The sequence below is a fragment of the Nocardia sp. NPDC003269 genome, assembly GCF_042888005.1.
In the GTDB taxonomy this organism is placed as follows: Bacteria; Actinomycetota; Actinomycetes; order Mycobacteriales; family Mycobacteriaceae; genus Nocardia.
In genome coordinates this window covers 223,990-339,332 of sequence record NZ_JBIAPA010000001.1, presented here as the reverse complement: position 1 = coordinate 339,332, position 115,343 = coordinate 223,990, and the positions used below count along the sequence as shown (strand labels likewise).

Sequence of the window (115,343 nt, the reverse complement as noted above, 5' to 3'; positions counted from 1 at the left end):
GATCAGGTGCACAACTTCGATCTGGTGGTCGACGCCACCGGCGGCCAGCCGCTGTGGTTCCTCGACCTGTTCGATCAGCAGAGCACCGACCTGCTCGAGCTCGCCGTCGGCGGCCCGCTGACTCAGCAGCGGATCGAGTCCTCGATCGGCTACGACCTGGCCGTCACCGGCCTGGCGGGCAAGCTCTATCTGCCGAACATGGCCGCGATGGCCCAGGGCCCCGGTTTCCCCAATCTCAGCTGCCTCGGCGAGCTCTCGGACCGCGTGCTGCGCACCGAGCCCGCCCGGGCACGCGCGGGTGCGAACCACCTCGCCGCGCGCTGAGGCACCGAACGAACAACAGCCCCGCACCGGAAGGCTCGGGGCTGTTGCCGTCGGGTGCTCAGGCGCGCGGGATCGGGAGGTCGTCCGGGGTGCGCGGGGTCGCGTAGAGCGCGATGCGGCGGGTCGGGCGGACGTCGAACTCGCCGACGAGGTGCCAGCCGATCTTGTCGAAGCTGCGGCAGATGGCCCGGTTGCGGTGGTCCGGGTCGCCGAGCATCCGGCGGCACTCGGGATTGGCGGCGAAGACGGCCGCGGCCATGGTCGAGATCCAGGCGGACATGATGCCCTTGCCGATCACCCTGGTGTCGGCGGTGGCGATGTGGAAGCCGATGTCGCCGGGCGCGGCGTCGTAGAGCCTGCCGATCTCGTCCTTGGCCGCGCGGTACAGCTCGATGTAGGCGATGTCGCGGACGCCGAGTTCCGGCTCGCCGAGCACGGCGAAGTCGAGGCTGAGAATGCAGGGCCGCGAATAGGTTCCGGCCAGCTGGGTCCGGAAGTCGGCGCGGCGGCGCTCGGCGTCCCAGTCCTGTTCCCACGATTCGAGCAGGTGCGGGCGGGCCATCCACTCGGCGAGCAGTTCGGGGTCGGTGCCGTCCGGGTCGGCGACGCGCAGGGCGAAGGGTGCCGCGAAGATCGGCAGTGCCGGCGCCGGCGTGGCGGCCACCTCGGCGGGCAGATCGGTCTGCTCGCGGGGTAGCGCGTAGGGGGTCCCGGCGGGGGTCATCTCCTGGGTGCTCCGTTCAATCGTAACCTTGGTCACCTGGATTGGTAAGGCTAGCCTATACTAATGCCCGGGTGTTACTGTTGCCCGACCGATCGCCCGGTGGTTGCCGGGTGCGACCGAACAGGTCGGCCTCGGGCGCAACAGGATTCGCCCCGGTCCCGGACGACCGCGCCGGGCGGGCCCGTGCGTAGGCACGGCGTTGGACAGTGCGAAACGGCCGCGCAGCGTGTGCGCGACCGGTGAGGGAGAACGACATGGCAAGAGAACTCGGCTGGATCCGGCAATTCCAGGCCCCCAGGACCGACTCCCTACCGCCGCTGATCGTCTTCCCGCACGCGGGCGCCGGTGCCTCCGCCTACCGGGTGTTCGCCAAGCGTATGGCCCAGGACTTCGACACCGTGGTGATCCAGTACCCCGGCCGCCAGGATCGCGTGCGTGACGCCGCCGCCGAGACCCTGCCCGAACTCGCCGCCGGCGCCTTCGAGGCCTTCCGCGGCTCCGCCCACGACACCGGCGCCCCGCTGACCGTCTTCGGCCACAGCATGGGTTCCATCGTCGCGTTCGAGTTCGTCCGGCTGGCCGAGGCCGCCGGGTTGCCCGTGCGTTTGCTGGTGGCCTCCGCGGCGGCCGCACCGCACCGGATCGCCGAGCTCCCCGGGCATCCCACCGAGGACGAGGAATTGCTCGACCACATGGCCGCCCTCAACGGCACCGGCGCCGACGTGATGGCCAGCCGTGAGGTCATGCGGATGGCGCTGCCGGTGCTCAAGGCCGACTACCGCGCCTTCGACGCCTACTCCTGCGGCACCGACGTCCAGGTCGCCGCGCCCCTGCTGGTGCTCGGCGGCGACGACGATCCGTTCGTCGGCCCCCGTGATCTCTACGCGTGGCAGACCAGCACCAGCGCCGAGCTCGAGGTGAACCTGTTCGCCGGCGGCCACTTCTACATCGACGAGAACATCGACGGCATCGCCGAGGTACTCGCCGGTCAGGCGCTCGCCCGATGAGTGAGCCGAGCAACGACCCCATCGTCATCGTCGGCATGGGCGTCGAGGCGCCCGGCGGCGTGGACACCCTGCCCGCGTTCTGGTCGGCGCTGGCCGAGGGCCGCGAACTGATCGGCCCGTTCCCGCGTGACCGCGAGTGGCCGCTCGACGAGCTGCTCGCCCTCGGCAGGCTCGACGGCTGGGCCGCCGTGCGCGACGCGGGCGGCTTCCTCGACGGCGCCACCGAATTCGACGCCCAGTACTTCGGCATCACCCCGCGCGAGGCGGTCGCCATGGACCCGCAGCAGCGGGTGGCCATGCGGGTGGCCTGGCGGGCGCTCGAGCACGCCGGCATCAATCCCGGTGCGCTCGCCGGTGATTCGGCCGGGGTCTGGATGGGCGTCTCGGCGACCGAGTACGGGCCACGCGTGGCCGGGGTCAACGACTACAGCGGCTACCGGGCCACCGGTACCGCGCTCGGCGCCGTCGCCGGGCGCATCTCGCACGGGCTCGGCCTGGTCGGCCCGTCGATCAGCGTGGACACCGCCTGCGCCTCGTCGCTGACCGCCGTGCATCAGGCCGCCTCCGCCATTCGCGCGGGCGAGTGCGACTGGGCGCTGGCCGGTGGCGTCTGCGTGATGGGCTCGCCCGGCGCGTTCTACGAGTTCTCCAAGAACAACGCCCTGGCCACCGACGGCCACTGCCGCTCCTACGCGGCCGACCCGACCGGGACGCTGTGGGGCGAGGGTGCCGGCGTCGTCGTGCTGGAGCGGGAATCGCGGGCCAGGGCGCTCGGGCACCGGATCTACGGTCAGCTGCTCGGCTCGCGGGTCAACCACAACGGCGCGGGCGCGCCGATCGCGGTGCCCAGCGCGCAGGCGCAGCAGCGGCTCATCGAGGCCACCGTCGCCGCCGCCGGGATCAGCGCGCACGACATCGGCCTGATCGAGGGGCACGGCACCGGTACCGCCGTCGGCGATCCGCTCGAATTGACCGCGCTGGCCGCCACGTACGGCGATCCCGAGCGCGGCGCCGACGGACCGCTGCTCGGCTCGGTGAAGTCCAACGCGGGGCACGCCCAGGCCGCCTCGGGCATGCTCGGCCTGATCAAGGTGCTGCTGTGCGGCGCGCACGGCGCGATCGCGCCGAGCCTGTGGGCCGACGCCCCGACCACCGACCTGGACTGGGACACGACCAGTCTGCGGCTCGCCGCCGAACTCACCGACTGGGCGCCGCGCGCGGACGGCATGCGCTACGGCGCGGTGTCCTCGTTCGGCGTCGCGGGAACCAACGCGCACGCCATCGTCGGCCTGCCGGTGCTGGAGGAGACCAACCATGGCTGAGTACCGTCTGCCCGACGGCACCGTTCCCGTCCTGCTGTCCTCCGACAGCGTCGACGGCCTGCGCGCCGAGGCCGCCGGCCTGCGCGCCTATGTCGCGGCGCATGCCGAGGTGACCCCGGAACGCCTGGCGGACATGCTGTTCCGCACCCGGGTGGCCCGTCGTCGCCGCGCCCTGGTGCTGGCGCCGCCGTCGACCACCGGCGACGCGCGGACCGACCTGCTGGCCGCGCTCGACGCGATCGCCACCGACACCGACCATCCCTCCGTGGTCCGGGCCGACGTTCCCGCCGGGCCCCGCCGCGTCGGCTTCGTCTTCCCCGGTCAGGGCAGCCAGCGTCCCGGCATGGGCGCGGTGTTCTACGAGCTCTCGCCGGCCTACCGCGCCGTCGTCGACGAGTGCGCCGCCATCCACGCCGAACGTTTCGGCCACTCCAAGCCGCTGCACTACCTGCTCGGCAACGAGGGGCAGTACGAGGACACGGTGTGGGAAGTGCAGCCCGCGTTGATGTTCCACATGACCGGCCTGGCTGCCGCGTGGCGGGCCGCCGGTGTGGAACCGCACGCGACCATCGGCCACAGCCAGGGCGAGCTCGCCGCGGGCGCGGTGTCCGGGGTGATGACGCTGCGCGACTCGGTGCTCGCGGTGACCCATCGCGCCCTGCTCGCGGACCGGCTGTCCCCGCGCGGCTATTCGATGGCGGTCTTCGGCATGGACCGCGAGAGCGTGGAAGCGCTGATGGCGCGCAACTCCGGCTGGGCCGAGCTGGCGGTCGTCAACTCGCCGCACATCATCGCCATCTCCGGTGAACGCGGGGCCGTGGTCGAGCTGGTGGCAGCGGCCACCGCGCGCGGTCAGTTCGCCAGGGAGATCCGGGTAGCCTTCCCGGCGCACACCTCCATCGTCGCCGAGGTGCGGGCCGAATTCGAGGGCTTCCTCGGCGGCGAGATGAGCGCGACGAACTTCACCGCGTCCGAGATCCCCTGCTACGGCGCGACCCTGGGCGAAGTGATCACCCCGGACCTCAAGCAGGAGGAGTACTGGTACTGGAACCTGCGTAACCGCGTCCGGTTCGACCGCGCCGTGGTCGGCGCGGGCAGCGACGGCGTCGACCTGATGATCGAGGTCGCCGAGCACCCGGTGCTGCAACTGGCGCTGCAGGAGAACCTGAGCCTGGTCCCGAACCGGCCCGGCCTGCCCCCGCGTGACTTCCGCGTGCTCGGCACCTCGCTGCGCTCGGCCGACGGGCTCTCGGAATTCACCCGCAACCTGGCCCAGGTCGCCGTCCTCGACGCCGACTACCGCTGGGACGCACTGCGTGTCGACGACACCGTCACCCTGCCGCTGCGCGATTTCCCGCACACCGTCACCGCGCCCAAGCGGCTGTGGGCGCCGCTCGGCGTCAACGAGACCCCGGCCGAGCTGGTCGTCAGCACGCCGAAACCGCAACGGCTGGTGGAACAGTGGAGCCCGCTGCAGCGCCGCTCGCTCACCGCGCCGCGCAACCTGCTGCTGGTCGACCACACCGGCGAATGCGCCGACCTCGCCACCGCGCTGCTCGCGGCCGCCGACCGGCACGGCGCCGGTGCGCGCGTCCTCGGACCGGCCGACCTGGCTTCCGGCGCAACGGCTTTCACCCTGGGTGACGGCTCGGCCGCGGATACCGTGGTCGTCCTGCTGCCCGAGACCGCCGCCGACGACACCGCCGCCGCCATCGACGCGCTGACCGGCTTCTACGCCGACCGCGCCTGGGCCACCGCGCTGTCCGCGCTGCGTCCCGGCGGTGAGTGCTGGCTGCTGACCGTCGGCGGCGAGTCCGTACACGACGGCGATCCGATTCCCGCGCTGTTCCAGTCGGGCGTCACCGCGGGCTTCCGTAGTGTCGGCATCGAGCACCCCGGCATCCTGTTCCGGCATCTCGACCTCGCCGCGTCCGAACCCGCGGCCGCGCAGGCCGCCAAGATCGTCGCCGCCGTGCACTCCACGGGGGAGGCCGAGCTGGCGCTGCGCGCGGGCAAGGTGTTCGTGAAGCGGCTGGTGCTCGACACCGCCGCCGACACCGGCGCGCTCGGTACCGATCTCGACCATGTGGTGATCGTCGGCGGTACCGGTCAGCTCGGGCTGCGGTTCACCGATCACCTGGCGCGCACCGGCGCCGGTCGCGTCACCCTGCTCAGCCGCAGCGGTGAGACCGAGGCGCTGGCGGGCGAACTGGCGCGGCTGCGCGGTCTGGGCGGCACCGAGATCGTGGTGCGGGCCTGCGACGTCAGCGACCCGGCGGCCGCGGCCGCCTTCGGCGCCGAGATCGCCGATCGCCCGGTCGACCTGGTGATCCACGCCGCCGTCAACTACGTCGACGCCGAACTCGACAAGATCACCGCCGAGGATGTGCGCACCGCCGCGGGCGCCAAGCTGCGCGGCCTGGACAACCTCGTCGACGCCGCGCCGCTGGCGGACGGCGCGCGCGTGCTGCTGTGCTCGTCCATGGCCGCGACCCTGGGCGGCCGCGGACAGATCCTGTACGCGGTGACCAACCGCATGCTCGACGTGGCCGCCCGCAGGCTGCGGGCCCGCGGCATCGACGCGGCCAGCCTCCAGTGGGGCCTGTGGAGCGTGGCCGGTCCGCTGGACGACGCGGGCTTCGCGCGCGTCGAAGAGGCCGGCGTGTTCCCGATGGTGCCCGCCGACGCGATCGAGGCCGGGCTCGCGCTGCCCGCCCGCGACGGCATGATCATCGCCGCCGACTGGGACTTCCTGCGCGAGGTGCTCGGCGCGTTCGGGCTGACCTCGGTGCTCACCGGCCTCGAATCGACGGTGCCCGCGCCGCCGGTCGACCCGGCACCGGTCGCGGTCGAGCCCGTCGTCGTGGCGCAGGCCGCGCCGGCCGGCGCACCGGCCGACGGGGTCGCGCTGGACCAGCGCATGCGCACCGAACTGCTCAAAGTAATCGGCGGTGACAGCGCCGACGCCATCGACGCCACCATGCCGCTGGTCGCCCTCGGCCTGGACTCGTTGCAGGCCTTGGACTTCCGCAAGCGGGTCAAGGCGGAGCTGGATCGCGATCTGCCGGTCGCGGCGATTCTCGGCGGCGCGTCGCTCGACGACGTCGTGCTGCTGATGGCACAGAACACCAACCAGGGCTGAGGGGCCGAACGAACATGTCTGACACCGAAGCCACCCTGTCCGTCGCGGAGCGCCGCAAGCTGCTGCTCCAGCAGAAGCTGCGCGCGAGCGGCATGGCCGCCGCCACCCCCGAACCCGTCGCCGTGCCGCGCATCGCGGCGGGGGAGCGCCGTCCGCTCACCCCCGGCCAGCGCCGGATGTGGTTCCTGCAGACCCGCGACGCCGACGACACCGCGCTGTCCATCTGTGTCGCCTACCGGCTCACCGGCCCGCTCGACGGCGAGCGCCTGCACGCCGCGTTCGACACCGTGGTGGCCCGCCACGACATCCTGCGCACCACCTACGGCGCGGACGCCGAGGGCGAGCCGTTCCAGGTGTTCACCGACGACGCCCGCGCGCCGTGGCAGACCCACGACCTGACCGACCTCGCCGAATCCGGCCGTGACCTGCGGGTGGAGGTGCTGGCCCGGCGCGAGTTCGGCCGCCCCTTCGCCCTCGGCACCGAACTTCCGGTGCGCGCCACCCTGATCCGGACCGGCGCCGACGAGCACGTCGTGCTGTTCGCCATCCACCACATCTGCTGGGACGACGACTCCTGGTCGGTGTTCTTCGCCGAGCTCAACGCCGCCTACCGCGCCGGGTCCGGCGCGGGCGCTACGGTCCAGTTCGCCGCGATCGCCTCCACCGCCGAGGCGGCCGAGGCCGATGTCGACTACTGGCGCGCGGCCCTGCGCCCGCTGCCCGAACCGCTGGAACTACCCGGCTCGCCCGCCGCGGCCCCCGGCAGGCAGGCCCAGTGCCGCACCCACCGCCTGTCGGCCGACCTGGTCACCCGCACCGAGCAGTTCGCGCGCGAGCACGCCGCGACCCCGTTCATGGTGCTGCTGGCCGGTTTCGACGCCCTGGTGCACCGCTACACCGCCGCCGACGACTTCCTCGTCTCCATCCCGGTCACCGATCGCCCGGCGGGCACCGAGCAGCTCATCGGCTACTTCGGCAACACCCTGCTGCTGCGCGCCACCTTCGGCGACCGGGACGACTTCGCCCAGCTCGTCGCCGCCGTGCGCGACACCTGCGCGGGCGGGTTCGCCCGGCGCGGCGTCGGCATCGATCGCGTGGTGCGCGAGGCGAATCCGGACCGCGTGGCCGGCCGGGACGGCATGGACCAGCTGGTCCGCCTCGGCTTCAGCGTGCGCAAGAGCGCCGACGGCTTCGCCATCGACGGCGTCACCTCCACCCAGCTCGAACTGGGCGCGGTGAGCGCGCAGGTGCCGCTGTCGCTGGCGATCGTGCTCGAAGACGACGGCACCGCCGTGGTCGAGGCCGAGTACCAGACCGACGTGCTCGCCGAAGCCCTCGTCGACCAGCTGCTCGCCCACTTCGGCAGGCTCCTCGACGCCGCCCTGCGCGACCCGCGGCGCAGGCTCGCCGACCTGGACATGCTCGGCGCCGACGACCGCGCCGCGCTGCTGGAGCGCTCGCACGGCGTACTCGTCGACCAGCCGGCGACCACCCTCGTCGCGCTGTTCGAGGCCGCCGCCGCCGCGACCCCCGACGCGCCCGCGCTCGCCTCCGACGACATCGAGCTCACCTACGCCGCGCTGCACGCGCGCGCGAACCGGCTGGCGCACTGGCTGATCGGGCAGGGCATCGGCACCGAGGACATCGTCGGGCTGCGCCTGGGCACTTCGGTGGAGTTCATCGTCGCCGTGCTCGCCGTGCTGAAGGCGGGCGGCGCGTACCTGCCGATCGACCCGGCCTACCCCGACGACCGGATCGAGTACCTGGTCGAGGACGCGCGTCCCCGGCTGCTGCTCGGCGCGGTGGAGCTGGCGGCCGCGGAAACGACGGCGGCCGCGCTGCCCGCGACCGCGCCGACCGACGCGGACCGGCTGCGCCCGCTGCTGCCCGCCAACCTCGCCTACGTCATCTACACCTCCGGCTCGACCGGCAAGCCCAAGGGCGTCCCGGTGCCGCACGCCGCGATCGCCGAGCACATCGTGTGCTTCACCGCCGACTGGAGCATGTCCGCCGAGGACCGGCTGATGCAGTCGTCCTCGGTGAGCTTCGACGCCTCGCTGGTCGATATCGCCATCACCCTCACGGTCGGCGCGCAGCTGATCGTGCCCAAGCCCAATGCCTTCCGTGACATCCGCTATGTCGCCGACCTGATCACCCAGCGCCAGGTCACCGTGCTGCACATGGTGCCCTCCATGCTGAGCACCTTCCTGCTGCTGCCCGAGGTGAGCGAGTGGCAGTCGCTGCGGCAGGTCCCGGTCGGCGGTGAGGCGCTGCCCGGCGAGGTCGCCGACCGCTTCGCCAACACCCTCGACGCCGAACTGCGCAACCACTACGGCCCGACCGAGGCCGTGGTCTGCTCGACCCACATGCCGGTCGCGGGCCCGCAGGGCACCGGCGTGGTGCCGATCGGCATCCCCAACCGCAACGTCTACACCTATGTCCTCGACGAGGCCCTGCACCTGGTGCCCGACGGCGTGGTCGGCGAGCTCTACCTCGGCGGCGACCAGCTGGCCCGCGGCTACCTGGACCGTCCCGCGCTGAGCGCGCAGCGCTTCGTCGCCGACCCGTTCACCCCGGGCGCGCGGCTCTACCGCTCCGGTGACCTGGTGCGCCGCAACAGCTTCGGTGAGCTGGAATTCGTCGGCCGCGCCGACGAGCAGGTGAAGGTGCGTGGTTTCCGGATCGAACTCGGCGAGGTCGAGGCCGCGATCGCCGCGCATCCCGCCGTCGCGCACTGCGTCGTCGTCGTCACCGAGGACCCCGCCGTCGGCGCCATGCTGGCCGCCTACGTGGTACCCGCCGACGCGTCGATCGACCTCGAGCAGGTGCACGCCTTCGCCTCCACCGGGCTGCCGGAATACATGGTGCCCAGCGCCTTCGCGGTCATCCCGGAGATCCCGCTGACCGTCAACGGCAAGCTCGACAAGCGCGCGCTGCCCGCCGCGACCCCCGCCGTCGTGCGCGCCCACCGCGCGCCGGCCACCGCGACCGAGCGCAAGATGTGCGCCCTGTTCGGCACGCTGTTCGGGCTCGACGAGGTCAGCGCGGAGGACTCGTTCTTCGAGCTGGGCGGGCATTCGCTGCTCGCCGCGCGGCTGGTCGCCCAGGTGCGCGCGGAGTTCGGCGTCGAGCTCGACGTCCGCGTCGTCTTCGACAGCCCGACCCCGGCCGCGCTGGCCGCGAACCTGGTGGCCCGCTTCCTGGCCGAGTTCGACCTCGACCTCGACGCCGTCGACTCCGACGACGAGATCGTCGAGGAGCAGGTGGTGGTCGTCGATACCGCTGCCCCGCAGGCGAATCCTGGTCGTCCGGCGATCGGTGGCAGGCCGCGCGGCGAGCGCGTCCCGCTGTCGTACTCGCAGCTGGCCATGTGGTTCCAGTACCGGATGGAGGGTGCCGGCTCGGTCGGCAACCTGCCGCTGGCCCTGCGGTTCGACGGCGCGCTCGACATCGCGGCGCTGCGCTCGGCGCTCGACGACGTCGTCGCCCGGCACGAGTCGCTGCGCACCACCTTCCCCGAACACGACGGCATCCCGTACCAGGTGGTGCACCCCGCCACCGCCGTGCCGCTGCCGATCCGCGAGATCGCGCCCGCCGATCTCACCGCGGAACTCGCGGCCATCGCCGGATACGCGTTCACGCTCGACGGTGAGCCGCTGCTCCGCGCCGAACTGCTCGTCCTCGACGCCGACACCCATGTGCTCTCGCTGCTGGTGCACCACATCGTCGCCGACCACGCGTCCTTCGGCGTGCTGCTCGACGACCTGACCGTCGCCTACCGGGCCCGTGGTGAGCAGGGCGGCGCCCCGGGCTGGAGCCCGCTGCCGATCCAGTTCGCCGACTACGCCCTGTGGCAGCGCGAGCTGTTCGACCAGGCCGCGCCGAGCGAGTTCGCGCTGGCCCAGATCGACTACTGGAAGACGAAGCTGGCCGACGTCCCCGAGGAGATCTCGGTCGCGCACGACCGGCAGCGTCCGCCGGTGCTCGGCAAGCGCGGTGAGGTGGTCACCTTCTCGCTGCCCGCGAGCGTGCGCTCCGGGCTGGAGACGCTGGCGCTGCGCAGTGGCGCCACCGAGTTCATGGTGTGCGAGGCGGCCGTCGCCACGCTCCTGCACGCGCTCGGCGGCGGCACCGACATCTCGCTCGGCACCCCCGTCGCGGCCCGCACCGACCCGGCGACCACCGCCCTGATCGGCCTGTTCGCCAACATGGTGGTGCTGCGCAACGACCTGTCGGGCGCGCTCACCCTGCGTGACACCGTGCGCGCGGCCCGCGATGTCGTCCTCGACGCCAACGCGCACCAGGAGCTGCCGATCGAGCGGCTCGTGGAGGCGATCAACCCGCGCCGCTCGCGCTCGCGGAACCCGTTGTTCCAGAGCATGATCCACTTCCGTGGCGCGGACTGGGCACCGGCCACGCTGCCGTTCGCGTCCTCGGGCGCTTCGACGGTGACCGTGCTACCCGCCGACTTCGACGTCTCGTTCCTCGACCTGAACCTGAGCCTGAACGTGACCGCCGACGGTGGCATGGACGTGCGCGTCGTCGTCAACGCCGACCTCTACGACCCGGCCACCGCCGCCCTGATCGCGGACGCGCTGGCCGCCACCCTGCGCGCCTTCGCCGAGACGCCGGACCTGCCGGTCGCCGAGCTGCGGGTGCTGCCGCGGGCCGACCTGGACCGGCTGCTCGCCGCACCGGCCCCGATCGCCGCGGCCACCACCGCGGGTGCGGGCGCGGCCGACTCCGAGACCGAGCGTCAGCTCATCGCGCTGATCGAGGAACTGCTCGAGATCGACGACGTCACCGGTGAGGACGGCTTCTTCGCCCTCGGCGGCGACAGCGTCATCTCGATCCAGTGGTCGGCCCGCGCCGCCGCCCTCGGCCTGCCGCTGACCCCGCAGATGGTGTTCGAGTACTTCACGATCACCGAACTGGCCGCCGCGGTCGACGCGGCCGCCGCCGCGGAGCAGCCGAATGCCGAGGAACCCGAACAGGTCTCGCACGCGCCGATGAGCGCCTCGGGTCTGGAAGCCGACGCGCTGTCGGCGCTGACGGCGGCCTGGCAGGCGCAGGGCTAGTGAACACGCAGGTACGGAAGGACATCGCATGAGTGCCCCGCAGATCGAGGACGTGCTGGCGCTGAGCCCGCTGCAGGAGGGGCTCTTCTCGCTGTCGCGTCTGGCGGGCACCGAGATCGACCTGTACACGATGCAATTCGTGGTCGACATCGATGGCCCGCTCGATCCCGACCTGCTGCGCCGCAGCGCGCAGGCGATGCTCGACCGGCATCCGAACCTGCGCGCCGCGTTCTGGGACACCGATGTGCCCAAGCCGGTGCAGATCATCCCGTCGCGCGCCGAGCTGCCCTGGGCCGAGCGCGACGCGCGGACAGCGGATTTCGACGCGATCGCCGAATCCGAGCGCCGGGTGCCGTTCGCGCTGAGTCGCGGTCCGGCCCTGCGGGTGCTGCTGCTGAACGTCACCGACGCGCCCGAGCCGCGTAAGCGGATGATCCTCACCGCGCACCACATCCTGATGGACGGCTGGGCGGTGGCGGTGTTCTTCACCGAACTGCTCGCCGTCTACCAGGCGGGTGGCAGCCTCGCCGGGCTACCCGCCCCGCGCCCGTATCGCGACTACATCGGCTGGCTCGGCGCCCAGGACCACGACGCCGCCGCCCGCCGATGGGCCGAGTACCTGGGGCAGGTCAGCGCGCCGCTGGTCCTGGCCGACGGCACCGGCGAGCGCGGCTCCGCCGTGCCCCAGACCACGCGACTTCGCCTGTCCGCCACCGAGACAGCGCGGTTGCAGCAGTGGGCGCGCGCCAACGGCATGACGCTCAACACCGCCGTGCAGTTCGCCTGGACGCTGCTGCTCGGCCGGATCACCGATCGGCGCGACGTCGTCTACGGCACCACCATCTCCGGCCGCCCCGAGAAGCTCGCGGGCGTGGAGGGCATGGTCGGGCTGTTCATCAACACCGTCCCGGTCGTGCACCGGCTCGACCCGGCCGAGCCGGTCGTCGTGCAGTGCGCACGCCTGCAACGGGATTCGGCCGCCATGCGCGACATCGGCTACCTCAGCCTGTCGGCATTGCAGCGCGCGGCCGGGCACGGCTCGCTGTTCGACACCCTGTTCGTCTTCGAGAACGCCCCCATCGACGACGCCATCCAGACCGTCACCGCTCCCGACGGCGCGCGGTTCCGGCCGATCGAGATGGAGAGCCTGGCCCACTATCCGCTCACCGTCGTCTCGCACCTGAGCGAGGGCGATCTGCTCGTCCTCGTCGAGGCGATCCCGGCCCTGCTCGGCCACCTCGATCCCGCCGATCTCGGCGCCCGTCTGGTCGCGGTGCTACGCGCGCTGCCCGAGCTCGACGCCACGGCCACGCTCGACGCGATCGACCTGCTCACCGCCGATGAACACGCCGAACTGCGCGCGGCGGCGATCGATCTCGTGCCAGCGCCGACTTCGACGCCGTGGGAGCTGTTCGAGCGCCAGGCCGCCGAGACGCCCGACGCGACCGCGCTGACCACCACCGCCGGTGCGGTCTTCACCTACCGCGAGCTGCGCGATCAGGCCTGCCGGCTGGCGGGGGAGTTCGCCGCCAACGGCGTCGGGGCGGAAACCGTTGTCGCGCTGATGCTCCCGCGCGGCACCGCGTCCATTGTCGCGATCCTGGCGACCTTCGCCGCCGGCGCCGCATACGTGCCGGTCGACATCACCCTGCCCGCGAGTCGCATCGCATCGATTCTGCGCCAGTCGAACCCGGCGCTGGCCGTCGTCCTCGGCGAGGACCGTGCGCTGCTCGATCGGCAATCGATGGCGGTCCTGCTGCTCGACGACCCCGCCGTCGTCGACCGCGTCGCCGCGCGCCCCGCGCAGGCCCCCACCGTGCGCCGCGAGCTCGAGCACAGCGCCTACATCATCTTCACCTCCGGCTCGACCGGCGAGCCCAAGGGCGTCGTCGGTACCAATGCCGCCCTGGCCGGGTACTTCGCCGACCACCTGGAACGCTTCTACCGGCCCGCGATGGCGAAGCTCGGCCGCCCGCTGCGGGTCGCGCACGCCTGGTCGCTCGGGTTCGACGCGTCCTGGCAGCCGATGGTCGGCTTCTTCGCCGGTCAGGCCCTGCACCTGTTCGACGCCGAGGAGATGCGCGACGCGCACCGGATCGTCGCAGGCATGGCCGAATTCGGCATCGACATGATCGATACGACGCCGTCCATGCTGGCGCAGCTGGCGGCGGCGGGCCTGCTCGACCGGGAACTGCCGGTGCTCGCCCTCGGCGGCGAGGCCATCGACACCGCCCTCTGGGCCCGCCTGCGCGCCCTGCCCGGCACCGCCGTCTACAACTGCTACGGCCCCACCGAGACCACCGTCGAGGCGGTCGTCGCCCCGGTCGCCACCTCGGAGATCCCGACCATCGGCACCGCCAACGGCGGCATGGCCGGCTACGTCCTGGACTCTCGGCTGCGCCCGGTGCCGCCCGGCATCGTCGGCGAGCTCTACCTGTCCGGTGCGCAGCTGGCCCGCGGCTACCTCGGCAAGCCCGCCATCACCGCCGACCGCTTCTGCGCCGACCCGCATCGCCCCGGTCAGCGCATGTACCGCACCGGCGACCTCGTGCGCAGGCTGCCCGGCGGCCGCTTCGGCTACCTGGGCCGCGCCGACGCGCAGGTCAAGGTGCGCGGCTACCGCATCGAGGTCGGCGAGATCGAGACCGCGCTGCGCCGCTCGGCCGATATCGACACCGCCGCGGTCACCGTGGTGCGCCGCGCCGGTGGCGCGTCGCTGGTCGGTTTCGTGGTCGGCAAGGCGGGGCGCGCGGTGGTCGTGAGCCGGGTGCGTGCCGATCTGGCGCAGCGCCTGCCCGCGTACATGATTCCCGCGCGGATCGTCGTCCTCGACCAGCTGCCGGTGAACGTCAACGGCAAGCTCGACGGTCACGCCCTGCACGAACTTGCCGAACAGACCCTCTCGGCGGTCGACGGCAGCGCCGCCGCCGAGACCCCCACCGAGATCGCGCTCAGCGAGGTCTTCGCCGAACTGTTCGACGGCCGCGCGCCCGGCGTCGATGCCGACTTCTACGAGCTCGGCGTCGACAGCATCGTCGCGATCTCGCTGGTCAACAAGGCCAGGCGGCGCGGCATCGCGCTCAACCCGCGCATGGTGCTGGCCTGCCCGACGATCCGCGAACTCGCCGCCGCGGCCGACGACGGCCCGGCCGTCGCCGCCCAGTCCGGTGCCGACGCCTACGGCGTGGTGCCGCCGCTGCCGGTGGTGTCGTGGATGTACGAGTACGGCAACTACCGCCGCTTCACCCAGACCGCCCTGCTCCGCCTGCCCGCGGGCATCGATCGCGCCGGACTGGACGCCACGCTGCAAGCCCTGCTCGACGCACACGACACCCTGCGCGCTGTGCTCACCGACACCCCCGACGGACCGCGCCTGGTCACCAGGGCGCCCGGCGCGGTGCGGGCCGCCGATGTCGTCATCGAGGCGCCGCGAGGCCTCGCCGGTGCCGAACTCGACTCGGCCATCACCGAATTCGCGCGCACCGCCAACGACGCGATCGACCCGCGCGCCGGCGAACTGGTGCGCGCGGTGTGGTTCCCCGCCGACGCCGAAGGTGTCCTGCTGCTGGCGATCCATCACCTCGCCGTCGATGTCGTGTCCTGGCACATCATGATCGACGGTCTGGCCGCCGCCTGGCAGCAGGTCCAGGCCGGCGTGACACCGAAGATGCTGCCCGAGTTCACCTCCTACCGGCAGTGGTCCGAAACCCTGTGGCAGCGCGCCACCGAACCGGAAGTGCTGGCCCAGCGCGACTATTGGGCCGCCCAGGTGAGCGCGCCCGACGCCGCGCTCGGCGCTCGGCTGCCCGCCCCGGCCACCGACACCTGGTCCACCCTGCGCGTCAGCACGGTCGCGACACCGGTCCCCCTGACCGAACGCCTGCTGGCCCATGTCGGCAAGGACGAGGGTGTGCGCGAACTGCTGCTCACCGCCCTCACCATGACCATGGCCTCGGTCCACGCCGACAACGGAAACGACCCAGCCGCAGGCGCGTTGATCGCGCTGGAGGGCCACGGCCGTGCCGACGCCGAGCTCGGCACCGACACCGCCAACACCCTCGGCTGGTTCACCAGCGTCTTCCCCGTCCGCCTCGGCGTCGGCGACGACGCGGTGGATGTCGCTCGCGCGCAAGCGGATCCGGCCGCCGCCCGCACCCTGCTGGACGGCGTCACGACCCACCTGCGCGAAATCCCCAACCAGGGCCTCGATTACGGCCTGCTCCGCTACGTCGACCGGGTCCCCGAGCTCCACGCGGCGGCCGAACCCCAGGTCGAGTTCAACTACCTGGGCCGCATCGACCTGTCCGGCACCGAGGGCAATCCCTGGTCCCTGCTGGTCGGCGCGCACGACACGGCCCTGCCGCTCGACCCCGAGCCCGATCTGCCGCTGCGCTACGCGGTCGACGTCATCGCCGGCATCGGCACCACCCCCGACGGCCCGGCCCTGACCACCAACTTCCGCTGGAGCACGGCCCTGTTCTCCGAAGCCGAGGCAGCTCGCTTCGCCGCACACTGGACTGCCGCGCTGGCCGCCCTGGCCGACGCCCTCTGATCGAGACACCGACGACAGCGGGCAGCCCACGCTGCCCGCTTTCGTCGTTTCCGGTGGTTAGGCTGGCTGACGGAGCATCACGATCTTCACCGACACCCTTCGGAAGGAAGCCAAGATGAGCCCAGCCATCGGCGCCGTCGTCATCCCCGTCGCCAATCTGGAATCCGCCAAGAAGGTCTACACCGCCCTCTACGGCACCCCACACACCGACGAGCCCTACTACGTCGGCTACAACGTCGAAGGCTTCGAGGTGAGCCTCAACCCCCAGGGCGACGTGGCGGAAGGCCCGGTCGCCATGACCGACGTCGAAGACCTCGACGCCACCCGCACCGCCCTGCTCGCCAACGGCGCCACCGACCGCTCCGCCCCCCGCGAAGTGGCCCCCGGCCTGCGGATCTGTGTCCTGGCCGACCCCGACGGCAACCCCTTCGGCCTGCGTGGGAAATAGCCCGGAGATCTGACTTGTCGGCGCGCACAGCGGCCGACACGTCAGAGATCGGCGGGCAGAACGCGAAAGGAGTGGTGCGCCGTCAGTGGTGTGAGCGCCCGGAAATCGCGGTGATCGAGCGTGAGGATCACATCAGTTTCGTACTCCGCGGCGAGCGCCACACAAACCGCATCGGCCAGGTCGAGGTTCAGCCCTGGATACAGCGTGCGCACCGCGTTGGCCTGATCGAGGACATCGGCGGTAATCACGGCGATTTCGAAGGCGCCGGTGCGGACTTGCGCACTGAGGTCCTCGATCATCGACTGAGCATGAGCGCGGCCTAGTTCACGCCGACCGACGTGGTCGAGCTCGGCGAAGGCGAGTGGGGAGAGAACGACGAGTCCGGCGCGTTCCATGGTGGCGAAGGCCGCGTCGCTCTCAGGTGCGGACGTGTCGAACGCGGCGATCAGGCCGGAGGTATCGGCAATGACGATGCCGGTTCCGGTCACGCGGCGCCGTCTTCGGCGATGATCTCCTCTGTACGCGCCGCGAGGGTGGGATCACCACTGGCGAAGCGGCGAAGGCGCAGGGGTTCCGAGCGTCTACGCAGCCGCATCGCGGCGAGGTGGATCGCTTCCCGAATGATCTCGGCTTCGCTCGCGTTCGAGTGTGCGGCTGCGTCTTTGATGACAGCCAGGTCATCAGCCTCCGCGTAAACCATCGTGCGCTTGAGTGGCATATGTGCATGATAGCATATATGTGCTATGGCTATGGCTTGAAAACCGGCCTCCGGTCGGTGAACAGCGCGATGTGCCGGGCGAGGCGGTGTTGGAGTTCGGTGGGTGGGCCGGGGATCACCGTGAAACTGTCGGCATCGTGGTGTTGCAGCAGGTAGCGGCCGTCGTCGGGGTAGTCGAGCCAGAGGAACGCCTTGCCGTCCGAGGTCGGGCGCGCGTCCAGCTGGAAGCCCGGGTAGACGGTGATCTCACCCGTGCCGACGCGGGCGCGGCGGAAGAACCGCTGCGTCTGCTCGGCCGGGGACAGGCGCGTGGGATGGCGGGCGTAGGTGGCGGCGTCGAGGTCACCGCGGTGCCCCTGGAAGCGTGGCGTGGTCCCACCCGGCACCCGCGGCAGCGCCGCGACGATCTCCGTCGCCAGTTCGGGCAGCGGCACGATGCTCAGGGTGAGGTCGCCGCCTTCTTCCCTGGTCGGCCCGTGCGCCTGGACCGCCAGGGCCGCGTGATCCTCGACGATCCCCGCATACACCCGCACGACCTCGGACTGACCGGGACCGGACAACCCCTCGATCTCGACCCGGACTTCCGGTTCGAGCAGCGCCCGGAACACCCGGTGCAGCCGCTGGTCATAGACCTGCTGCAAGCGCAGCCCCGCCGCCCTGCGCCGCTCGGCGTGGATCTCGAGCGTCTCCGCGAACTCCGGCCGGAAGGTCAGCGGATACGGCAGCCGGTCGCGCCCGTGGCCCTCGACGCCGATGGCGAACGCGTGCGGGTCGAGTCGCCAGCGGCCGAGCTGCACCTGCTCGCGCTCCTCCACGGCGTGATCCCAGCTCACGCGCCGATCACTCCACCCGGCGGCAGGGTCGGCGGCAACTGACCGATGAGCTCACTCTCCCGATCCTGGATGAGGTAGTCGGGGCTGGTGTGCTCGTTCTCGTCGTCCTTGCCGTTGCCACCACGCCCGCCACCGCCCATCATGCCGGGCATCCCGCTCATGCCCCGCGCCCCCGCGGTACCCGCCGTCCCCGCGCGAACACCGGCGCCCGCGCCACCGGGCGTGCCCGACACACTGCGCCCCGCACCGGGCACACCCGCCCCCGTGGGCACACCGGACCCCGGCGAGCCGCCACCCGGCGACCCACCGCCCTTGGTGTCACCGGGAGTCGTCGGCTGGCCGGTCCCCGGCGTGGTGGTGGCGGGAGTGGTCGCCGACGGATCGGTACCGCTCGGCGAGGTGGAGTCGTCCTCGGTGCCGTCGTCGTCGGTCTGATCGTCGCCGGTGTCGGTCGTCTGCGGCGACGTCGTCCCCGGATTCTCCTGCGTCCCAGCGGGATCGGTCCCCGGTGTGGTGCCGTTGTCGTCGGTGGTCCCGTTGGTGGTGCCGTCGTTGCCGTTTCTGGTGCCGGGCAGACCGCCGTCTCCCGGATTCTCGATGTTGTTGACCGGCAGCGGCAACACAGGAGTCTGCTTGTCGACAGTGATCGAACCAGGCTGGTACGTGCCAATCATGAAGAGCCGGGCGTCTTCTTCTGCTTCGGTGGCCCGGTGCTTCGCGGCCTTGACTACACCATTGCCGGGGATGTGGCTGATGAACTCGTCGAAGCCGGATATGTTCTCCGGCTTGGGGATCGCGATCTTCGCCTGGCCGAGGAGACCTTCCATGTGGTCGATGCCGTTGGCGACCATCTGGAACGCTGTGTGCAGCTTGGCTGCGTCGGTGGTGTAGCTCTTCACCGCATCGATCGCCGCGTTTCCGGATTGCCCCGACCACTTTTCGGACAGCACGCGCTCGAAGTTGTTCCGGTAGTTGTTGACTGCGGTCTCGGTCCCCGTCGTCAGCCTGCGCCAGCCGTCTGCGCTTGCATTGACCTCTGTCGCCTCGACGCCGGGCGCACCGTCCTTGCCGTTGAGTGCTTCCCAAATCTTCAAGTGCGGCCAGGTGCTGAACTCCTCGGGGTCGATCACCGATGCTTTGTCCATCGTCAGACCGGAATTGGCGCTCAGTTGTGCCCACTCGCTACTGATGATGGTTCGGTCGCCCTCCCATTTCTCCCGGCCATCCTGATCGAGCCTGCTGAACTCGTCGGCCCGGTCGTAGTTGTCTGCGACCTTGAAAATGCCGAATGTGCCCGCGTGGAAGAAGAACTCACCGATGGTGCCGTCGGTCCAGAATGACATCAGAGACCAGCCCCCGTGGCTCCGAGTGCTCCCGCGGTCTGCTGGTCTACGGCTTGTAGTTTGCCGATGGCGGCGAGGAACGTATCACGTTGATCGCGGGCGATGGCGATGTGCTGTTCCAGGCGCTTCACTGCCGATTCGTCGGCAGTGGCCTTGGCCTCCAGCTTCTTCTGGATCGCCGTCGCAGACGGAAGACCGCCCCATCCAGTCATACGGTCGAGCTTGCTCGCGACAAGCTTCTGGGCTTCCAGATCGATCACGTACTGGTTCGCGAGGTCGGCAATCGCCTGACCGAGGTCTTCGTCGATCTTGAATTGGCCGTCGACTGCCTGTTGCTTCATGTTCCGCCAGTAATCGGCGTGATCCTGAGTCATGCTGTGCCCCTCCCCGTGCTTACTTCGGCAGGTGTGGCTCTAGAGCTGCCGCGTACTTCCCTGCCATGTCGCAGAGATCACCGACGCGAGGCCCCTCAGTGCTAAGCCAGGCTGCTGTTACCTCGAACATGCCTTGTTCAGCCTCGAACGACACGTAGCAGACGTCGGGAGTGCTGTTCTCCTTCGAAACCAGCGCGGGTCGTGCGTTGACAGTCGTTTCCCGGATGACGGTGACCCCGTCCTTCTTCCTGGCTTGATCGAGCGTGTGGCTTGTCGAGCCGACACCGACCATGCGGCGGCCCGAGCCGTATCGGTCGTCGGTCGGTGCCCAGTCGCAGATTCGCCACGCGGACACCCCGCTCGGTGGATCGGTCGTGATCAGCTTCGTGGCCGGGTCCAGCCCGACGCTCCGCAACACCTCGTCCGACAGCGCCCCCCGACACGGGTTGAACACCTCGACCGCCGCCTTCGTAGGCCCGCCAGCTCCCTGCTCGCCATCCCCACACCCAGCAAGCACAGCCACACCAGCCAGCCCACAGGCCACCGCCCGCACCACCACAACGCCTCGCACAGCTCTCCTACCTGGTCAGACGCGACAGTTCCCCGCCACTACATCCTTAGACGCACCCAACCCCCGACCGGTTCCATCCCCGACCGCAGCTGTCCGCCATCCCCGACGACCATACGGATACCCATCCGCCCCGAACACAACCTCCTATCGCCACCCCAGCCCGCACCGATAGCCATACCATCCCTCTTCCCGTCTCCGGCAACCATCGAACAATCCGTCTCCTTGTCGCGCTTCGCGGAATCCATCCACCTGCGACATACGCTCAGATTTCGAATGTTGTTGCCACCGGCCATGGCTCGCCATCGGAGAGCGAGCGCCGGACCTTCGTCACTGCTTGGATCAGGGCACGTGGCGCGGGGACAATGCCGTAGTCGATCTTCCCGGTCACCTTGTCGATGGTGACCCGCTGATCGATCGGTGGCTGAGGCGGGTCGGTCCGGGAAATGCATCGAGTCCGGATCGTCAGTATTCGCCCGGTGTCCCTGACTAGATCAATTCCCACCTGCCACGGCTTCGGATGGATCTGCCCCACGCGAAAGAAGGCATTTTCCCAGTTCGCGCGATCGAGAAGGTGGACGGGGTGATCCGGTGGATTCTGGCCGATGAGATGAACGTGCGCGTTCTTCTTCTCGATCCCGTACACCTTGTACCCGCCGCCCGGGTCCGGTGGCGTTGTTCCGTCGCCTTGCCACATAGTTCGCTCATCCGGGGGATGCGGCTTCTCCTGGCAAACCCAGTGGGTCGGAGTTTCCCAGATGAGGAAGTCTCCGGGTGTGTTCAGCACCCATCGGAGATAGGCGATGACCTGTTCCCCGGTAGCCAAGCGGCCGTCATGAGGCATATCGCGTCCTTCGGTATCGGGCTGACACTGTTTCTACGGCTGGTCCGGTGGCGAGTGATATTCGACCTGAAGGTCATCGACTTGAACACCCTGTCGGGCAAGGCTGTCTACGACTTGTTCGGTGTAGCGCCGCGCCGGGCGGTAGTGGCTGCTCTGATCGCTGATCAGTCGAACGCGCCCCTGTCTGACATCGATCTCGCCGGCGCCGGCCGCCGGTTCACCCGCGAGGAAACTCGAGTGATGAAATTCGCCGAGCACGTGGTGCGGCGAGGAGTAGAGATCGCCGCTACCGTCCATCACGAAAATTGCCCGTCCGCCCTCGGGAGACCACAGCGTATGGGCATCGCTCGTATCGATCAGTTGCCCGCGAGCATCGTAGAGAAATCCATCGTGAACGATGATCCGATACGATTCCCGTTCGCTGGGTGTCAAGTACACGACGCGCTTGTCGCCCCATACGGAGTTTCCGGGTAGGTGCTCACCGCGAAAGTTTTCTTGAATCGGCGTCGTCGCGTAGTCCTCGGTGAACTGCTCCAGGGCATCGGCGCTCAGGCGGGTAACTCGTTGGGGATCAATTCGCGTGACGGACAGTAGTTCATCGATAACGGCATTCGGTTCGGGGTCGTGTGTCGCGTCGACGAGCACGATGTCGTCGCTGTCGTCCCAGAATGGGGTGAACATGCCGATAATTCTCCCCGACCGCATCTTCAGAGGAAGGAAGATTCCATACTCTGTTCCCCAGTAGAATCCGCGCGATATCCGGGCCTGGATGTCGTCTACGCTGGATGATATGCGCGCGATCGGAGTGGCGTCCTTGAAAGACGACACACTGTCTTCGGGCAAGAGGACATACGGTAGCGTCGGCCACGGGCGCATCTCGTCCATGCGTGCAACTACTCGACTCAAGAATTCCTGCAGTTCTGCTGTCCCCTGGGGCGTCTGCACCAGTGTTGGAAGGGGTGCCCCCGTCGCGAGGCCATTGGAGAGCGACTGATACTCCTCCTCTGGGGTCAGTGTGGCGAGCGGCTCTGTCAGCAGCGCATACGCGATCCTGTCTACGACAGGCTCGTCGAGGTTCTTCTCGAACTGCACCGAGTACAGGATCGCGTTCACGACAGGTCGCCAGTAGCTCACATCGTTCCCTTTCATTGTGGTGGTGCCTCGAAATCGACCTGCCCGGGCGTAATCGGGATGCCCAAGCTTCTGAGCTGATTGATGGCTTGCATCGTATGTCCGCGGGCGGGTCGGTAGTGTCCGCTCCTGTCGGTCAGCAACTGGAGTACTCCGTCGATGACTTCGAGCTCACCTGCGGCGGCGACATTTCCACCGGCCAGAAAACTGGAATGGTGGAAAAGTCCACGGGCATGGTAGTTCGAGGCGTAGATATTTCCGTGCTCATCCATAGCGAACACAGCGCGCCCGGGACCACCCCATGCGCTGACGCCAGAACTGGTATCGAACGGTTTACCGTCAGCGGTGTACAGTTTTCCGTCTTTTACGAAGAGTCTCAGTCGTAGACGCTCGATCTCATTCAGGTACGCGACCCGGAGCGGATATTCCCAAACGGAGTTCCTCTCCTCGTGCTCACCCCGATATGTCGCACCCATTTCCTGTGTCGCATAGGGTGGACCGGCGCTGTACGGCTGATCCGAGAATTCCTGCGGAGGCGATGGTTGCTGAACGGCATCCGCCTCAGTCGCTCTCGGTGGAGCCGAAGGCGCCTGTTGATCTGGTGCGGTGGCTGCCTGCGGAGGCATGAAATCTCGACGCGGCTGCATCCCGAAGAGCCTGCGAAGTATCCGTCGAAGAGTGCCGCCAGACCGTTGAGGTGTTCGCGGCGTTGTCGACGGGCCGTTGTCGTTGTCGCTGGGCAATCCCTGCTGTGGTGGCGCAGGTGGCGGCAGGGATTCCGGTGCGCGGAAATCTCGCGGATCGAACGGGCGATGACCGTCCGACCGCGGACCGGGGGAGCCGAATCCCGCAGGAGACACCGGCAGGCGGTTCGGATTCTGGGCACCCCATGACCGCGGGTTGTGTGGTGGTTGCGGTACAGAGCGGGGCGCAGTGTTGTCGGCCGTCCTCGGGGTGTTCCTCATCGGTGCCGGCGTCGGGAGTGTTTGCCGCGGTGGCGGATTGGATTCGGGTGCGCGGAAATCTCGGCGGGGCGGCGGCGGGACCTGTCGACGGTTGTCGGGCACCGCGTGCGGAGCCTGGTTCCGGGGGTTCGCAGACGAAGTCGGCGCGGTCGGTCGGGGCGGCTCGGAAGCGGTGTTGCCGGTGGTTGGATTGCTGAGCCAAGGCGGCGGTGGCGGGGTGAATCTGGCGCGGTCTACCGCAGCGCTGAGCTGGTCGAGATCGGTGCGGGTGACGTGATCGCGGTTCGGGTCCAAGCCGAGTTGGTCGCGCAACTGGGCGGTCAGTCCCGCCAAGTCGACGTTCGGATGGGTGGTGCCGGGCAAGCCGGAGCTGTCGATCGGCATATGCATGTCGGCGTCGGCAGGGTTGGTCACCGGGACGAGGTCGACCATCATCCAATCGCCGTTGGGGAGCCGGAAACCGCCGTTGAAGTGCAGGTCGACGGCGAACTGGGCGCGTTGCAGCAGGGCGGCGACCGCGGCGGGGTCGAGGTTCGACGCGCCGGTGAGGTGGATGCCGATCCGCATGACCGAGACGGGGGCGCCGAGGGCGGAGGTGTACCGGCCCCAGGTGAAGCGTCGGCGACCGCTGGGATCGGTGACCGGCTGTACACCGCCGTCCGGCCGGCGGGCGCGGAGGTTGTCACGCGCGGCCCGTGACCGATTGGCGTTTTGTACCTGCTGAGGTGTTGGCGCTGAGAAGGCGGGCGGGGGAGGAGACGCGTTGCTGTCGGCCGAATGCGGCGTGGCCCCAGGCGCGATAGGCAACCCGGTCGACGGAACGGGTTGTGGCGGTGAGGTCGGTGTGTTTGTGGGAGTGGTTGTGGTGTCGGGAGTTTCGTCCGATGGAGTGTCTACTCCTCGAAGCTGCCCTCCGTCGGCCATGCTCCCGTCGCTCGGGAGCGGGCCTCCGCCCATGACGCCGCCGAGGCCGCCAGACTGTCGGTCGGGTGGAAGTTGTACGGGCTCTTGGTGATTGTCAGGATCTGGGTCGTTGTCGGGGGGTCCGTCCGGTCGAGTGAGGTCACCTGCATCTCGTACCGGACCGTGCTCTGATCCTCCGAGGTCTGTAGGAGGCTGATCCGGTGAAGTGGGGGGTACACCTGGCCGCCCTGTATCGGGCGTCCCGTCTCGATCGCCTGGTCGAACTCCTCGCCGATCATCCTCGGTGGCAGGCTGCGGTGTTCGGTGATCACTCCGGTCTGCTTGTTCAGAACGTAGTTCACCAAGCCCAGCCCCAAGCCCTGCTCGAGTTCCTGATCCGTCAGAGTCGCTTGGCTGACCCAGCCGTGTCGGGTTTCCATCATCGTGAATTCCCGGTTCGGTCCGAACCATCGGGCCAGCGACTGTCTGGCTTGATCCTCCGTGAGAATTGGTTCCGCCATGGGCGTTTCCTCCATTGGGGTCGATGGGGGTGAAGTCGAGAGTCAACGACGCATCCACCATCCAGGATGGCGGTGTGTCAGAGGTCAGGCCGGACTGAGGATCCCACCACACCGGGCCGGTTGCACCAGGTGGATAGACGATCACGGTCGCGTGGGATCCGCCCATCTTCGGCGATCCGTCGTTGTTGTAGAGGAAGTTGCCCGCACCGTCCTGCGCATGCCACCTGTTGACAACCAACGCGGATGAACCGGGACCGAGCGCCGCGATGTGATCGTGGAGTGCCTGATACTGCTGACCGATCGACAGTCCTTTGAAGTGAAGCAAACCCCCGCCGAGCCATTGCGCGGCCCGTGCCAAACCTGACGCTTCGCCAGTTCGGGTATCCGGCGTGCCATCCGGGTTCTTGTCGTCGTTGCGGGGCGCCGCCACCTGCGGTCGGCCGTAGAACGACGACAGCGCGGACAGCGAACAGTCCAGGCAGTTGTTGCGGCGCCCCCGGACTGTCGGCCCACCGTCGTTGATGGCTGACCCGTATTGATTAGTTCGGGGATCGGCTCCGATCCTGAATTCGTTGCCGCTGAGAAGAGCGTTCTCGACGTCGGTTTGGAACTGCGCTTGCTCAACCGGAGCGAGTTCGCGCGGACCGAAGGTACGGAGGTCGGACGGGTTCGAGAACGGCACAGCCATATTCGCTCTGGCGATGTCATTGTTGATCGCACAGAGGTCGTCGTCGGTGGGTGGCTGGTCGGGTTTACCGGGTGGCAGACCCATGTGGGCGCGCAGGTCGTTGGCGAGGTCGAATCGGTGCTGCTGGGTGTTCAGGCGAAAGTCGTCGGCGTGGGGATTCGTCGAGAATTCGACGTCGACCAGGAGTCGGTCGCCACCGGGGAGTTTCCGGTTGTGGTTGAACGTGGCGTCGACCGCGGCGTGTGCGTACTCCATTTCCTGGTGTAGTTCCGCCGGGGTCATCAGGTGCGCGTTGGGAATGTAGGCCCGGACGGTAGCCACCGTCACCCATCGACCTCCCACGTGGAAGCGTCGGATTCGGTAGGCGGGTGGTTGTGACTGGGACGCGTCCCGGTTGGTGTCGACGGTGGTAGTTCGGCCGTCCTGCGACGGCAGGTTTCGCAACGAATCGCGGAGCTGCCGAGCGTCTGGGCTGTGGCCGGGTTCGACCTGCTGATCCGGCGACGTCGGCGACGGGGTGGGTGTCGGCGGCACGTTCTGCGCCGTCGTCGGGGTCGCCGCAGCCTCATCGGTTGGCGGCGTATCGGTCGAGGTCGGCTCGCTCGACTGAGGGTCGGCAGGTGCCGTGCTTTCCGGCGGCGTGGATTCGGGGTCGCTGGGGGGCACCTCGCGCCGGCCACCGGTTTGCCTTGGCGGTTCTAGGCCTGCACGCTGCCCGACTTCATCCAGGTTCCGTCCTGCTTGTGCCGGGTCATCGCCTTGCCCGCTGTGATCACTGCCAGTTGGTCGGTTTTCCCGTCCGCCACTGTCACTGTGTAGTCCGACTTGCGAATCGTCAGTTCCCGGTTCAGTCGACCGGGGCTCCCGAACTGGTAGGTCACGTCCTGCTCGGTCTCCGTCTTGAGGCGGAACAGTAGATTTATCGCCATACTTCGCCGTCCATTCGTCGATGTTCTCCCCGGTGCGTGCCGGGATATTCGATTCCCAATCGAATTGTGTGTTGGCGTAGTCGTGTGCCTCGTGGTACGACGCCCCGGGATGGGACTCGTAATAGCCTGCCTCGGTCAATTCGTGTTCGAGGAGGACGATGTCTTCGGGCAGCGGCGTGCCGTTGGACATCCGCATCCACGCTTCGGCGATCGCCGCGCTCGCATCGTATCGCCGGATCTCGGTCCCGACGGTATTGCCGTCGTCGTCATATATGGCGAGTGGGTGTTCGCTGCGGAACAGGTGGTCTTTCACCCGCGCTATGTCGTCGCGCGAATACCCGCGGGATCCGTCCGGGCGGACAGTGTCGGCGAGATTGTCGACCATGCCGTCGACATCGTTGTCGGTCGCCCGGAACTGCTCGTACGCGGCTTCCGCCCAGGCATCCTGTGCCGCGCTGTCGTAGATATCGCGCGGGCGGATCGCACCACCGGATTGCTCATGGCCGGAGGCTGTTTCGCCGGTGCCGTTCTCGGTGGCTTGTGTGTCGGTGGTCGACGAGCTCGTAGGCGGAGTGTTCGCGGGCGGCCGCGCGATGGACGACGTCGGGGGCGTCGAGGTGTTCGTACCCGAGTCGGCCGTCGCCGGGACATCGGCAGCGGACGGTGGGGTGGTCTTGGTCGGAGGCGTGGGCCGAGTCGCCGTTGGTCCAGGCAGGGGAGTTCCGGTCGTTGTCGACGCCGGGGGCGGCGTGCTCGACCTGGGAGATGGGGTCGGAGTGGTGGAGGTAGGACTCTGCGTGAATGCGGGTGTCGTCGCAGTCGTCGACGGCGGCGTCGTAGTCGATGCCGTCGCAGTCGGTGCGGTCGTGGGGGTTCCGGTTGGTGGGGCCGGAGTGGTCGTGGTGGCGGCGGTCGATGTGTCGGTGGTGGTCGGCTGGGTTTGTGGGTTCGCCGTTGTCGTCGTGTCCGGCTGGGTCAGGGCATCCGGGGACAGGGTTGTCGGAACCTGTTGTACGGGTGGGTTGTTCGCTTGGTCCGCGTCGGTCGGGAGGGGCTGCGGTGGCAGGTCCGGTGCGGGGTCGGTCGTCGTGATCGAGGATTCGGTGTCGCGGGGTGCGGGGACTGTTGGTACGTCCGGACTGTTCTGGCCGTCCGTGGTCGTTTCTGCGGAGGCGGGGGCCTGGACGGGGCCGTCGGACGGCGCGGTGTCGTCGGTGGTCGGGGCCTCAGCGGGGACGTTGTTCGGGTTCGACGGTGGGGCGTCGTCGGTGGTCGGGGCGGCGTTGTCGGGGTTCGTCGACGGTGCGGTTTCCGCGGGATTCGGGGCTGTGGGGCCGTTGTCGTCGAGCGTGGACGGCGCTGGGTCTTCCGTGGCGGGGGCAGCGTTGTCCGGGGCGGTGGGCGCGGAGTCGCCGGGAGCCGGAGCGCCGTTGTTCGGATCGGAGGAGGAGAGTTCGGTGTCGGGTGCGTTGTTCTGTGGGGCGGGCGCATCGTCGGTCGGTGAGTCGGGGTCACCGGTGGACGCGGGGGCCGTCGCGCCTTCCGTGTCGCCGTTGGGGGAATTCGCGCCGCCGTCATCGGTTTCGGCCGGAGTGGTGCCGGCGGGCTCGGTGTCGACGCCGGCGGGCGTAGTAGTGCCGGGTTCGGTGTCGGTGCCTGCAGGAGTAGTGGAGCCGGGTTCGGTGTCGGTTCCGGCGGGGGTGGTCGCACCGGGATCACTCGGTGCCGCGTCGTCGCCGGGTGTGGTGGTGTCGGGGGCTTCGGTGTCGAGTTCTGGGACGGTGGGGGCGGTGGCGGGGTCGCCGTGGCCGCCGGATTCGATGGTGCTCTGGACGCCGCCGGCGCCCGCGCTGGTGAAGGTTTCGAGGCCTATGTCGAGCTTGAATTCCTGGCCGAGGAGGGCGGCGCCGACGCCTGCGGCGGCGACCTGGGCGGAGACGTCGGCGCCGAGTTCGGTGACGGTGCCGCCGACCAGTTTGCCCGCGAGCTTGCCGGTGGTGGAGGAGGCGAGGTCGCCCAGGGCGCCGGTGCCGCCGCCGAGGAGGCCGCCGACCGCGCCGCCGACGGCACCGCCGAAGGTGGCCAGGCCCAGGTCGGTCAGGCCGAACTTCGCCAGCGAGCGGTCGCCGTTGTAGACCTGGATGAGGCGGGCGGACAGGTCGGTGCCGCCCTCCTCCAGGGCTTCGAAGGCGGCGCCGCGCAAGGCGAGCCGGGCGGCGGCCTTGGCGGCGCCGCGGGTCAGCATGCGGGCGATCAATTGCCGGATCGCCACCCGGACGGCGATCTGTCCGGCGACCCTGGCCGCGGCGCCCGCGACCGCGCCGACCCCGGTCCACGCGGTGAATCCGGCCACGACCAGTTCGGCCGCGGTGATGATCATGGTGCCGATGATCACCAGCTTGGTGTGCTCGATGTCGTTGGCGCCGTCGTTGAGCAGTTCGGCCTGCTTCTCGCACCATTTCCGGACGGCGGTGAATGTCGCCTCGTCACCGTTGAGCAGTTTGTCGCGGAAGGCGGCGACGGTGGTGTGGGTCTCGCCTTCGGCCAGGGCGGTCAGCGCCGCGTTCAGCGCGACGGCGGCATTGTCGTCGACGGTGTTGAGGGTCTGCGCCATGGACGTCCAGGCGTCGGCGACGCGGCGCATCGCGGTCTCGTCGCCCTCGGGCCAATCACCCGCGCCGAGAATCCATTTCGCTACCCATTGCAGCTCATCGGGGATCTCGATGCCCATTTACGCGGACCCGGCGGGCTGGCCGAGCGCGCCCGCGTTGGTGGTGTCCTGGGTCTCGAACGCGGTGGCGATGGTGACCAGGTTCGCGCCGAGCTGGGTCATCACCGTGGCCAATCCGGTGACGGCCTTCTGGCCGGAATCGACGCCGGGGGTGTAGTTCTTGGCGAAGGCCTGGCCGATCTCGTCGGTGCCCCAGCATTCGCCTTCGCCGGTGATCACGCTCGCCAGCGCGGCGGCCGCGGTGGTGATCGTGTCGGCGACGGAGGTGAACGACGGTTGGGTGGCGCGCAGTGCCTGCGGGTCGACTTCCAGCGTCACCGCAGGTAGCTCCGGTTGCGGAAGTAGTCGCCCTCGTCGTCGTCGGAGTCCTCGACCAGGCGGCGCGGGGCCTCGGGCTCCGTCTCGGCGGGCGGCGAAGTCAGCTGGGCGATCAGGTCTTTCACGCTGACGGCGCCGGGGACCAGATCGGGCAGGTCGGGGAGTTGGCCGGTCAGATTCGCGATGGGCGCCATCGCCTGCTCCTGCAGCTGCGTCACCGCGATGCGCATGGCGGTGATGGCCTCGGTGATCGAGCGGCCGAGGGAGTCGGGGGTCGACCGTTTGAAGGCGTCGGGCTCGATGTGCACCTCGCTGACGCCGGCGATGGTGCCGGTGACCCGGACCAGGTTGTCCTCCGACCAGACGCTGACCGGTTCGGTCGCGCGTCGCTGCGCGTCGAGCAGGGCGGACTTGTCGGCGGTGACGAGTCGAGCATCGCATCGACCTGCGCGCGCAACGCGTCGTTGGCCGCACGGGTCGGCGCCGACCAGTCCTCGTTCATGAACCCCTCGATCCGATAGGAAGCACGTCGAAAGGTTGGACGCACGAAACCCGCCGAAGGTTCCGCGAGGTGATGTTGATCTCGTGCGGGTTTCAGACGCTCCGGGAGCCCACGATGATGCTGCCGACGTTGCATTCCTCGAGTTCGTCGAGGCCGGTGGCGGTGGCGAAGGCGGTGGTGTCGCTGAAACCCTGGGCGACGACGCCGAGGTTCATGGCGGTGGCGGTGAGGTAGAAGGTCTGCATGAGGACGCCGACGTGCTTGAGGATATTGGCGTAGGCGACCTGCTCGTAGCTCCACATGACCCGGCCCGCGCGGGCTGAGACCAGCAGCAGGACCTGGGGTTCGGCGCCGCCGGCCAGGGTGGCCGAGGTGGCCTTCAGCAGCTTCTGAACCGCGGGGGAGTCGGCGGGGGCGACCGGACGCAGGACGTGGTCGGCCGAGTCGTAGTGGTACATCCCGGTGGCCAGGCCGGCGACATTGCGGATAACCGGGTAGATCTCGAGCTCGTAGGCGCCGCCGCCGGAGGGGTAGGGGCGGGAGCCGTCGGCGCGGGTGCGGGCGCTGCGGAACAGCAGTTCGCCCAGCTGGTCGGCGGTGATCGGGGCCGCGTCGTCGAAGGCGCGGGTGGACACGCGATCCTCGAGCGTGGCGGTCAGGCTGGGGTCGGCGGCGCGCAGGCCGTCGAGGTCGGGGCGGGCCAGCGCGATCGGCTCGCCGGCGAACGGCGCGCGGCGGGCGGGCAATTCGGGGAAGCGGCCGTCGGCCCAGCGGGTCGGGCCGAAGTCGTCCCAGGTCACCGTGCGGGCGCCGAGGGTGCTGCGGCGGTGGAACCACAGGTCGGGGGCGCTCCAGGAGCGGGTGCTGAACTCGTGCTCCTCCTCGTCGCCGTCGACGAGGAAACCGCACCACTGCAGATCGGCCATGAACTGCGACTTCACCGCGGCGGGCACCGGCGAGTCGGCCGCCATCGGGCCGTCGAGCAGCGCGAGCAGCCGCGGATCGTGGATGCGCAGATCGCACCACGCCCGCGGGTGCTCGAGCACGAAACCCTGGGCGTCGCGGTGCAGTACGGCGAACTTCGACAGCGTCGCCGACCAGCTCGGCAGGGCCACCTCGGGACGCGGCGCGGGTTCGGCGAACGGGCGGATGCTGTAGAGGTCGCGGCCGCCGTCGCGCACCGTGACGGCCAGCCAGCCGCCGTCGGTGAGCTTGCGCATGAGCCCGGTGATGTCGTCACCGGCGGCGGCGGTCGACATCTCGGCCGCCGTCGCCGGGCCCTGGTTGAGCGTCTTCAACGCCTGCAGCGCCCCCGCGCCCAGCCCGGTCAGCTTCACGTTGCGCGGCGGATTCAGCAGCACGGCCCCGGCCGGGGTGGTGAGGCAGGTGACTCCGGCGCGCAGCGAGAATCGGGTCTGGGCGGGATACGTGGAGGCGAGCACAGCGCAGTCCTTGCTGGGTCGAACGTGGTGGGGGAGGTGCTACTTCGCCGCGGCGGCGAAGGCGGGGCCCAGCTTGTCGAGGATGTAGGGCACCGACAGCGCGGAAGGCTGGTTGATGGCGCTGATCTCCTGCGTGGTCAGGAAGACCACCGAGCCCTTCTGCACCGACGGCAGCTCGTTGTAGCCGGGCAGCTGGCGGTACTTCTCGTCCAGGCCGGGGGAGTAGCCGGCCAGCAGCAGGTCGGCGGACAGCTCGTCGACGCGCTCGGGCGAGAGCGCCAGGCGACCCTGGTTGGACGGCTGCGCGGTGAGGTTGGCCGGGATACCCATGCCCAGCTGGGTGAAGACCTTGGCCGAGCCGTCGTTGGGGTCGGTCAGCACCATCAGCTGCGCGGGGCTGGCCAGCCAGGTGCTGGCGAAGGTCTTGCCCTTCAGGCCCGGGTTGGCGGCGCTGATCGCGGCGAGCTTGTCGTCGACCTTCTTGATCACCGCGGTCGCGTCGGATTCCTTGTGCAACACCTTGCCCAGCGCGGTGACCTGGTCCTGCCACGGGCTGACGGCGTCCTTGGTCAGCGCGGGCAGCGTCGGCGCGATCTTGGACAGCTCGTCGTAGGTCTTCTGGTCGGCGATGAACGGATCGGCAAGGATCAGGTCCGGCTCCAGCGCGGCGACCTGCTCGGCGATGCTGCCCGTGGTGTTGAGGGCCTTGGCCGACTTCAGGCTCTCCGGCTCCCACGGCGGGGTGCTCTTGGAGACCGCGGAGACGTTGTCGATGTAGCCGACGGGGACGACGCCGAGCGCCAGCGTGGTGTCGAGCCACTGGTTGCCCAGGGCGACGATCTTCGTCGGCGTCCCGGTGACGGTGGTCTCGCCCCTGGCATGGGTCACGGTGACTGGCTCGCCCGAGCCCGCGGCATCGTCGCTGGAACCGCAGGCGGCGACGCCGAAGGCGAGCGCACCGGCGAGTGCGGCCACGGCCACGCGCCGCCAGCCGCGCGAAGTCCGAACAGACGTCATCGTTGCATCCTCCTTCATCGAGGAAGGTCCTCGATCGGCTCGCACGAGCCGGTTCCAGCGTAGGTCAGCCTAGGCTAACCTACGTCGGTTTCGGAGGGGGAATCGTCCCTAGAGTGTCACTCGCTGATCCTGCGGCATGAACAGCTTGTCGCCGTCCTTCACCTCGAAGGTGGTGTAGAACTCGCCGATATTGCGGACGACCTGATTGCAGCGGAACTCGTTGGGCGAGTGGGTGTCCTGCAGCGACTGCAGGGTCGCCTCCTCGGTCTGCTTGTCGCGCCACTGCCGCGCCCAGGAGAAGAACATGGTGCGGAAATCGGGCTGCGCGCCGGTGCGCTGGGCGAGTTTCTGATACGCCGCCAGCGCGATCTGCAGGCCGCGCAGGTCGGCCAGGTTCTCGCCGACGGTGAGGGCGCCGTTGACGTGCTGTCCTTCGGGCGCGCCCTCGGGGACCAGGACGTCGTACTGCTCGATGAGCTGCTGGGTCTTGGCGTCGAAGGCGGCGCGATCCTCCGGGGTCCACCAGTCGCGGCGGTTGCCGTCGCCGTCGTACTTGGAGCCCTGGTCGTCGAAGCCGTGCCCGATCTCGTGGCCGATCGTCGAGCCGACGGCGCCGTAGTTGACGGCGTCCTGGGCGTCCTTGTCGAAGAACGGCGGCTGCAGGTAGGCGGCGGGGAAGACGATCTGGTTGGTGGTCGGGCTGTAGTAGGCGTTCACCGTCTGCGGCGACATGCTCCACTCCGACTTGTCCACCTCGGTGCCGAGCCGGGCGAACGCGCGCTTGGACTCGAACGCGTTGATGGCGATGAGGGACTCGATCAGCTTGCCGCGGGTCACCCGCACCGAGGAGTAGTCGACCCACTTGTCGGGGTAGCCGATCTGGGCGACGATCTTGTCCAGCTTGGCGATCGAGGCCTCGCGGGTTGGCTGCGACATCCACGTCGAGTTGGTGAAGTTGTCACGGTAGGCGGCGCGCAGGTCGTCGACCATCACCATGGCGCGTTCCTTGGCCGCAGGCGGGAAGTGCTTGTCCACGTACAGCTTGCCCAGCGGTTCGCCGAGATTGTCGTCGACGACGCCCACCGCGGAGCGCCACATCTCCGGCTTCTCCGCCAGGCCGCTGAGCACCCGGCCGACGAAGTCGAAGCGCGCGTCGGCGATCGCCTTGGGCAGGAAGCGGGCGTAGGTGTTGGCGATCTGCAGCTTCAGGTAGTCGCGCCACTGGGCGACGTCGACCTCGCTCCACAGCTGCGCGGCCGCGGTGACGAACGACGGCTGGCCGACGACCATCTTGTCGAACAGCGACTTGGGCCGGTCGGTCATGCCCGCCAGCCACGGATCCCAGTCGAACTGCGGGCCGAGCGCGGTCAGCTCCTGCCAGCTCATCAGGTTGTAGGTGGCGTCGGTGTTGCGCAGGCGCACGCTGTCCCAGTGGTTGGCGGCGATCCGCTTCTCCAGGTCGACGGTGCGCTGCGCGACCCCGGCCTGGTCGGCCATGCCGAGGCCCTTGGCCAGCTGCTCGAGGTAGGTCTGGTAGCCCGCCAGCTGCGCGGCGAACTCGGGCTTGCGGTAGTACTGCTCGCCCAGGGTGAGCCCCGCCTGGCTGACGCTGGGGATGTAGGCCTTGGAGTTCTTGCGGTCGATGCCGATGCCCATCCCGATCAGCCCGGAGATCGGCGCCTCGGCCATGATCCTGGCCAGCTCGGGCTTGCCCGCCGCCTGGTCGAGCGCGGTGAACAGGCCGTTGAGCGGCGTGATGCCGAGGCGCTCGATCTCATCGAGGTCGAGGCGGGCGTCGTAGAGGTCCTTGATCTGCTGGGCCTCGGTCCCCGGCTTGGGATTCTCGATGCCCTCGATGATCTCGCGCAGCTGGGCGAGGGTGCGGTCGTTGGCGTCGGTGATCGCGCCGACCGAGGCCTTGTCCGGGGGCAGCTGGTAGTCGCGCAGCCAGGCGCCGTTGACGTGGCGGTACAGGTCGTCCTGCGGGCGGATCGCCGGATCGCCGCCGCCCATGTCCACGCCGGTGAGCTGCACTTCGGGGGAATCCGACGTGCAGGAGGCCAGCGCGGCGGCCACGGGCACCAGGCCCATGGCGATCAGGAATGCGCGCCGATCCACGACCGACGGACGACCGGACGATGTCACTGGTTTTCCTTCCCCGATGCGGCAGCCGCACCCCTGCTCGTTGCGATCCGCCCAGGCTACCGGCGGCCGGGCCGATCGGGGGAGGTAGCGGTGGTGCGGGCTAGTCCGAGGAGAGGCCGGCGCTGCCGGTGGCCAGGTCGCAGGCCAGGCCGCTACCCGCGTTCAGGATCTTCGCGACGGTGGGCACCCGCTTGGTGACCAGCGGCGCGCCGGTGGCGTGCAGCAGCAGCGAGAGCTGCACCTCGACCTCGGTCTCGACGTGGTAGTAGGCGGTAGCCTTGGCCACGGTGGCGCCGCCGACGGTCACCTCCAGGTCGACGGTGTCGCTGGCGAAGAACTTGCCGTTGGCGACGAAGTCGACCTGCGCGCCGACGTAGTCGTCGAGGCCGACGACATCGATCTTGGAGGTGCAGCCGACGGTGAGGGTGTCGGTGAGCATGTCGATGATCGGGCCCGCGGCGGCGTGCGGCGTGGCCAGGGCGAGCACGGCGGCGAACGCGCTCGCGGTGGTCGCGATCCGGCGGGTGGTCGGCAGGGTGATGTGCATGTGCGACTCCTCATCCGCTCGTACCTCGACGAGCAGGGCGACCGTAGCAACGGCGTGACCGCGCCCACAGGGGTTTGAAACATATCTGCTTCAGATTCGTGGGAACGACCCCCGATTTGGGTCGACCTGGGGATTCACCTACACTAGACCGGTTGCCTGCGGGAGCTCTGCGCCCGCAATCCGGCAGTGAACCCCCAGTGGTAGGTATTTCCGCTGGCAGGCGCGCGTCCGGAGGGCGACTGACCATGTGCGTCGGGTCGGCAATCCGGCGTACGTATACATCCAGGTCCAGGAGGTGCTGAAGTGATTCAGCAGGAGTCGCGACTGCGCGTCGCCGACAACACCGGGGCGAAGGAAATCCTTTGCATCCGCGTGCTCGGTGGCTCGTCGCGTCGCTATGCCGGTATCGGTGACATCATCGTCGCCACCGTCAAGGACGCCATCCCCGGCGCGAACGTCAAGAAGGGCGACGTCGTCAAGGCTGTCGTCGTGCGCACCGTCAAGGAGCGCCGCCGTCCGGACGGTTCCTACATCAAGTTCGACGAGAACGCTGCCGTGCTGATCAAGCCGGACAACGATCCTCGCGGCACCCGCATCTTCGGCCCGGTCGGCCGTGAGCTGCGTGACAAGCGCTTCATGAAGATCGTTTCGCTGGCCCCGGAGGTGCTCTGACAATGAAGGTGCACAAGGGTGACACCGTCCTCGTCATCTCGGGCAAGGACAAGGGCGCCAAGGGCAAGGTCATCCAGGCCTACCCGGCGACCGGCAAGGTTCTCGTCGAAGGCGTGAACCGCATCAAGAAGCACGTCGCGGATTCCGCGAACCAGCGTGGCGCCTCCTCGGGTGGCATCGTGACCCAGGAAGCCCCCATCCAGGTTTCCAACGTGATGGTCGTCGACTCCGACGGTAACCCGACCCGCGTCGGCTACCGCACCGACGAAGAGACCGGCAAGCGGGTTCGGATCTCCCGTAAGAACGGGAAGGACATCTGACATGACCACCTCTGAGCAGACTCAGCCCCGGCTGAAGGCGCGCTACCGCGCCGAGATCAAGGACGCGCTGAACAGCGAGTTCGAGTACGCCAACGTGATGCAGATCCCGGGCGTCGTCAAGGTCGTCGTGAACATGGGTGTCGGTGACGCCGCCCGTGACGCGAAGCTGATCAACGGTGCCATCAAGGACCTCGAGCTGATCACCGGTCAGAAGCCGGAGGTCCGCAAGGCCACCAAGTCGATCGCGCAGTTCAAGCTCCGTGAGGGCATGCCGATCGGCGCCAAGGTCACCCTCCGTGGCGACCGCATGTGGGAGTTCCTGGATCGCCTGGTCTCCATCGCGCTGCCGCGTATCCGCGACTTCCGCGGTCTGTCGCCGAAGCAGTTCGACGGCAACGGCAACTACACGTTCGGCCTGAGCGAGCAGTCGATGTTCCACGAGATCGACGTGGATTCCATCGACCGCCCGCGCGGTATGGACATCACCGTGGTGACCACTGCGACCAACAACGAAGAAGGCCGTGCGCTGCTCAAGCACCTCGGCTTCCCGTTCAAGGAGAACTGAGCACATGGCCAAGAAAGCACTGGTCAACAAGGCCAACGCCAAGCCGAAGTTCGCGGTCCGCGCCTACACCCGCTGCCAGCGTTGCGGCCGCCCCCACGCGGTGTACCGCAAGTTCGGCCTGTGCCGCGTGTGCCTGCGCGAGATGGCCCACCGTGGCGAGCTCCCGGGCGTGCACAAGAGCTCCTGGTGAGCCCGCGCTCCTCGTGAGCGCAGCCGCCTAGGCGAATAACGAACGAAGGCACGGACTTCCCTCGGGAGTCCGTGCCTTCGCGCGTTCGCGGCACGGGTCAGCCGGTGTGTGCCTGCCATTCCGCCCAGGCTTCGTCGAGCAGGGACGCGACGGCGTCGTAGGTTTCCCAGGTGTCGGGGACGTGGTAGGTGGTCTCGTACCGCGCGACCTCGGGGATGGAGTCGTAGGCGCGCAGGTACTGGCGGTAGGCGGCCGCGGCGAAGGCTTGGCCGCGGTCGTTGAGGTCGCCCTCGTTCAGTTCTCCGCAGCAGTGGTCGAGTAGGTAGCGGCCGGGTGTCTTCGTGCGTTCGCGCAGCGCCGCCAGCTCCGGCCGCGGCAGGGGTTCCGGTTCGCCCCAGGCGAGCACGGTCGGCGAATGCAGGTCGTTGGCGACCGCCCACGCGTAGAACATCCCGATATGGGTCGCGCCCGCCTCGCTGTCCAGGCCGAGTTCCGAGGTGGTGTCCGAGTGCCAGCCGCAGTCGTCGTAGGTCATTGATCCGTCCCCCGTGGTCGATGGATCCCCAGGATCGCAGGCCGCACCGACAATTCGGTCGGTGGGCGCGCGCGGTGGCCGGAAGTTAGGTGAAATATGTGGATTTCACTCTTGCGAGGCGGCGGTGTCGTGTTCCCTTGGCGCATGAAGAAGATCGCTACCGCCGCCGTCCTGTCCTGCGCACTGCTGTCCGCGCCCGCCGTCGCCTCCGCCGCTCCCGTCGCGCCCGCGCCGGTCGCCGAGTCCGGGTCGTCGCAGGGCGGGACGGGGTCCGCGCAGGGCGGGTCGGGATCGTCGGAGACCGCGCTGATCTGCTCGCCGATCGCGCAGTTGCTGTTCGCCACCGGCAGCGTCGAGAAGCCGCCGCTCTACGACCTGATGTGCATGATCGTCGGCTAGTCAGGTCTCGACCCGGAGGTGGGTCAGGACCGCGAGGACGCGGCGGTGGTCGTCGGGTTCGGGCTGGAGGCCGAGCTTGGCGAAGATGCTGCGGACATGGGTTTCGATCGTGCGCTCGCCCAGGAACAGCGCGGCGCCGATCGCCCGGTTGGACCGTCCTTCGGCCATCAGCCGCAGCACCTCGCGCTCGCGCGGTGAGAGTTCGTCCAGCGGCAGGGCGCCGTGGTGCGGTCGCGAGACCAGGCGGCCGACCAGGTCGGGATCGATCGCCGAGCCGCCCGCGGCGACCCGCTCCAGCGCCGTCACGAACTCGTCGATATCGGAGACCCGGTCCTTGAGCAGGTAGCCGAGGCTGCGGGCGCCGCCGGACAGCAGATCGAGCACGTTCTCGGTCTCGATGTACTGCGAGAGCAGCAGCACCGCCGTCTCGGGATAGTCGCGGCGGATGGTGACCGCGGCGTCGATGCCCTCGGTGGTGCAGGTCGGCGGCATCCTGATGTCGACCACGGCGACATCGGGTCGGTGCGCCCGGACCAGCCCCAGCAGGGCCACCGCGTCGGCCGCCTGGCCCGCTACCTCCATGCCCTCGTCCTCGAGCAGCCGGGCGATGCCCTGGCGCAGCAGTGCGGAGTCGTCGGCGAGCACGACCCGCAGGCGCGGCTCGGCGGCCGGGTGTTCGGTGGTCGTGTCGGCGGACGCGGTGAGCACCGCTCCAGCCGCGGCGGCGAACTCGCCGCAGGTCGGATACCGGTCAGCCGGGCTCTTCGCCATCGCCCTGGTGAGCACCGCGTCGAAGGCTTTCGGCAGGGCGGGCAGCAGGGCGCTCGGCTGCGGAATCGGTCCGTTGAGGTGACCGTTCATGATGGCGGCCTGGCTCGGTCCCGGATAGGGCGGACTGCCGGTGAGCAGGTGGAACAGCGTGCAGCCCAGCGAGTATTCGTCGGCGCGGTGATCGATGGTCCGGCCCTCGATCTGTTCGGGGGCTGCGTAGCGGAGGGTGGCCACCAGCATCCCGGCGGCGGTCAGATTCACGGTGTCGTCGAGCGCCTTGGCGATGCCGAAGTCCGTCAGCAGCACCCGTTCGCCCGCGTTCGGCTCGGTGGCGGCGGCCAGCAGGATGTTCGCCGGGTTGACGTCGCGGTGGAACACACCGGCCCGATGCGCGTAGTCGAGTCCCGCCGCGACCGTTTCGACGATGTGCACCGCCCGCTCCGGCGCGACCGGCCCGTCGCGCAGCAGTCGCGCCGCATCGGTGCCCGCCACCAGCTGCATCGCGATCCAGAGTCGATCGCCTTCGCGGCCGCGGTCGTAGACCGCCACGATGGCGGGATGGTCGAGGCGGGCGGCGTGGTCGGCTTCGAATTCGAAGCGGGTGCGGACGTAGTCGTCGCCGGTGAGCGCGGGATGCAGCACTTTGAGTGCGACGGTGCGGGGCAGCGTCGGGTGCCGGGCCGCGTAGACCGTGCCCATGCCACCCGAGCCGAGCGTCCGCTCGATCGTGTAGCCGGCGAAGACCGTCCCGGGTTCGAGGTCGCTCATGTCGTGTCCTCCGGGTGCAGGGGCAGCGTCGCGGTGAGGACCGTGCCCGCGCCGGGCGGGCTGTCGACCAGCAGACTGCCGCCGAGCGCCGCCGCGCGATCATCCAGGCCGCTGAGCCCGCCGCCGGGGCCGAGGCAGGCGCCGCCCCGGCCGTCGTCGGCGATCACCAGCCGCACGGCGTCGTCGACGACCTCCACGTCGATATCGACGTGCGTTCCGCCGGAATGCTTGGCCGCGTTGGTGACCGCCTCGGCGGCGATGAAATACGCGGCCAGCTCCACCCCGGGCGGTGGCCGCGGGGTCAGCGTGCCGTGGATGCGCACGGGGATGGGGGAGCGTTCGGCGAGTGAGGTCAGCGCGGCCGTGAGACCGCGCTCGGCCAGGATCGGCGGGAACACGCCCCTGGCCAGCTCGCGCAGTTCGCCGAGCGCGGTATCGAGCTCGGCGGCACCGCGGGTGACCAGGTCGCCTCTGGTCGCGGTGTCGGGGGCGCGCTGGGCCCGGCGCAGCAGCAGTGCCGCGGCGACCAGCCGTTGCTGGGCGCCGTCGTGCAGATCGCGTTCGACGCGGCGGCGTTCGGCGTCGCCCGCGGCCACGATGCGCTCCCTGGAGCGGCGGACCTCGGCGAGCTGGGTCTGCAGATCATTGCGCAGGCGTTCGTGGTCGAGCGCGAGTTCGGTCGCGCCGCGCACGGCAGCCAGCAGTTCGGGTTCGTTCCGCAATTGCCGGTCGTAGACGAGGGCGGCCGCCGCGGTGCCGTCGCGTTCGAGGACGGTCGCCACCCGGTGGCCGGGGCCGCGCGGCAGTTCGCGGAGTTTGCCCTGGTCGTCGACGTAACTGCCGCGCTCGGCGTCGAACGTCCACAGGGCGAGGGTTGGGTCGTGCAGTGCGCGGCGCAGTGCCTCGGCGAAGCCGGAACTGATCGGGGCCGCGCCGATCTCGACCATCGCGGCACCCACGGCCGCGCGCGCCATCCGGTACCGCACCTGTCCGAACGCGATGGCCATCGGCAGCAGCACCATCGGGATGTAGCGCAGATTCAGGGTCCAGCCGTGCAGCGAGCCGGGGAACCGGATGGCGGTCAGCATCATCCACAGGATGGCCACGCCGGCGACCGTCGCCAGCATCATGATGGGCGCGAAGCCCGACCGATACGCTGCGGTGCCGGATCGCCAGCGCCGGATCACGACGACGATCGCGGTCACGGCGACGACGAAGGCGATCGCGCCGACGGTGAGCTGGATCCGATCGGCCAGCGCCGCGTCATGGCGGATCAGCAACAGATTGACCGAGGTCGACGGGTGCGGCGCGGGCACCTCCCGCGGATCGAAGAACAGCCACTCGGCCGATACCCCGATCACGGCCAGCACCCAGCACACCGCCACATACCAGCGTTCCCAGGATTGCCGCAGCCGCCCCGACGGAAAGCCGAGCAGCACCGGAATCATCACCGGCAGATAGATATTCGTCAGTACCGCGCCCGCGGTGAACAGCGCGGGGTCGCTGGATCGGCGGACACCGCAGGCCAGCCAGACCAGACCGGCGAGCACGAACAGCGGCCCGGCGAGATCGTGTGGCCGGTTCGTCCAGGTGAACAGCCCCGACGCCACGAACGACGCCCCGGTCAGCAGGAACAGCGTGAGCTCCAGCCTGCCGAACTTCGGCGAATGCTGCGCCGCCGCGAACGCCTCGCGCGGACCGAGTAGCAGAATCCGGGCCGGGTCGTAGAGGGCCGCCTCCGACCAGTCGACCGACAGCACCACGGCGACGCTCAACGCGGCGGCGCAGGCCGTCACGCCACTGATGAGCGCGATCGTGCGAGGTGTCATCGAACAGCCTCCGACTACCCGATCTACTCAGGATCCTCCGCCGGAAACAGAGGCACAACCGCCAGCGGAATCCGTGCTGCCACGGAGCCGATTCCGTGCTCTCACGGAAGTGGAATGTGCAGGTCAAGCCCTACTTTTGGGGTGTGCCGCCGACCGGTGGCCGACCCCACCACCGCCGTTGTCCGGCGGCCACATCAAGGAGATTCCGATGAGAAACCACACCGGCCGAATGGCCGTCGCGCTCGGCACGCTGGCCTCTGCTCTCGCCCTCGGCTCTGGGGTCGCTTCCGCGGGTCCGGTGATCACGTCCGATCCCGCTCCGGGGGTCCAGGCGAAGATCACCGGGACCTTCCTCGACCTGAACACCTACGACTGCACGGTGCTGTCGTTTGCCGGGGTAGGCGCCGGAAACGGCAGTTGGGCGACCCCGGGATACGCGTCCGGCCTCTTCCTCGCGCCCAGCCCAGCGCTGGGGCTGTGCAGCAACGGAGGCGTCGTACTCGGGTCAGTCGGCTGACGGATTCCTGTCGGCGCCGTCGAACGTCATCGGTGCGGCGGGCTGACGGAATCGTCGCTCCGAAGGTATGGAACTCGTGCCCTCGGAGGCAATGCCCCGGCAACTCGGGGCGTGCGCACCGCCGGGGCGGACGGCACGGTAGAGCCATGAAGAAGTTTGCCGTGTCCTCCGCCCTCGCACTGTCCCTCCTCGCCCCCGCCGTCACCGCGGCCACCGCGCACGCCGAGGCGCCGGTCGCGGGCACCGGCTCGTCGAGCCTGGATGTGCTGTGCAGCCCGATCGGTGGACTGCTCGTCCTCGCGGGCAGCGCGGAGAATCCCTACGGCCCGCTGCTCACCGCGGTGTGTGTGTCCCGCTGATCGGCGGGTTTCCTCGGGTCAGCGGAAGGGGGACCGGTCGATCCCGCAGCGGAGGTCGGCCGGGGGCAGCTGACCGGTGAACAGATAGTCGCGCTTGACGTGTTCGGCGCAGGTGCTGGGCACGTACATGCTGCTGTGCCCGGCACCTTCCACCACGACCACCTGGGCGTTGGCGAGCTGCGCGGCGCCCGCGACGGCGCCACGCAGCGGCGTCGCCGGGTCGTATCTGCTGTTCAGGACCAGGATCGGCGCGGCGGTTTCGCGATTCCACGGACCGGTGTAGCGGTCGGCGTCGCGCGCGGGCCAGAAGGCGCACGGCGTGGCGTTGAAGACGGCGGTGCGGCCGAAATACGGGACCCGCAGGTCTTCGATGGCGCCGACCCGGCTGTACACGGCGGGGTCAGCCGGGACGGCGCTGTCGGCGCACTGGATCGAATAGAACGCCTCGACGCGATTGCCGGGCTGCTCCTTCGCGAAGATCGCGTCGTGCGTCACCGCCGGGAGCAGCGCGGTACCGGCGTCGAAGAGCTGCTGTAGCAGGCTCGCCAGGTCGGGGTAGGTCTCCGGGCGCGCGAGGCCGCCCGCGGCGGCCACGATCTGACCGTAGGTCCACGCGGTGCCGTCGACGACGATGGGCGCCAGACGCGCGCGTTCGGCGAGCGCGATCCACTTGAGCTTCGGCTCGCCCGCCGCGAACGCGCAGCCAGGGCCCGCGGCCGAGCAGTTGCGCAGGAACGCGTCGAAGGTCTCGGCGACGGCATCGGCCACGCCCTGCCTGGTGTCCAGCGGGAGGTTCGCGCCGTCACCGCCGTGTCCGTTCGCGTTGCCCTCGAAGTCCAGCGACCCGTCCAGCGCCATCGCCCGCACCCGGCCGGGGAACATGTTGGCGTAGACCGCGCCGACCTGCGTCCCGTAGGAGATGCCGTGATAGGTCAGCGCCGCGTCGCCGACCGCGCGGCGCAGCAACTCCAGGTCACGGACGGTGTTCGCGGTCGAGGCGTGTGCCAGGATCGGGCCCGCTGACGCGCCGCAGCGGCTCGCGATATCGGCGGAGCGATCGAAGAACTCCGCCTCCTCGGCCGGGCTCTCCGGCGTGCCGGGGAACGTCGCGAAGTAGGCCTGTTGCTCGTCGTGCGAGGGAAAACAGCTGGTCGGAGCGCTGCGTGCGACCGAACGCGGGTCCCACGACACCAGATCGAAGCGGGCTCGCAGTTCCTCGGAGAACAGCCACGGCCACCGCGCCCGCTCGCGGAGCCGGTCGACACCCGACGGTCCCGGCCCGCCGAAGTTCACGAACAGCGTCCCGATGCGCCGACCGGGGTCGGTCGCCGGCAGCTTGATCACCGCCAGCTCGATCTGCTCACCCCGCGGACTGTGATAGTCCAGCGGCACCTGCGCCCAGGTGCAGGAGAAGCCGTCCTCGCAGTCCGACCACTGCAGGCCGGGGGTGCTGGCGGCCTCTGCCAGCGGGTCGACGTACGGGTCGGCCGCGTGCGCGGGAGCCGGGACGGTGAGGGCGCCGAGACCGAGCAGAACAGCGAGTACGCGAGTCCAGCTACGGCGAGTTCCACGGCGCACAGAGCGCGAATACAACTGCCGAGCCTCCTGCACAGATCGGACGAACCTCGCGAAGCTATCACATGCTTACTTCAGGAAACTAGTTGGCGGCGAACAGAATTCGCCGTACCGGTCTCGTGCGGCAGGGTCGCCCGGCTGCTCGGCGTCCGCCGCTCCGGAATATGTTTCGAATTGTTCAGTGAACGTGAGGTTAAATATCTCGCGGCCAATTCTGTGTTTTTCCCGATAATCGCGAAATCGCACTGGCCGGGTCCCGGTGCCGTCGCTACGCTCGGGATGATCGCGTGGAAATTCGGCGCGACGGGTGTCAAAGACGATCCCTGATTCCAGAACAAGCGGAGGATGTGGGATTGTGACGGCAACCACAGAGAAAACCGGGCGTGACCTGGGCCACCGGCGGCCGCTACGAGGGATGCCCGCGGGTGCGATGCCGATGGTCGCCTTTCTTTCGATATTGGCCGGATTTATCGGCGCGGCCGCATATACGCATTCCGCCGGATATTTCGTGACATTCATGACCGGAAATACCGAGCGAGCCGTTCTCGGTTGGTTCGACAATGACGCGGTGCTGGCCACCGGCGCGATCACCCTGCTGTTCTCGTTCGGCCTCGGCGTGTTCGTCGCCTCGATGCTGCGACGGCGGGTGTGGCGCGACAGCAGGCACGGCGCGGCCGTGGTGACCACGACGGCGCTGGCCGTGGCGGCCGTCGTCGACTGGGTGCTCGACCGCACGGGCGGGCAGGAGGTGGGGTTCATTCCCATCGCCTTCGTCGCGTTCGCGGTCGGCGCGCTCAACACCGCCTTCGTCAAGGACGGCGAGACCAGCGTGCCGCTCAGCTACGCCACCGGGACGGTGGTGAAGCTCAGTCAAGGGATCGAGAGCCATGTCAGCGGCGGTAGCGCCCGGGATTGGCTCGGCTACGCCACGCAGTACGGTGCCTTCGCCGTCGGCGCCTTCCTCGGCGGCATCATGAGCATGCTGGTCGGCGGCGAGATGATGCTGATCGTGGCCACCGCGGTCTCGGGCGCGGCGATCCTGCTCACAGCCAAGGCCGCGACCCGGCCCCAGATTTTGTCCTGACCACGGCATTGCCTACACTAGAGCGGTTGCCTGGGCACCTCTGTGTCCGCTGGCGCCTCGCCGACTGTAGGTGAGGCCGGCGGACGGTCCAGGCGCCGAGAGCTCGTAAAGAGAACTCATCCGGTCGGTAAGTGCCGTCCGGACCAGCCGAATTGTTGTAGGCCCACGGTCGGCGTGCGAGAGCGCGCCGATGCTGCATGGGAACCGCAGCGAGAAAGGTGTCGAGGTCTAACCATGACCATGACTGATCCGATCGCAGACTTCTTGACGCGTCTGCGCAACGCCAACTCGGCGTACCACGATCAGGTGAAGGCGCCCCACTCCAAGCTCAAGGCGAACATCGCCGAGATCTTGAAGCGCGAGGGCTACATCGCCGATTACCGCACCGAAGACGCGACCGTGGGCAAGTCCCTCGTCGTCGATCTGAAGTACGGCCCCAGCCGTGAGCGCAGCCTGCAGGGCCTGCGTCGCGTCTCGAAGCCGGGTCTGCGTGTGTACGCGAAGTCCACCAACCTGCCCAAGGTCCTCGGCGGCCTCGGCGTGGCGATCATTTCCACGTCGACCGGTCTGCTCACCGACCGTCAGGCGGCCAAGCAGGGCGTGGGCGGCGAAGTCCTCGCCTACGTCTGGTAAGGGAGGTCAGGACTAATGTCGCGTATTGGTAAGAAGCCCATCGAGATTCCGGCCGGCGTCGACGTCACCATCGACGGCCAGGTCGTCACGGTGAAGGGGCCCAAGGGCACCCTGTCGCACACCGTGGCCGAGCCGATCACCGTCACCAAGGGTGAGGGTAACGAGCTCGAGGTCGCCCGTCCCAACGACGAGCGCGCCAACCGTTCGCTGCACGGCCTTTCCCGCACCCTGATCGCCAACATGATCGAGGGTGTCACCAAGGGCTACGAGAAGAAGATGGAAATCTTCGGTGTCGGTTACCGTGTGGCCGCCAAGGGCTCGAACCTCGAGTTCGCCCTGGGCTACAGCCACCCGGTGCCGATCGAGGCCCCGGAGGGCATCACCTTCGCGGTGGAATCGCCCACCAAGTTCTCTGTGTCCGGCATCGACAAGCAGAAGGTCGGCCAGATCTCCGCTGTCATCCACGGACTGCGTAAGCCCGACCCGTACAAGGGCAAGGGCATCCGCTACGCCGGCGAGGTCGTTCGCCGCAAGGTCGGAAAGACGGGTAAGTGATCATGGCGCAAACTGCTAACCAGAAGGCCAAGCGGATTCCGCTGGGCAAGGACGTGTCGACCAAGCGTCGTCTGTCCAAGACCCGCCGTCACTTCCGTCTGCGCAAGAAGGTCGTCGGCACCACCGAGCGTCCGCGCCTGGTGGTCAACCGCTCCTCGCGGCACCTGCACGCCCAGCTCGTCGACGACTCGGTGGGCAAGACCATCGCCGCCGCGTCCTCGATCGAGGCCGACGTGCGCGCGCTGGAGGGCGACAAGTCCGCCAAGGGCGCCAAGGTCGGTCAGCTGATCGCCGAGCGTGCCAAGGCTGCCGGTATCGAGTCGGTCGTGTTCGACCGTGGTGGTCACGACTACCACGGCCGCATCGCGGCGCTGGCCGATGCCGCTCGTGAAGGCGGGTTGAAGTTCTGATGACTGTTATTTCGAACGGAAGGAACGTCTGATGCCGGGACGTCAGCGGCGTGACGGCGGCAACGGACCCGCCGGACAGAACAGCAATGGCCCCGAGGGCAACCGTGGCGACCGCCGCGGTGGTGGCGATCGTCGCGGTGGCGGCGACCGTCGGGACAACGCTGCCGAGAAGAACCAGCTCGAGCGCGTAGTCGCGATCAACCGCGTCTCCAAGGTCGTGAAGGGTGGTCGTCGCTTCAGCTTCACCGCCCTCGTGATCGTCGGTGACGGCAACGGTCTGGTCGGCGTCGGCTACGGCAAGGCCAAGGAAGTTCCCGCGGCCATCCAGAAGGGTGTCGAGGAGGCTCGCAAGGGCTTCTTCCGCGTCCCGATGATCGGCTCGACCATCACCCACCCGGTTCAGGGTGAGGCGGCGGCCGGTGTCGTCATGCTGCGTCCGGCTTCGCCCGGTACCGGTGTGATCGCCGGTGGCGCGGCGCGTGCCGTGCTCGAATGCGCCGGCATTCACGACATTCTGGCCAAGTCGCTCGGTAGCGACAATGCGATCAACGTCGTTCACGCGACGGTTGCCGCGCTCAAGATGCTCCAGCGTCCCGAAGAGGTTGCCGCGCGTCGCGGTCTGCCGATCGAGGATGTCGCTCCGGCGGGCATGCTGCGTGCGCGTGCGGGACAGGGAGCCTGACCATGGCTGATCTCAAGGTGACCCAGATCAAGAGCACCATCGGCGCCAAGGCGAATCAGAAGGACTCCCTGCGTACGCTGGGCCTTCGCAAGATCCGTCAGAGTGTTGTCCGTGAGGACAACGCTCAGAACCGCGGTCTGATCAACGTCGTGCGCCACCTCGTAACTGTTGAGGAGGTCTGACATGACCATCAAATTGCACCACCTGCGTCCTGCGCCGGGTTCCAAGACCGAGAAGACCCGTGTGGGTCGCGGTGAGGGCTCCAAGGGCAAGACCGCCGGTCGCGGTACCAAGGGCACGAAGGCCCGCAAGAACGTCTCCCCGGCGTTCGAGGGTGGCCAGATGCCGCTGCACATGCGCCTGCCGAAGCTGAAGGGCTTCACCAACCGCTTCCGCGTGGAGTACCAGGTTGTGAACGTGGGCCGCATCGCGGAGCTGTTCCCCGAGGGCGGCACGGTCGGTAAGGCCGAGCTCGTCGCGGCCGGCGCCGTTCGCAAGAACGAGCTGGTCAAGGTTCTCGGCGACGGTGAGATCGGCGTGGCGGTCCAGGTGACCGCCGACAAGGTGACCGGCTCCGCCAAGGAGAAGATCACCTCGGCCGGTGGCACTGTCACCGAACTGGCCTGACGGTACTGTTAGTCAGCAGTGGACACCGGACGAGTCGCGAGCTCGTCCGGTGTCACTGTTAGAGTTCAAGTGTTGTCTGCCAAGCTCGTCATCGGCTGACGTTTCCGTAGAACCGAAGTCGCATGGCATGACCATGTCGTTCGCCAGGAGGATCTGTGCTTTCCGCCTTCGTATCGGCCTTCCGGACTCCGGACTTACGGCGGAAGATTCTCTTCACGCTGGGGTTGATCGCGCTGTACCGGTTGGGTGCCGCGCTGCCGTCCCCCGGCGTCGACTATCGCGCGGTCCAGGACTGCGTGAAGCTGGTCTCCGGTGGTGATTCCGCCGGTATCTACCAGCTCATCAATCTCTTCTCCGGTGGTGCGCTGCTGCAGCTGTCGGTGTTCGCGATCGGCATCATGCCGTACATCACCGCGAGCATCATCATCCAGCTGCTGACCGTCGTCATCCCGCGGTTCGAAGAACTGCGCAAGGAAGGCCAAGCAGGCCAGACCAAGATGACGCAGTACACCCGGTACCTGTCGATCGCCCTGGCGATCCTGCAGGCCACCGGCCTCGTCGCGCTCGCGGCGCGCGGTCAGCTGCTGCAGGGCTGCCAGCAGGACATCCTCGCCGACACCAGCATCTTCGGCATGATCATCATCGTCCTGGTGATGACCGCCGGTGCCGCGCTGGTCATGTGGTTCGGTGAGCAGATCACCGAACGCGGTGTCGGCAACGGTATGTCGCTGCTGATCTTCGCCGGTATCGCCGCCCGCCTGCCGGTCGACGGCAAGAACATCCTCGACTCCGACGGTGGCCTGATCTTCGGCCTGGTGTGTGTCGCCGTGCTGGTGATCCTGGTGGCCGTGATCTTCGTCGAGCAGGGTCAGCGCCGGATCCCGGTGCAGTACGCCAAGCGCGTCGTCGGTCGCAAGATGTACGGCGGTTCCTCGACCTACCTGCCGCTGAAGGTCAACCAGGCCGGTGTCATCCCGGTGATCTTCGCGTCCTCGCTGCTCTACCTGCCGAACCTGGTCGCTCAGCTGACCGGCTCGAACACGGCGACCGACCCGAGCTGGTGGCAGGAGATCATCCAGAAGTACCTGGTGAACCCGGGCAACCCGGTCTACATCGCGATCTACTTCGGTCTGATCGTGTTCTTCACCTACTTCTACGTCGCGATCACCTTCAACCCGGAGGAGCGCGCGGATGAGATGAAGAAGTTCGGCGGCTTCATTCCCGGTTACCGTCCGGGCAAGCCGACCGCCGACTATCTCAACTACGTTCTGAGCCGCATCACCCTGCCTGGCTCGATCTACCTCGGTCTGGTCGCCGTCCTCCCGAACCTGTTCCTGGACATGGGCGCGACCGGCGGAGCGGCTAACCTGCCGTTCGGCGGTACTGCGGTCCTCATCATGGTCAGCGTGGGTCTCGACACGGTCAAACAGATCGAGAGCCAGCTGATGAATCGAAATTACGAAGGGTTCCTCAAGTGAGAGTTGTTCTGCTCGGTCCGCCGGGTGCCGGCAAAGGTACTCAGGCCGTCCTGCTGTCGGAGAAGCTGGGCGTTCCGCACATCTCCACCGGAGACCTCTTCCGCGCGAATATCAGCCAGCAGACCGCCCTCGGTCGCGAAGCGCAGAAGTACATGGACGCGGGCGACCTCGTCCCCAGCGACGTCACCAACCGCATGGTCGAGGCCCGCGTCGGTGAGCCGGACGCGTCGAACGGCTTCGTGCTCGACGGGTACCCGCGCACGACCGACCAGGCCGACGCGCTGAAGAAGATCCTCGAGCACAACGGCACCCCGCTCGACGCGGTGCTGTGCTTCGTGGTCGCCGAGGACACCGTGGTCGAGCGCATGCTCGCCCGTGGACGCGCCGACGACACCGAGGACGTCATCCGCAACCGGCTGCGGGTCTACCGTGAGGAGACCGAGCCGCTGCTCGAGTACTACGACGGTCTGGTCGTGACCGTCGACGGAATCGGCGAGGTCGACGAAGTCAACACGCGGGCGCTCAAGGCGCTCGGTCAGTAACCACCGATCGGAGTACTGAGGCCGGATGGTCTTCAACCGTAAGAAGAAGGTCGTGCCGTTTCGCTCGGCGGGCGAGCTGGACGCCATGGCCGCAGCGGGCGCGATCGTCGGGCAGGCGCTCGTGGCCGTGCGCGCGGCGGCCAAGCCCGGCGTCTCGACGCTGGAGCTGGACGAGGTCGCCGAGCAGGTCATCCGTGACGCGGGCGCCGTCCCGTCGTTCAAGGGCTACCACGGCTTCCCCGGCTCGATCTGTTCTTCGGTCAACGACCGTGTGGTCCACGGGATCCCCTCGGCGAAGGACATCCTCACCGAGGGCGATCTCGTCTCGATCGACTGCGGTGCCATCCTCGACGGCTGGCACGGCGACTCGGCGTGGACGTTCGGCGTCGGCACCATCATCGAGGCCGACGCCCTGCTGAGCGAGGCGACCAGGCTGTCGATGGAGGCGGGCATCGCCGCCATGGTGCCCGACAACCGCCTCACCGACGTCTCGCACGCCATCGAGCTCGGCACCCGCGCTGCCGAGCGCGAGCACGGCCGCGCGTACGGCATCGTCGACGGCTACGGCGGGCACGCCATCGGCCGCGAGATGCACATGGACCCGTTCCTGCCGAACGAGGGCGCCCCCGGCAAGGGCCCGCGCCTGGTCGTCGGTTCGGTGCTGGCGATCGAGCCGATGCTCACTCTCGGCACCACCGAGACCAAGACCCTCGACGACGAGTGGACCGTGGTCACCACCGACGGCACCCGCGCCGCGCACTGGGAGCACAGCGTCGCCGTCACCGAGGACGGCCCCCGCATCCTCACCCTGCGCCCGGAGTAGTTCGCGCGCAAAGGATTTCGGACGACGGCCCGGTCAGCCTTCCAACAGGATGGTGACCGGGCCGTCGTTCGTCAGCTCGATCCGCATGTGCGCCCCGAAGTGCCCGGTGGCCACGGTCGCGCCGAGGGCGCGCAGGGTGTCGGCGAAGGCGTCGACGAGCGGTTCGGCATGGTCGCCCGGCGCGGCCGCGTTCCAGGACGGTCGCCTGCCCTTGGCGGTGTTGGCGTAGAGGGTGAACTGGCTGACCACCAGGATCGGCGCGTGCAGATCCGCGGCGGAGCGTTCACCGTCGAGGATCCGCAGCCGCCACGCCTTGTCCGCCAGGGCTTTCGCGGTCGCCTCGGTGTCGCTGTGGGTGGCGCCGACCAGGGCGAGCAGCCCGTGCGGCACCCCCGCCGCGGCCGGATCGATCCGGCCGACCACCTCGTCGTCGACGCTCACCTGGGCACTGGTCACCCGCTGCAGCAGTACTCGCACAGGCACCGATCATGCCAGGTGCCGGACGGGTCAGGGTTTGCCGAAGAACAGGATGTCCGGCCCGTACTCGGTGAGCGGGCGTTGTTCGGCGGCCTGGCGGATGCCGCTGCCGGGTAGCTCGGTGACCTTGGCGAACATCGGCGCGTTGCCGAAGGCCGCGCGGACCTGCGTCTCGGAGGCGTAGTCGGCGCCGTAGTCGGCCAGGGTCGCGAAATCCAGGGGCGCCAGGGGTGCGTCGAGCGGTGCCTGTCCGGCCGGCCTGCCGAGCGCGGCGTACTGGGTGGCGACGCCGTTGTCGTAGAGGCACAGCTCGTAGGAGATCTTCTCGATGGTGGCGACGGTGAGGACCGGCCACTTCTCCGAGAGCCGAACGGCGAGCGGATGCTTGCCGAGCGCGCCGATCTCCCAGTTCAGGCTCTTCACCGAAATCCAGCTGCCGGAGGACTTCTCGACCAGCACCACATCGGCGGACAGCTCGACCGCCGGGTTCGTGACGGGTTCCTTCACTCCCCAGTGCTTTTCGTGCACCCCGGCGAACCGGCCCGCGTCGACCGGCTCGACCCCGTCACGCGCGAAGGCCGCGACGATCGCCGCCCGCACCTGCTCGAGCGCGTCCGGCGCCGAGCAGCGCACCGCGAGCGCGCCGTAGGTCGCCGAGATCTCCACCGGCCGCGACGGCGGTTCCGGCATCGCGCCCGCCGCCAGCGGCTTGAGCCCGACCAGCGCCAGCCGCCAGTTGATCTCGTCGATGGTGGCCAGGTCGCCACCCGACTGATAAAGGATCTGCTGCTGGGTGAGTCTGCCCGCCCGCTCCAGCGTCGGCGCGCCCAGCTTGATCAGCGCCTGGGTGGTCTTGAGGGTGAGATCGAGTTCCTCGACCCGGGTCTCGCGCAGCCGCGCGGTACTCGCGGTCGAGGTGACCTCGGAGTACAGCGTGCGATAGCTCGCGATGGCCTGCTTGCGCGACCGGCCGACCATCATCGTGCGCAGCAGCGTGCTCAGGCTGGCCAGATATTTGCCCGGTTGCTCGGAGGTGCGCGCGTACATCGCGGCCCGGATCCGCACCGCGTCCTCGGTCGCCGCGACCGCCGCGTCGTGATCGAGCCGCATCAGCCACACGCCGCACTTGGACAGCCCGTCGGCGCACATCGGCTGCACATCCGGATAGTCCTGGGCGACCTGCCGGTACGCCTGACACGCGCTGCGAATGGTGTTGGTGGCCAGCTGCCGATGCCCGACCAGCCGGGTCGCCTGCTCGAACAGCCGCAGCGAATCCTGCAGCGCGCCGGCGTACTCGTAGCTGACATACCCGCCGACCAGCCAGTGCAGGCGGATGGCGACCGCTTCCTGCGCCGGTTCCAGCGCCTCGGCGGTGCGGTCGCGGCCGGACGGGTCGTCGCGGGTGGTGAGCAGGCCCTGGGCCAGCTCGGCGAGGGATCCGGCCAGGCGCAGGTAGTCGGCGGGGGCCTGGCTCCTGGTGGCAGTGCGGTCGGCCGCGACGCGCCGTTCGAGGCCGCTCAGGTCGGTCATGAGCAGTTCCATCGCGACGTCAATCCTGGCCTCATCCATCGTTCGAGCACGGCCGTTGGGCGGCCGTTCAGTGTGTCGTTCGAGTTTGGCACAGATCGGCGGTGGTTGCCGGTCCGTCCGGCGAACCAGGATGTTCATCCACGAGCGAGCCGGTGTTTCCCTGTGGCTGTGCATATTTCGCAATGCTTACTAGAATGCATGCGATCGAGCCGACTGCGCGAGGGTCGTCGGTGGGGCGCTGCGAGGAGCGGTTGGCGTGGGAGATTCTCCCTACGAGGGGTTGGCAAGCAAGGCCAAGATCAAGGTGGAGACGGGCGCCGCGCTCGAAGCCGCCAAGGCGTGTAGCTCGGCGATCGAGGTGTTCAAGGGCTGTCAGAACCTGATTCGCGACCACGATCTCAACAACTACGACGAGTCGAAGCTCGGCGGTAGCCAGGTCGACGCGGGTCCGCCGCTGCGAACCAAGTTCATCACCGAGGCCACCCAGGCCAAGGACCTCATCGGGCGCTACATCGATTCGCTCGAAGACCTGGTCACCATGTTCAAGGCGGCGGGCGAGTCCTACACCGAGACCGACAAGGGCTCGGGCGACAATATCGCCGCGCTCAAGGGGCAGCTCAAGGACGTGAAGTCCGCGCCCGGCGCCAAGGATCTCAAGGGCGAGGTCACCAAGGCCGGTGGCTACACGCCCGCGCACTGGGAAGTCGACGTCAAGATTCGCCAGGGCACCGGCATGGAAATCAAGATGGAGAAGCACAACTACGACATCGAGACCGCGAACGTGCCCAAGCACGCGGGCACCGCGACCGCGGAATCGGTGGGGGTGCGGATTCCGGTGCGGGCGGCGGAGAACATGTCCTGGCGGGACATGTACGACCTCGGTCAGCGCATCGGCTGGCAGGAAGTCGCCAACGACGCCCCGATCTGGGAGGCGATGGCCACCGCGGTGCACGGCGCCGCCTACGACCTCGACCAGAAGCTCGCCGGGATCACCGCCGACCGATGGCAGAGCCAGGGCGGCGACACCGCGCGGGCGGCGATCGCCACCTTCGGTCAGTCCGCGATGGTCGCCAGTGATTCCTTCAAGATGATGCAGGCGAACCTCGAGTACACCGCGAACTGGCTGTACGCGACGAAGGTGTGCATGCCGATCGAGACCGAGGACAAGTGCGACGACGATCTGCAGGAGAACCGCGATCGGTACGAGCGTCACTATGTCAACGGGGTGATGAATACCGAGAAGCTGTTCCCGGCGGCGGCGGAGCCTGCAGCCCCCAAGGGGCCGGTCACCACGCCGAACAATAACAACAATAACAACAACAATAATAACAACAACAATAATAACAACAACAATAACAACGGCGGTGGTAACAACAACGCCGGAAACAATGGTGGCGGCAGCAACAATTCCGGTGGCGGAAGCAATAATTCCGGTGGCGGCTCCCAGCAGACGGCTGCCAGCCAGGCCGCCCAGCAGGCGGCGCTGCAGGCGGCCCAGCAGGCGCAGTCCGCGCTGCAGCAGAACGGGACCAAGGGCTCGCAGACCGCCAACGGGCAGACCGGCTCGACCGGGCAGAACGGCTCGACCGGCTCGGTCGCCGGGTCGGGCGGTTCGACCGGCTCCAGCAGCGGTTCGGGCTCGGGCGATATGTCGAGCATCCTGTCCTCGGTGATGTCGGCGGTCACCTCCGCCGTCAGTTCCCTCACCCAGGCGCTGCCCTCGCTGGCCACCGCGCTGCAACAGATCTCGGCCGACACGACCGGCTCGACCACCGCGTCGGGCCTGCCCGACTTCACCCAGCTCGGCAACCTGCTCGGCCAGTTCCCGGATCTGAAGGAGATGCTCGCGCAGTCGCCCGAGCTCACCGGACTGATCGCGGGCAACCCCATGCTGTCGCCGCTGGCCGAACTGCTCGGCGTCGACACCGCGACCACGAACCCCGACGGTGCCGGTGTCCCCGGCGAGACGACAGCGACCGCCTCGGCATCGCGCGCCTCGCTGCCCGACTTCTCCAACCTGCTGTCCGGTCTGGACGATTTCGTCGCGCCCCTCACCGGTCTGGTCGCGGAGTCGCTGTCGACCGAGGCGCCCGCACAGGTCGAGGCGGCCGAGGGCGCCGAAGCGTCCGTCCCGGTGCTCGAGATCCCCGACCAGGCGTTCTCGATGCCCGACCAGGAGTTCCACGCGCCGATAGCACCACTCGACGCCACTGATCCCGGAACGATCACGCGCGCGCGGCCGGAGGTCGGCGCGTGAGCCAGCGTTGGGAACTCACCGACATCGAATTCCGGGTGCTGTGGCAGCGCTTCGTCGGTACCGATCTGCCACGCCCGCTGACCTTCCAGACCACGACCCGGCTGCACGAGGACTACGAGGCCGAGAAGTACCAGGTCTGGCAGCGCCTGCAGCACACCGCCGACCCGGCGCTGCGCACCGTCTTCGATGTGCTCGAACGGCCGGAAGCGTATGTGCGCCTGCGCGGCTGGAAGGACGACGCGCGCAGCGACGCCGAGTACTGGCTCAAGGCGCGGGCCGCCCGCGCCGGCGCCAACGGCTACCTGATCTACCAGCTGCCCGGTGAAACCCCCACCCACAGTGGTGGTTACGTCGTCGTCGACATCGGGCCGTACGGGCTCGCCGACGCGATCGTCGACCTCATGCCCGCCACCGGCGCGGGTCGCGGGGGCATCATCCCGCTGGTCACCGGCGCCGACCAGGGCGACCATCAGCGGCCGTCCTCGATGTTCTTCGAGGAGGCCGACACCTCGATCGTCGATCGCAGTGCCGAGTTCCTGAATCGGCCCGCCGAGCGCACCGGCACGATCAACATCCTGCAGAACCAGTCGATGTTCGGATCCCGTGGCATGCATCGCGACATCCTGGTCTGGCGCGACCTGCCCGACGACGGTCGCTACGTCATCGGCCTGCCGAACGAGAACCCGGTCGCCACACCGATGTCCAGGGCGGATCTGGTCGACGCGGTCAACGCCTCGATCGAGCGGATGATGTCGCGGGTGGAGTCCCACTGGGAGGCGAACGCCTAGGTACCGGCCGTTCACGACGGTGTCATGCCGGGTTCGCTCCGCCATGCCAAGCTGTTGCGCAGGCGAAGGACTTGTGGTGTGCTCGGTGCTACCACTCGTGGAGGGATGAGGGCGATGACGTTCGAATACGACGCCGACGACTTCCGAACCGCGGCAGGCAAGTCGCGCAATGTCGGAACCCAACTCACCAACATCATCAACACCCTGAACGGCTCGCTCAACGGGCGCGGAAACGTCTGGGGCAATGACAAACTCGGCCAGAGCTTCAACGACGGCCCCGGCGGCAACGACGGTTACGACTCCTCCTGGACCAACACCAGCGACAATGTCAAGACCATGGCCAAGTCCATGGGCGACTTCGCCGACGGCCAGACGGAGAGCGCCGACTACATCGACAAGATGGAACAGGGCAACCGCAACGGGTTGACGTAGGCGCTCACAGCAGCCCCTGCTCTTCGAGCTCGCTATTGCGGTCGTCGGCGGCAAGTCGCGCATTGGTGATCAGGTGCAGCCACACCGAAGCGGCGGAGCGTTCGAGCAGAAGCGTGGCGTTGGGCCCGGGCCACCGGAATTGCGGGGGCGGACCGGCGACGCGCGCGGTCGGCTCGCCGAGCTCGGCGGTGATCGTCGCGGCGAAACCTTCGAACGCCGCGGAGACCTCGGCCTTCTGATCCGCGTCGGCGAAGTCGGTGAGCTGCAGTTCGATCCCGGTGACCTGGCCGTTCTTGGCATGGATCGTGCCGCTGCCCTCGCCGAAGCCGACGTCGAGCATGATCCAGCGCGGACGGCTGGAGATGGTCTGCCAACCGAATCGTTCGACAATCGTGGACGCGTCGTCGAGAGCCCACGACCAATCCAGGCTGTGCAGTCCGACCGCGAGTTCGGCTGCCTGATCGATCGGGAGGGCTCGCCACGTGCTCACTCGTCGGCCCGGCCGCTACTGCATCGGCTGACGGCTCAGGCCGAGGGTGGGCAGGTCGAGGTTGGGATGACCGGCGCGGTCCGTCCACGCGTCGTAGACGAGTTCGGCGGGGGTGGTGATGCCGTAACCGTCGCGGAGTCCGGTGACGGCGAGGTCGGCGGCGCGGTGGCAGTCCGCGGCCGTGATCGGTGCGTCGAAGTCTTCCCACCACAGATGGGCGTTGTCCACGTCGGGCTGGTTCCAGCCGGCGTCGGTGATCGCCCGGTACCCGGCAGGATCGGGTCGCCGGTTCTCGTCGAGGAACCGGTCACCGATCAGCTGAGCGGACAGCACGTCTTCGTCGCGGGCGAACTGAACGAAGCGGCGGGTGCGGGCCGGTTCGGGTTCGAAAACGATCACCCGTGCGCCGAGCGGAAGGTTCTCGAGCTCGGACGCCAGGTGCTCGGCGAACGTGGTCCAGTCGGTCACAGCTGCCCCTGCCTGGAGAGCTCGACGCCTTCGTCGAAGAGTTCCAGCCATTCGTTGGAGGCCAGGGTGAGGGTGATCGAGCGGGGGAGTGCCGCGAGGATCAGGGTCGAGGCGGAGCCGGTCCAGCGCAGCTGGGGATTGTCGTCGGCGATCCGGGCGCTGGGGGCGCCCAAGGTCGCCTCCAGTCGCTCGCCCATCGCGGTGTAGGACTGCTGGACGAGGGTGTGGGTTTCGGTGGTGTCGGGGCCGATGGTGCTGGCGCTGACCTCGATCTGTTCGACGTCACCGTCGTCGGCGAAGACCTTTCCGCTGGCCAGACCCATTCCGGTGTCGAGCATGGCCCAGTCGTCGTCCTCCGAGGTGGAGACCACGCGCCAGCCGAATTGTTCGGCGATCTCGGGTATGTCGGCGAGCTGCCAGGACCAGTTGAGTGCGCGCAGTCGACTGCCCAGCTCGGCGACCTCGTCGGGGGTCCGGGTGCGGAAGTCGGTCAACGGTTTCTCCTCTTGGCTCGCGACAGGCAAGGACGGCACGGTCAGAAGTACGACAGGAACGCGGCGTCGAAATCGGGGTCGCGCGTGTCGAAGTTCTGCGGGGTGTAGTCGAGTGCGCGGACGTGGTCGACGAACCCCGGTGGGAGGACGAGAGGCTGGTCGGCCAGGTACTTCAGTGAGTCCTCGCGCCAGATCCAGACGCCGTCCGAGTAGAGCGAAGGGCCGCCCTCGATGTCGGCGCCGGGCGTGAACAGGTCGGGCGCCTCGCCCATGACGTCGAAGATGGCGCGGGCCTTGCGCATGTAGTTCAGGATTCGCTCGCGGTCGGCCTCGACGGTGCCGGTGGGCGCGTCGTGGACCGAGGGCAGCTCGTCGTGCGCGCCCTCGTACATCTCGCGGTACATGGCCACGGGCTTCAATTCCATTGCGTGCGTCCTGCTCTCGGTGTTCTGGAGTTTGTGCCCGGCTCTCGTGCTCGTCGGTCCGTGCTCATCGGGCGAGCCCGAGCCGCCGACTCGATCCTTCGCGTGCACCGCCGGGTCGTCAAGTTCATCCGTATCGACAGGTCGATGACGGCGCCGAGGGTGTGCTCCGGCCTTCTCGCGTTCATTTTGTCGTCACCGGTGATTCGCCGGTGCCTGCGACTCTGTTGCGCAGGCGAACGAGTTGTGGTGTGCTCGATCCGGCACCACTGCGGAGGGATGAGGGGCGATGGCGACGTTCACGGACTCGAGCTGGTGACGTAGCCCTCCATGATCGATCTGCCGTCCGGGCTGCACTGGCTCTCGATTCTCGCTGGCATGGAATGGCCAGAAGGCAATGAAGACGAGATGTGGGCCATGGCCGAGGACTGGCGCACGGCCGCTGACAGTCTGCGTGGTCTCGTCGACGACATCGATGCCGCCAAAGACGCTGCGTTCAAGGCGTATCCGCAAGGCGAGGGTGTCGACGACATGCTCAAGGCCTTCGAGGGGATGGCCCGCGGCGATCAGTCGGTGACCAAGCTCGCCGAATTGTTCGACATCCTCGGTGATTCGGTCTATCAGACCGGCACCGAGATCGAATACACGAAGATCATGTTCCTGTCCTCGCTGGGCTTGCTGGCGCTGGAAATCGCTGCGGCGTGGATCTTTCCGCCGACGGCGCCCGCGGTGGAGGCGGCCGCGATCGCGGCGACCCGCGTGGTTGCACGGACGATCTTCGGCCGCGTGCTCGCGGCGATTCTGCGCCACGGCGCGAAGGCGGTCATCACCCGCGTCCTGAAGTTCATCGGCCAGCACGTGGCGATCGATACCGCGCTCGGCACCCTGCAGGAACTCGGTGTGCAGCAGTGGCAGGTGGATCAGGGCCACCGCAAGGAGATCGACTGGAACCAGGTGAAGGCCGCGGCGGTCAGCTCCGCCGCGGGCGGTCTGGCGGCCGGTCCGTTCGGCAATTTCCTCGGCAAGCGGCTCGGCGACGGCATGGCGCCGTGGCTCAAGGGCGCGATCACCGGCACCGGCGCCGGTCTGGTCGGCGCGGGCGGCGGCATGCTCGGCCAGTTCGCCTACGACGGCTTCACCCAGGGCTGGGACAAGGCCTGGGACAACCTCAAGACCGCGGCCGCCGACCCGCTCATGTGGAGCGCGGGCGCGACCAACGGCGGTATCTCCGGCCTGAACAAGGCGGGCGCCAACGCCGCGTGGTCCAAGATGAACCCCGGCCTGTTCGAGCGCCCGAGCTTCAGTTCCCGGATCCGCGAGGCCATGGGACCCGGCTACGACCTCGGGACGTTCGGGCAGGACAGCAACACCGCGGGCGGTGACGGCTCGACCAACCGTCCCGGCGCCGACGGCGAGAACCGGGCCGGTGCCGACGACGGTGCGACCGGTGCGGGCGGCGACGACGGCGTGCGCGCCGGTGCGGGCGACGACACCATGGACGGCGAAGGCTCGGGCGAGACCAGGGCGGGCGCGGGCGACGACAGCCAGTCCATGCGCCCGGCGGGCGGGACCACACCGGAGGCCGAGGGCGACGGTCCGACGAATACCGGTGCGGGACAGGCGAATCAGCACGCCGGTGACGACGGGCAGACCGCCTCGGACGGCGGCGGTGCTGGAAGCGGGCGGCAGGAGTCCAAGCCGGAGGTGCAGACCGGGGACGCGCAGGCCGGCGACGGCGGGCGTCAGGATGGTGGCAGCCAGGACAGTGGCGCCCGCGCCGAAGGCCCAGAGGCACAGTCGGATTCGGGACGCGACACCTCGCGCGCCGGGGAGGCCGACGCGGACGCCGACGGGGCGGGCGTCAACGACGGGACCCGCACCGACGCGCAGTCCGGCGGTCAGCCGGTCACGCAGGCCAACGACACCCACACGGTCAACCGGGACACCACCTCTCAGGTCGGCGCGGCTCCTGCGGCGGGGATGGCCGGGGCGGGCCCGGCGGCCACCGGCGGACCGACCCCGGGGGCGACCGGTCAGGCGCCCGTCACAGGTCAAGCGGCGACTCCCGCAACCGGTCAGCCGGCGGCCACGCCCGCGCAAACGCCCTCCACCCCAGCGCAATCCACGCCGGGTCAGCAGGCAACGCCCGGTCAGCAGGCGACCCAGGGGCAGGGTGGTCAGCCCGCGGCCCGGCCCGGTGCGCCGGATGTCCGCACCGGACTGCCCGACGGGACCCAGTCGACTCCGGAAAGTCGTTCCGCCACACCGGAAGTCCTCGGGGACGGCGGGACCAGCGAGCCGCGAGCCGACGCCGACGGTGCGGGCGACACCCGTGCCGACACCGAAAGCCGCGCGGGCGCGGCCGAACCGCGCGGCGGTGCCGGTCTCGCCGACACCCCGCTCCAGGGTCTGCACGCCGCGCCCGGTGAGGCGCCGCCGGTCCGATCGGAAGCGGAGACGACCGCCGAGCCGGTCCGCGCCGGGGAATCCGAGGTGCGGGCGGATCCGCTCGCCGATGTTCCGCCGGTCGTGCCGATCGTCGGCGATTCGGCAGCGAGCCCGGCCCGACCGGACGCGAGCCGCCCCGGCCGCGCGGGCACCGACGACACCGCGCGCGACCGCGCCGACGGAGCCGACGACCGCAGGCAGCCGCAGCCCGACGACAACGACAGCGGACCGGTCTACGACGCCCGGCTGCCCAATGGCCAGGGCGTCGTCCACCACCCCGACGGGACCGCGATCGGCGAGGACGCGCGCACCCACCGCGTGAGCAACAACGTCCGCAACGACGGCGCCCACGACGTGGTGGTGCACGGGCGCCGCGACGGCTCGGTCACCCCGAGCAACGGCGACGCGGTCCACCCGCAGGACATCGTCGACGCGATCCGCTCGAATCCGAATTACGTGCCGGGCACTCCCATTCGACTGCTGTCCTGCCACGCGGGCAATGCCAACGGCTGGGCCCAGTACATCGCCGATCAGCTCGGCGTCGACGTCACCGCGCCCACCGACCGGGTCGGTGTGAAGAACGAGCCCGACTCCGTTCCGGTGATCGATCGCGGCGGCAAGTGGCGCACGTTCAGCCCGGAATCGGCCACCGTGCCCGACGACATCTCCTCGCTGCGCCCGGATTCCGACCCGAGCGATCCGAGCGACCTCGACACCCTCGACGGTGACGGGCCACCGCTGGATCGCGACCTGGTCGACTTCATGAGCGACGACGACCCGTCGACCCGCCCCTCCGCCATGTCGTTTCTGACCCCCGAGGTCGGGACCGTCAACGCGCCGTTCAGCCGCACACCCGGCGTGGACGCGCATCTGCTCGGCGTGCTGGACATGAACGACCCGATGGTGCAGACCGCGGGCGATCCGCCCCGGATCACCCATGTGGGCGGGGAACCGATCGACGAGTTCTCGCACCGGCTCAGCGAGGAGCGGGGCCGAGCGTTCGTCGACGCGTCTACCCAGGACGCGGCCCTGGTCGCCGAGTACGAGCAGCACAAAGCCCAGCAGAAGGCGCTGGAAGCCGAGAAGGCCGCGGCGGGCCGTGAGGTACGCGATGCGGCCATCGCGCTCAAGGAAGCCCAGAACGCGCGAGACCGCGGTGCCGAGGACGGCGAGCAGCTGGTCCGCAGCGCGCAGGAGGACTTGGCGGCGGCCAAGGACAATGCCAAGGCGGCCAAGGCCGCCCTGGACAACTTCATCGCCGCCGACAAGGCCGAAGCCGAGGCAGGCAATTCGCCCGCCAAGCGCTTGGAGAAGGCCGAGGCCAACCGGCTACCCGCCGCCCGCCGCGGCCACGTCTCGTCGATCACCATCGACCGCCTCACCGGGCGCGTGTACGAGGCCGCCAACGGCACCTCCGACCAGCGCATCCACCCGTCCGAGCTGCATCCGACATTGCACGACAACGTCTCTCAGTACCAAGACCCCACGGACGTCTACCACAACGGCGGCGACCCGAGGTTCTTCCCGCACACGGACAATCCGCTCGGTCATGCCGAGATCCGCGGCACCAATGCCGCGCTGCACGATCGGGAACTGCTCAACCAGCAACGCGATCCGAGCGACCAGCTGCCGACCGACTTCGACGGCCTGGCCTCCATCCTCAACTCGCCCTACGTTCCGAGCCGGGACGCCGAGGCGCCCTGCTGCGCCAACTGCACCCGGGTGGTGCAGGGCACCGAGAGCACCGCGGGCCACATCATCGACGAGGGTGCTCCGCGCGTCGACCCGATCCGGCACGTCGACATCGAACGGGCCGCCGGCGAGGGCAACATCATCGAGCCACGGCTCGTGTCGCCGGAGTACCCCCCGGATACGGACTTCATGGGCGACGACGACGATGCCGGCCCGACTCCCGCCGCCGGTGATCCGGTGCCGCCCGGGATGGTCCGTGGGGACGACGGGCTGCTGCATCGGCCGGGGGACCGGACGGACAGCTACCGCGAACCGGACGGCACCTGGCACCACGTCGACGATCCGGCGGATACCTTCCGGGACAAGCGCTTCCGGCTGCAGAACGACACCGGTGGCTTCTACCGAGGCGACGACGACCCGCTGGCCGGCGTCGACTACGAGTACAAGGTGCAGAAGGGCGACACCGATCCGCACACCATGCAGGATCCCGACCGCGCCGACGAGCTGAAGGAAGCGTCGGACAAGCGGCTCGAGCTGCAGACGCAGCGGGACAAACAACGGGTGAAGCTCGACCGCCTGATGGCCGAGTTCGGCGTCACAGCTCGCAACGATCTGGCGCCGGACAAGGTGGCGAGCAAGATCGCCGAGCTGTCCGACGCGGTCGACAACGATGCGACGCTGTCCCAGGCCGAGAAGGACGCCAAGGCGGCGAAGCTGCTGGCCCTGCAATCGACGGCGAACAAGTACTTCACGATGGGCGTGAAGATGGTCGCCCTGTCCAAGCTGCTCGGGGAGACCGCCGGACTCGACTACGCGCTGAGCCGGCCCGGCGCGATCCTGCTCACTCCGTTCATCGGCGCCTTCGACGGGGCGGGTGTCGTCGACATGGCCTCGATCGTGCCGCCGACCCGTCCCGGCGACCCGCCGACCCTGCTCGTGGTGGAGGCCAAGGGTGTCGGTGCCACGCTCGGTGGGTCGAAAATCGCTCGGGCGGAGCAGGGTTCGCCGGAGTACCTGCGACGGACGCTCGACATGGATCAGAATCTGCGGCGCATTCTCAACGAGACGCCCGAGCAGATGCGCGCGCGGGGGATCGACCCCGACACCCCTGAGGGCCGGGCGTTCCGCCAAGCGGTGGCGGAACTGCTCGCGGCCCGCGAGAACGGGACACTGAAGGTCGAATACAAGCTGGTGCACGCCACGGCGAAGGGCGAGGTGAGCGTCACCGACCTGCGGCTGGTCCGGGACGGCGTCGATGTGCTTGCCGACGTGCCGCTGCCTGTCGACCCGGACACGCTCACTCGCCTCGCCGCCGACGACTCGATCGACTACATGGGCGACGAGGACGGCGAAACGCGCAACCGCACACCCGATTTCGCCGATCCCGAACCGCCGCAGCGGGAGGTGCGGGTCGAGCTCGGGGACAACGGGGACGTCGTCGCGCTGCATGTGCGGCTGGACGACGGGCAGTGGGTGGTCGCGCGCACCGACGGTGACGAGGGGACGCAGCACGCCCCGGCACGGCGCGACGACATTCCGGAGGTCGATACCCGGAGTACCCTGCGGCGCTTGGTCAATCAGCTCAATGCCGGGTACGAAGGGTTGAATCTCAAGTACCCGTCGGGGTCGGGGCTCGACGGCCGGGGCCAGACCGCGATTCGCGATGGTGTGGCCGGCGGCGTGCACCTGGTGACCGATCCGCCAGCGCCGACCCCTGCGGCCCCCGCGCCGCCCCCGGTCGACGGTCCGGTGGCCAGCGCGCCGCCCGCTGGTGCGGGTGATCCCGCGCTGAATGTGGCCAGGATCGGCAAGGAAGGCCTGACGATCTGGCACAACCGGGAGCATCTGCCGGTCATCGGCGGGATGCTGGGGCGCCAGGCGGACGTGGCCGGTGACTATCGCCCGGTGTACTTCCCCGACGGCACCGAGTACCGGCCGTGGATCAGCGACGCCGATCCGAACGCCGTGCGCGAGACCGTCGTCAGCGAGCTGCGGGCGAACCGGATGGAGCCCGACGAGGTCCGCGATGTCCTGAAGGAGCTGTTCGACGCCGCCCGGGATCCGCAACTGCGCCAGGACCTGATCGACGATCTGGAATTCAACGGCCTCATCGATGCCGACGAAGCGCGGGTCATGGAGGAGACGCCGCCGAGCGCGCCCGACCCGGCGCCGGAGCAGCAGGGGCCGCCGCCCGAGGGCGAGACGCTGGCCGAGATGGCCGAGCGGCTCGGTATCGAGCTCGACGGCGACGGACCGGAAGACCTGCGCCGGGCGATCGACCGCCAGAGCCACCGGCTGCTGCGGGAGATCGGCGCGATCGAGGGGCTGGCCGACGCGGCCCGGCGGGCCGACGAGGAGCAGAGCAGGCCCTACCGGCGGGCCGACCATCCCGCGCCCGCGCCCGACGACCGGTCGGTCGCCGGCCCGGATCGGCTGCGCGAAGTGGAGTCGGGCGAGCCGCGCGAGGACACCGACGACTTCGACGACTTCGACGACGAGCCCACCGGGGCGGAACCGCGGAGTCACTGGGGCGACACCAGCGCGCCGCGTCCGGTGCCGTTCTCGCGGGAGGTCAGCTTCCTCGACAAGGATCCGCTCGGCCGGTTCCTGCGCGACCTGATCGTCGCCTTCGAGGGCGTCACCGCGCTGCGGGACTACGACCGGGTCGGCAACGGCGCCGACCGGCTGCCCGAATGGGCCAGCTTCTCCGACGACCGGGAACCGGGGCGCGACGAGGCGCGGGCCCGCGAGTTCTTCGAGCACGCGCTGCGCCGCGACCAGCTGCGCGACGAATTGTCCAGCTGGGCAGCGATGTTCGGCCGCGATCTGAGCGATCTGTCCGGCGACCGGATGGAACCGACGCTGAACGAGCTGCGCGACTCCGCGCGGCAGCGGGCCCAGAACCTCGCCGATTTCATCGCGGCCGCGCAGCCGGTCCTGCAGGGTGACGGCGCGGAACCGGTCGGCAGGTCCTACGGCGACCAGGTCGCCCGGGTGCCCGACGCCGACGGCGGACCCGACCGGCTGCTCGTGGTCGACGGCGCGCTCGACCGCGAGGAGGCGCTGGCCCGCGCGCTGCGGGACAACCCGGAGCTGGCCGTCGACATCGACAACGGGCGGCTGAAGCCGGACTTCCGGGCGGTGCACGCCGACGGCACGGGCAGGCAGTTCCTCGACCCGGTGGCCACCCCGGAGGTGCAGCACATCCGCCGCACCGTGGACGGCGCCGAACTGCAGGTGACGATGCTGCGCGACGAGGACGGGCAGTGGCGGCCGGTGCAGCCGGCGCCCGAACCGCCGCCCGCCCCGCGCGACCGCGCCGACATGGTGCGCGAGATCGTCGACCTGGCCCGGCAGCTGAACCTCGGCCCGGCCGCGCTGCACCCGGACAATATCGACGCCACCATCCGCGCACTGCACCTGGACAACGCGGTGCGCGCCGGGCAGACCGAGGCACTGGCCGACTACGCCCGCACGATGGCCGACATCGAGACGTTCCATCTGATCGGGGACGCGCGCGGACAGCTGGCCACGCGGCTCGGGATTCCGGAGGGCGAGCTCACGCCGCGCCGGATCGCCGAGGCGCTGACCAATCCGAAGCAGCGGCGCGGTATCCGCCAGCAGCAGTTCGAGGACCTGCTCGACGGGCAGCAGCGTGACCCGAGCAAGACCGCCGGCTACTCCCAGCAGCTGCGCAATGTCGACGCGGCCACGGTGAAAGCCGCGCAGGAAGCCCTGATCCGGGCGCTGAGCCCGGACAACCCGGACCGGCTGCGGCCGGTTGTCGCGACGATCGACCGCTTCGGCAAGCCGTCGTACGGACCCGCCGACAGCGGAATCGATCCGACCAAACTCCGCAAGCTCGTCACGCGGCTGAATCGGCTGGGCGCAGGCGATTTCGCGCGGGACGCGCTCGCCGCGTACGCCGACGCGCTGCTGCGCATCGATCCGTACACCGACCATCCGGCGGGCACCATGGCGCGCGATCCGCGCACCACCGGTGATCCGCACATCTACGATCTCGACGCGATCCACGGGCTGCGCGCAGCGGCCGACGCGGCCGAGCCGGGCGCAGGCCCGGTCGATCTCGCCGCACAGATCGCCGACAATGTCGCCCGCTCCTATGGCGCCGACCAGCCCGTCGGCCCGGATGATCCACGGCCGCAGCCGAATCGGGACTGGGCCCGATTGGTCGGCGTCGACGTGTCCACCGCCGACGACGCGAAGTTCGTCGAGATCTACGAGGCCTACCGCGACGGCAAGATCGAAAAGCACGAGGGTCTCAGCCCGGAGAAGCTGGCGGCCGAGATCGCCGCGATCCGCGAGGAGATCCGCCTCAGGACCGAGCAGCTCGAGCGGCTGAAGGCACTGACCGACGAGTTCTACCGGCCGGTCGCCGATCTGCCGGCCGCCGATTCCCCCTCGGCCAGGCCGCACGGGGGCGCCGATCCCGACGCGCTGCCGGGTGGGCCGCGTGAGTTGCCCGCAGGGGCCCCGCCGGTGGATGGTTCGCAACCGCCTGGGAAGCAACCGGATTCGGGCACCGGCCCGGACGCCGGGCTGCCGCCGGAACGCGGCGCCGACCTCGACGACCGGGCCGACGCGAAGCTCGACCAGACCATGCGCAAGCTGGACGAGGTCGCCGACGAACTGGCCGAACCGATCGCCTCGCTGGACGATCTGGTCGGGCCCGGTGAGCCCGTCGACCCGCTGGCGCGGATCGACGAAGCAGTCGAGCGCCAGAACCGGCTCGCCGACCAAGCCGATCAGCGCCGCGCCGACCAGGCCGACGCCGCGCTGGACGAGTCGCTGCGCGAGCTCGACGCTGTCGACGAGGACCTGGCCGCGCTCCAGTCGTATCTGCGCGCCCAGCGGGAGTTCGACGCCGCGCAGGCCGAGATCGCGTCCCGGTTCGAGGAATTGGCGGCCCAGGACGCCCAGGCCGCCGCGCGGCGGGGCGAGGACACCGAACCCGACTTCGCGGTGCGCGCCGCCGATCTGGCCGCGCTCGAGTCCTATCTCGCGGCCCAGCAGAAGTTCGACGCCTTGCGCGCCGAGCTGGCGGAGGCGGCGCAGGTCCGCCAGGAGGACCTCGACGCCGAAGCCCTCGCCGACCAGCAGGCGCTGGAGTCCTATCTGCGGGCGCAGCAGGAATTCGACGCCGCCCGTGCGGAAATGGCGGCCAGGTTCGCCGCCGCGGTGGAGCGGCAGGGTGCGCCCGAGCCGGTCGGCGACGGGGCGGCCGAGGCCGACAACTCGCCCGGCGACGACGGGACGCGTCGTGGGACTTCCGACGACGACACCCGCTCACGAAACGACGACGGCGACGGCGACCCGCCCGCACCGTCGGCCGCGCCCGCCGGTCCGCCGTCCAAGCCGCCGTCGCGTCCGCCGACGGCCCCGAGCCCGGAACCCGAGGAGCCGTCGCGTCCGTCGACGCGGAACTCGGAACTCGCAGAGCCGTCGCGTCCGTCGACGCCGCCGAGTTCGGACCCCGGACAGCAGCCGCGTTCATCCGAGGCGCCGAGTTCCGAACCCGGCCAGCCGTCGCGTCCGCCGACGACCACGGAAACCCCGGAGCCGTCGAGGAGTTCGTCGCGGTTCGACTTCGGCGTCCCGAAGCCACCGGCCGAACTGGCGGTGCCGGGGGAGTCCGCGGCCGTCCTGCCCGACGCCGACTCGCCCGCGCCCGGTGACCGGCCGGACCGTGCCAAGCAGCGCAGCGATTTCCTCGACGACGTGCATCAGTTCCTCCAGGAGCTGAGCGACCTGCCGCCGTCGGCGCACGCCGACGCGCCGCCGTTGACCCCGGAGCAGGCCGAGCAGGTGCGCAGGCTCGCCGAGGCGCTGGGTCTGGGCGACGCGCTCACGGGTCAGCGTGATCCGCTCGGCGCGCTGGCCGAGATCGCCGATATGGCCAGGGCGCGCGGATTCCTGGACAGCGCTTTGGATCCCGATGCCGAGCTCGGGCGTCCGATGCGCTACCCCGACGACTACGAACCGCTCGACGCCGACGAACTGCAGGACGGTCTCGACCAGTGGCGGGTCGAGGGTGATCCCGCCGACCGTGCCGCGATCGCCGACGACCTGCGCCGGGCCGGGCTGGCGGACGACTCCCGGCCGTCGCTGGGCACCGAACCGGAGCCGGACGCGGCCGCGCAGCCGTTGCGCCCGTCCGCGATCCTGCCGCCGGACGACGGCGCGCAACGACCGGGTGGCCCACGCCTCGAGCCCGCCCAGCAGGCGCTGGACCGGCTGGCGGCCCGGTTCGGGGTCGATCCCACCGATTCCGGTTCGCTCGACGCCGCGCGCTATCGGCAGTTGCTGCGCGCCGGTGCGGTCGAGGCGTTCGCCTCGGCGGTGCGCCACGCCGAGGCGGCGACCGATCCACAGCAGCGGGCACAGCGGGAAGCCGTCGCGCGACGTTGGGCCGCCCGGCTCGGGCTGCCCGCCGACCCGGGGCTCACCCGCGCCGCCGACGACATCAACCGGCTGCGCGCCGGGGTGACGCGCGACGCCGGCGACCTCGCCCACCTGGATCATCTGCTGCAAGCCGAACTCGGCGACCGGGTGCTCTCGCTCGACATCGACGGCGAGAAGATCCTGGTGCGGCTCGTGGTCGACGGGCCCGACAGCTGGCATCTGGAACCCATCGCGCATCCCGAGCCGGCGCCGCGCACGCGGACCACCGAGCAGGCGGTCGAGGTGCCGCCGAAGAAGAACTGGCTGCGCAGGCTCTGGGACCGGATCGCCAATCGTGGCTACTACGGCGACAACCCGAAGTACCCCTCCGGTTCCAGCCAGGACAGCGCGGGACAGTCGCTGCTCGGCCACCAGGCCGGGCTGCCGCTGACCACGGTGAAGGACGCGACCCCAAACGCGCCCGGCGGCGAATACGACCAGCTCCAGATCAAGTTCAACCCCGTCCGCATCCTCAAAGAGGGCGTGTACATGTGGCAGAACCGCGAGCTGGTGCCGATTCTCAAGCACCTGTCCTCGCGGATCGCCGACCAGGCGGGTGAGTTCCTGCCGCTGCGCAACCTCGACGGCACCGAGTACAAGCCGTGGATCTCCGACGCCGATCCGGAGCTGCGTCGCCAGATCGAACAGGATCTGCGCGATGCCGGGCTCGAGCATCTGCTGGAACCGGAAAGCCTGACGCCCGCCGAACTGGCCGCGCGGGAGACGAAGGCGCTGCTGGAATCCGATGAGCCGGTCCAGATCTCGCGTGACGGCGAGGAAGTGCCCGCGGTCGCCGAACCGCTGCCGCCGTGGTTGCGCGAGGTGGTCGACGCCGTCAACGACCGGATCTCCGACGCGACCGTCCTCGAGGCACTCGCGCACGAACTCGGTGCGCGGATCACCGATTTCAGCGAGGAAGGGCTGCGCAAGGCGCTGGCCGAGGCCGAGTACCGGCTGTTGCGCCGCGACGGTGTGATCCAGGCGCTGGAAGCGGCCGCGCGGTTCTTCAATCAGGAGAACGCGGATATCCCGTTCCGGCCCGCCAACTTCCACAGCAAGGACCCGCTGGGCGCCTACCTGAAGGAAGTCGTCGCGGCCAGGGGCGAGCAGTTCGACTTCAATATGCTGAACTGGCGCGGCGTGAACAACGGCGGCGAGTGGGTCAACCCGTGGGGCGACCTCAGCGACGACGGCGACGGGCCGACCGTCCACGCCGAGGACGCCCGCAAGATCTTCGACGACGCGCTGCGCCGCGCCGGGCTGCGGGACGAGCGCTCGACGTGGGCGCACCTGGCCGGTGCCGACCTGGAAGCGCTGGTGCGCAACCTCGACGGCGAGATCGCCCAGCTGCGCGGGCAACTCGACGACAACATCGGACGGCTCGGTGAATTCACCCGGCGGGTAGCCGATTTCACTGCCGCGGATACCGGCGACCGACTGGTCGTCGATACCGAGAACGGCAAGATCGCCATCGTCGATACCGGCGCCGGGCACGAGGCCGCCTTGGCGCGGGCCTTGGCCGAGGCCGACGGGGACTTCATCGATCGGCTCAATCGCGGCGAGGTCGAGATCGAGATCCGGGCGGTCGGGATCGACGAGCAGGGCCGCGTGCACCTGCTCGAGATCGACGCTCCGGAGGTGCGGCACCTGCGCACCGAGGTGGACGGGCACACCGTCGACGCGACCATGGTGCGCGACGGGTCCGGTCCGTGGCGGATGGTCGACGCGGCGCCGCGCGCTGCCGAGGCCGAGGCGAACCTGCCCGTCGTGCCGGAGGAGTCGAATCAGCCGGTCCGCGAACCACGTTCGCTGGCCGAGGTGCGCGCCGACATCGCCGAGGTCGCCGGGCGGCTCGGGATCGACGACCCGTCGATCCTGCCGGGGGACCGGCTGAACAGCCTGCTCGCCGAGCTGGAGCGGGCCAATCAGGTGCGGGCCAGGCAGGTCGAGGGCCTGGTCGACTACGCGCGCAGCGCCGACGCGATCGACAACTTCAACGCCCTGCACAATGCGCGCAGCGCGCTGGCCCTGCGCTTCGGCGTGCCGCCCGAGGCGCTCACGCCGGAGGTGATCGCCCGTGGGCTCGCCGATCCCGGCACCCGGGTGGAGCTGCACCGGCAGCGGTCGGCGAACCTCACCGACTACGCGAAGCTGCTGCGCGCGTTCGACCCCGCCGCGGTCGACGCCGCACGTGACGCGCTCGCACCGCATCTCGGGCTGCCGCGCGGTGGCCTGCCGCTGGACGCGGCGGCACTGGCCGAGGCACTGTCGAACCGTGCGGCGCGCGGCGATCTCGACGATCTGACCGGCCCGCTCGCCGACTACGTACGAGCGCTGGCCAAGATCGATCCCTACGCCGACGACCTGGTCTACAACCCCGAGACCGATCCGCGCGCGATGGGCGACGATCCGCCGGTGCACGACCGCGACGCCCTGGACTTCCTGCGGGAAGTCGGCGCCGACGATCTCACCGACCGGTCGCCACTGCCGCCCGCGCCCGAGGACGCGGTTCCCGGTCCGAGCCGCGATCACGCCCGGCTGCTCGGCGTCGATCTGACCGGTGCCGACGACGAGCGCGTGGCGCAGGTCTACGAGTGGTTCCGCGACGGCCGCATCGACAAGCACGAACGCCTCACCCTCGAACAGCTCGCACAGGTGCACGCGGAGATCCGCGACGAGATCCGGCAGCGCGCGGCCGATATCGCCCGGTTGCGGGAGCTGCTCACCGAACCGTTCGTCACCGATCCCGAGCTGGGTGGCGCGGACCGGCACGTGCTCGAGCGCCCGGACAGTGCCCCGGGGACACCGCCGCCCGGCCCGACCCCGTCCGTCCCCGGCTCGCCGGCGCGGGCCGGATTGCCCGCCGGTCCGGTCGCCGAGGGTGACCCGGCGACCCCCGCCGACGATTCAGCGAACCCGCCGCCCGCGCGGAACACCGAGCGGGAACTCCACGGCGACGCGAGCTCGCCCGCCGACCGCGCGGCGAACGGGACCGACGATGGTCCCGAATCGCGGGGCGACGACGATCCGGGCGACCCGCCCGCGCCGCGACCCGCCCCCGGTGGTCCGCCGTCGAAGCCGCCCGCGCATCCGCCGACCGCGCTGAGCCCGGAACCCGAAGAACCGTCGAAGACTTCGTCGCCGTTCGACCGGGGGATTCCGCAGGTGCCCGCCGAACTCGCCGTGCCCGATGCCGCCGGGCTGGATCGGCCGGGCGCCGACGCGCCCGCCGATCCGCCGAGCCGTGCCGAGCAGCGCGACGTCCGGATCGACGATGTGCGGCAGTTCCTGCGTGATCTCGGTGATCTGCCGCCGTCGACCCACGCCGACGCGCCGCCGCTGACGCCGGAGCAGGCCGAGCAGGTGCGCAGGCTCGCCGAGGCGCTGGGTCTGGGTGACGCGCTCACGGGTCAGCGCGATCCCCTCGGTGCGCTGGCCGAGATCGCCGATATGGCCAGGGCGCGCGGATTCCTGGACAGTGCACTGGATCCCGACGCCGCACTGGGCGCGCCGATGCGCTACCCGGACGACTACGCGCCGCTGAACCTGGATCAGCTCCAGGACGGTGTCGACCAGTGGCGGGTCGAGGGCGATCCCGAGGTCCGCGCCGAGGTCGCCGACGACCTGCGCCGGGCCGGGCTCGAGGACGGCTCGCGGCCCTCGCTCGGTGCTGAGCCGGAACCGAACCCGCAGGCCCAGCCGCTGCACCCCACCGCGATCCTGCCGCCCGCCGACGGCACCCAGCAGCCGGGCGGGCCGCGGATGGAGCCTGCCCAGCAGGCACTGGACCGGCTGGCCGCGCGGTTCGGCGTCGACCTCACCGATTCCGGTTCCCTCGACGGGGCTCGCTACCGGCAGCTGCTGCGCGCGGGCGCGGTCGAGGCGTTCGCCTCGGCGGTGCGCCATGCCGAGGCGGCGACCGATCCGCGGCAGCGGGCGGTGCGCGAGGCCGTCGCGCGTCGCTGGGCGGCCCGGCTCGGGCTGGCGGCCGATCCTGGACTCGTCCGCGCCGCCGACGACATCACCCGGTTGCGCGCCGGCGTCACCCGCGACGCCGCCGACCTCGCGCATCTGGATCGGCTGGCGCGCACCGCACTCGACGACCGGATGCTGTCCGTCGATGTCGACGGCGACCAGACGCTCGTCCGCCGGGTCGAGGACGGGCCGGACGCCTGGCACCTGGAACCCGTCGCGCGGCCCCAGCCGACGTCGCCGACGCCGCCCGCGGAGAAGGCCGTCGAGACGCCGAAGAAGAACTGGCTGCGCAGGCTCTGGGACCGGATCGCCCACCGTGGCTTCTACGGCGAGAACCCGAAGTACCCGTCCGGGTCGACTCAGGACAGCGCCGCGCTGTCGATGCTCGGCCACAGTGCCGGGCTGCCGCTGACCACGATGAAGGACGCGACCCCGGACGCACCGGGCGGCGAATACGAACAGCTCCAGCTCAAGTTCAATCCGGTGCGCGTTCTCAAGGAGAGCATCGAGATGTGGCGCAAGCGCGAGCTGGTGCCGATTCTCAAGCATCTGTCCTCGCGAATCGCGAACCAGGCCGGGGAATTCCTGCCGCTGCGCAATCTCGACGGCACCGAGTACAAGCCGTGGATCTCCGATGCCGATCCGGAACTGCGTCGTCGGATCGAGCAGGATCTGCGCGATGCCGGGCTCGAGCACCTGCTCGAACCGGAAAGCCTGACACCGTCGGAGCTGGCCGCGCGAGAAGCACCGGAGCTCACCGAAATCGCTGAGCCGCAGCAGCTGACGGGCGAATCCGAGCAGTCACCCGCGGTCGCCGAGCCGCTGCCACCGTGGTTGCAGGACGTGGTCGACGCGGTGAATCAGCGCATCGCCGACGCCACCGTGCTCGACGCGCTCGCCCGCGAACTCGGCGTGCGGATCACCGATTTCAGCGAGGAGGGCCTGCGCAAGGCGCTGGCCGAGGCCGAGTACCGGCTGTTGCGCCGCGACGGTGTGATCCAGGCGCTGGAGGCCGCCGCGCGGTTCTTCAACCAGGAGCACGCGGACATTCCGTTCCGGCCCGCCAACTTCTTCAGCAAGGACCCGCTGGGCGCCTACTTGAAGGAAGTCGTCGCGGCCAGGGGCGACGAGTTCAGCTTCGACATGCTGAACTGGCGCGGGGTGAACAACGGCGGCGAATGGGTCGACATCTGGCCCGATCTGAGCGACGACGGTGGTTCGGGGACCGTCCACGCCGAGGACGCGCGCAAGATCTTCGACGACGCGCTGCGCCGCGCGGGGCTGCGGGACGAGCGGTCGACGTGGGCGCATCTGGCCGCCGCCGATCTGGAAGCGCTGGTGCGCAATCTCGACGGCGAGATCGCCAGGCTGCGTGGACAGCTCGATGACAATGTCGGTGTGCTGGGTGAATTCACTCGGCGGGTGGCCGATTTCGATGCCGCGGATACCGGTGATCGCCTGGTGGTCGATACCGAGAACGACCGGATCGCGATCGTCGACACGGGTGCCGGGCACGAGGCCGCGCTGGCCAGGGCGCTGGCGGACGCCGACGCGGACTTCATCGATCGGCTCAATCGCGGCGAGGTCGAGATCGAGATCAGGATCGTCGGCGTCGACGACCAGGGGCGCGTGCGCGTCCTGGAGGTCGACGCTCCGGAGATCCGGCACCTGCGGGGTGAGCTGGACGGACGCACCGTCGACGCGACCATGGTGCGGGACGGCTCGGGCCCGTGGCGGATGATCGAGACCCCGCCCCGGCACACCGCGCCGGAGCCGAACCTGCCGGTCGTCGCCGAGGACGCGAATCAGCCGGTGCGGGAACCGCGTTCGCTGACCGAGGTGCGTGCCGAGCTCGCCGAGGTGGCGGGCAGGCTGGGCATCGACGATCCGTCGAACCTGTCGGCCGAGCGCCTGACCGAGCTGCTCGCCGACCTGGAACGGGCCAATCAGGTGCGGGCCAGGCAGCTCGAAGCGGCCGTCGACTACGCGCTCAGCGTCGACGCGGTCGACAACTTCAACGCCCTGCACAATGCGCGCAGCGCGCTGGCGCTGCGGTTCGGCGTCGAGCCGGGCGATCTCGGCCCCGACCTGGTCGCGGAACGACTCGCCGATCCCGGTACGCGGGTGGAGCTGCACCGCCAGCGCGCCAGGGACCTCACCGACTACGCGAAGCTGCTGCGCGCGTTCGACCCCGCCGCGGTCGACGCGGCACGTGACGCGCTCGCACCGCATCTCGGGCTGCCACGCGGTGGCCTGCCGCTGGACGCCGCCGCGCTGGCCGAGGCACTGTCGAACCGGGCCGCGCGCGGCGATCTCGACGATCTGACCGGTCCGCTCGCCGACTACGTGCGAGCGCTGGCGAAGATCGACCCGTATGCCGAAGATCTGGTCTACAACCCGGAGACCGATCCGCGTGCCGTCGGTGACGATCCGCCCGTGCACGACCGCGACGCCCTGGACTTCCTGCGGGAAGTCGGCGCCGACGATCTCGGCAACCGCTCGCCGCTGCCACCCGCGCCAGGCGACGCCGTCCCCGGTCCCAGCCGCGACCACGCCCGGCTGCTCGGCGCCGACCTCACCGACGCCGACGACGAGAAGGTCGCGAAGGTCTACGACTGGTTCCGAGACGGCCGCATCGACAAGCACGAGCGCCTCACCCTGGACAAGCTCGCCGAGATCCACGAGCAGATCCGCGACGAGATCCGCCGGACGGCAGCCGATATCGCCCGCCTGCGGGAGCTGCTCACCGAACCGTTCGTCACCGACCCCGAGCTCGGCGGGCCGGACCGGCCCGGGTTGCACGCACCGGCCGAGGAAGCCCCGGGGCCGAACCCCGATGGATCACCGTCGCCCGACCCGTCCGTGAACGGTGCGCCGGTGCGCCCCGGGCTGCCCGCGGGCCCTGAGAACCGGCAGCCGGCGGAGAATGGACCGTCCACGGGCTCGGAGAACCGACCTCCGGCGGAGCACGCTGACCCCGGCCTGCCGGGAGACTCCTCCGAGTCGCGCCCATCCGCTGATACGAATGCTGTCGCGTCCGGGAATGGTCAGTCTCAGCGCCCGGTGGTGAACCCGGTGACTGATCCCGGTGATCCTGGTATCGCGAATCCGCCTGCGGGTGAGGGTGTTCGCGGTCCCGTGGTGCGTGATCCGGCCGAGTCCGGGGTGGACGAGGATCGGAGTGCCGAGTCGCCGGATTCCGGTGATGGTTCGCGTCGACGGCCGTCCGTCGATCCGGGTGACGGTGTCAGTCAGGGTGATTCATCGCAGCCGCCGGTCATGAGGCCCGTGGTCGATCCGGGTGATCCGGGTCTTTCGGCTGATCATCAGGCGGGTGACGGTGTTCGTCGGCCGGTGGTCGGTGGTCCGGAGCAGTCCGGAGTCGACGCTGATCGAGGTGCGGATTCGTTCGAGCCTGGTGATGGTTCACGGCGTCGGCCGTCCGTTGATCCGGATGGTGTTGCGGTCGATGCTGGTTCGTCTCGTTCGCCGGTGTTGAGGCCTGTGGTCGATCCGGGTATTCCGGCTGATCGGCATGCGGGCGAGGGCGCTCGTCGGCCGGTGGTCGGTGGTCCGGAGGAGTCCGGAACTGATGCCGGCCGGGGTGCCGATCGGTCGGAGCCTGGTGATGGTTCGCGTCCTCGGCCGCCGGTGGGTGGTGATCCGGATACCGATGGTGGTCGGGACAGGTCCGGTGATTCGGATGCCGATCGGGAAGGTGCGCAGGAACCGGACAAGGGTTTCGATCTGGGTGGTCAGACGCCGCCGCGTACTCCGGACGGGGATCGGCCGGGTGTGGGTCGGCAGTTGCCGGGGTCCGCCTACCGGTCGCACATTCCGCATCCGCCGCACGAGTACGAGGTGGAGCTCGAGGTACCGCGGTTCGACGCCGTCGAATGGCCGGTGCCCCCACTGGAATCGACGCCCGAGCCGCCGCGTCCGCCTGAGCCGCCGCGTCCGCCCGAACAGCCGCGTCCGCCGTTGCCGCCGAGCCCGCCGGACCGGCCGGATCCGCCGTGCCCACCGGAGGTTCCCGAGCCGCCGCGCCCACCGGTGCCGCCGCAGCAGCCGGTGCCACCGACTCCGCACGAGCCGGCGCCCCCCTCGTGGCCGGTTCCGCCGACCCCGCCGGTCGGTGGCCCCAACCTGCCGCCTCTCCCGCCCTGGGCGCCCCAACCGCCAGGGACAGGTCAGCCGTACCCGCCGGGTAATGGTCAGCCGTATCCACCAGGCAACGGTCAGCCGTACCCGCCGGGCAATGGTCAGCCGTACCCGCCCGGTAGTGGTGAGCCATATCCGCCCGGCAATGGTCAGCCGTACCCGCCGGGTGGCGGTGGGCCGTTCCCGCCCGGGAGCGGTCAGCCGTACCCGCCTGGCAACGGTCAGCCGTTCCCACCCGGTAATGGTCAGCCGTATCCGCCCGGTAATGGTCAGCCGTACCCACCTGGCAATGGTCAGCCGTACCCACCTGGGAATGGTCAGCCGTCGCCCGGTAGTGGTGAGCCTTTCCCTCCGGGTAGTGGTCAGCCGTATCCGCCCGGTAATGGTCAGCCGTACCCACCTGGCAATGGTCAGCCGTACCCACCTGGGAATGGTCAGCCGTCGCCCGGGAATGGTCAGCCGTATCCGACAGGGAACGGGCAAGGTAACGGGCAATCCGGGGCGCAGCCGGGGGCCGGTTATCCGTCGGGTGGTGCACCGATGTATCCGCCGCCTGCGATGCCGCCGGGTGCGGGGCAGGGTGGTCAGCGCAGGCCGTATCGGCCCGAGTATCAGGCGCCGGTCGAGCGGGTGGTGCTGGTCGTGCGCCCGTACGGCAGTGGTGTGCTCGCCGAGTTCGATCCGCGGTCCGGGGCCTTGCGGCCCGCGCCGCCGGGGCACATCGGCGCGGACGGTCTGTATGCCGATCTCGGCGGGGTGACGGTGGTCTTCTACCGGCTCGCCGATCGGCTGATGGTGCAGGTGGGTACGCAGGCGATCGATCTCAGCAGCGCCGCGCAGGTGGGCTGGGAGCGCTCGCCGCAGCGGATGACGCGGTTCACCGTCGCGGTGGGCGGCAGGCCGATGGGCGAGCTCATCTACCGCGCGCTCCCACCGGAACTGGACCTCGGCCTGCTGATCCGTAACGTAGTTGCCGATCCGGCCAGCCGGATGACAATGTTCAGCGACAGAGCCTGACCGATCGGAGAGGTGTCCACAGGTGAGTGACGATCCGATCGAATGGGACGATCCGGATGTGCGGATCGATCCGGCGACCGGCCGGTTGTCCTATCGCGACGAGCCGTACACCGGCGCGGTGACCCACACCCGCCCCGACGGCACCTGGCACGAGTACTGGAGCTACGACGACGGCGACCGGGACGGCGACTGGTCGGGCTGGTACCCCGACGGCACCATGCGCTACAACGGCGAGTTCTACCGCAACCGTCCGGTCGGCACCTGGCAGGAGTGGTACCCCGACGGCGCCCGCCGCCTCGAAGACGTCTACGACATCGACGGCGTCTTGCAGACCCACTCGGTCTGGGACGCGGCGGGAACGCTGATCGAGTTCGGTGACGAGCTCACCCGCAAAGGCGTCGCCGCCGACGCGGTCCCGTCCGACGACCCCGAATTGCGCTGGGACGAAACGGAAACCCGCATGTACTACCGTGGCGTGCCGTTCACCGGTCAGGAGTTCCGCCGCCCCGCGCCGAGCGCCCCCGTCACCGAGCTGGCCACCTACGCCGACGGCTACCGCGACGGGCCGACGCGCGGCTGGTACCTCGACGGCACCCCGCGCTACACCAGCGAGTACGCCGACCGGCACGAGGTCGGCCACTGGCTCGAATGGTTCCCCACCGGAAACCGCAAGGAAGAAACCGTCTTCGCCGCCGACGGCGCGCTGCTCACCAGGACCCGATGGGACGAGTCGGGCGCCGTGATCGCGCGGTTCGGCGAGCACCGGGACTAGACGAAGGAGTGCGCAGTGGCTGACGAGCTGGCCGGTGATCCCGATGTCGGATTCACCCTCACCACGGTGGTGGCCGCCGACGACGGGATTCCCGAGCGCGCCGCCGCACTGAGCCATCGCATCGCGAAAACCGTGGCGGCGCTCGGCCCGCCGGGATGGACCGAGGTCGAGGCGTCGTTCGCGATGACGGCGGCGGCCGAGGTGTCGATGATCGTCTTCCACGATGAGCAGGGGCGGTTCGCCCGGGTCTTCCCGAGTCCGGAGCTGCTCGACCTGCTGCGCGAGCACCGGCACCTCTCCGCCTCGATGGGCGACGGTCCGTGGTGGCGCTACCTGCTCACGTTGACCAACACCGGCAAGATGGAGGTCGACTACGACTACGGCGACGAGCCGTTCCCGGACGATCAGCTGTTCCCACCGACGGTGTACCGCACCGACATCGAGATCTATCCGCGGGCGCAGCTGCCGATCTGGCTGGCCGCCTACATCCGCCACGACAACCGGCAGGTGCGCGGTCCGGTGGCCGCGGCCGAGCGGGCGCGCGCGGATCTCGCGGCGGGCCGCAGCGCGGCGGGCTCGGCGCCGGACGTGGAGTTCCCCGCGTTGGTGCCGATGGCCCGCCGATGGGCCCTGATCGCCGCCGCTTTCGTCGCGGTCGGTTCCAAGTGGGGCCCACGGGTGACACCGGCGTTCCATGTCTTCGAGGGTTCCAAGTTCAGTGGTTCCACCCTGTGCCTGCTCCCCGGCGACCGCGCCGTGCTCTCCGGCGGGGTGTGGAACGCACCGGAACTCGACGCCGTCTACAACAAAGATCTGCCGATGCCGGACTTCTACCTCGGTGCCCCCGACTGGGTCGCGGCACCGGTGATCAACCGGCGGGCCGAGAACGGTCTGCTCACCTTCTGCTACTGGTGGGAGGGCGGCCGCTGGTATCGGGGTGCCTCGGCGGGCGCCGACGCGCTCGCTCCCGCGGTGCCGGGGATGTGGGACACCAGGACCGTCGTCGACGTGGTGACCGGGCTGCTCGGCGAGAACGCGTCGCAGGCGCAGAAGGAGTCCGTCCTCGGGCTGGTCGAGGCCGCCGAGCGCGCGGCCGTGGCCAGGGAGGCGTTCACGCGGGTCTTCCCCGCCGACAGATATCACGTCGACGCCGCCTGGTTCGAGCTGAATCTCGGCGGTCTGCTCGGCACGCACACCGTGGGCTTGGCGCAGTGAGCTGACCGGTCGTGCTGTTGCGTGGGCGGGGTGGGTGTGGTGTGCTCGCTCACCGACGGGCTGGTCGGGTCGGCTCGGGAGTCGGAGGGAATCGGGTATGACCAACGAACACGCCAAGGCGCAGATGGCCGACATCCTCGAGACCGTGCAGCAGCAGATGAAGGCGATCGCGCAGGTCCAGCAGGATCGGGCGAAGATCGTCGCCAGTGCCACCGTGCGCAAGCGGGTGACCGTCACGGTCAACGCCGACTACAAGGTCATCGAAACCAAGTTCACGCCGGACATCGACGATCTCACCTACACCGAGATCGCCAAGGCCGTCACCGAAGCGGCGCAGCAGGCCGCGACCGAGGTCGCGCGCAAGACGCAGGAGATGATGGCGCCGCTGCAACGCGAACGCGCCCGGCTGCCGAAGATCACCGAATTGGTCGACGGGATGGACGGATTCGCCATTCCACAGCCCGTGGAGGCATCGCTGGAACCGCCCAACTCGCCTGAGCGGGAACGGCTCTCGACCGACGAGGCGGACGGTTCGCGGGATCCATCGCGGACGGCCACCGACGCGAGCTGGTGAGGTCGGCGTCGGCGGATGGTCGAGCCATCGCCACCAGCGGGATCTCCGCTGTACATGCGGAATTCATCTGTCAGACCGTAGAATCGTTAGCAAGCCGTGCGAATCGGCGGTGTCGTGGTAGCGGTGCCAGGCGGGGCGCGAGGCGGCACCGGTACGGACAGGGAGGGTCGACTTCATGACGGGACCATCGGCGCAGGATCAGTGGGCGGGGCTGCGATCGGCAGCCTCGGATGGATCGCTGATGCTCGAGCCGTCGGCGCTGCCGAACCTGGTCGAAGCCGCCAACAACGCGCGGTACTGGGTCAATTCCGTCAAATCCGCCGCCGAAGGCGTGGGAAACCTGCCCGATTTCTCCTCGCTGGAGTCGGGTAAACAACTGTCGAAGCAGTTCGAAGGCAAGGCCGGTCAGCTGAAGACCGTGCTCGGCAAGCACGAGACCGTCCTCGACAATGTCGCGAACACCTTTCTCGACGCGGCCCGGCACTACAAGGGCGCCGAGGACGGCAGCAAAGTAGACCTGGAATCGCTGCGCACCAAGATCGAGCAGGGCCGCAGTGCCAGCATGAAAGTCGTGCTGCCGCCGACGGTCGTGCAGTATCCGGCGGTCGCGACCGCGGTCAATCTGCCGAAGATCCTGGCCGACGGCAAGACATTCGATCCGGCGGGTATGAAGGCCGAGACCCCCAACTACAACTACAACGAGCTCCAGGCGATCATGTCGTCGCTGTCGACGGTTCCTGGCAATCTGGCGCACACCGCGTTGTTCTGGGGTGACCTGGCGGATCTGCTCAAAACGGGTTTCGACGATCTGAACGCCAAAGTCGAAGCGAGCAAGAAGAGCTGGACCAGCCCGGGCGGCGCCACGCGCGCCATGTCGGCGATGTCGGCGTATCACGAGGCCAACGGTCTGCTGGTCGAGCAGACCAAACAGGTGGCCGCCGCGCTCGACTACACCGTCGGCTGGATCAACGCCACCTCCAAGGGACTGGCGACGGCGCTCATGCTGCCCCGCTGCTATTCCGACCCCAACGGCACCCAGGCCCAGGCGGACAAGGAGACCTGCGCCAAGAATGGCCGCCAGGTCATGTGGAACACCTATGTCCCCGGACTCAACAGCACGACGAGCCATATCCCCACGCTGCCCGAGCCGACCGCGCCGACCACGGGCGACGGCACCGGGAACGGAAACGGCAACGGCAACGGCAGTGGAAACGGCAGCGGTTCGGGGTCGGGTTCGGGCTCCGGCTCGGGTTCCAGCTCGAAATCCGGTGAAGCCCTGGCCGCCATCGATCGCGCGCTCGCCGAACTGCAGGGACAGAAGTCGGGCAGCGACACCGGTGGCAAGGACACCACGGGTGGCCAGAACGGTTCCGGCGGCCAGAACGGTGGCAGCGGCTCGAGCGGTTCCTCCGGCGCCGATCAGCTGACCTCGGCACTGCAGTCCGGTCTCGAACAGGCGAGCTCGGCCGCGCAGTCCGCGCTGGAACAGGCGTCCTCGGCCGCCGAACAGAGCTCCCTGGCGGGTATTCCGGGTTCCTCGGCACTCAGCTCACTCCAGGATCAGGCCAAGAAGGCGCTCAGCGCCGCGAGCAAGGGCGGCGGCGGTGGCGGCTCGGGCGCAGGCGGCGGTGGCGCGGGTGCGGGCGCCGCACCGCTCTCGCCGAGCCTGGACAGCGCGTCCAAGCTGTTCCCGCGCGCCTCGGCCGTCACGGGGGCCGAGGGCTTCCGCACGGGTGTGGCCTCCTCGGCCGCCGGTTCGCCGATGGGCGGCATGCCCATGTCGCCGATGGGTGGCGCGGGTGGCCAGGGCCAGCAGAAGGAACACAAGCGGGCCGACTACCTCGACTCGACGGACCACTTGGACGAGGCCATCGGTGACGCGCCGATCGTGGCCAGGCCGGTGGTGGAACAGTGACGCCCACCTGGGAATTCACCGGCGACGAGTTCGACGCGCTGTGGACGGGTCTCGACGAGGAGTACATGCCCGACCCGTTCATCCACACCGGCGCGCCGGGCGACGCGGACGAGGCCGAATTCGGGCGCAAGGACGCGTGGGCGCGGATCCGGCAGCGGTGGGGCCACGAGCTCGACGAGATCATCGATGTGCTCACGCACCCCGATATCCGGATCGCGGTGCGCGGCTACGGCGGCGGGGAGAAGCTGATCGATCCCGCCTACTCGGTGCGCATGCTCGCCGTGCGCAAAGGCGAGCTGGGCTACCTGGTCCGGCAGCTGCCCGGTGAAACCCTCTACCACGCGGCCGGATTCGTCGTCACCCGCCACAGCGCGCTGTCCCTCGGCGACATCATCGCCGATCACCTGCCCGAGGCCGAGGCGGGCCGTGGCCAGGACATCCGCCTCGACGAACCGGGCGACGATCAGTTCGACCGCAGCTACGGCCGCTCGCTGGTGCAGCACTACGACGACGACGCCGCGGTACAGACCCAGACCTTTCAGCAGGCCCGGCTGGATCGTGACGGCTTCATCGACATCGAGCAGGGCTGGTCGCGTTTCGGGCCGAGGGGGATCCTCCGATTGCGGCTCGGCTGGCGCGATCTGACCGATGACGGTCGCTACGTGATCGTTCCCGGTACGCCGCCGGTGGCGGTCGGCGCCGATCGCCGGCGGGTGGTCTCGCTGATCAACAGCCAGATCGCCGAAGTTGTCAGAGCCATCAGGGATGATCGGGCCTAGGGCGGATGGGAGGGGAATCGATGGACGAGTTTCCGACCGAGTTCAGCGCGTCGTCGCTGACCGGCGCGATCGCGGTGCGCACCACCGAGCAGGGCTTGCCGGTGGGCATCACCGTCGACCCGGATCAATTGCGCCGCGATCCCGCCGACCTGGCGGCCGAGATCCTGCGGCTGTGCCAGAAGTCGGCCAAGCGGGCCGGCCTGGCGCGGCGTAATCAGCTGGCGGCGGCCGGGTTCGATCCGGCGCTGCTGGCCGCGACCGGATTGCCGACCGAGGCCGAGGTCGCGGCGGCGGAGATCGTCGAGGAGCAGGAGTACGACACCGAGCCGGACAGCTGGCTACGGTCGGTCTAGCGAGCGGAGCGGGGAGGACACGGCGATGGTCGAAACCATGGACGAGCTGATCGCGAAGGTGCAGGGCCAGCTCTATCGGCTGCAGGATCTGGCCGAGGCGACCAGCGGCATCAGGGCGCAGGAGACCTCGCCCGACGGGGCGGTCACGGTGACCGTCGACGGGAGCGGCGCGTTGATCGGACTGGCGTTCACCACCGCCGTCAGCACGCTGTCACCGGCCGATTTCGAGCGGGTGCTGGTGCAGACCGCGCAGGCCGCCGCGCACCGGGCGTTCGGTGAGCGCGCCGAGCTGGTGACGGCCTATAACCGAACCGGCACGTGAGATTCAACTGGTCTTAACCACCGATTTGTGTGGCGCGGGTTTCCGACGGGTAGATAAAGTAACGAAACACCATGGGCTGTTTCGAGATTGGACGAGAGCCATGAATCACGTTGCGGTAGTTCCCGATGCAGTTCGTGCGTACGCGGGCGCCTCGGCCACCATGGCGGCGGGGGTCGCCCAGGCGGGCGCGGTCGACCAGGCCGCCACGATGGCCGCCGCGGTGCCCGTCTTCGGCCTGATCGGCCAGGAATTCCTGCTGTCGTTCGCCTACGCGCAGGCCAACCACCTGACCTCGGTGGCGCAGCTCGCCGCGGTGCACGCGGGTACCGCGCTGACCGCCGCGCAGGCCGCGTCGACCTACGAGGGCGCCGACGGGGCGGCCAAGCTGGGCATCGCCGCGGTCGATCAGTAGCCATGACATATCCCGGGGGAAGCACGGCCGGTGCGATGGCATCGGTCGATCCGACCGTGCTCGATCTGCTGCGCGGCAGTTCCCTGGCGCCGATGCTGGACCAGCCGGTGAGCCAGGTGCTCAGCTCGATGGGTCTGCCGCAGCTACCGCAGCTGCCGGAGTTCATCCAGCTGCCGGAAATGCCCGCGCTGCCGACGATCGACCTGACCGCGCTGATGCAGCCGCTCACCGAACTGGCCTCCGCCTTCGGCACCGGTGCGCTCGGCGGTACCGGCACCACGTCGGGCACGTCGTCGAATCCCACCGACGCGCTGTCGAACATCACCTCGGTGCTCGAGACGGCGATGTCGCTCGGGTCGACCGCGTTGCAGACGGTGATGCAGCTGTGGCAGAGCGCCGCGGCGATGGAGGCGACGAACAAGGCGACCGCGGCGCAGTCCGACGGCGCCAAACTGGCGACGCAGAGCACGCAGGAGAAGGCGGTGCTCACCCATGCGGCGGGCAACGTCGCCGTGGGTGGCGCCAAGCTGGCCGCGGTGATCGCGCGCTATTCGGCCACCCTGGCCTTGGCCCCGCTCTACGCGGCGACGCCGGGCGGTCAAGCGGTGCTGATCGCGGCCACGATGGAGGCCATGGCCGAGGGCCTGGCCATCACGGCCGAGACCAAGGCCGAGATGGTGGCGCGCAGCGGTGAGATGGCGCAGGCGGGCGAGAAGGTCCAGGTGACCAACGCGCCCACCGGTGTCGACGCGAGCAGCGATTCGCTGAGCCAGCTGATGAGCCTGATCTCGCCGTTGATCAGTACGGCGAGCACCGCGGTGTCGTCGCTGGGTTCGCTGGCCGAGCAGGTGAGTTCGCTGTCGACGAGCACCACCGGCACGACCGATGACGCGGCGACCACCGGCACCGAGATCACCGACGCCGACAGCGAAACCGCCGAGGGCCTGGCCGGCGGCGGTGGCGGTGGCGGCGCGATCGGCGGCATCGGCGCGATCGGCGGCGCGGGCGCGGCGTCCTCGCCGCTGAGCCCGTGGCAGGGCGGACGCGGCGGCGGGTTGTCCACCGTCGGGGCGACCGGCGCGCTCGGCGGCACCGGCGGCACCACCTCGGGTGGCGCGAGCACGACCACCGCCTCGGCGGCGGGCTCGGCGCCGGGCTACATGCCGATGGGCGCCGGCGCGGGTGCGGGTATGCCGATGGCCCGCGCGGTGGACGGTGGCGGCAGCGAGGCCGTGCACTCACAGCTGGTGACCGGCAATCACGGCGACGAAGTCGTCGGCCAGATCGCGGGGGTGGCGACTCCGGTCGTCGGCGCCGCCGAACCGGTGACCACCGAAGCGCCACCGGACAAAGAACTCTCACTGTGACGCGGCACGACCACGACAGGAGCAGCAGATGAGCAACACCTTCGAATTCGATTCCGCCGCGGCGAGCAAAGCCGCGGCAGCACTGGACGGGATCGCCGACCGGCTCACCACCGAGCTGTCCGCGGTCGCCCCGACCCTCCGGGTGGCCCCGGCCGGCGTCGACGAGGTGTCCGCGCGCGCCGCGACCACCGTCAACGGTGTCGCCGACGACTACCTGACCGGTGCCGAGGCGGGCGCGCACGAGATGAACAAGCTCGCCGCCACTCTGCGGGCACAGGTCTCGGAGTTCGACCAGATGGAAACCGACAACACCACCGGCTTCAACGGGCCCGCGGCGTAAAGGCATTCATCACCGATGATCGAACCACCGCAGCCCGGCTTCACCGGAGTGGTGTGGGAGGCACGCGAGCCGCACAAGCTCGCCACCGACCTCACCACCGGTGCCGGACCGATGCCGATGGCCGACGCGGCCGCCGCCTGGACGCGGCTCGCCGCGGCCTTCGGCGCGGCCGTGCTCGACTACGAGCAGGTGCTGCAGACCCTGCGCGGCTCCTGGAAGTCCGGGAGCAGCGAGCAGGTGTGGGAACGGATCTCGACCCTGCGGGAGTGGCTGATCGACACCGCGGCCGCCGCGACCGCCAATGCCGCACGGCTGCAAGCCCAGGTCCTCGCCTACGAGGTGGCGGCCCTGGCGATGCCGAACAGCGCCGACATCGCGGCCATCACCGCGATGCAGCAGGCGCTGGAACAGGTCGGCACCGCGCTCGGCGCCCCGATCAAGGCCATCGCGGCGCAGACCGACGCCGATGCCGACGTGGCGAAGGCGGTCGCCTCCCGGGTGATGCGCAGCTACGAGGCGGCCACCGAACCACTGGCGACGCCCTGGCTGCACGCGCCGCCACCGCCGATCGCACCGGAGACCGCGCTGGCCGGCGAACAGTCGGCGCAGGCGGGAACCCCCGCGTCGCCGGGTGCGGCCGGGATGTCGGGGCTCGGCGCGATCGGCCTCGGCGCCTTGCCGTCGCTGCCCGCACCGGTGCAGACCGCGTATCGCGCACCGGTTTTCGTGCAGTCCACCGCCGCGGTCACCACCGCGCCGCAGGCCACGCCGGTCGCCACGCCTGCCGGACCGGCCGCCCCGGTCGTCCCCGGTGCGATGGCGCCCGGCGCCGGTGGGCACGACGCGGGGTCCCGCTTCCCGCGCGCGGGTTTGGCCTACGAGGAATCGGACCAGCTGGTCGCCGAAGGCGAGATCCAGGCTGCCCCCGCCGTGCTCGGCGTCGCCGAACGCGCGGCACCCCAGACCGGTGGCACGTCGACGACGACAGCGGAGGGGCGGCCATGACCACCCTCACCAACGATTCGCTGCTGGCCGTCGCCGATCGGCTCGGCGTCCAGACCCTGCCACTGGTCCTGGCCGTGGGTCCGCAGCAGGACAGCTTCGACGACTGGCGCGCCGCCAGAGACGCCGCGGTCGCCGAACTCACCGCCGCCGGAATCTTCGACGGCTACGGTGACGTCGAGCCCGACCTGGCGGACGCGCTGCACACCCTCGCCCAGCCCGACGCCGAACTCGTCGCGCGCAGCTACGGTGACGGCGACGCGCGCCGGATCTGCCTGGCGCGCCGCGGCGCCGGTCACGCCAGCGCCGTCCGCGTCGGCGGCGGCTTCGAGATCGGCACCAAGGCGATCGACGGTTCCGACCGTGAACTGACCCGCCTGCTGCTCGCCGCGCTGCCGCACTGCGCGCCGGCGGAGGTGTCGGCGGTGAGCGTCGCGGCCGACGATCTGGCGGCGCGCCTGGACGCCGCCGAAACGACTTCCCAGTACGTGGACGCGATGTACGCGCTCGGTATCGACGCGCACGAGGCGACCGTCCTCGGCGCGGCCTTCGGCTCCTGCCATGGCTACACCGAGATCGTCGCCACCGTCCACCATGACGGGCTGACCACCCGAGCCCCTGGCGCGGTCGCGGTGTACGACACCGCGCGCGGCCGGATCGTCGTCGCGCCGATGACGGCGCCCGACGGGCAGGTGTGGTCGACCATAACGCCGGGCACCGATCATCGCCTGACCCAGGCCGTCGGTGCGCTCCTCGAGGGGCTTCCCGGTGGGGGGTGGCGGCCCGACTAAGCCATCTCCCATTTCAACCATCAAGTAGGAAAGGTTCGGCACATGCCCCCTCAGGGACCAGTAGGTGTAGAAGCCGGCGGCGTAGACGGCGTCGTCTCCAAGCTCGAAGGCACGATCAACAACCTGCGGACGTCGGTCGGTCAGATCGACGACGCGGCCCAGGCCGTGCTCCGCGGCTGGAAGGGTGACGCCTCCGACGAGTTCGTGAAGGTCGCCCAGGCCTGGCACGACGAGGCCGATGCTCTGAACAAGAAGTTCGACCGGCTCACCGAAGCGGTCAACACCGGTAAGTCCACCCTCGTGAACATGGACGGCGCAGGCCTGTCCGGCGGTGGTTCCACCAGCGGTGGCGGCAGCTACACCAACCTCTGACCGCGAATCAGAAACGAACAGGAACTGAGCTCATGACCATTCTTTACGATCCCGCGGCGATGAACGAGCTGTTCAGCGACCTGCAGACCTACGGCGGGAAGATGAAGGGCGAGATCGACGAACTCGAGGGCGCCGCTTCGGATTTCCGCAACAACCTGCAGGGTGACAACGCGATCTCGAACTTCGACACCGCGCACAAGAACGTCACCACCGAGCTGACCGACACCCTCGACAAGCTCGACAAGCTCGCCGCTCAGGTCGAGTCCGCGCTGAACCGCGCGCTCGAGGCCGACGGCAAGGTCGGCGACGGTTTCGCCGACTTCTGAGTTGTTGGAGCGCCGGAGCGCTCCAGCGTGGCTCCCTGAGGGCCCGACGGAAAACGGGGCGTGACAGTGCCGACGGCACGAGTCATGCCCCGTTTTGTCGAAATCAGCGGGCCGCCAAGGATTCGCCGATGTAGTGCATCTCGTCGGGGGTCGTCACCATGGACACCGTCGCGCTGCCCGTACTCGTCCGCACCGTGATCCGGTTGGGGGCGTACGGGTCCTGGACGAGGGTGACGTCGGGGGCGAGCGCCTCCGGATCACGTTCGGCGGTGCGGACCTCGACGATGGTCGCGCCACCCAGGTGGCTGGTCGGGGCGATACCGTCGAAGACCAGCACGGTCGTCGTCGGGTAGGGCGCCGCGGGCACCGGCGGCGGCCCCGGCGGGGTCTGCGGAGTCGCGCCCGCCGCCCTCGGCGCGATCGAGAGCAGCTGCGGGGTCGCGAGGTTCGCGACCATCGACTGCCAGGCCTGCGGCCGCGCGGTGTGCACGACGGCATGGGCGCCGAGCGCGGTGGCGCGCAGGACGACCTGCTGGGCCAGATCCAGGTTGCCGATCACGTCGACGTGGCGGGTGCCCGCGCCGATCAGCGGGACCGCGATGCCCTGACCGCGCTCGTCGGCCCCGATCAGCTGACCACAGCCGGTGGTCGGCACCGAGATGTCGGTGAGCGCGGTGAGCGTGCCCCGGTAGCCGTCCCGGCCGCCCAGGTCGTCGGCCGCGCCGATGGGCAGGGTGTCCAGCAGGATGCGGCGCTGACTGCCCGGCAGCTCGCGCAGTCCGGCGACCGGCGCCTGCTCGTAGGGCGCCACCGAATCGAAGCGGACGACGGCGTTGAGCACGACGGTCCCCGCCTTGTCGTACGCGCGTCCGACGCGACGGGCGCCGGGGTGCAGACGCAGGGTGACCGTGGTCGAGAGCGAGGGCAGCGACCAGATCTCGGCCAGCCCGTTCGTGCCGATCATCGGCGCGGTGAGCTGGTAGTGGGTCAGGTGCCTGCCGAACTCGGACTCGAGGCCGTGCGCCGACTCGGTGAGCCGCAGCGGGTCGAAGCCGTGGGTCAGTTCGCGCACCGCGCTGTTCATCTCGGTGGCGGTGAGGACCGCGGCGTCGATGCCGTGGGTGGCGAGCCGATTGGCGACCCGGCGGGTGGCGATGATCATGGTGCGCAGGGCGCCGGTCGCGCCGCCGCCGCGTTTGTCCACCGCCGCCGCGTTGGCCACCGGGTCCAGCCGCAGCACGAGCCAGCAGGTGCGGTGCGCGATGGCGGGCAGCGGGCCGAGGATCCGGTCGTACAGGTGCGCGGCCGCGCCGGTGCCCGCGGTGCGCGCGCCGGTGGCGATCACGTCGATGCTCACCAGCTCCACGTCGAACTGGTCGAGGCAGCGGGCGATCTCGGTCATCGGCAGCAGCTGGTCGGCGCTGAGGGTGCCGCGGCGCAGCAGCGTGAGCGTGTCCGGCGGCGGATCGATGCGGAGCATGGTCAGCAGCAGATCGCCGTCCCAGCGCACGCCACAGCCGCCGCCCTCGGGCAGCGGCACGTCGAAGGCGGGGGCCCGGTCCAGGGTTTCGGTGCGACCGCGCAGGCGGCGCCCCAGCCAGCCGCCGAATCGCACGGCGAGCGTGCGCCGCCGGATCGGGACGAGCCCGATCAACAGCACGGCCACGGCCCCGCCGATCGCCCCGTAGCCCGAATTCGTCGTCGCCAGCACGACCCAGGCCACGATCGCCGCGAGCACCGCGACCGGCACACACGCGCGCAGCGGATACATCCTGAACAGCCAGAATTCCGGGTCACGCAGCGTGTCGTAGGCATTGTCGCCGGCGGTTTGCCCGCCGTTCATACTGTTGTTCAAAATCGTTGTCCCTGCTTGGCATCCGTCGAATCATGGTGAAGGACAATTCCGGATTTACGGTACCGTGTCCGACGAGATGGTGATCAACGCAGCAATGGAGTCCCTGTGCCGGCACAGCTGACAACCAAGGCCCAGGTCAACGGTTATCGTTTCCTCCTGCGCAGGCTCGACCACGCGCTGGTCCGCCGCGATGTGCGCATGCTGCACGATCCGATGCGGTCGCAGAGCCGGTCGATGATGGTCGGCGCGGTGCTCGGGCTGATCATCGTGGCCGGCGCGGCCATTCTCGGCTTTCTCAAGCCGCAGGGCGCGATCGGCGACGCGCTGATCGTCAGCGGCAAGCAGAGCGGCGCGATGTACGTGGTCGTCGAGGCCAAGGAAGGCGAGAAGACGCTCCATCCGGTGCTCAACCTGGCCTCGGCCCGGCTGATCGCCGGTGACGCGCAGACGCCGAAATCGGTGAAGGACGACAAGCTCGGTTCGATGCCACGCGGCCCGCTGCTCGGCATCCCGGGCGCACCCGCCGCCATGCCGGGATCCAAGCAGGGCGCGAGCTCGAACTGGACGCTGTGCGAGACCACCCAGCTCTCGGCCTCCGGCAGCGCGTCCGGCGCCACCGGCGGGCTCACCACCGCCATCGTCGGCAAGCCGGAAACCGGGGACCGGATCGGCGCCACCGGCGCCGACGACGCGCTGCTGGTGCGTCGCGACGACAAGACCTACCTGGTGTACCAGGGGACCAGAGCCGAACTCGATCCGAACAACTCGGTGGTCGCGCGCACCCTCGGCCTGTCCGGCAAGCAGGTCCGCCCGATCGGCAGCGCGGTGCTGGGCGCCACCACGCAGGCGCCGCCGCTGGCGGTGCCGACGATCGAGCGCGCGGGCGAGCCGGGCCCCGGCAAGCTGTCGAATGTGCCGATCGGCGGCATCATCTCGGTGACCGGGGTGCAGGCCGCGGGTCAGGAAACGATGTACGTGGTGCTGGCCGACGGGGTCCAGCGGGTCTCGGAGTTCACCGCGGACCTGCTGCGCAACGCCGATTCCCGGGGCATGCGCGAGATCGCCGCACTGGCCCCGGACGCGCTGGACCGGATGCCGGTGCTGCACACCCTGCCGGTCGACGGTTTCCCCGAGCGCAAGCCGCGCATCCTGGCGGCCGAGGACGCTCCGGTGGCCTGTGTGAACTGGGCCAAGAACCCGGGTGTCGCGGCCGCGCAGGGCAGCTCCGTCGACGGCCCGGCCGAACGGGCGACGGTGACCCTGCTCGCCGGAACCAAGCTGCCGCTGAGCGATTCGGTCAAGCCGGTGACCCTCGCGACCGCCGACGGTTCGGGCGACCGGATGGACGCGGTCTACCTGCCGCCGAGCACCGGCGAATTCGTGCAGGTCACCGGCACCGAGCCGGGCAGCCTGCGTCGGGAGTCGCTGTTCTACGTGGCCGACAACGGGATTCGCTACGGCATTCCCGACGCCGCGACCGCCGCGGTGCTTGGGCTGGGCGACAAGCCGCGACTCGCGCCGTGGTCGATCATCGGTCAGCTCGTCCCCGGCCCGACGCTTTCCGCGAAAGACGCTCTGACCAGCTACGATTCGCTGCCTTCCGCGACCAAGTAGCCGAAGACGCGACGGAGGCCCGGTGCGATGCGCACCGGGCCTCCGTGACATTCGGGCTCAGCTCAGGTTGGGTACCTGACCCACGTTGAGCGTCGCGACGATGCCGGTCAGCGCGGTGCGCATATCGGTCTCCTCGATCCGCATCAGCACGTCGTCGTCGACTTCGGCCAGGTCGAGCCCGTCGGTGTTGGCCAGCCGGAACTCGCGTTCCTCCTCCGCCGCCTCGATGACATTGCGGATGAAGCGGCCGTTGCCCGCCAGGTCGACGCCGCGGCGCGGCTGCCCGCTCTGGTCGGTGCTCTCCAGGTCGTAGAGGAACCCGCAGGTCTCGATCAGGGTCTCCAGCGCCGCGGGCGCCAGCTGCGAATCGCGTCCGTTCGCCACGATCTCGCCGATCCGGCCCAGCTCTTCGGCGGTGTACGAAGGGAATTGGAGACGCTTGGCGAAGCGGGAGGCCAGACCGTCGTTGGCGGCCAGCAGCCGGTCGATCTCGCCGTCGTAGCCCGCGATGATGACCACGAGCCGGTCGCGGTCGTTCTCCATCCGGGCCAGCAGGGTGTCGACGGCCTCGCGACCGAAGGCGTCACCGCCGGACAGGCCGGTCTGGATCAGCGTGTACGCCTCGTCGATGAACAGCACGCCGTCCATGGCGCTGTCGATCAGCTTCTCGGACTTGATGGCCGTGCCACCGAGGTTCTGGCTCACGAAATCGACGCGCTTGGCCTCGACCACCTTGTCGGTCTTCAACAGTCCGACACCGCAGTAGATCTTGGCGACCACGCGCGCGATGGTGGTCTTACCGGTGCCGGGCGGACCGGTGAAGGCCAGGTGCTGGCCCCGGGACTGGCTCGACAGGCCCTTGCCCGCGCGGATCTTGGCCAGCTGCGCGGACGACTGCAGCTTGGCCACCTGGTTCTTCACCGACGCCAGCCCGACCTGCTTGTCCAGCTGCGCCCGTGCCTCGGCGAGGACGGTTTTCGCGCGATCCTCGGCGGCGGCCTCGTTCATCGCGGCCAGCGAGGGCGCCGAGGTGGGGTCCCACTTGTCGGTGCGGGCGTCGATCACTTCGCGGGTGGTGACCACGATCCGGAAGGTGCGGTCGCGCATGGCGTTGGTGTTGGCGGTGAAGTCGGGCAGCTGGGAATAGACCTGCTCGAACAGCTTCTGGGCCTCGGCCTCGTTGCCGGACTCGCGCAGGCACAGGCCGCGGTTGTACATCGCGGTGAACCTGGCCGATGGGATCGGGCCCGCCTCGGCCTGTTCCATCCGTCGCACGGCCTCACCGAACAGGCCGAGCTGCGCGCAGGCGGTACCGACCATCACGTTCGCGCCGGTGGCCAGGTACGGGTCCTTCCAGTCCGCCGAGCCGGCCAGCACGGTCATCACGTCGGGCCAGCGCTGGGTGTTGTAGTGCATGATGCCGCGGATGTAGGCGCTGATCCGGTCGTCGATCTGCTTGTCCGGATCGTCGGCGCGGGCGGCGCGCAATTCGGCGAGCTTGTCGAGTACCTGCTCGGCCTGGTCGTAGTCCTTGTCGGCGATCAGCTGCGCGGCCCAGGCGAGCCAGATCTCGGTGAGCCCGGCCAGCGGGTAGTCGATGTAGAGGCCGGGCAGGAAGCGGCCCGCCATCGCCCGCGGCGCCAGGCCGAGCCTGCGCTGCTCGCGGCCGAGCGAATCGAGGCTGGTGCGATGGAGATTGAACAGCACCTCTTTGGTCAACTCGCCCGCGGCGGCGCGGCCGAGCCACGCGTCGCACATCGACGAATCCCATTCCGTCGCGCGCTGGAAGGCCAGCTTCGCGTACTCCTCGTCGCGCGCGGACTCCTGACCGTCGATGGACAGACCGAGCGAGAGGACGCCCGCGTCGAAGGCACGCTGCGCCTGGCGAATGTCTGGCATGTGGTGTCGGACCCCGAAATCTTCGTCTGGTGGACAGCTGCTGTTCAATCCGGCGGCGGGACTTCGATCGCGCCGGTTTGCCCTGTCCGTTAGATTAGGTAACGCTGCCGTGTGGTCGCAACGGAAGTAGTCAGCTACGACTGAGAGTTCATCACTGGTGTCGACGTTGTTGGGCAATGAGCCGGAACTATGCCGAGTTTCAGTGATCGGGGGTGATACGCAGCTCGACATCGGACTACCCGCCACGGTACCGATCGCCGGATTCATCGGCGACCTGGTGGCGCTGATCCGTTCCCGGGATCCGCGACTGCCGGACGGGGACGAGGACTCCGCCCCGGTCCGTGCCCAGCACTGGACCCTGGCCCGGCTCGGGCAGGACCCACTCGCGCCCAGCCGCACCCTCACCGAGGCCGAGGTCTACGACGGCGAGCTGCTCGTGCTCAGCCCGGTGACGCGCAAAGAGGCGCCCGCGCTCTTCGACGACGTGATCGATGCCGTATCCCGGCTCACCGCAGGCGAGTTCCGCGGCTGGTCCAGTGCCGCGGCCCGCTGGGCGGGTCTGGTGATCGCGACGATCGCGATCGTCGCCGCGCTCGGTCTGCTCGCGGTCTCGCGTGCCGACAGCGATCCGCTGGTCCCCGCGTTCGCGCTGCTCGGCACCGGTATCGCCGCGTCGGCGGCGGCCGGCATCGCCGCCCGCAAGTTCACCGATTCGCTGACCGCCAACTGGCTTTCGCTCGACGCCCTGCTGCTGCTGTTCGGCGGCGGCGCGCTGCTCGTGCCCGGTCAGCTCGGCGCGGGGCAGGTGTTGCTCGGCAGCGTCGTGCTGCTGGTCGCGGCGGTCGCGGGCTACCGGATCACCGGCATCGGGGCCGGCCTGTTCGCCGCCGCGATCACGCTGAGTGTGTTCGGCGCGGTGACCGGCACCGTCTACCTGCTGTGGCATCCGGGCTTGGCCAAGCTGTTCGCCGGGGTGCTCGTCGCGGCGGTGATCCTGCTGTCGTCGGTGCCGCGGCTGGCCGCGGTGGCGGCCCGGTTGCCGATTCCGCCGGTGCCGACGGCCGGTGGGGCGATCGACCCCGCCGACCACGAACAGCGCCCGACGATCGAGGGCATCGGCGCGGTCGGCGCGATCGCGCTGCCCTCGGCGGCGGGCCTGGGTGAACGTGCTCGCGTCGCCAATCAGATCCAGACCGGGCTGGTCGTCGCCTGCGCGGTGGCCGCGCTGTTCGGCGCCGTCGGCGCGGCCGATCCGCTCGGGCCGTTCCACTCCGGTGGCGTCGCGCTCGCCGCGGTCGCCGCGGTCGTGCTCTGCCTGCGTGGGCGCTCCTACGCCGACCTGGTGCAGGCCGCGACGTTGATCACCACCGGCGCGCTCATCATGATCGCGCTGCTGACCGGTCTCGGGCTCGGCCACGACGCGCTGGAATTCGTCGCGGTCGCCCTGCTGTTGCTGACCGCGGGCAGCGTCATCGGATTCGGCGTGATCGGCCCGCATCTCGAGGTGACCCCGGTGACCAGGCGGATGATCGAGATCTTCGAGTACCTGCTGATCATCACGATGGTCCCGCTCGCGCTGTGGGTCATGGACGTGTACTCGACCGCCCGCAACATATGACCCGCGCACCCCTGCGGCGCGCGGTCCTGCGGCTGGCCTGTGCCGCGACCGTGCTCGGCACGGTCGCGGGCTTCCCGGCGCCCGCTGGCGCGATCGCCCCGCCCCGGATCGACCAGGGCGCGCTCGACGCGGCGCTCGCGCTCAGCGGCAGGCCCGCCCCGCTCGAGCCCACCGAACAGCGCGAACTGTGCGCCGAACCCGTGCTGCGCGGCAACGCGCCGAGCGAGCCGCCGATGGCGCAGCGGGTGCTCGACCTGCCCGCGGCCTGGCAGTTCAGCCGCGGTGCGGGCCAGAAGGTCGCGGTAATCGATACCGGCGTCAACCGGCATCCGCGGCTGCCCGCGCTCCAGGCGGGCGGTGACTACGTCAGCGACTCCGACGGCACCGTCGACTGCGACGGGCACGGCACGCTGGTGGCGGGCATCATCGCCGCGCGTCCCGTCCCCGAGGACGCGTTCGTCGGCGTCGCGCCCGAGGCGGAGATCCTCACCATCCGTCAGCTCAGCCTCGCCTACGAGGCCAAGGACCGGGGCGCGGACAAGGGGCAGGGCTCGCTGCGCAGCGACGGCTACGGCAGCGTCCTCACCCTCGCCGGCGCCGTCGTGCGCGCGGTCGACATGGGCGCGACGGTGATCAATATTTCCGAAGTGGCCTGCACCCCGGCCGGTTCCAACACCTCCGACGGTGCGCTCGGCGCCGCCGTGAAGTACGCCTACGACCGCAATGTGGTGGTCGTCGCGGCCGCGGGCAATGTGGAACAGGGCGGCCCGTGCCAGAACCAGAACGAGGGTTCGGGCTGGAGTTCGGTGACCACCGTGGCCTCGCCCGCCTGGTTTGCCCCCTACGTGCTCGCGGTCGGCTCGGTCGACGCCGACGGCAAGCCATCGGCGCTGTCGCTGCGCGGTCCGTGGATCGGGGCCGCCGCGATCGGGCGCAATATCGTGTCGCTGGACAGCAAGCCGGGCGGTGTCGGCCTGGTCGACGGTGTCCAGACGATGGAGGGCGTGCAGCCGGTCGACGGAACCAGTTTCGCCGCACCGTATGTGGCCGGGCTGGCCGCGCTGATCCGGTCGCGCTATCCGGAGCTGTCCGCGCAGCAGGTGATCGAGCGGATCACCCGCACCTCGCACGCGCCCGGCCGCGGCCGTGACGACGCCATCGGAGCCGGGCTGATCGACCCGCTGGCCGCGCTCACCGCGCCGCTGGCCGCCGAGCCGCCGAGCAAGGGCGCCGACGTGGGGCACGCGATCGGCGCGCCCTACGCGGCCCCCGAACCGGATCCGCGACCGCGCCGGGTCGCGATCATCGGCGCGCTGACCCTGTTGGCCGCGTTGGGCATCGGAGCCGCGTTCGCCTTTCCGTTCCGCAGGCGCGGCGCCGACCTCAACCAGGAATTCGAGTAGAGGGATCGATGGCTACCGAAGGTTTCGTCCGTCGCCCCCGGATCGCGCCGCCGCGCGCGCCGGGCGGTGAAGTCGCGCTCACCCCGCCGCCGGAGATCCAGCGCGCCATCCCGTCACCGCTGATGATGAAGCTGATGCCGGTCATCATGGTGGTCGCGGTCGTCGGCATGATCGCGATGATGGTCTCGATGGGCCGCAATCTGCTGGCCAATCCGATGATGATGATGTTCCCGATGATGATGCTCATGTCGATGGTCGGCATGATGGCGGGCATGCGCGGCGGCGGCCCCAAGCGCGCCGTCGAGCTCAACGAGGAACGCAAGGACTACTTCCGCTACCTCGATCAGGTCCGCAAGGACGTGCGCAACACCGGCGTCAAACAGCTGGAGACGCTGGACTGGAGTCATCCCGAACCGGCCGACCTGCCCGCGCTGATCGGCAGCAGGCGGATGTGGGAACGCCGTCCCAACGACCCGGACTTCGGCCACGTGCGGGTCGGCGTCGGCAGCCATCGCCTCGCCACCAAGCTGGCCCGCCCGGAGACCGGACCGCTGGAAGACCTCGAGCCGGTGTCGACGGTGGCCCTGCGCCGATTCGTGCGCACCCACTCGGTGGTGCACGAGTTGCCGACCGCGGTCTCGCTGCGCGCGTTCCCCGCCATCAATATCGGCGGCGACCTCGACGAGGGCCGCGAACTGGTGCGCGCCATGCTGATGGAGCTGACCACCTTCCACGGCCCGGACAACCTGGTCGTCGCGATCGTCTGCGCCGACCCGGATGGGCACTGGGCCTGGGCGAAATGGCTGCCGCACGTGCAGCATCCGTCGGTGCGCGACGGACTCGGCTCGGCCCGGATGATGTACACCTCGCTCGGTGAGCTCGAATCCGCCTTGCAGACCGAGCTGATGGAACGCGGCCGGTTCATGCGCAACCCGCAGCCGACCCAGGGTCGCCTGCACGTGGTCGTCGTGATCGATGACGGCTACATCAGCGGCAACGAACGCATCATCAGCGAATCCGGGCTCGACTCGGTGACCGTGCTCGACCTGACCGCGCCCGAGAACGGCCTCGCGGCCCGGCGCGGTCTGCAGCTGGTCGTCGGTGACGGGGCCGTGTCGGCGCGCAGTGCCGCGGGTGTGGAGCGCTTCGCGACCGCCGACGAGGTCAGCGTCGCCGAGGCTGAGGCGTTCGCCCGCGCGCTGGCCAGGTACCGGCTGGCGACGGCGGCGCAGATCGTCAGCCTGGGGGAGGGCACCACCAGCGACCCCGGCCTGATGGCCCTGCTGCGCATTCCCGACGCGGCCCAGATCGATCCGGCCAGGGTGTGGCGGCCGCGGACCGCGCGCGAGCGGCTCCGGGTGCCGATCGGCATCACGCCGGACGGCACGCCGGTCGAGATCGACATCAAGGAGTCGGCGGAGAACGGCATGGGCCCGCACGGCCTGTGCATCGGCGCGACCGGTTCCGGCAAGTCGGAATTCCTGCGCACCCTGGTGCTTTCGCTGGTCACCACGCACTCGCCGGACGCGCTCAACCTGGTGCTCGTCGACTTCAAGGGTGGCGCGACCTTCCTCGGGCTCGACTCGCTGCCGCACGTCGCGGCCGTGATCACCAACCTGGAAGACGAACTCTCCCTGGTCGACCGTATGAAGGACGCGCTCGCCGGTGAGATGAACCGCCGCCAGGAACTGCTGCGCTCGGCGGGCAACTACGCCAATGTCAACGACTACGAGAAGGCGCGGGCCGCCGGCGTTCCGCTCGATCCGCTGCCCGCGCTGTTCGTCGTCGTCGACGAGTTCTCCGAATTGCTCTCGCAGAAGCCCGACTTCGCCGAGCTGTTCGTCATGATCGGCCGCCTCGGCCGCTCGCTGCACGTCCACCTGCTGCTGGCCTCGCAGCGCCTGGAGGAGAACAAGCTGCGCGGCCTCGAGTCGCATCTGTCCTACCGGATCGGCCTGCGCACCTTCTCGGCCAACGAGTCGCGCGCGGTGCTCGGCATCACCGATGCCTATCACCTGCCCAGCGTGCCCGGCGCCGGCTACCTGAAAAGCGATGCGTCCGAACCGCTCCGGTTCAACGCGAGCTACGTCTCCGGTCCGTACGTGGCGCCGGTCGGTACCGTCGTCGACGACGACGGCGCGCCGATGGGCGGCCAGCGGCCGGTGGTGTTCACCGCGGCGCCGGTCGAGGTGACCGAGGCCGCGCCGGAACAGCCGGAGACCGAGGACGATCCGATCCTGCGCGGCAGGCTGGAACTGCCGCCGCCACCGCCGAGCGGTCCGGTCGCCGAGGAGGGCATTCCGGACTCGCTGCTCGACGTCGTCGTCAAGCGGCTGACCGGCCACGGCCGTCCGGCCCACGAGGTCTGGCTGCCGCCGCTGGAGGAATCGCCGACCGCCGACATGCTGCTGCCCGACCCGGATTGGCGCTCGCCGGTGAACCGGCACGGTCAGCTGTGGATGCCGATCGGTGTGATCGACAAGCCCTACGAGCAGCGTCGCGACGTGCTGACCATCAATCTGGCAGGCGCGCAGGGCAATGTCGCCGTGGTGGGCGGTCCGCAGTCGGGCAAGTCCACGACGCTGCGCACCATCATCATGGCCGCGGCCGCCACCCACACCCCCGAACAGGTGCAGTTCTACTGCCTGGACTTCGGCGGCGGCAGCATGGCCGGTCTGGTCGGTGTCCCGCACGTCGGTTCGGTCGCCGGCCGGCTCGACGGTGACCGGGTGCGCCGCACCATCGCCGAGCTCACCACCCTGATGCGCCAGCGCGAGGAACGGTTCGCCGAGCTGGGCATCGAGTCGATGACCGAGTTCCGCAGGCGCAAGTTCTCCGCGCTGGAAGCCCGGCAGATCAACGGCACCACCGCGGCGCCCGGCGACCCGATGGCCGCCGACCAGTTCGGCGACGTGTTCCTGGTGATCGACGGCTGGGGCGCCATCCGGGAGGAATTCGATCTGCTGGAACCGCAGATCAACGCCATCGCCACCCAGGGCCTCTCGTTCGGCGTGCACTTGATGATCGGCGCGTCCCGCTGGGCCGAGATCCGCCCGGTGGTCAAGGACCAGATCGGCACCCGGCTCGAGCTGCGCCTCGGTGACCCGGGCGATTCGGAGATGAATCGCCGTACCGCGCACCAGGTTCCCGTCGGCAGGCCGGGTCGCGGTCTCACGGCCGAGCAGCTGCACATGCTGATCGCGCTGCCCCGCTTGGATTCCGACTCCGAGCCGTCGACCATCGCCGACGGCGTCACCAGGGCGCGGGAGGAATTGATCGCGCTCTACCCGGGCAGGCGCGCGCCGGAGGTGCGCATGCTGCCGCTGAGCTTCCCGCGCGAGCAGGTCATCGCCACCGCGCGGGAACAGGGCGTGACCTTCGATCGCACCAAGGTCGTCGTCGGCCTCGGCGAGTCCGAATTGCAGCCGCTGGTGCTGGATTTCGGTGTCGAGCCGCACTTCATGGCCTTCGCCGACGTGGAATGCGGCAAGACCACCCTGCTGCGCAACATCGTGATGAGCATCGCCGAGCAGTCCACCGCCGCCGAGGCGAGGGTGATCCTGATCGACTACCGGCGCACCATGCTCGGTGTGCTCGAGGGCGACCAGCTGGCGGGCTATTCGACCTCGTCGCAGACGTGTGGGCCGATGATCCAGGAGGTCGCCGGCTACCTGGCCAAGCGGATCCCCGGCTCCGACATCACCCAGCAGCAGCTGCGCGAACGCAGCTGGTGGTCGGGCCCGGAGATCTATGTCGTCGTCGACGACTACGACATGGTCGTCACCGGTTCCGGCAACCCGTTCGCGCCGCTGCTCGAGTACCTGCCCCAGGCCCGCGACATCGGCCTGCATCTCGTCGTCACCCGCCGCATCGGTGGCGCGTCGCGCGCGCTCTACGACCCGGTGCTCGGCGCGATGAAGAACCTGTCGGTTCAGACGCTGATCATGAGCGGTTCGCGGGACGAAGGAAAGCTGGTCGGTGACGTGCGCCCGAGCAAGATGCCGCCCGGTCGCGGCACCCTGGTCTCGCGCAGTCAGGGCATCGAACTGGTCCACATCGCCGACCTGCCGCCGCTGTAGCGGGTCAGCCCGGCAGGCGACCGATCGGCAGCGCCGGGGAACCGGCGCGATGGTGGGCCTGCCGGGACATCGGCGGGCCGCACCAGCTGTCGGTCCGCCGCTCGAACAGGGCGCAGGACGGGCCGTCCGCGCACGGCCCCGCGATGCGGGCCAGGGTGAAGCCGGCCCGGCGGTAGTAGTCGTGCAGTTGCTGGTTGGACGTCCAGGCGTCGAGCCGGACCCAGTCGCGGTCCTTCTGGTCGGCCAGCCGGGCGGCGTGGGCGAGCATCCGATGCCCGACCTGGCGGCCGGCGAACCGCAGGTCGACGATCATGAAGTGCACGATCACCGCCTCGGCCAGCTCCCACGGCGACCACAGGCCCGGATCGGCCCGGTGATTGACGGTGATCGTGCCCGCGGGCTCACCGTCGACCTCGGCGATCCACGTCTCGCCCGCGTCCAGCGCCCGCCCGACCGCGCCGGCGAAGATCTCGATGGGACGGCCGCGACCGGCGACCGTCCACTGGTCGGACCCACGCGTGGTGAGCCAGGCGGTGCGTTGCACCCGCAGGCGGCAGATCAGCGGCAGGTCGCCCAGGGCGGCCGGGCGCATCGCCACGGTCATGGCAAGGCGACGGCAGGTCCGGGTGCGATGCCGAGGGTGCGGGCGATGACGGCGGTGCCCGCCGCGTCGCCGAGTTGGTAGGCCAGCCGGTTGCGGCCGGCAAGACAACGATGCCGGGTCGCCCGGGTGACCCGTTCGTGGTTGGCGCCGATGCGCAGGTGGTCGAGCAGGACGGTGCCGGTGGCGACGCCGAGCACGGCCGCCTCCTCGGCGGTGGCGGGTCGCGCTGTCAAGGTGTCTCGATGGGCGGTCTCGCCGTGGCCATGATCGGCCAGGCGACGGGTCGTGCCTTCGGGAATGTCATGGGGTGAGTCGATGCTCGCGGCTTCGGCGAGATCGCGTGGGTAGAAACTCACCTCCCACGACCACGGTTCGTTGTCGAGGTACTGCACCACGGTGCGGGCCAGCACCCAGGAGTCGACGGCGACCCCGAGCCACTGCGCGACCTGGTCGTCGGCGGGCTCCATCCTGGTGCTGAATTCCTTGGCAGGCTCGCGATTGGCGGCGCGGGCGATCTCCTCGAAGATGTCGTGCGCCGACCGCGGCCGATCGGGGCGGATGTGGTCGGTGACCACGGATTCCAGCACTTCCTGGTTTCGCACGATGGTGCCGCGGGAAGTAGCTGTGTAGACGAGGTTTTCGGCGACGAGCACTTGGATCGCGTTGCGCGAGGTGGTGATCGAGACCTGCATCTGCTCGGCCAGTTCGGAATGGCTGGGCAGCCGATCGCCCGGTTTCCACGTGCCCGCGCGGATCTCCTCACGGAGGAGGTCTGCGATCCGGAGGTAGGTCGGACCGTCCGCCATCATGCTCCTCGGTAGGTCGTGCAGGTAACGAAGTGTACTCGTCTGGGTTACCTACGGCCGAGTAATGCTTGACAGGATGCTTGCGAGGTTTATTGTAATGAACGTCCTGATCCGGTGCTGTGCGGCGACGACGGCGAGGCAACGTGGCTGGTTCGGAGAGTTCTACGGTCGTAATGGCTTTCCCCGACACATTGCGGTGTGTCGATACCGCCGGGCCGCCGGCGACTACCGGTCTACTGCCGCTCTCCGATCTTCTCGTCCGGGCGTGTCGCGGACATCGGGTGGTGGGGGGACCACTGCTGTGGTTCGCGCGTGATCTCGCGGTGCTGCACGAGAAGCGCATCGTCGGGCGGGGCGGCTTCGTCGATACCGATCCGGTCGTGATGCGTGAGATCGATTGCCGCCGAGCCGAACTGGTCCTCGCGATCGACGACTGGGTGCATCGCGCCGTCCCGCAGCACCGCCTCGGCGCGACCCTGCACACCGAGACGATCGGCGCGGTCATCGACCGGCTGGCCGAATCCTCGGTCCGCGCGCACCACGCCCTGATGACCATGCCCGCCAACGACGAGATGCTGCACGGCGCGTGGCACCACCTCGCCGAGCTGGCCGACGCCTACGACGACCTGGTCCGCGACGTGATCGCCGGGCGCCGCAGGCTGCCGGAGTGGTGACCGGCCCGCCCGCGGCGTAGCTCAGCCGAAGCGGTGGTGGTCCACGCCGAACTCGTCGGCGACGGTCGCCGCCAGTTCCACGTAGGCCCGCTTGGTCGTCTTGTGCAGGCGGTGCAGATCGATCTCGGCACCCTCGGACAGGTGCTCGTCGAACGGGATGATGTGCACGGCCCGGCAGCGCGAGAGGAAGTATTCGCGCAACTGCTGGACACCGACATTCGGTGACCCCTCACGCGGCAGGTTGATCACCACGACCGCGTTGCGGACCAGGTGGTCGTGCCCGTGCAGCGACAGCCAGTCCAGCGTGGCCGCGGCACTGCGCGCGCCGTCGATCGCCGCCGACGAGATCAGCACCAGCGAGTGCGCCAGATCGAGCACGCCGCTCATCGCCGAGTGCATCAGGCCGGTGCCGCAGTCGGTGAGGATGATGTTGTAGAACCGCTGCAGGATCCGGGCCACCGCCCGGTACTCCTCGTCGTTGAACGATTCCGACGCTGCCGGATCACGTTCGCTGGCAAGCACTTCCAGCCTGCTCGAACTCTGCGAGGTGTGCCTGCGGACATCGGAGTAGCGCTCGATCGACGGATCGAGCAGCAGGTCGCGCACGGTCGAGCGGGTCTGCAGCGCCACCCGCTGCGACAGGGTGCCGAAGTCGGGGTTGGCGTCGACCGCGATCACCCGGTCACCACGGATCGAGGCGAAGATCGAGCCGAGGCCGGTGGTGGTCGTCGTCTTGCCGACACCACCCTTGAGCGAGAGCACCGCGATCCGGTAGTCACCGCGCACCGGCTGACGGATGCGGGCGACCAGCTCCTGCAGGCGCCGCTCCTCCGCGGACATCCCAGGGTTGATCGCACCACCCGAAACATGGTGCACCGCTTTACGCCAGCCACTGCCCGGCGCCTTCTTGACCCGCTTGACCGGGACGTTGTCGAGCGACGGCGGCTGGTACCCCTGCTGCGGGTTGGCACCCCAGCCGGGCTGCTGGTACTGGCCGGGCTGCTGGAACTGGCCAGGGCCCTGCTGGTACGGCGCCACGGTCGGGCCGCCCTGGAACTGCTGGGGCGCAACGTCACCCGGCTGCTGGTACGGCTGGACGCCGTCGGGCCGCTGGAAGTTCGGCGCGGGCGTGCCGTCGGGCAGGTACTGCTGCGGCGGGACGCCGTCGGGCCGCTGATGGTTCTGCGCCGGGCTGCCGTCGGGCAGGAACTGCTGGCCGCCGTCGGACAGGAACTGCTGGCCGCCGTCGGGCCGCAGGTGGGTCGGCGCGGGAGATCCGTCGGGCAGGTACTGCTGCGCGGAGGAGCCGTCGGGCTGCGATTGCCGCGGCGCCAGGGGGTCCTGCTGCTGGTAGTGCCGCGTTGCCTCGGCCTGTGGCGCCTGCGCGCCGTGCTGAGCCGGGGTGCCGTCGGGCTGCGGGAGGCCGCCGTCCGGGCGGTGATACGACTCGGGCAACTGCTGGGCGGGGTCGCCCGGCTGGTACTGACCCGGGGTCTGCTGGTACGGGTTGGCCGGCTGCGCGAATTCGCCGGAGCGGTAACCGGTTTGCGGAGCGTGGGTCTGCTGGTCGGTGCCGCTCTGCCAGGACGGCGGCGCGTACTCGCCACCGGGAGCCTGGTTCCGGGCCGCCTGCACCCGCGGGTCGTCACCGCGGAACATCTCCGTCTGCGCGTCCGGAGCGGACTGGGTGCCCGCACCGGGCGAGGGATCGCCGGGCATCGCGTTGTACTGCGACGAATGGTAGGTCGGCGTCTGCGAGACGTAGTGCGACGGCTGGTCGGGCCCCGGCGCCTGCGGCGGAGCGACGAACTCGCCGGGCCGGTACGGGGATCCCGCACCGGTGGACGGCGTGAATTCGCCTGCGCTGTACGCCGACCGGGAATCGGGGGCGCTCGCGGTGGCGGGACCCGTACCGCCGGTGAGATCCGTCGGCAGGCTCATCCGGGTGGTGCGGTCGGCAGGTGCGCTGTCTTCCGCGCTACCGCCGCCGACTGCCGAGCCGTGCGTCGCCGGCGTGGCGCCATCGCGAGGCGCGGAGCCGTGCGTCGATCGCGTGGCGTCATCGAGGGGCGCGGAGCCGTGCGTCGACGGGGCGGCGCCATCGTGGGGTGTCGAGCCGTGCGTCGAGGGCGCATTGCCCGCCGAGACCTGGCCGATTAGAGCGTTGTCCGTAGGACTGGTCGACGCGGGCCGGGGCGATGCGATGGCATCGCCCGTGGCGGGCGAGGTGTGCGCCGACGGCGTGCCGGTCGAGCCGTGTGCGGCGAACGCGTCGGGCGAGGCCTGGGACGTCGCGGCGCGGTCGGCAGACGATATGCCGTCGTGGACGGGCGCCTCCGGGTCGAGGTCGTTCCGCCGCACCGCATCGTCAGGTGACAGGACATCCCGGGCGGCCACGTTCGTCTCAGCCGGAACGCCCAGGCGCGCAGGCGGTTCCGGCAGCGGCGGGGGACCTGTCGTCGCATCGGGTGACGGTGCGAAGCCCGCCTGCGAGGTACCCGTCGCGGCCGGATCGCCCAGGCGTGCGGGCGGTTCCGGCAGGCGCGGAGGCGTCGTGGTGGCCGCGGACACGGCGTCGCCGATCGCAGCCGCGGACTCCGGCTGATCGAGGCTGTGCCGTCCACGGCCGGTCCGTGCCTGTTCACCGGACTCCGGCGGAACGACGTCGGCGGGATCCGGCCGTCGAGCGGCATCGAGGAGGGGGTCCACACCTGGTGTCGATGCGCCGGTGGTGGTCGGTGTCGGGCCGAGGAGTGGGTCGGCGGCGGTCGACGACACCGGTGATTCGGTGGCGGGGGTCGGAATCGGGCCGAGGAGCGGGTCCGCGGGGGCGCCGATCGATGGTTCGCCCGGTGCCGTCAGGCGCGGTGGTGCCTCCGTGTGGCGGGGGCGGGCGGGGGGATCCGGCAGGGGCGGGGGCGGCGGCAGGTCGGGGAGCTGACGCTGCTGCTGGCCCGGGCCGAGCGGGGTGAACCCGGTCGACGGCGGCGCGGGCGTCCGGGTCGGCAGGGAGAGGCCGGAATGGTCACCGGCCTGTGCGGTCGGGTCGGCGTAGGCCGTCGCGGAGCTCTCGTGCGCACCGGTCGTCGGCGCGGCGCTCGGGCCGCCGTGCGACGGCGGGGTGTTGGTGAAGGGGCCGGTGGGGATCGACGGATCGCCGACCGGCGCGGGGGTGGAGGGCCCGGGGGCGGGCGGTACGGCCGCGCTGCTCCCGTTGTGCGGTGACGGCCACGGCGGCGGCGTGCCGGGACCCGCCGGGCCACCCTGCCAGCCGTTGGGCTGGTCGCCGGGGATGAGCGGGTTCGCGGCCTCGCCCGGCCACGACTGCCGCGCGGGCGGCTGCTCGACCGGCGGACGCTGCTCGGCGGGCCGACGCTGCTCCACGGGCGGGCGCTGGTCGGCCTGCTCGGCGACGGGCTGATGCTGCTCGGGCTGGTCCTCACCCTTGCGCCGACGCCCGCGCTTGTCCTTCTTGGCATCGTCGTTCCCGCCGCGGCCCATGAAGCGGCGGCGTTTGGGTGCCTCGTCGATCAGATCGTCCTGGGGGAGGTTCTCCACCGGAGCCTCGTAGCCGACCTGTGTGACTTCGCTCTCCGACAGCCACGGCGGCAACATGGGGAGGCTGTCGTTGTTACGACTCACCGGCGCGTTCCGCTCACCAGGGTCCCCCGATCTGCTCGACCCACATCTCCGACGCCGGTGAGTTTACGCGACAACCCCGGCACGGTGGTGGGCGCCTCCGGTCGGCCGACCGCGCCGGACCGGTGGCCGGTTCGGGGCGTTTTTGCCTCTGGAGTGCGGTACCGGTAAGCTTGAGCGGCGGTGCACCTATGCGCCGACTGTTCGCATGCCAGCGGGCAGCTACGAGGCAATCCAAACTCAGGTTAGAAGCATAACCGGGATCGCGGAGGATATGGCGAAGAAAGACGGGGCCATCGAGGTCGAGGGTCGAGTTGTCGAGCCGCTGCCCAATGCGATGTTCCGGATCGAGCTCGAGAACGGTCACAAGGTTCTCGCGCACATCAGCGGAAAGATGCGGCAGCACTACATTCGCATCCTTCCGGAAGACCGCGTGGTCGTCGAGCTGTCGCCGTACGACCTGTCCCGCGGCCGGATTGTCTACCGCTACAAGTGAGACCTGCTCGACGCCGCGAGCCTGACGGCACGCGGCGTCGCCTGGTGTTCCGGCCCCGGCCGGAGCGCGCTACAAGACTTCCCCAGTCGTCGGCTGGGGAAAAACTGTGTTCACAGACCCTTGTGGACCAAGAAAAGATTGGACGGACGTGAAGGTTCAGCCGAGCGTCAAGAAGATCTGCGAGAAGTGCAAGGTGATCCGCCGTCACGGCCGGGTCATGGTGATCTGCGACAACCTGCGCCACAAGCAGCGCCAGGGCTGATCCAGCAGCACCACCGGGCACCGATCGTCTGATCGGACTGACCGAAAAAGAAGAACTCCCAGCTCCAGCACGCACGTACTTGTGCGCGCCAACCACCGGTACGGAGGCCGGTGCCCCCACCTGAAAGACGGGGGGACGGACGGGGAGCAGACCTCCGCAACCATTAAGGAACCTGCCACATGGCACGTCTGATGGGCGTCGATCTCCCGCGCGAAAAGCGCATGGAGATCGCGTTGACCTACATTTTCGGAATCGGGCGCACCCGCGCCACCGAGATCCTGGCTCAGACCGGCGTCAGCCCGGACCTGCGCTCGAAGGATCTCAGCGACGACGACCTGACCAAGCTTCGTGACTACATCGAAGCCTCTGACATGAAGGTCGAAGGTGACCTGCGCCGCGAGGTCCAGGCCGATATTCGCCGCAAGATCGAGATCGGCTGCTACCAGGGCATCCGCCACCGCCGTGGCCTGCCCGTTCGTGGTCAGCGCACCAAGACCAACGCGCGTACGCGTAAGGGTCCGAAGAAGACCGTCGCCGGCAAGAAGAAGTAGGGATAGCGTATGCCTCCGAAGAGCCGGGCCGCTGGCCCGAAGAAGACTCAGAAGTCGCGTCGCCGGGATAAGAAGAACATCCCGCACGGCCACGCGCACATCAAGAGCACGTTCAACAACACCATCGTCTCGATCACCGACCCCGAGGGCAATGTCATCTCGTGGGCGTCGTCGGGCCACGTCGGCTTCAAGGGTTCGCGTAAGAGCACCCCGTTCGCCGCGCAGCTCGCCGCCGAGAACGCTGCCCGCAAGGCGCAGGAGAACGGTGTCAAGAAGGTCGACGTGTTCGTGAAGGGCCCGGGTTCGGGCCGCGAGACCGCGATCCGTTCGCTGCAGGCCGCTGGCCTGGAGGTCGGCTCGATCTCCGATGTCACCCCCCAGCCGCACAACGGCTGCCGTCCGCCCAAGCGGCGTCGCGTCTAACAGCGGGAAAGGAAAAAGCTTAAAATGGCACGTTATACAGGCCCCATCACCCGCAAGTCGCGTCGTCTGCGCGTCGACCTCGTCGGAGGCGACCAGGCGTTCGAGCGTCGTCCTTACCCGCCCGGCCAGCACGGCCGCGCGCGGATCAAGGAATCCGAGTACCTGATGCAGCTGCAGGAGAAGCAGAAGGCTCGCTTCTCCTACGGCGTCATGGAGAAGCAGTTCCGTCGCTACTACGAAGAGGCCAACCGCCTCAAGGGCAAGACCGGCGACAACCTGCTCCGTCTGCTCGAGTCGCGTCTGGACAACGTCGTGTACCGCGCCGGTCTGGCGCGCACCCGTCGTCAGGCTCGTCAGCTCGTCAGCCACGGCCACTTCGTGGTCAACGGCGTCAAGGTGAACGTCCCGAGCTACCAGGTCTCCCAGTACGACATCATCGATGTCAAGGAGAAGTCGCTGCCGACCCTGCCGTTCCAGGTCGCGCGTGAGACCGTCGGCGAGCGTCCGGTTCCCGGTTGGCTGCAGGTCGTCCCCGGCCGCCTGCGCATCCTGGTGCACCAGCTGCCCGAGCGCGCGCAGATCGATGTGCCGCTGCAGGAACAGCTCATCGTCGAGTACTACTCGAAGTAAGCGCTTTTGGTGGGGGTCGCGCACAGGGCGACCCCCGCACTCACTGACGAGGCATCAAATAGCGGATGCCCTGAACAGGAAGTAGATCCTCATGCTGATTTCCCAGCGTCCGACACTGACCGAAGAGGTTGTGGCGGAGAACCGCTCGAAGTTCACCATCGAACCCCTCGAGCCGGGCTTCGGTTACACCCTCGGCAACTCGCTGCGTCGTACCCTGCTGTCCTCCATCCCGGGGGCCGCGGTCACGAGCATCCGCATCGACGGTGTCCTGCACGAGTTCACCACCGTTCCCGGTGTGAAGGAAGACGTCACCGACATCATCCTGAACCTCAAGGGTCTGGTCGTGTCCTCCGAAGAGGACGAGCCGGTCACCATGTACGTGCGTAAGCAGGGCCCCGGCACCGTCACCGCTGGTGACATCGTGCCTCCGGCCGGCGTCGTCGTGCACAACCCGGACATGCACATCGCCACCCTGAACGACAAGGGCAAGCTCGAGATCGAGCTCGTCGTCGAGCGGGGCCGCGGTTACGTGCCCGCCGTGCAGAACAAGGCGACCGGTGCGGAAATCGGCCGGATCCCGGTGGATTCGATCTACTCCCCGGTGCTCAAGGTGACCTACAAGGTCGAGGCCACCCGTGTCGAGCAGCGCACCGACTTCGACCGTCTCATCCTCGACGTGGAGACCAAGAACTCCATCACGGCGCGGGACGCGCTCGCCTCGGCGGGCAAGACCCTGGTCGAGCTCTTCGGCCTGGCCCGTGAGCTCAACGTCGAAGCCGAGGGCATCGAGATCGGCCCCAGCCCGGCCGAGGCGGATCACATCGCCTCCTTCGGTCTGCCGATCGAGGACCTGGACCTCACCGTCCGGTCCTACAACTGCCTCAAGCGCGAGGGTGTGCACACCGTGGGCGAGCTCGTCGCCCGCACCGAGTCGGATCTGCTCGACATCCGCAACTTCGGCCAGAAGTCCATCGACGAGGTGAAGGTCAAGCTCCACGCGCTCGGCCTCTCGCTCAAGGACAGCCCGGCGTCGTTCGACCCGTCCTCCGTGGTGGGTTACGACGCGAGCACCGGAACGTGGAGCGACAGCGGCACGTTCAGTGACACCGACGGCGGCGAGCAGGACTACGCCGAGACCGAACAGCTCTAGGTCGCCAGGGGGGCACCCCCGGTGAACCTTTCCCAAGGAGAATCCAATGCCTAAGCCCAAGAAGGGTGCTCGCTTCGGCGGGTCGGCGTCGCACCAGAAGGCGATCTTCGCCAACCTGGCCACGGCGCTTTTCGAGCACGGTCGTATCACGACCACCGAGTCGAAGGCCAAGGCGGTTCGCCCCTACGCCGAGAAGCTCATCACCAAGGCGAAGGGCGGCACCCTTGCCGACCGTCGCGAGGTCATGAAGGTCATCCGCAACAAGGACATCGTGCACGCGCTGTTCGCGGAGATCGGCCCCTCGTTCGAGGGTCGCGAGGGTGGCTACACCCGCATCACCAAGGCGCTGCCGCGCAAGGGTGACAACGCGCCGATGGCCGTCATCGAGCTCGTCCGCGAGAAGACCGTGACCAACGAGGCCGACCGGGCCCGTCGCGTCGCCGCTTCGCAGAAGGCCGAGGCCGCCCCGGCCGCCGAGGCCGAGGAGACCGTCGTCGAGGAGACCGTGGCCGACGCCCCGGCCGCCGACGAGGCCACCGAGGACAAGAAGGACGCCTGATTCTCAGGTTTCCGGCCGAGCCCGTCACCCTTCGTGGGTGACGGGCTCGTTCTTTTGCCAGTGACAGCAGGCGTGGAGGAAGCGATGGACGACACCGAGCGGGAAGCGATCCGGGTGCGGCTCGGGATCAGCTACGACGGCACCGATTTCACCGGCTGGGCGCGTCAGCCGGGGTTGCGCACGGTGCAGGGCACGCTCGAGGAGTCGCTGTCGAAGGTGTTCCGCGAGCCGATCCAGCTCACCGTCGCTGGGCGCACCGACGCCGGGGTGCACGCCGAGGGCCAGGTCGCGCATTTCGACACGACCGGCGACCTCGACGCCGACAAACTGCTGTACCGGATGGCGCGTTTCCTGCCCAAGGACGTGCGCATCACCGAGGTCGCGCCGGCGCCGCCGGAGTTCGACGCCCGCTTCTCCGCGACCCGTCGCCACTACGTGTACCGGCTCACCACCGCCCGCTACGGTGCCGAACCGCTGCGGGCGCGCAGTGTGGTGGCCGCCAAGCCCGGTCTCGATCTCGACGCCATGCGCGCGGCCTCCCGGCAGCTGCTCGGCCTGCACGATTTCGCCGCCTTCTGCCGCCGCCGTGAGGGCGCGACCACCGTGCGTGAGCTGCAGCGGTTCGACTGGGAGCGCGACGGCGAGCTGCTGAACGCGCACGTCAGCGCCGACGCGTTCTGCTGGTCGATGGTGCGCAGCCTGGTCGGCGCGGTGCTGGCCGTCGGCGAGGGCCGCCGCACGCCCGAGTGGGTGGCGAGCCTGCTGACCGAGACCGAGCGATCGAGCTCGGTGACGGTCGCGCCCGCGCACGGCCTGAGCCTGGTCCGCGTCGACTACCCGGCCGACGCCGACCTCGCCGCCCGCAACGCCCAGACCAGGGAGACCAGGACCCTGCCCGCCGCCGGTGGGTGCTGCGGCGAGTAGCCGCTGTGTAGTTGCTGTCCTCGCCGGTCGGTCGGCGATACGATGGGATCCTCGACGTCAGCGAGGAAGCCGGGCAGATGGCAGGCGGTTCTGGTGGAGTTGCTCGCACGACCAGGCGGATAGCCGTGGCCTTGCTGGTCTGCGTGACCGGGCTGCTCACCCTCACGACCGTGGTGGCGGGCTTCGTGCGCGCCGAACTCCTCGATACCGATCACTACGTCGAGACCATGGTGCCCCTGGCCGAGGATCCGCTGGTCCAGGACGCCCTCGCGGCCAGGCTGACCGAGGCCGTCATGACGCGCGTCGACGTGCAGGGCGCCGCGACCGAACTGGTCGACTCCTTCGCCGAGCGCCGTGACCGCAACCCGCGCGTCGAGGCGGCGCTGCGCAGTGTGCCCGCCCTGCTGACCGCGCAATCCGAGAAGCTGGTGCGGGACGCGGCGGACGCGCTGGTGCGCAGCGACCGCTTCGCGCGGCTGTGGGAGACGGCGAACCGGCAGGCCCATCGTGCCATGGTCGCGGCGCTCACCGGCCGGGAAGACGGTGTGCTGCAGGTGAATACGGAGGGTGTCGTCTCGATCTCGCTGGAACCGATGCTGCGCCAGCTGGAGGCCGAACTCGAGGAGCGCGGCTTCGCCCTGGCCCGTCTCGACCTCGAATCGCGCGGCGAATTCGTCCTGGTCGAATCCGAGGATCTGGCGAAGGCCCAGCGGGCCGTGCGGCTGCTCGACCGGGGCGCGATCGCGTTCGGCATCGCCACGCTGGCCTGTGCGATCGGCGCGGTGCTGGTGGCGGGGCGTGGTTCCCGGCGCCGCGCGCTGCTCGCGGTCGGCCTGAGTGTGCTGGTGTCGATGGTGGTGCTCGCCGCCGCGCTGCTGATCGCGCGCGCGGTCTATCTCGATCATCTGTCGGCGCGGTCGGTCTCGGTCGAGGTGGCCAGGACGGTCTACGACACGCTCGTCCATCCGCTGCGGGTGAGCACCCGCGTGATCGCGCTGATCGGCGCGCTCACGGCGGTCGGCGCCTACCTGGCCGGGCCGTCGACACTTGCCACCAAGTCGCGCGACACCCTCGACAGCGCGATCGCGCGGATGCGCCGCGGGGAGGGCGGCCGGGTGTCCGGTGTCGTCGCCGCGAACCTCGGGGTGCTGCGGACCGTGGTGCTGATCGTCGCCGCGGCGGTGTTCCTGCTCTGGGACTACCCGACGGTGTGGGTGGTTGTGCTCATCGCCACGTTCGCGGTGGTGGCCCTGCTGGTGCTGCAGATCCTCGCCCATCCGCGCCGGGCGGCATGACGAAAGACACATTCGGGCGCGGGATCGACAGCCCTGCCAGCGGTGATTCCGGATAGAGTGCACCACCTCGGGCGACAACGGTCCGGGCGGTGGTGTCGAGGGTCGAAGCAACGGCCGACGCGGAAAGGCGGAGCGCATGGTCGGCCCTGCCGTCGCCTCGGTGGACTCGTTCGACGAGTGGGAAGCCGTCATGTCCAACGCCTACGTCCCGGTGGCGGTCGAACCGCTGCCCGGGATGCGGTCCTTCCGCGGCACCCTCACCTACGGCGCGGTCGACGGTGTCGAGTTCTCGACGCTGCGCTCGAGCGGACAGCGGGTGACCCGCACCGAACGGCTGATCGCCCGGTCGAGCGCGGAGATGCTCTACGTCGGCATCTGCCTGAGCGGCGCGGGCCGGGTGCGCCAGGACGACCGGCTCGCCGAACTGCGGCCCGGCGACATGGTGTTCGTCGACAGCAGGCGGCCGAACTGGTGGGAGTCCGATGGGCTGTTCGAGCAGATCGTCATCCAGGTGCCGATTCCGGTGCTGTCCGAGCGGGGTGGCTGGACCGAGCCGAGCACGCCCGCCGCGCTCACGATCGCGGCGAATTCGTCGGCCGCGGTGGTCACCGAGTACCTGCGCGGGGTGACCGCCCTGCAGTCGACGCATCCGGCGCAGGCCGCCCAGCTGGCCGGGCACAGCATCCCGCTGGTCGCCTCGGCGCTGGCCATGGCCGCCGGGCGGCTGCCGGGTACGGCCGGGGCCGAAGCCCTGGCGCGGCAACGGGTTCTGGCATTCATGCGGCATCGGTGTGGTGATCCGGCCCTGACCGTCGACGACATCGCGCGCGGCTGTCAGCTCTCGCGACGGGCGCTGTATCGCGTCTTCGGCAGTGCCGATGGCGGTGTGCGCGCACGGTTGTCCAGAATGCGGATCGAGCGTGCCAAGGCGTTGCTGCGGGCGGATCCGGCGCGGCCGTTCGGCGCGGTGGCGGCCGCGGCGGGCTTCGCCTCGGAACGTCACTTCTACCGGGTGTTCCGGGTGGCGACCGGCATGACCCCGGGTGAGTTCCGGGAGAAGCTACAGGCCACACCCATCGTTAGCTAGGCGAACGGTGATGTTCGCCAAATTTCCTGACACGGGGTCGGCGCTGGTGCAACGATCGGGCGATGCAGGGGTTCGAGGGTTTTCCCGAAGTCTGCTCGACCGAGCGGACGGCGACGCCGGACGCGTTCGAATTCTGGGCGGACCTGGTCGGAAGTGCGCTCACCGAGGTGTCGATCGCGCCGACGGTCGACGGTGACTTCGGCGGCCGGATCCGCTCGGCCGACTTCGGCGACGTCGCCGTGGGAACGGTACGCGTGCAGGGGCACGAGCTGCGCCGCACCCGGCGGCACATCGCCAGGGCCGACGAGTTCCATGTCATCGGCAGCGTCGTGCTCGCGGGCCGGGCCGAGGTGGAGCACGCCGGGCATCGCGTCGTGCTGACGCCGGGGTCGATGATCTTCTACGACACCTCCCGCCCGATCCTGTGGCGTTCGACCGGGGCCATCGAGGACCTCACGATCCGGGTGCCCCGCCAGCGGGTCGTCGACTTCCTCGGCATCAGGGCCGAGGCGCTGCCCGCCGGGTTGATGCTCGGCGCGGGCGGTGTCGGCACCACGCTCGCCCGCTTCTTCCAGCGGGTGGCCGAACTGCGTCACTCCGATCCGGACGCCGCGGCGATCCTGGCGGGCAGCGGGATCGATCTCGTCGGCGCGGCCGCGGTGATCGCCGCGGGCGGTCGCCCCGGCCACGCGCACGCGGAGGCGATGAGCAGTCAGCGGGTGCTGGACTACGTGCGCGCCAACTACACCGATCCGGGCCTGACGGTCGACCGGATCGCCGACGCCTGCCGGGTGTCGCGGCGGACGCTGTACCGCATCGTGGCGGAGTTCGACGGCGGACTCGGCGCCGTGCTGCGCGGGCTGCGGGTGGAGCGCGCCCGAAAGTTGCTGGAGGCCGGGGAGATCGGCTCGATCGCGACGGTCGCCGCGGCCTCCGGTTTCGCCACCGAACGGCAGTTCTACCGGGTGTTCCGGGAGATCACGGGAATGACACCGGGCGAATACCGGATGGTTGCCCGGGCGCGCGTGGCGCTGCGCTGAGCGCGACACGACGAACCGCGCTCCGCGGTGATTAGCATCACAAGGTTGCGGTGGTCACCGGGTGGCGCGGGCCGAATCACCTGTAAAGGCCGGGGTCGGTTGAAGATTTGAGCTGCGGCGATATTTCCATTGTGAATCACTCGTTGGCAACGACCCGGTCGATCTGGCAGGCTCGGACACCGGGTGACGGGTGATTCGTTGTCGCGCCCACGGTTTGCTGGTCGGTTCGCAGGAAAGCGGGGTGGTTGGCGTGGAGTCGTCTGAGCCTCTCGTCGAGCTGAAACTGAACGACAGTCCGGAATTGGCGGCGGGCGAGGCTTTCGCGGAGTGGGAATCCTTGCTGTCGGAAAGCTACGTGCCGCTCGCGGTGGACCCCGAACGCGACGAGGTGTTCCACGGTCGCATCGTGCGCGGCAGTCTGCCCGGGTTCGAATTGTCGACCGTCGGGGCCAGCGGTCAGCGCATTCGGCGTACCAAGAGCGGCATCGCGCGCACCGACGGCGAGTTCCTGTTCGTCAGCATCCTCACCGAGGGCTTCGGCAGGCTGCATCAGGACGGGCGGATCGCCGTGCTGCGTCCGGGCGACATGGTCTTCTACGACACCACCCGGCCCTATCACTGGGACATCGACG

90 protein-coding genes (2 of these 90 only partly in view) are annotated in these 115,343 nt (G+C 69.6%); 59 read left to right on the top strand and 31 right to left on the bottom strand.

All coding sequences use genetic code 11. From position 1 onward, the window contains the following. On the top strand, nucleotides 1-324 hold the end of the coding sequence (locus ACFYWJ_RS01500; protein WP_378829511.1) for a SidA/IucD/PvdA family monooxygenase. It extends 993 nt beyond the left edge of the window; the window shows 324 of its 1,317 coding nt (coding positions 994-1,317); its start codon lies beyond the left edge, outside the window; its stop codon occupies nucleotides 322-324. A 58-nt stretch (nucleotides 325-382) separates the two neighbouring features. Here ACFYWJ_RS01500 and ACFYWJ_RS01495 read toward each other — a convergent pair whose 3' ends face one another. Then, nucleotides 383-1,048, bottom strand: coding sequence for a GNAT family N-acetyltransferase (locus ACFYWJ_RS01495; protein WP_355271252.1), 666 nt, complete (start codon nucleotides 1,046-1,048; stop codon nucleotides 383-385). 254 nt (nucleotides 1,049-1,302) lie between these two features. Between ACFYWJ_RS01495 and ACFYWJ_RS01490 the strand changes: the two genes are divergently transcribed. The 6 genes from ACFYWJ_RS01490 (at nucleotide 1,303) to ACFYWJ_RS01465 (ending at nucleotide 16,597) form a co-directional block, all read left to right on the top strand. Further along, complete coding sequence (locus ACFYWJ_RS01490; protein ID WP_355271253.1) at nucleotides 1,303-2,055, top strand: alpha/beta fold hydrolase; 753 nt, start codon at nucleotides 1,303-1,305, stop codon at nucleotides 2,053-2,055. After that, the gene (locus ACFYWJ_RS01485; protein ID WP_355271255.1) at nucleotides 2,052-3,377 is read left to right on the top strand and encodes a polyketide synthase; all 1,326 of its coding nucleotides are present in this window, start codon (nucleotides 2,052-2,054) and stop codon (nucleotides 3,375-3,377) included. The genes ACFYWJ_RS01490 and ACFYWJ_RS01485 overlap by 4 nt, the downstream gene beginning before the upstream one ends. Next, the gene (gene nbtC, locus ACFYWJ_RS01480; RefSeq protein WP_355271257.1) at nucleotides 3,370-6,519 is read left to right on the top strand and encodes a nocobactin polyketide synthase NbtC; all 3,150 of its coding nucleotides are present in this window, start codon (nucleotides 3,370-3,372) and stop codon (nucleotides 6,517-6,519) included. Before ACFYWJ_RS01485 ends, nbtC begins: the two co-directional genes overlap by 8 nt. 14 nt (nucleotides 6,520-6,533) lie before the next feature. After that, nucleotides 6,534-11,597, top strand: coding sequence for an amino acid adenylation domain-containing protein (locus ACFYWJ_RS01475; RefSeq protein ID WP_355271258.1), 5,064 nt, complete (start codon nucleotides 6,534-6,536; stop codon nucleotides 11,595-11,597). A 28-nt stretch (nucleotides 11,598-11,625) separates the two neighbouring features. Next, a complete protein-coding gene (locus ACFYWJ_RS01470) occupies nucleotides 11,626-16,149 on the top strand; it encodes an amino acid adenylation domain-containing protein (RefSeq protein ID WP_355271260.1) in 4,524 nt (1,507 codons plus the stop codon). 115 nt (nucleotides 16,150-16,264) lie between these two features. Then, nucleotides 16,265-16,597: a VOC family protein gene (locus ACFYWJ_RS01465; protein WP_355271262.1), complete on the top strand. Its 333-nt coding sequence runs from the start codon at nucleotides 16,265-16,267 to the stop codon at nucleotides 16,595-16,597. Nucleotides 16,598-16,638: 41 nt separating this feature from the next. Here the strand turns inward: ACFYWJ_RS01465 and ACFYWJ_RS01460 are convergent, their stop codons facing one another. From ACFYWJ_RS01460 to ACFYWJ_RS01390, 15 genes are all read right to left on the bottom strand, one after another. Next, nucleotides 16,639-17,085: a PIN domain-containing protein gene (locus ACFYWJ_RS01460; RefSeq protein WP_355271264.1), complete on the bottom strand. Its 447-nt coding sequence runs from the start codon at nucleotides 17,083-17,085 to the stop codon at nucleotides 16,639-16,641. After that, nucleotides 17,082-17,315 (bottom strand): CopG family transcriptional regulator, encoded by a 234-nt coding sequence (locus ACFYWJ_RS01455; protein WP_355271265.1) that lies wholly within the window; start codon nucleotides 17,313-17,315, stop codon nucleotides 17,082-17,084. The genes ACFYWJ_RS01460 and ACFYWJ_RS01455 overlap by 4 nt, the downstream gene beginning before the upstream one ends. Before the next feature lie 29 nt (nucleotides 17,316-17,344). Further along, a complete protein-coding gene (locus ACFYWJ_RS01450) occupies nucleotides 17,345-18,148 on the bottom strand; it encodes an ESX secretion-associated protein EspG (RefSeq protein ID WP_355271266.1) in 804 nt (267 codons plus the stop codon). Further along, complete coding sequence (locus ACFYWJ_RS01445) at nucleotides 18,145-19,491, bottom strand: hypothetical protein (protein ID WP_355271268.1); 1,347 nt, start codon at nucleotides 19,489-19,491, stop codon at nucleotides 18,145-18,147. The genes ACFYWJ_RS01450 and ACFYWJ_RS01445 overlap by 4 nt, the downstream gene beginning before the upstream one ends. Next, on the bottom strand, nucleotides 19,491-19,865 hold the full coding sequence (locus tag ACFYWJ_RS01440; RefSeq protein ID WP_355271269.1) for a hypothetical protein: 375 nt from the start codon (nucleotides 19,863-19,865) through the stop codon (nucleotides 19,491-19,493). Before ACFYWJ_RS01440 ends, ACFYWJ_RS01445 begins: the two co-directional genes overlap by 1 nt. A gap of 19 nt (nucleotides 19,866-19,884) precedes the next feature. Further along, on the bottom strand, nucleotides 19,885-20,436 hold the full coding sequence (locus ACFYWJ_RS01435) for a DUF3558 domain-containing protein (protein WP_355271270.1): 552 nt from the start codon (nucleotides 20,434-20,436) through the stop codon (nucleotides 19,885-19,887). Nucleotides 20,437-20,698: 262 nt separating this feature from the next. Beyond that, entirely contained in the window at nucleotides 20,699-21,277 is a 579-nt protein-coding gene (locus ACFYWJ_RS01430) for a hypothetical protein (RefSeq protein WP_355271271.1), read from the bottom strand. A gap of 33 nt (nucleotides 21,278-21,310) precedes the next feature. After that, nucleotides 21,311-22,411, bottom strand: a complete 1,101-nt coding sequence (locus ACFYWJ_RS01425; RefSeq protein WP_355271272.1) for a hypothetical protein — start codon at nucleotides 22,409-22,411, stop codon at nucleotides 21,311-21,313. Nucleotides 22,412-22,422: 11 nt separating this feature from the next. Then, complete coding sequence (locus tag ACFYWJ_RS01420) at nucleotides 22,423-29,145, bottom strand: toxin glutamine deamidase domain-containing protein (protein ID WP_355271274.1); 6,723 nt, start codon at nucleotides 29,143-29,145, stop codon at nucleotides 22,423-22,425. Next, the gene (locus ACFYWJ_RS01415) at nucleotides 29,146-29,463 is read right to left on the bottom strand and encodes a type VII secretion target (protein ID WP_355271276.1); all 318 of its coding nucleotides are present in this window, start codon (nucleotides 29,461-29,463) and stop codon (nucleotides 29,146-29,148) included. Next, complete coding sequence (locus tag ACFYWJ_RS01410; RefSeq protein ID WP_355271278.1) at nucleotides 29,460-29,771, bottom strand: hypothetical protein; 312 nt, start codon at nucleotides 29,769-29,771, stop codon at nucleotides 29,460-29,462. Before ACFYWJ_RS01410 ends, ACFYWJ_RS01415 begins: the two co-directional genes overlap by 4 nt. Nucleotides 29,772-30,057: 286 nt before the next feature. Beyond that, nucleotides 30,058-31,407: a SagB family peptide dehydrogenase gene (locus tag ACFYWJ_RS01405; RefSeq protein WP_355271279.1), complete on the bottom strand. Its 1,350-nt coding sequence runs from the start codon at nucleotides 31,405-31,407 to the stop codon at nucleotides 30,058-30,060. Between the two features lie 39 nt (nucleotides 31,408-31,446). Then, nucleotides 31,447-32,424, bottom strand: a complete 978-nt coding sequence (locus ACFYWJ_RS01400; RefSeq protein WP_355271281.1) for an ABC transporter substrate-binding protein — start codon at nucleotides 32,422-32,424, stop codon at nucleotides 31,447-31,449. A 108-nt stretch (nucleotides 32,425-32,532) separates the two neighbouring features. Next, on the bottom strand, nucleotides 32,533-34,515 hold the full coding sequence (locus tag ACFYWJ_RS01395; protein WP_387208168.1) for a M13 family metallopeptidase: 1,983 nt from the start codon (nucleotides 34,513-34,515) through the stop codon (nucleotides 32,533-32,535). A gap of 154 nt (nucleotides 34,516-34,669) precedes the next feature. Continuing rightward, nucleotides 34,670-35,116 carry a hypothetical protein gene (locus ACFYWJ_RS01390; protein ID WP_355271284.1) on the bottom strand — a complete coding sequence of 149 codons (447 nt, stop codon included), beginning with the start codon at nucleotides 35,114-35,116 and terminating at the stop codon, nucleotides 34,670-34,672. A gap of 303 nt (nucleotides 35,117-35,419) precedes the next feature. Between ACFYWJ_RS01390 and rplN the strand changes: the two genes are divergently transcribed. Genes rplN through ACFYWJ_RS01370 form a run of 4 tightly spaced genes read left to right on the top strand, consistent with a single transcriptional unit; the run spans nucleotide 35,420 to nucleotide 36,863 of the window. After that, a complete protein-coding gene (gene rplN / locus ACFYWJ_RS01385) occupies nucleotides 35,420-35,788 on the top strand; it encodes a 50S ribosomal protein L14 (protein ID WP_043647623.1) in 369 nt (122 codons plus the stop codon). Nucleotides 35,789-35,790: 2 nt separating this feature from the next. Beyond that, nucleotides 35,791-36,108 carry a 50S ribosomal protein L24 gene (rplX, locus tag ACFYWJ_RS01380; protein WP_019045061.1) on the top strand — a complete coding sequence of 106 codons (318 nt, stop codon included), beginning with the start codon at nucleotides 35,791-35,793 and terminating at the stop codon, nucleotides 36,106-36,108. 1 nt (nucleotide 36,109) lies between these two features. Then, complete coding sequence (gene rplE, locus ACFYWJ_RS01375) at nucleotides 36,110-36,673, top strand: 50S ribosomal protein L5 (RefSeq protein WP_019045062.1); 564 nt, start codon at nucleotides 36,110-36,112, stop codon at nucleotides 36,671-36,673. A 4-nt stretch (nucleotides 36,674-36,677) separates the two neighbouring features. Next, on the top strand, nucleotides 36,678-36,863 hold the full coding sequence (locus ACFYWJ_RS01370) for a type Z 30S ribosomal protein S14 (RefSeq protein ID WP_014981705.1): 186 nt from the start codon (nucleotides 36,678-36,680) through the stop codon (nucleotides 36,861-36,863). Nucleotides 36,864-36,960: 97 nt separating this feature from the next. Here ACFYWJ_RS01370 and ACFYWJ_RS01365 read toward each other — a convergent pair whose 3' ends face one another. Then, nucleotides 36,961-37,398 (bottom strand): hypothetical protein, encoded by a 438-nt coding sequence (locus tag ACFYWJ_RS01365; RefSeq protein ID WP_355271286.1) that lies wholly within the window; start codon nucleotides 37,396-37,398, stop codon nucleotides 36,961-36,963. 144 nt (nucleotides 37,399-37,542) lie between these two features. Between ACFYWJ_RS01365 and ACFYWJ_RS01360 the strand changes: the two genes are divergently transcribed. Continuing rightward, a complete protein-coding gene (locus tag ACFYWJ_RS01360) occupies nucleotides 37,543-37,797 on the top strand; it encodes a hypothetical protein (protein WP_355271287.1) in 255 nt (84 codons plus the stop codon). On the opposite strand, the gene ACFYWJ_RS01355 is transcribed toward ACFYWJ_RS01360, so the two are convergent. Together ACFYWJ_RS01355 and ACFYWJ_RS01350 are read right to left on the bottom strand one after the other, a co-directional pair. Next, nucleotides 37,798-39,336 (bottom strand): protein kinase, encoded by a 1,539-nt coding sequence (locus tag ACFYWJ_RS01355; protein WP_355271289.1) that lies wholly within the window; start codon nucleotides 39,334-39,336, stop codon nucleotides 37,798-37,800. Next, complete coding sequence (locus ACFYWJ_RS01350; protein ID WP_355271291.1) at nucleotides 39,333-41,165, bottom strand: ATP-binding protein; 1,833 nt, start codon at nucleotides 41,163-41,165, stop codon at nucleotides 39,333-39,335. Before ACFYWJ_RS01350 ends, ACFYWJ_RS01355 begins: the two co-directional genes overlap by 4 nt. Before the next feature lie 208 nt (nucleotides 41,166-41,373). Between ACFYWJ_RS01350 and ACFYWJ_RS01345 the strand changes: the two genes are divergently transcribed. Further along, entirely contained in the window at nucleotides 41,374-41,682 is a 309-nt protein-coding gene (locus ACFYWJ_RS01345) for a hypothetical protein (protein WP_355271293.1), read from the top strand. Nucleotides 41,683-41,828: 146 nt separating this feature from the next. Continuing rightward, the gene (locus tag ACFYWJ_RS01340) at nucleotides 41,829-42,041 is read left to right on the top strand and encodes a hypothetical protein (protein ID WP_355271295.1); all 213 of its coding nucleotides are present in this window, start codon (nucleotides 41,829-41,831) and stop codon (nucleotides 42,039-42,041) included. Between the two features lie 18 nt (nucleotides 42,042-42,059). Here ACFYWJ_RS01340 and ACFYWJ_RS01335 read toward each other — a convergent pair whose 3' ends face one another. Further along, on the bottom strand, nucleotides 42,060-43,619 hold the full coding sequence (locus tag ACFYWJ_RS01335) for an alpha/beta hydrolase (protein ID WP_355271297.1): 1,560 nt from the start codon (nucleotides 43,617-43,619) through the stop codon (nucleotides 42,060-42,062). A gap of 412 nt (nucleotides 43,620-44,031) precedes the next feature. Here ACFYWJ_RS01335 and ACFYWJ_RS01330 point away from each other — a divergent pair, with 412 nt between their 5' ends. From ACFYWJ_RS01330 to map, 10 genes are all read left to right on the top strand, one after another. Beyond that, on the top strand, nucleotides 44,032-44,700 hold the full coding sequence (locus ACFYWJ_RS01330; RefSeq protein WP_387161378.1) for a YoaK family protein: 669 nt from the start codon (nucleotides 44,032-44,034) through the stop codon (nucleotides 44,698-44,700). A gap of 234 nt (nucleotides 44,701-44,934) precedes the next feature. Next, entirely contained in the window at nucleotides 44,935-45,333 is a 399-nt protein-coding gene (gene rpsH, locus ACFYWJ_RS01325; protein WP_014981717.1) for a 30S ribosomal protein S8, read from the top strand. Between the two features lie 15 nt (nucleotides 45,334-45,348). Further along, on the top strand, nucleotides 45,349-45,888 hold the full coding sequence (gene rplF / locus ACFYWJ_RS01320; protein ID WP_019045067.1) for a 50S ribosomal protein L6: 540 nt from the start codon (nucleotides 45,349-45,351) through the stop codon (nucleotides 45,886-45,888). Between the two features lie 2 nt (nucleotides 45,889-45,890). Next, nucleotides 45,891-46,298: a 50S ribosomal protein L18 gene (rplR, locus tag ACFYWJ_RS01315; RefSeq protein WP_030200461.1), complete on the top strand. Its 408-nt coding sequence runs from the start codon at nucleotides 45,891-45,893 to the stop codon at nucleotides 46,296-46,298. A 31-nt stretch (nucleotides 46,299-46,329) separates the two neighbouring features. Then, entirely contained in the window at nucleotides 46,330-46,980 is a 651-nt protein-coding gene (gene rpsE, locus ACFYWJ_RS01310) for a 30S ribosomal protein S5 (RefSeq protein ID WP_110037186.1), read from the top strand. 2 nt (nucleotides 46,981-46,982) lie between these two features. Next, a complete protein-coding gene (rpmD, locus tag ACFYWJ_RS01305; RefSeq protein WP_019045070.1) occupies nucleotides 46,983-47,162 on the top strand; it encodes a 50S ribosomal protein L30 in 180 nt (59 codons plus the stop codon). Nucleotide 47,163: 1 nt separating this feature from the next. Continuing rightward, nucleotides 47,164-47,607, top strand: coding sequence for a 50S ribosomal protein L15 (rplO, locus tag ACFYWJ_RS01300; RefSeq protein ID WP_355271302.1), 444 nt, complete (start codon nucleotides 47,164-47,166; stop codon nucleotides 47,605-47,607). Nucleotides 47,608-47,762: 155 nt separating this feature from the next. Beyond that, the gene (gene secY, locus ACFYWJ_RS01295) at nucleotides 47,763-49,085 is read left to right on the top strand and encodes a preprotein translocase subunit SecY (RefSeq protein ID WP_355271304.1); all 1,323 of its coding nucleotides are present in this window, start codon (nucleotides 47,763-47,765) and stop codon (nucleotides 49,083-49,085) included. Next, nucleotides 49,082-49,627, top strand: a complete 546-nt coding sequence (locus tag ACFYWJ_RS01290) for an adenylate kinase (protein WP_355271306.1) — start codon at nucleotides 49,082-49,084, stop codon at nucleotides 49,625-49,627. The genes secY and ACFYWJ_RS01290 overlap by 4 nt, the downstream gene beginning before the upstream one ends. A 25-nt stretch (nucleotides 49,628-49,652) precedes the next feature. Then, entirely contained in the window at nucleotides 49,653-50,450 is a 798-nt protein-coding gene (gene map / locus ACFYWJ_RS01285; protein WP_355271307.1) for a type I methionyl aminopeptidase, read from the top strand. Nucleotides 50,451-50,483: 33 nt separating this feature from the next. Here map and dtd read toward each other — a convergent pair whose 3' ends face one another. After that, complete coding sequence (gene dtd, locus ACFYWJ_RS01280; protein WP_355271309.1) at nucleotides 50,484-50,927, bottom strand: D-aminoacyl-tRNA deacylase; 444 nt, start codon at nucleotides 50,925-50,927, stop codon at nucleotides 50,484-50,486. 30 nt (nucleotides 50,928-50,957) lie between these two features. Next, nucleotides 50,958-52,457 carry a hypothetical protein gene (locus ACFYWJ_RS01275; RefSeq protein ID WP_355271310.1) on the bottom strand — a complete coding sequence of 500 codons (1,500 nt, stop codon included), beginning with the start codon at nucleotides 52,455-52,457 and terminating at the stop codon, nucleotides 50,958-50,960. 256 nt (nucleotides 52,458-52,713) lie between these two features. Between ACFYWJ_RS01275 and ACFYWJ_RS01270 the strand changes: the two genes are divergently transcribed. The 3 genes from ACFYWJ_RS01270 to ACFYWJ_RS01260 all read left to right on the top strand — a co-directional run bounded on the left by ACFYWJ_RS01270 (nucleotide 52,714) and on the right by ACFYWJ_RS01260 (nucleotide 55,934). After that, on the top strand, nucleotides 52,714-54,714 hold the full coding sequence (locus tag ACFYWJ_RS01270; RefSeq protein WP_355271312.1) for a hypothetical protein: 2,001 nt from the start codon (nucleotides 52,714-52,716) through the stop codon (nucleotides 54,712-54,714). Beyond that, nucleotides 54,711-55,502 carry an ESX secretion-associated protein EspG gene (locus ACFYWJ_RS01265; protein WP_355271314.1) on the top strand — a complete coding sequence of 264 codons (792 nt, stop codon included), beginning with the start codon at nucleotides 54,711-54,713 and terminating at the stop codon, nucleotides 55,500-55,502. The genes ACFYWJ_RS01270 and ACFYWJ_RS01265 overlap by 4 nt, the downstream gene beginning before the upstream one ends. 114 nt (nucleotides 55,503-55,616) lie before the next feature. Then, nucleotides 55,617-55,934: a hypothetical protein gene (locus ACFYWJ_RS01260; RefSeq protein ID WP_355271316.1), complete on the top strand. Its 318-nt coding sequence runs from the start codon at nucleotides 55,617-55,619 to the stop codon at nucleotides 55,932-55,934. A gap of 4 nt (nucleotides 55,935-55,938) precedes the next feature. On the opposite strand, the gene ACFYWJ_RS01255 is transcribed toward ACFYWJ_RS01260, so the two are convergent. Genes ACFYWJ_RS01255 through ACFYWJ_RS01240 form a run of 4 tightly spaced genes read right to left on the bottom strand, consistent with a single transcriptional unit; the run spans nucleotide 55,939 to nucleotide 57,811 of the window. After that, a complete protein-coding gene (locus ACFYWJ_RS01255; protein ID WP_355271317.1) occupies nucleotides 55,939-56,424 on the bottom strand; it encodes a DUF6301 family protein in 486 nt (161 codons plus the stop codon). A gap of 15 nt (nucleotides 56,425-56,439) precedes the next feature. Continuing rightward, the gene (locus tag ACFYWJ_RS01250; RefSeq protein WP_355271319.1) at nucleotides 56,440-56,892 is read right to left on the bottom strand and encodes a hypothetical protein; all 453 of its coding nucleotides are present in this window, start codon (nucleotides 56,890-56,892) and stop codon (nucleotides 56,440-56,442) included. After that, nucleotides 56,889-57,386: a DUF6301 family protein gene (locus ACFYWJ_RS01245; protein ID WP_355271321.1), complete on the bottom strand. Its 498-nt coding sequence runs from the start codon at nucleotides 57,384-57,386 to the stop codon at nucleotides 56,889-56,891. The genes ACFYWJ_RS01250 and ACFYWJ_RS01245 overlap by 4 nt, the downstream gene beginning before the upstream one ends. Before the next feature lie 41 nt (nucleotides 57,387-57,427). Then, the gene (locus ACFYWJ_RS01240; RefSeq protein ID WP_355271323.1) at nucleotides 57,428-57,811 is read right to left on the bottom strand and encodes a hypothetical protein; all 384 of its coding nucleotides are present in this window, start codon (nucleotides 57,809-57,811) and stop codon (nucleotides 57,428-57,430) included. A 375-nt stretch (nucleotides 57,812-58,186) separates the two neighbouring features. Between ACFYWJ_RS01240 and ACFYWJ_RS01235 the strand changes: the two genes are divergently transcribed. The 15 genes from ACFYWJ_RS01235 to ACFYWJ_RS01165 all read left to right on the top strand — a co-directional run bounded on the left by ACFYWJ_RS01235 (nucleotide 58,187) and on the right by ACFYWJ_RS01165 (nucleotide 88,103). After that, a complete protein-coding gene (locus ACFYWJ_RS01235; RefSeq protein ID WP_355271325.1) occupies nucleotides 58,187-77,563 on the top strand; it encodes a hypothetical protein in 19,377 nt (6,458 codons plus the stop codon). Nucleotides 77,564-77,585: 22 nt separating this feature from the next. Beyond that, complete coding sequence (locus ACFYWJ_RS01230) at nucleotides 77,586-78,335, top strand: hypothetical protein (RefSeq protein WP_355271326.1); 750 nt, start codon at nucleotides 77,586-77,588, stop codon at nucleotides 78,333-78,335. Nucleotides 78,336-78,350: 15 nt separating this feature from the next. Next, nucleotides 78,351-79,550: a hypothetical protein gene (locus tag ACFYWJ_RS01225; RefSeq protein WP_355271328.1), complete on the top strand. Its 1,200-nt coding sequence runs from the start codon at nucleotides 78,351-78,353 to the stop codon at nucleotides 79,548-79,550. A 97-nt stretch (nucleotides 79,551-79,647) separates the two neighbouring features. Beyond that, a complete protein-coding gene (locus ACFYWJ_RS01220) occupies nucleotides 79,648-80,124 on the top strand; it encodes a YbaB/EbfC family nucleoid-associated protein (RefSeq protein ID WP_355271330.1) in 477 nt (158 codons plus the stop codon). A 241-nt stretch (nucleotides 80,125-80,365) separates the two neighbouring features. Continuing rightward, on the top strand, nucleotides 80,366-82,039 hold the full coding sequence (locus ACFYWJ_RS01215) for a hypothetical protein (RefSeq protein WP_355271332.1): 1,674 nt from the start codon (nucleotides 80,366-80,368) through the stop codon (nucleotides 82,037-82,039). Continuing rightward, nucleotides 82,036-82,818 (top strand): ESX secretion-associated protein EspG, encoded by a 783-nt coding sequence (locus tag ACFYWJ_RS01210; protein WP_355271333.1) that lies wholly within the window; start codon nucleotides 82,036-82,038, stop codon nucleotides 82,816-82,818. Before ACFYWJ_RS01215 ends, ACFYWJ_RS01210 begins: the two co-directional genes overlap by 4 nt. 20 nt (nucleotides 82,819-82,838) lie before the next feature. Continuing rightward, the gene (locus ACFYWJ_RS01205; protein ID WP_355271335.1) at nucleotides 82,839-83,171 is read left to right on the top strand and encodes a hypothetical protein; all 333 of its coding nucleotides are present in this window, start codon (nucleotides 82,839-82,841) and stop codon (nucleotides 83,169-83,171) included. A 25-nt stretch (nucleotides 83,172-83,196) separates the two neighbouring features. After that, nucleotides 83,197-83,493, top strand: coding sequence for a YbaB/EbfC family nucleoid-associated protein (locus tag ACFYWJ_RS01200; RefSeq protein ID WP_355271337.1), 297 nt, complete (start codon nucleotides 83,197-83,199; stop codon nucleotides 83,491-83,493). A gap of 100 nt (nucleotides 83,494-83,593) precedes the next feature. Beyond that, nucleotides 83,594-83,905 carry a type VII secretion target gene (locus ACFYWJ_RS01195; protein ID WP_355271339.1) on the top strand — a complete coding sequence of 104 codons (312 nt, stop codon included), beginning with the start codon at nucleotides 83,594-83,596 and terminating at the stop codon, nucleotides 83,903-83,905. A 35-nt stretch (nucleotides 83,906-83,940) separates the two neighbouring features. After that, nucleotides 83,941-85,272 (top strand): hypothetical protein, encoded by a 1,332-nt coding sequence (locus ACFYWJ_RS01190; RefSeq protein ID WP_355271340.1) that lies wholly within the window; start codon nucleotides 83,941-83,943, stop codon nucleotides 85,270-85,272. A 28-nt stretch (nucleotides 85,273-85,300) separates the two neighbouring features. Continuing rightward, entirely contained in the window at nucleotides 85,301-85,612 is a 312-nt protein-coding gene (locus ACFYWJ_RS01185; protein ID WP_355271342.1) for a PE family protein, read from the top strand. Nucleotides 85,613-85,627: 15 nt separating this feature from the next. Further along, the gene (locus ACFYWJ_RS01180; protein WP_355271344.1) at nucleotides 85,628-86,617 is read left to right on the top strand and encodes a PPE domain-containing protein; all 990 of its coding nucleotides are present in this window, start codon (nucleotides 85,628-85,630) and stop codon (nucleotides 86,615-86,617) included. Next, complete coding sequence (locus ACFYWJ_RS01175) at nucleotides 86,614-87,405, top strand: ESX secretion-associated protein EspG (protein ID WP_355271346.1); 792 nt, start codon at nucleotides 86,614-86,616, stop codon at nucleotides 87,403-87,405. Before ACFYWJ_RS01180 ends, ACFYWJ_RS01175 begins: the two co-directional genes overlap by 4 nt. A gap of 42 nt (nucleotides 87,406-87,447) precedes the next feature. After that, nucleotides 87,448-87,777 carry a WXG100 family type VII secretion target gene (locus tag ACFYWJ_RS01170; RefSeq protein ID WP_218717557.1) on the top strand — a complete coding sequence of 110 codons (330 nt, stop codon included), beginning with the start codon at nucleotides 87,448-87,450 and terminating at the stop codon, nucleotides 87,775-87,777. Nucleotides 87,778-87,809: 32 nt separating this feature from the next. Beyond that, nucleotides 87,810-88,103: a WXG100 family type VII secretion target gene (locus tag ACFYWJ_RS01165; protein ID WP_022567327.1), complete on the top strand. Its 294-nt coding sequence runs from the start codon at nucleotides 87,810-87,812 to the stop codon at nucleotides 88,101-88,103. A gap of 103 nt (nucleotides 88,104-88,206) precedes the next feature. Here the strand turns inward: ACFYWJ_RS01165 and eccE are convergent, their stop codons facing one another. Then, nucleotides 88,207-89,946 carry a type VII secretion protein EccE gene (gene eccE / locus ACFYWJ_RS01160; protein WP_355271348.1) on the bottom strand — a complete coding sequence of 580 codons (1,740 nt, stop codon included), beginning with the start codon at nucleotides 89,944-89,946 and terminating at the stop codon, nucleotides 88,207-88,209. A 117-nt stretch (nucleotides 89,947-90,063) separates the two neighbouring features. Here eccE and eccB point away from each other — a divergent pair, with 117 nt between their 5' ends. After that, entirely contained in the window at nucleotides 90,064-91,572 is a 1,509-nt protein-coding gene (gene eccB / locus ACFYWJ_RS01155) for a type VII secretion protein EccB (protein WP_355271350.1), read from the top strand. A gap of 57 nt (nucleotides 91,573-91,629) precedes the next feature. On the opposite strand, the gene eccA is transcribed toward eccB, so the two are convergent. Further along, complete coding sequence (gene eccA / locus ACFYWJ_RS01150; protein ID WP_355271352.1) at nucleotides 91,630-93,471, bottom strand: type VII secretion AAA-ATPase EccA; 1,842 nt, start codon at nucleotides 93,469-93,471, stop codon at nucleotides 91,630-91,632. Between the two features lie 157 nt (nucleotides 93,472-93,628). On the opposite strand from eccA, the gene eccD reads away from it, so the two are divergent. Genes eccD through eccCa form a run of 3 tightly spaced genes read left to right on the top strand, consistent with a single transcriptional unit; the run spans nucleotide 93,629 to nucleotide 100,571 of the window. Beyond that, the gene (eccD, locus tag ACFYWJ_RS01145) at nucleotides 93,629-95,089 is read left to right on the top strand and encodes a type VII secretion integral membrane protein EccD (protein ID WP_355271353.1); all 1,461 of its coding nucleotides are present in this window, start codon (nucleotides 93,629-93,631) and stop codon (nucleotides 95,087-95,089) included. Then, nucleotides 95,086-96,492 carry a type VII secretion-associated serine protease mycosin gene (mycP, locus tag ACFYWJ_RS01140; protein WP_387160508.1) on the top strand — a complete coding sequence of 469 codons (1,407 nt, stop codon included), beginning with the start codon at nucleotides 95,086-95,088 and terminating at the stop codon, nucleotides 96,490-96,492. The genes eccD and mycP overlap by 4 nt, the downstream gene beginning before the upstream one ends. An 8-nt stretch (nucleotides 96,493-96,500) precedes the next feature. Next, nucleotides 96,501-100,571: a type VII secretion protein EccCa gene (gene eccCa, locus ACFYWJ_RS01135; RefSeq protein ID WP_355271355.1), complete on the top strand. Its 4,071-nt coding sequence runs from the start codon at nucleotides 96,501-96,503 to the stop codon at nucleotides 100,569-100,571. Nucleotides 100,572-100,575: 4 nt separating this feature from the next. Here eccCa and ACFYWJ_RS01130 read toward each other — a convergent pair whose 3' ends face one another. Then, nucleotides 100,576-101,175, bottom strand: a complete 600-nt coding sequence (locus ACFYWJ_RS01130) for a GNAT family N-acetyltransferase (protein ID WP_355271357.1) — start codon at nucleotides 101,173-101,175, stop codon at nucleotides 100,576-100,578. Then, on the bottom strand, nucleotides 101,172-101,981 hold the full coding sequence (locus ACFYWJ_RS01125) for a GntR family transcriptional regulator (protein WP_355271359.1): 810 nt from the start codon (nucleotides 101,979-101,981) through the stop codon (nucleotides 101,172-101,174). The genes ACFYWJ_RS01130 and ACFYWJ_RS01125 overlap by 4 nt, the downstream gene beginning before the upstream one ends. Before the next feature lie 281 nt (nucleotides 101,982-102,262). Between ACFYWJ_RS01125 and ACFYWJ_RS01120 the strand changes: the two genes are divergently transcribed. Continuing rightward, nucleotides 102,263-102,655: a DUF4254 domain-containing protein gene (locus tag ACFYWJ_RS01120; RefSeq protein WP_355271361.1), complete on the top strand. Its 393-nt coding sequence runs from the start codon at nucleotides 102,263-102,265 to the stop codon at nucleotides 102,653-102,655. 21 nt (nucleotides 102,656-102,676) lie between these two features. Here the strand turns inward: ACFYWJ_RS01120 and ACFYWJ_RS01115 are convergent, their stop codons facing one another. Then, entirely contained in the window at nucleotides 102,677-106,297 is a 3,621-nt protein-coding gene (locus ACFYWJ_RS01115; protein ID WP_387160504.1) for an AAA family ATPase, read from the bottom strand. Between the two features lie 271 nt (nucleotides 106,298-106,568). On the opposite strand from ACFYWJ_RS01115, the gene infA reads away from it, so the two are divergent. From infA to ACFYWJ_RS01055, 12 genes are all read left to right on the top strand, one after another. Next, a complete protein-coding gene (infA, locus tag ACFYWJ_RS01110) occupies nucleotides 106,569-106,790 on the top strand; it encodes a translation initiation factor IF-1 (RefSeq protein WP_003418601.1) in 222 nt (73 codons plus the stop codon). 148 nt (nucleotides 106,791-106,938) lie between these two features. Next, a complete protein-coding gene (gene rpmJ, locus ACFYWJ_RS01105; RefSeq protein ID WP_011207363.1) occupies nucleotides 106,939-107,052 on the top strand; it encodes a 50S ribosomal protein L36 in 114 nt (37 codons plus the stop codon). Nucleotides 107,053-107,231: 179 nt separating this feature from the next. Beyond that, complete coding sequence (gene rpsM, locus ACFYWJ_RS01100; RefSeq protein ID WP_355271363.1) at nucleotides 107,232-107,603, top strand: 30S ribosomal protein S13; 372 nt, start codon at nucleotides 107,232-107,234, stop codon at nucleotides 107,601-107,603. A 9-nt stretch (nucleotides 107,604-107,612) separates the two neighbouring features. Further along, nucleotides 107,613-108,026 carry a 30S ribosomal protein S11 gene (rpsK, locus tag ACFYWJ_RS01095; RefSeq protein WP_019045110.1) on the top strand — a complete coding sequence of 138 codons (414 nt, stop codon included), beginning with the start codon at nucleotides 107,613-107,615 and terminating at the stop codon, nucleotides 108,024-108,026. A gap of 24 nt (nucleotides 108,027-108,050) precedes the next feature. Beyond that, entirely contained in the window at nucleotides 108,051-108,656 is a 606-nt protein-coding gene (gene rpsD / locus ACFYWJ_RS01090; protein WP_218717566.1) for a 30S ribosomal protein S4, read from the top strand. Nucleotides 108,657-108,747: 91 nt separating this feature from the next. After that, nucleotides 108,748-109,806, top strand: a complete 1,059-nt coding sequence (locus tag ACFYWJ_RS01085; RefSeq protein WP_022567324.1) for a DNA-directed RNA polymerase subunit alpha — start codon at nucleotides 108,748-108,750, stop codon at nucleotides 109,804-109,806. A gap of 46 nt (nucleotides 109,807-109,852) precedes the next feature. Further along, nucleotides 109,853-110,365 (top strand): 50S ribosomal protein L17, encoded by a 513-nt coding sequence (gene rplQ / locus ACFYWJ_RS01080; RefSeq protein ID WP_019045113.1) that lies wholly within the window; start codon nucleotides 109,853-109,855, stop codon nucleotides 110,363-110,365. 84 nt (nucleotides 110,366-110,449) lie between these two features. Then, nucleotides 110,450-111,289 carry a tRNA pseudouridine(38-40) synthase TruA gene (gene truA, locus ACFYWJ_RS01075; RefSeq protein WP_355271367.1) on the top strand — a complete coding sequence of 280 codons (840 nt, stop codon included), beginning with the start codon at nucleotides 110,450-110,452 and terminating at the stop codon, nucleotides 111,287-111,289. A gap of 125 nt (nucleotides 111,290-111,414) precedes the next feature. Next, nucleotides 111,415-112,584: a hypothetical protein gene (locus ACFYWJ_RS01070; RefSeq protein ID WP_355271369.1), complete on the top strand. Its 1,170-nt coding sequence runs from the start codon at nucleotides 111,415-111,417 to the stop codon at nucleotides 112,582-112,584. Nucleotides 112,585-112,720: 136 nt separating this feature from the next. Further along, a complete protein-coding gene (locus ACFYWJ_RS01065; protein WP_355271371.1) occupies nucleotides 112,721-113,671 on the top strand; it encodes a helix-turn-helix domain-containing protein in 951 nt (316 codons plus the stop codon). 62 nt (nucleotides 113,672-113,733) lie between these two features. Next, complete coding sequence (locus tag ACFYWJ_RS01060) at nucleotides 113,734-114,711, top strand: helix-turn-helix domain-containing protein (protein ID WP_355271373.1); 978 nt, start codon at nucleotides 113,734-113,736, stop codon at nucleotides 114,709-114,711. A 250-nt stretch (nucleotides 114,712-114,961) separates the two neighbouring features. After that, a protein-coding gene (locus ACFYWJ_RS01055) for a helix-turn-helix domain-containing protein (protein WP_355271375.1) crosses the window boundary here: on the top strand, nucleotides 114,962-115,343 show its 5' end (the start). Its footprint extends 623 nt past the window's final position; the window shows 382 of its 1,005 coding nt (coding positions 1-382); the start codon lies at nucleotides 114,962-114,964; its stop codon lies beyond the right edge, outside the window.

Bases quoted from the DNA above. Each gene is read 5' to 3' on its own strand.
- ACFYWJ_RS01430 (WP_355271271.1), bottom strand. From the start codon at position 21,277: ATGCCTCATGACGGCCGCTTGGCTACCGGGGAACAGGTCATCGCCTAT.
- ACFYWJ_RS01340 (WP_355271295.1), top strand. From the start codon at position 41,829: ATGAAGAAGTTTGCCGTGTCCTCCGCCCTCGCACTGTCCCTCCTCGCC.
- ACFYWJ_RS01185 (WP_355271342.1), top strand. From the start codon at position 85,301: ATGAGCAACACCTTCGAATTCGATTCCGCCGCGGCGAGCAAAGCCGCG.
- nbtC (WP_355271257.1), top strand. From the start codon at position 3,370: ATGGCTGAGTACCGTCTGCCCGACGGCACCGTTCCCGTCCTGCTGTCC.
- rplF (WP_019045067.1), top strand. From the start codon at position 45,349: ATGTCGCGTATTGGTAAGAAGCCCATCGAGATTCCGGCCGGCGTCGAC.
- ACFYWJ_RS01355 (WP_355271289.1), bottom strand. From the start codon at position 39,336: ATGAGCGACCTCGAACCCGGGACGGTCTTCGCCGGCTACACGATCGAG.
- ACFYWJ_RS01215 (WP_355271332.1), top strand. From the start codon at position 80,366: ATGCTCGAGCCGTCGGCGCTGCCGAACCTGGTCGAAGCCGCCAACAAC.
- ACFYWJ_RS01465 (WP_355271262.1), top strand. From the start codon at position 16,265: ATGAGCCCAGCCATCGGCGCCGTCGTCATCCCCGTCGCCAATCTGGAA.
- ACFYWJ_RS01485 (WP_355271255.1), top strand. From the start codon at position 2,052: ATGAGTGAGCCGAGCAACGACCCCATCGTCATCGTCGGCATGGGCGTC.
- ACFYWJ_RS01220 (WP_355271330.1), top strand. From the start codon at position 79,648: ATGACCAACGAACACGCCAAGGCGCAGATGGCCGACATCCTCGAGACC.
- rpmD (WP_019045070.1), top strand. From the start codon at position 46,983: ATGGCTGATCTCAAGGTGACCCAGATCAAGAGCACCATCGGCGCCAAG.
- ACFYWJ_RS01490 (WP_355271253.1), top strand. From the start codon at position 1,303: ATGGCAAGAGAACTCGGCTGGATCCGGCAATTCCAGGCCCCCAGGACC.
- ACFYWJ_RS01205 (WP_355271335.1), top strand. From the start codon at position 82,839: ATGGACGAGTTTCCGACCGAGTTCAGCGCGTCGTCGCTGACCGGCGCG.
- ACFYWJ_RS01275 (WP_355271310.1), bottom strand. From the start codon at position 52,457: ATGACCGACCTGAGCGGCCTCGAACGGCGCGTCGCGGCCGACCGCACT.
- rpsK (WP_019045110.1), top strand. From the start codon at position 107,613: ATGCCTCCGAAGAGCCGGGCCGCTGGCCCGAAGAAGACTCAGAAGTCG.
- rplX (WP_019045061.1), top strand. From the start codon at position 35,791: ATGAAGGTGCACAAGGGTGACACCGTCCTCGTCATCTCGGGCAAGGAC.
- eccA (WP_355271352.1), bottom strand. From the start codon at position 93,471: ATGCCAGACATTCGCCAGGCGCAGCGTGCCTTCGACGCGGGCGTCCTC.
- ACFYWJ_RS01170 (WP_218717557.1), top strand. From the start codon at position 87,448: ATGCCCCCTCAGGGACCAGTAGGTGTAGAAGCCGGCGGCGTAGACGGC.
- ACFYWJ_RS01195 (WP_355271339.1), top strand. From the start codon at position 83,594: ATGAATCACGTTGCGGTAGTTCCCGATGCAGTTCGTGCGTACGCGGGC.
- ACFYWJ_RS01200 (WP_355271337.1), top strand. From the start codon at position 83,197: ATGGTCGAAACCATGGACGAGCTGATCGCGAAGGTGCAGGGCCAGCTC.
- ACFYWJ_RS01065 (WP_355271371.1), top strand. From the start codon at position 112,721: ATGGTCGGCCCTGCCGTCGCCTCGGTGGACTCGTTCGACGAGTGGGAA.
- ACFYWJ_RS01060 (WP_355271373.1), top strand. From the start codon at position 113,734: ATGCAGGGGTTCGAGGGTTTTCCCGAAGTCTGCTCGACCGAGCGGACG.
- ACFYWJ_RS01180 (WP_355271344.1), top strand. From the start codon at position 85,628: ATGATCGAACCACCGCAGCCCGGCTTCACCGGAGTGGTGTGGGAGGCA.
- ACFYWJ_RS01330 (WP_387161378.1), top strand. From the start codon at position 44,032: ATGCCCGCGGGTGCGATGCCGATGGTCGCCTTTCTTTCGATATTGGCC.
- rplE (WP_019045062.1), top strand. From the start codon at position 36,110: ATGACCACCTCTGAGCAGACTCAGCCCCGGCTGAAGGCGCGCTACCGC.
- ACFYWJ_RS01395 (WP_387208168.1), bottom strand. From the start codon at position 34,515: ATGGGCCTGGTGCCCGTGGCCGCCGCGCTGGCCTCCTGCACGTCGGAT.
- ACFYWJ_RS01130 (WP_355271357.1), bottom strand. From the start codon at position 101,175: ATGACCGTGGCGATGCGCCCGGCCGCCCTGGGCGACCTGCCGCTGATC.
- ACFYWJ_RS01345 (WP_355271293.1), top strand. From the start codon at position 41,374: ATGAGAAACCACACCGGCCGAATGGCCGTCGCGCTCGGCACGCTGGCC.
- ACFYWJ_RS01125 (WP_355271359.1), bottom strand. From the start codon at position 101,981: ATGGCGGACGGTCCGACCTACCTCCGGATCGCAGACCTCCTCCGTGAG.
- map (WP_355271307.1), top strand. From the start codon at position 49,653: ATGGTCTTCAACCGTAAGAAGAAGGTCGTGCCGTTTCGCTCGGCGGGC.
- ACFYWJ_RS01190 (WP_355271340.1), top strand. From the start codon at position 83,941: ATGGCATCGGTCGATCCGACCGTGCTCGATCTGCTGCGCGGCAGTTCC.
- rplQ (WP_019045113.1), top strand. From the start codon at position 109,853: ATGCCTAAGCCCAAGAAGGGTGCTCGCTTCGGCGGGTCGGCGTCGCAC.
- rpsE (WP_110037186.1), top strand. From the start codon at position 46,330: ATGCCGGGACGTCAGCGGCGTGACGGCGGCAACGGACCCGCCGGACAG.
- ACFYWJ_RS01240 (WP_355271323.1), bottom strand. From the start codon at position 57,811: ATGGAATTGAAGCCCGTGGCCATGTACCGCGAGATGTACGAGGGCGCG.
- ACFYWJ_RS01260 (WP_355271316.1), top strand. From the start codon at position 55,617: ATGACGTTCGAATACGACGCCGACGACTTCCGAACCGCGGCAGGCAAG.
- rpsH (WP_014981717.1), top strand. From the start codon at position 44,935: ATGACCATGACTGATCCGATCGCAGACTTCTTGACGCGTCTGCGCAAC.
- eccE (WP_355271348.1), bottom strand. From the start codon at position 89,946: ATGAACGGCGGGCAAACCGCCGGCGACAATGCCTACGACACGCTGCGT.
- ACFYWJ_RS01365 (WP_355271286.1), bottom strand. From the start codon at position 37,398: ATGACCTACGACGACTGCGGCTGGCACTCGGACACCACCTCGGAACTC.
- rplR (WP_030200461.1), top strand. From the start codon at position 45,891: ATGGCGCAAACTGCTAACCAGAAGGCCAAGCGGATTCCGCTGGGCAAG.
- infA (WP_003418601.1), top strand. From the start codon at position 106,569: ATGGCGAAGAAAGACGGGGCCATCGAGGTCGAGGGTCGAGTTGTCGAG.
- ACFYWJ_RS01455 (WP_355271265.1), bottom strand. From the start codon at position 17,315: ATGCCACTCAAGCGCACGATGGTTTACGCGGAGGCTGATGACCTGGCT.
- rpsM (WP_355271363.1), top strand. From the start codon at position 107,232: ATGGCACGTCTGATGGGCGTCGATCTCCCGCGCGAAAAGCGCATGGAG.
- ACFYWJ_RS01495 (WP_355271252.1), bottom strand. From the start codon at position 1,048: ATGACCCCCGCCGGGACCCCCTACGCGCTACCCCGCGAGCAGACCGAT.
- mycP (WP_387160508.1), top strand. From the start codon at position 95,086: ATGACCCGCGCACCCCTGCGGCGCGCGGTCCTGCGGCTGGCCTGTGCC.
- ACFYWJ_RS01085 (WP_022567324.1), top strand. From the start codon at position 108,748: ATGCTGATTTCCCAGCGTCCGACACTGACCGAAGAGGTTGTGGCGGAG.
- ACFYWJ_RS01440 (WP_355271269.1), bottom strand. From the start codon at position 19,865: ATGACTCAGGATCACGCCGATTACTGGCGGAACATGAAGCAACAGGCA.
- ACFYWJ_RS01235 (WP_355271325.1), top strand. From the start codon at position 58,187: ATGGAATGGCCAGAAGGCAATGAAGACGAGATGTGGGCCATGGCCGAG.
- rpsD (WP_218717566.1), top strand. From the start codon at position 108,051: ATGGCACGTTATACAGGCCCCATCACCCGCAAGTCGCGTCGTCTGCGC.
- ACFYWJ_RS01420 (WP_355271274.1), bottom strand. From the start codon at position 29,145: ATGGGCATCGAGATCCCCGATGAGCTGCAATGGGTAGCGAAATGGATT.
- ACFYWJ_RS01400 (WP_355271281.1), bottom strand. From the start codon at position 32,424: ATGACGTCTGTTCGGACTTCGCGCGGCTGGCGGCGCGTGGCCGTGGCC.
- rplO (WP_355271302.1), top strand. From the start codon at position 47,164: ATGACCATCAAATTGCACCACCTGCGTCCTGCGCCGGGTTCCAAGACC.
- ACFYWJ_RS01470 (WP_355271260.1), top strand. From the start codon at position 11,626: ATGAGTGCCCCGCAGATCGAGGACGTGCTGGCGCTGAGCCCGCTGCAG.
- ACFYWJ_RS01175 (WP_355271346.1), top strand. From the start codon at position 86,614: ATGACCACCCTCACCAACGATTCGCTGCTGGCCGTCGCCGATCGGCTC.
- ACFYWJ_RS01445 (WP_355271268.1), bottom strand. From the start codon at position 19,491: ATGTCATTCTGGACCGACGGCACCATCGGTGAGTTCTTCTTCCACGCG.
- truA (WP_355271367.1), top strand. From the start codon at position 110,450: ATGGACGACACCGAGCGGGAAGCGATCCGGGTGCGGCTCGGGATCAGC.
- ACFYWJ_RS01390 (WP_355271284.1), bottom strand. From the start codon at position 35,116: ATGCACATCACCCTGCCGACCACCCGCCGGATCGCGACCACCGCGAGC.
- ACFYWJ_RS01350 (WP_355271291.1), bottom strand. From the start codon at position 41,165: ATGACACCTCGCACGATCGCGCTCATCAGTGGCGTGACGGCCTGCGCC.
- ACFYWJ_RS01370 (WP_014981705.1), top strand. From the start codon at position 36,678: ATGGCCAAGAAAGCACTGGTCAACAAGGCCAACGCCAAGCCGAAGTTC.
- ACFYWJ_RS01475 (WP_355271258.1), top strand. From the start codon at position 6,534: ATGTCTGACACCGAAGCCACCCTGTCCGTCGCGGAGCGCCGCAAGCTG.
- ACFYWJ_RS01360 (WP_355271287.1), top strand. From the start codon at position 37,543: ATGAAGAAGATCGCTACCGCCGCCGTCCTGTCCTGCGCACTGCTGTCC.
- eccCa (WP_355271355.1), top strand. From the start codon at position 96,501: ATGGCTACCGAAGGTTTCGTCCGTCGCCCCCGGATCGCGCCGCCGCGC.
- ACFYWJ_RS01165 (WP_022567327.1), top strand. From the start codon at position 87,810: ATGACCATTCTTTACGATCCCGCGGCGATGAACGAGCTGTTCAGCGAC.